The organism is Kitasatospora sp. NPDC059160 (assembly GCF_042755465.1).
Lineage (GTDB): Bacteria > Actinomycetota > Actinomycetes > Streptomycetales > Streptomycetaceae > Kitasatospora.
The window spans coordinates 1-87,099 of the sequence record NZ_JBHZCN010000008.1 but is presented as its reverse complement, the minus strand read 5'-3'; the positions used below and the strand labels follow the sequence as shown (position 1 = coordinate 87,099).

Here is an 87,099-nt window from a genome sequence, read left to right as displayed (position 1 = left end):
CGGGGGGGCGCACCTTCTGGGGTGGTGCGTGCGGGTCTTGGGGGGGATGGGGGCCACATGCCGCGTGGGGGCTGTGGTTTCCACGCACCGGCCCGCCCCTCGACAATCGCCGGTCAGGCCAGCAGGGCCTCGATGACGCCGGTGTGGGCGTCCTTCAACTCGGCCAGCGTGACGCTGAACTGCCCCTGGACGTCGAGGCTGTCGCCGTCCACGACACCGATCCGGGTGGCCGGCAGGCCACGCGCGGTGCACATGTCGTTGAAGCGGAGCTCCTCGCTGCGCGGCACCGCCACGACGGCGCGGCCGGCCGACTCCGAGAACAGCAGGACGAACGGGTCGGTGCCCTCGGGCACGACGATCCGGGCGCCGTGACCGCCCTTGAGGCAGCTCTCCACGAGCGCCTGGCCGAGGCCGCCGTCGGAGAGGTCGTGCGCGGCGTCGATCATGCCGTCGCGCGAGGCGGCGATCAGGATGTCGCCGAGCAGCCGCTCGCGCTCCAGGTCCACCGCGGGCGGCAGGCCGCCGAGGTGGTCGTGGACGACCTGCGACCAGGCCGAGCCGCCGAGTTCGTCCGCCGTGTCGCCGAGCAGGTAGAGCAGCTGCCCCTCCTCGGCGAAGGCGACCGGGGTGCGCCGGGTGACGTCGTCGATGACGCCGAGCACCGCGACCACGGGGGTCGGGTGGATGGCGACCTCGCCGGTCTGGTTGTACAGCGAGACGTTGCCGCCGGTGACCGGGGTGCCGAGCACCAGGCAGGCGTCGGCCAGGCCGCGGGTGGCCTCGGCGAACTGCCACATCACGTCCGGGTCCTCGGGGGAGCCGAAGTTGAGGCAGTCGGAGACCGCGAGCGGCTTGGCACCGCCGGCCGCGACGTTGCGGTAGGCCTCGACCAGGGCCAGCTGGGCTCCGGTGTACGGGTCCAGCTTGGCGTAGCGGCCGTTGCCGTCGGTGGCGACCGAGACGCCGAGGTTGGTCTCGTCGTCGATCCGGATCATGCCCGAGTCCTCGCCGTGCGAGAGCACGGTGTTGCCGAGCACGTAGCGGTCGTACTGGTCGGTGATCCAGGACTTGGAGGCCTGGTTCGGGTGGCTCGCGACCTTGAGCAGGTCGGCCTTGAGGCCCTCGCCGGTGGTCGGGCGGGCCAGCCGCTCGGCGGTGGGGGCGTCGGCCTGGAGCGCGTCCTGCCAGCTCGGGCGGGCGTAGGGGCGCTGGTAGACCGGGCCGTCGTGGGCGACGGTGCGCGGGGGCACGTCGACCACGAGCTCACCGTGCCAGAAGATCTCCAGGCGCTCGCCGTCGGTCACCTCGCCGATGACGTTGGCGATGACGTCCCACTTCTCGCAGATCTCCAGGAAGCGGGCGACCTTGTCGGGCTCGACGATCGCGCACATGCGCTCCTGCGACTCGCTCATGAGGATCTCCTCCGGCGAGAGCGTGTGGTCGCGCAGGTGCACGGTGTCGAGGTCGATCCGCATGCCGCCGGAGCCGGCCGAGGCCAGCTCGCTGGTGGCGCAGGACAGGCCGGCGCCGCCGAGGTCCTGGATGCCCTTGACGAGCTTCTCCCGGAAGATCTCCAGGGTGCACTCGATCAGGAGCTTCTCCTGGAACGGGTCACCGACCTGGACGGCGGGGCGCTTGGTCGGCTTGGTGTCGTCGAAGGTCTCGGAGGCCAGCACCGAGACGCCGCCGATGCCGTCGCCGCCGGTGCGGGCGCCGTACAGGATGACCTTGTTGCCGGCGCCGGAGGCCTGCGCGAGGTGGATGTCCTCGTGCTTCATGACGCCCACGCACAGCGCGTTGACCAGCGGGTTGCCCTGGTAGCAGGAGTCGAAGACGACCTCGCCGCCGATGTTCGGCAGGCCCAGGCAGTTGCCGTAGCCGCCGATGCCCGCGACGATGCCGGGCAGCACGCGCCGGGTGTCCGGGTGGTCGGCCGCACCGAAGCGCAGCGGGTCCATCACGGCGACCGGGCGGGCGCCCATCGCCAGGATGTCGCGCACGATGCCGCCGATGCCGGTGGCCGCGCCCTGGTAGGGCTCGATGTACGACGGGTGGTTGTGCGACTCGACCTTGAAGGTCACCGCGTAGCCCTGGCCGACGTCGACCACACCGGCGTTCTCGCCGATGCCGACGAGCATCGCGTCCGAATCCGGCTTCTTCTCGCCGAACTGCTTGAGGTGGACCTTGCTGCTCTTGTACGAACAGTGCTCGGACCACATGACCGAGTACATCGCGAGTTCGGCGCCGGTCGGGCGGCGGCCGAGAATCTCCCGGATGCGCGCGTACTCGTCCTGCTTGAGGCCGAGTTCGGCCCACGGCTGGGCGGCGTCCGGGGTCTGCTCGGCGTTCTTGACGGTGTCGAGGCTCATCAGGCGTTCACCAGCTGCTTGAGGACGGAAGTGAAGAAGCCCAGTCCCTCGGTGGTCGGACCGGTGAGCGGCTCCACGGCGTGCTCCGGGTGCGGCATCAGGCCGACGACATTGCCGGCGGCGTTGGTGATGCCGGCGATGTCGCGGTACGAACCGTTCGGGTTGACGTCGAGGTATCGGGCCACGACCCGGCCCTCGGCCTCCAGCTCGTCCAGGACGTGGGCCTCGGCGACGAAGCGGCCCTCGCCGTTCTTGAGCGGGACGACGATTTCCTGGCCCACCGAGTAATCCCCGGTCCAGGCGGTGCCCGCGTTCTCGATCCGGAGCTTCTGGTCGCGGCAGATGAAGTGCAGCGAGTCGTTCCGGGTGAGCGCGCCGGGCAGCAGGTGCGATTCGCACAGCACCTGGAAGCCGTTGCAGATACCGAGCACCGGCATTCCGAGCCGGGCCTGCTCGATGACGGTCTCCATCACCGGCGAGAAGCGGGAGATCGCGCCGCAGCGCAGATAGTCGCCGTAACTGAATCCGCCCGGCAGGACGACGGCGTCGACCTGGTGGAGATCCTTGTCACGGTGCCAGAGGGCGACCGGCTCCGCGCCGGCCAGGCGGACCGCGCGCTGGGCGTCGCGGTCGTCGAGGGAACCGGGGAAAGTGACGACGCCTACGCGGGTGGTCACTTCGCCGCCTCCTCGACCCGGACGGTGAAGTCCTCGATCACGGTGTTGGCGAGAAAGGTCTCGGCGGCTTCGCGGATACGGGCGAGCGCGGCGTCGTCGACCGGACCCTCCAGCTCCAGCTCGAAACGCTTGCCCTGGCGGACGTCGGCGATCCCGGTGAATCCGAGACGGGGCAGTGCACGCTGCACCGCCTGGCCCTGGGGGTCGAGGATCTCCGGCTTGAGCATGACGTCGACTACGACGCGTGCCACTGGCACTCCCGGTGGTGTCTTCGGTGAGGCGGGGGAACTCCAGACTACCGGCCGTTCGGGGCAGGATTGCTGGCCGGGGCGGGTGACGCGCGTAGACCCAGGCCCCTTACGCCACAAGGGATCCGACGCCTCCACCCCCCGCCCGGGCGGCCCCGTTTCCCGGGATTCGGGGCCCCGAACCGCGCTGCCCGAAGAACACCCGAATACGGCACTTGGGGACAGATCCTCCCGTCCCGCACTCCGGTATCCGGCAGTGCCGCGAAGACTCGTGAATATCCGGAAAAGAATGCCGAACTCTTCGATTTCGACCCCCTTCGGGTGCAGAATAGGGCCACCTGTCGCGGCAAGTGCTGCGTATCCGGCGGGCCACCAGGCCTGCCCGTATGCGCTTGCGCGAGTGGGTGCACATCAGGCCGGCGGGCGCACTCCGCGAACCGGCGGCCGAATTGCCCGAGAGGATTGACACCCATGGCTCAGCGTGTAGTTGTCACGCTCTCCGACGACCTGGACGGCGGTGCCGCAGCGGAAACCGTCCACTTCGGTGTCGACGGGAAGTCGTACGAGATCGACCTGTCCGTGGACAACGCGGAAAAGCTGCGGGAGGCCCTCGCTCCGTTCGTCGCGGCCGGCCGTCGGCAGAGCCGCACCGGAAAGTCCTTCCGCCGCACCGCGCTCACCCCGGACCCGGCCGCCGTGCGCGCCTGGGCCCTGTCGCGCGGCATGGAACTCCCGGCCCGCGGTCGCATCCCCAAGCACGTCTACGAGGCGTTCGCCGAAGCGAACTGACCCCGTCGGGGCACGCCCCAGGTCGCCCCGCCCGCCTGGACCGAAAGGGTGGGGCGACCACCTCGAACGATGCTGTAGAGTATTCCTCGTCGCCGCAACGGAGAGATCCAAAGAGGCGGCAGGTGCCCACCAGGCACCATGCGGACGTAGCTCAGTTGGTAGAGCATCACCTTGCCAAGGTGAGGGTCGCGAGTTCGAATCTCGTCGTCCGCTCGCAGTGTGCGAGCACAGCACAACTCAATAGTCTGACCATGCGGACGTAGCTCAGTTGGTAGAGCATCACCTTGCCAAGGTGAGGGTCGCGAGTTCGAATCTCGTCGTCCGCTCCAGAGCGAAGGCCCCCTCGGATCGAGGGGGCCTTCGGCGTATTCCCGCACGTTCTCCCGTGCTCCTCCCCCGCTCCTCCCCATGACATTTGTCATCGCCGACCCGTGGATCCGCAGCACGGACCGATGACGGCCCGCACTGCCCGGAAGGCCCCGGCGGCGGAAGGCTTGGGGCATGGAAAAGAGCCAGCCCGCCCGCCCCGGCGACAGCGTGATCGAGGTCACCGACCTGCACCGCCACTACGGCACCGGCGCCGCCGCGTACCACGCCGTCCGTGGCGTCGACCTGACCGTCGGCCGCGGTGAGCTGTTCGCCCTGCTCGGCACCAACGGCGCCGGCAAGACCTCCACCATGGAGGTCATCGAGGGCCTGGCCGCTCCCGGCGCCGGCAGCGTCCGGGTGCTCGGCCACGACCCCTTCGCGGAGCGCGCCGCCGTCCGGCCGCGGATCGGCATCATGCTCCAGGAGGGCGGCTTCCCCGGCGAGCTCACCGCCGCCGAGACCGGCCGCACCTGGGCCGGGATGACCAGCGGCGCCCGCCCGGTGGCGGAGGCGCTGGAGCTGGTCGGCCTCGGCCACCGCGCCGACGTCCGGGTCAAGCAGCTGTCCGGCGGCGAACGGCGCCGGCTCGACCTCGCGATGGCCCTGCTCGGCCGCCCCGAGGTGCTGTTCCTGGACGAGCCCAGCACCGGCCTCGACCCGGAGGCGCGCGCCGCCGTGTGGCGGCTGGTCCGCGAACTGCGCGCCCAGGGCACCACGGTGCTGCTCACCACCCACTACCTGGAGGAGGCCGAGGAGCTCGCCGACCGACTGGCCATCATGCACGGCGGCCGGGTCGTCACCACCGGCACCGTCGCCGAGGTGATCGCCGGCCGGCCCTCCCGGATCACCTTCGAGCTCCCCGAGCTGCTCGACCACGGGCGGGCCGGGGCCGCGCTGCCCGTCCTGGCCGGCGCCGAGGTCACCGTCGACGGCCGCAAGGTCACCGTGCAGAGCACCTGCCTCCAGGACACCCTCACCGACCTGCTCGGCTGGGCCCGCCACCACGGGATCGCGCTCGGCGCCCTGGACGCCCGCAGCGCCTCGCTGGAGGAGGCCTTCCTCGCCATCGCCTCCGAGGCCGCCCACCAGGCCCCGCCCGGCGCCACACCGCCCGCGGGGCCCGCCGCCCCCACCCGTCCCGCCCGCCGCCGCCTGATCGGATCCGCCCGATGACCACCGCAGCCACCACCGCCACGGGTGCCCCGAGCACCACCGCCGGCCGCCTGCTCGCCCTCGGCCGCGCCGAGGCCACCCTGCTGCTGCGCAACCGCACCGCCCTGTTCACCGCCGTGGTGCTGCCGGTGGTGCTGATCGGCTCGCTGCGCAGCATCCTCAAGCAGCAGGCCGAGAACACCCCCGGCCTGGACATCGACTCGATGCTGGTCTACGGCTCGGTCGGGATGGTCCTGGCCTTCGTCGTGTACTACAACCTGACCGCCGCGTACGTCGGGCGGCGCGGCGAGCTGGTGCTCAAGCGGCTGCGCACCGGCGAGGCCCGGGACCTGGAGATCCTGCTCGGCACCGCCGTCCCCTCGCTCACCCTCGGCCTGCTGATGGCCGCCCTGATCGGGGTCGGCGGGAGCCTCGGCCTGCACCTGGCGGTGCCGGTCAACCCGCTGCTGATGCTGGTCGGCCTGGTGCTCACGCTGGCCACCATGATCGCCCTGGCCGCGCTGTCCAGCGCCTTCACCAAGACCGTGGAGAGCGCGGGCATCACCACCCTGCCGGTCATGCTGGTCATGCAGTTCGGCTCCGGCCTGTTCGTCCCGCTGGAGGTGATGCCCTCCCAGCTGGCCGACGTCTGCCGGCTGCTGCCGACCACCCCGGCCTTCCAGCTGATCCGGGTCGGCTGGTTCGGCACCGACGGCTCGGCCGCCCCGACCGGCTTCCTGGGCAGCTGGGACGCCGCCGCCCCGCACCTGGTCACCGGCACGGTCTGGCTGGGCCTCGCGATCTGGGGCGCGGTCCGCTACTTCCGCTGGGAACCGCGCCGCTGACCAGGGCGAACGACCAGGACGAACGGGAAACCGAAGGACCCGCCCCCGGCCCGCCTCTGATATGAAGACAGCGACACGATCGTGACTCGGACGGGGGCACTGCGATGGTCCGGGGGCCGATCCGCCGCTGGAAGGGCTACGGCAAGCCGCAGCGCGCCGAGCTGTACTTCCGCTGGTCGCTCTACCTGGTCGCGTGGATCGGGCTGCCGGTGAACCTGCTGGCCAGTGCCTCCTCGGTACGGATCACGGGCTCGGCCTCCCTCGCCCGGGTCGCCCTGGTGCTCTCCCTCGCCTCGGTCCTGGTCACCATCCGGGCCTACCGCACCTCCCTCGACCACTACCTGGGACGGCCCAGCCCCCACCGCCGCTGGCTGGCCGTCAACGCCGCGCTCGCGGTCGGGGGCTCCTGGGCCCTGCTGCTGCTCGGGCCGTCCTCCGACAGCCTGTCACCGAATCCCGGCGCGCCGTTCACCACCGTGATCGCCGCCGCCCTGGTGGGCGGGGCCACCGGACCGGCCGGGGTGGGCCTGCCGGTGCGCTGGGCCTTCGTCGGCGCGGTCGCCGCGCCGCTCGCGGTCGCTCCCGCGATGCTGCTGGCCGGCATCAACCTCCTCACCACCGCGGGGTGGGTGGTCGGCGCGGTCATCGGCACCTTCGTGCTGATCGGCAGCTGCCGCAGCGCCGCGTGGGTGACCGCCGTCGTCTGGGAACTGGACACCGCCCGCGAGGCGCAGTCCCGGCTGGCCGTCGCCGAGGAGCGGCTGCGCTTCTCCCGCGACCTGCACGACGTGATGGGCCGCAACCTCACCACCATCGCCTTGAAGAGCGAGCTCGCCGTCCAACTCGCCAAGCGCGGGCGCCCGGAGGCCGCCGAGCAGATGTCCGAGGTGCAGCGGATCGCCCAGGAGTCGCAGCGCGAGGTCCGGGACGTCGTCCGCGGCTACCGCACCGCCGACCTGCGCGCCGAGGCGATCGGCGCCCGGGCCGTACTGCGCTCCGCCGACATCGCCTGCGAGATCGACCTCGGCGAGAACGCCGACGGGCTGCCGCTGCCGGTGCAGTCGGTGCTCGGCTGGGTGATCCGCGAGGCCACCACCAACGTGCTGCGGCACAGCGAGGCCGCCCACTGCCGGATCCGGCTGCGGCGGGAGGACGGCCGGGCGGTGCTGGAACTGGAGAACGACGGCGTGCCGGAGGTCCCGCTGCCCTCCCAGGGCGCCGGAACCGGGCTGCGCGGCCTGCGCGAGCGGCTGGCCGCCCACGACGGCGAACTGACCGTCCCGACGGCCGTGCCGGGCACCTTCCGGATGCTCGCCGCCGTACCGCTCTGACCCCTGCCACCGCGGGTCCCGCTCCCACTGCGGGTCCCGCTGCCCCCGCGGATCCCCCGCCACCGCGGGCCCCGCTGCCGAGGAAGGCCGTCCGATGACCGACACCCCGCCCGTGCGCGTCCTGCTCGCCGACGACGAGCACCTGATCCGCGGCGCCATGGCCGCGCTGCTCTCGCTGGAGGAGGACATCGAGGTGGTCGCCCAGGCCGGCTCCGGCCCGGAGGCGCTGGCGATGGCCCGGGCGCACCGGCCGGACGTCGCGGTGCTGGACCTCCAGATGCCCGGCAAGGACGGCATCGAGGTGGCCACCGAGCTGCGCCAGGTGCTGCCGGACTGCCGCTGCATGATCGTCACCGGCCACGGCCGCCCCGGCTACCTCAAGCGGGCGCTGGAGGTCGGGGTGCGCGGCTTCCTGCCGAAGACCGTCTCGGCGGCCGACCTGGCCGGCATCATCCGCACCGTGCTCTCCGGCGGCCGGTACGTGGACCCGGAGCTGGCGGCGGACGCGATCAGCGCCGGGGAGACCCCGCTGACCCCGCGCGAGACCGACGTCCTGGAACTGGCCGCGGACGGCACCCCGATCGCGGAGATCGCCGGGCGGGCCGGACTGTCCCAGGGCACCGTGCGCAACTACCTGTCCTCGGCGGCCACCAAGCTGGGCGCCGAGAACCGGCACGCGGCGGTGCGGATCGCCCGCGAGCACGGCTGGATCTGACGGATCCGGTGCTCGCGGGCGGCGGAGGGGCTCAGACCCAGCTGGTGCCGGTCAGCCGCTCGTACACCTCGATGTACTTGGCCCGGGTCCGCTCGACCAGCTCGGCGGGCAGCTCCGGCGGCGGCTGCTCGCTGTAGCGGTCCCAGCCGGAGGCCGGGGAGACCAGCCAGTCGCGGATCAGCTGCTTGTCGAAGGACGCCTGCGAGCGGCCCGGCCGGTACTCGTCGGCCGGCCAGTAGCGGGAGGAGTCCGGGGTGAGCACCTCGTCGCCGATGATCAGCTCGCCGTCCAGCAGGCCGAACTCGAACTTGGTGTCGGCCAGGATGATGCCGCGGGCGCGGGCGATGTCGCGGGCGCGGGCGTAGACGTCCAGGGTGGTGCGGCGGACCTGGTTGGCCAGCTCGGCGCCGATCCGGCGGGCGGTCTCCTCGTACGGGACGTTCTCGTCGTGCTCGCCGACCTCGGCCTTGAGGGCCGGGGTGTAGATCGGGGCGGGCAGCTCGGAGCTGTTCTCCAGGCCCTCCGGCAGGGCGATGCCGCAGACCGTGCGGCTCTCCTCGTACTCGGTCAGGCCGGAGCCGGCCAGGTAGCCGCGGGCGACCGCCTCCACCGGGATCATGTCCAGGCTCTTGCAGATCAGCGTGCGGCCCTTCCAGTCGGCGGGGGCGCCGGCCGGGACCTCGGTGGAGATCACGTGGTTGGGGACGATGTCGGCGATCCGCTCGAACCACCAGAGCGAGAGCTGGGTGAGCACCCGGCCCTTGTCCGGGATCTCGTTCGGCAGCACCCAGTCGTGGGCGGACATCCGGTCGCTGGCCACCATCACCAGCTCGCCCGACCCGGTGCGGTACAGGTCGCGCACCTTGCCGGTGTGCAGGTGGACCAGGCCGGGTACCTGGACCGGCTCGGGCTTGGTGACAAATCCGCTCAAGGTGTTCAGTCCTCAGGGGTCGTTCACGGGCGTGGGGCACCGCGAAAGGGGAGGTCACTGCCCCCGCAGTCTTTCACGCCCGCCCGACCGGGCTCCCGGGGAGCCCGGGGCTCGGTTCCCGCGCGGCCCGGACTCAGTTCTTGCAGAGGCGGTCCAGCAGGTTGGCGGTGGCCCGCTGGACCCGTTCGTCGGTGAGCCCGGGGCGGCCGAGGGCGGGCGACCAGGCGAAGGTCCCGGCCGCGAAGACGTAGGCGCCGCTGGGCGCCCGGTACAGCGAGGTCTCCTGGTAGCGGGTGCGGCCGGCCAGGTCCCGGTACGGCGAGTGGGCCAGCAGCACCCGCTCGGTGTGCTCGGGCAGCGCGACCTTCGGGTAGTACCGGTCGGCCTCCCCCGCGACCAGCCCGGGCAGCTCGTCGCCCTCCTGCAGCCCGGTGCCGTCCCAGAGCCAGTGCGCGGTGTGCCGGGCGACCAGCGGCACGGGCGCGGCGACCCGGCCCGAGTACTGCACGCCCAGCAGGTGCTGCTCGGGCTCCCCGGCGTCCCGCCAGAGCGCGCTGGCCGCGCCGGGCACCCCGGCGGCCGGGCTGCCCGGCCCGACCTTCTGCCGCTTGCGGCAGTTGAGCAGCCGGTTCGGTTCGCCGGAGGCGGCGGCGGTCAGCTCCACCCGCCAGTACATGGTGTTGGCGGACAGGAAGACCAGCGAGGTGCCGCCGTCCCGGGCCCGCTCGGCGGCCCGGCGCATCGGCTCGGACCAGTACTCGTCGTGGCCGGGGAAGACCAGCGCGCGGTGCTCGCCCGGGTCGACCAGCCCGGCGTGCAGGTCGGTCGCGGTGGCGTAGGAGAGGTCGTAGCCGTAGCGCTCGGCCCAGCGGATGAAGTCGTACGCGTGGCCGACGTGCAGCGGCAGCCCGGCGGTGGCGTGCGGGCGGTCGAAGGAGACGGTGACGGCCGCCTCGGGCTCGCCGACCAGGCCGCCCCGGCCGTCCCAGGCGTGGTACAGGCTGGCACCGGTCCGGCCGTCCTCGGGGAACAGGTTGTACGCCTGCCAGGTCACGTCCGGGACCACCAGCAGCAGTTCGGCCCTCCGCCCCTGCTCGGCGACGTCCCGCACGGTGAACGGGATGTGACTGCGGTGCAGCATGTCCGCGGTGGTCAGCACGGCCACGTACGCGCCGGGCTGCCAGTGCGGCGGGACCTGCAACCGCCAGGAGTGCCACCAGTGGTGGCAGGAGACCGTCCGCTCGACCACCAGCGGCGCGGGCTGGGCCAGACCGGAGATCAGCGGACTGGACGTCATGTGGCGGGCGCCGTCGCCGCCGTAGTGGCCGATCCGGTAGACGTCCACGGTGAACTCGCGCGGCGGGTTGACGGTGACCCGGAAGTCCACCGAGCCGCCGGGGCGGATCACCCCCGCCGAGGCGAAGCCCTTGATCTGCTGGTCCACGTCGTTGGAGCTCTGCGGGGTGCCGACCGGCGGCTTGGGCCGCACCCCCGCCGACAGCGGCTGCTGGCCGGGCGCGTCCACCGAGACGTACCAGGGCACCGCGCCCTCGGCCCCGGCGAGGTACTGGTCGGGGCTGCGCAGCCAGGGCAGCGGGCCCTGGCCGAAGGGGTCGGAGACGCTGTAAGCGTGCGTGCCCGACTCCCAGCGGCCGTTGAGTTCGGTCCCCACGCGCCCCTCCCAGGTGCACTTCCGCGAATCCCTCGCTCGCCTCCGGCCGCTCCCGATCCGGTGTCGACGTTCCTCGCTCCGGCGCTCGCTGCCCTCGCTCGTCGCTCGTCGCTCGTCGCTTTCGACACCGGCGCGCCTTCGGCTCCCGAGGCCCGGTTGGCACGTGCCCCCCGGATGTGCGTGCGGTCTAATACACCACACAGTGCTGGCGCTCCGTCACCCCACGGTAGCAATTGGTGTCGGGAATCTTCCGCTCCGCCGGGACAGGGCCTCCGGCCTGCGGAGACGGCCGGCGGCCGGGGGCCCCGGGGGCGCGTGCCGGGGGCCGAGCGCCGCCCCGGGGCGGTCGGGGCCTCCCGGGGCCTCAGAGGCGGACGGGCTTCTCCAGGCGCACCTCGGCGGCGTCCAGCCAGGCGCGCAGCGGCCCGTCCTGGCCCTGCTCCACCGCCTGGGCGACCGGGCCGGCCAGGTCCGTGCGGCGGACCCCGCCGAGCAGCAGCACCGGGCCGTCCAGCCAGTCCAGGCCGGGGGCGCCGCCCGCGGTGTCCACGGCGGCGCAGCAGACCATCGCGGTGACGTGGTCGACCAGCAGGTCGCGGCCGGTGCGGTCGGGCTCCAGCAGCGGGGCCGGGGTGGTGGTGCGGGCGAGCTGGGCGGCCAGGGCGGCGGCCAGCCGCTCGCCGTCGCCCTCGGCCAGCCGGGCCAGCAGCCGGGTGAGGGTCGGGGCGCCCGGGCGGGACTGCGGGGCGAGCCGGTCCAGGGCGGACTGCAGGGCGGCGGCCCTGGCCCGCCAGCCGGCGTCCACCACCTCGGCCGGGTAGTCGACCCACTCCAGCTCGTGCCAGGTCCCGGCCGCCGGGCGGCCGAAGAACAGCTCGGCGGCCAGCCGGGAGACCGCGCGGTCCACCGCGCCGGGCTCCTCCAGCAGGTCGCAGGCCGGGCGGTCGCCGAGCCGGGTGCCGTAACCGTCGGCCAGCCGGTCGCGGCGGGACAGCTCGGTGAGCGCGGCGACCACGCCGGCGTTCAGGTGCGCGGGGTGGCGGCCGAGCCGCCAGGCGGGCAGCGCGACCCGGGTGAGCAGCCGGTCCCAGCCGGCGTAGGCCAGGCCGACCTGCTCCTGGGCGGCGATCCGCAGGCCGTAGTCGACCGTCCTGGCCTGCTCGGAGGCCCAGCCCGCGACGGACCGCTCCAGCTCGGCGGAGTGGCCGCGGCAGGCGCCCAGCAGCCGGCGGGCGATCCGCCGGGTGATCCGGTCGGCGAGCCGGGCCGGGCCCCGGCGGGGCGGGGCCGGCGGGACGGTCAGGGTGCCGCCGCCGAGACCGGGCGCCGCGGCCGGACCGGAGTCCAGACAGGCGTCCAGGGCGCGCAAAAAGCGGCGGGCGGCGGCGATCTCGGGGTCGGCGGAGGCGGCGGTGCCGGCCACCACGGGGGCGAGCAGGGCGCGCAGCTCGCCGGACCGCATCCACCACAGGAACGGCGAGCCGATCACCAGGACCGGCGCGGCGGGCGAGGGGTGCGGCCGCAGCGGGTGGGGGCGGCGCGGCGGGGCGACGTCCTCCAGCCAGCTGTCGCAGTCCGGGGTGAGCGCCACCGCCGACGGGGCCGGGACGTCCAGCCGCTCGGCCAGTTCGTCGATCAGCCGGTACAGCTCGGGGGCGCCGGCCCGCTCGACCGGCACCGCCGGGATCTGCGGCGGGACGGCCCGGCGCAGTGCCCGGGCGGTCAGCCCGGCCACCAGCAGGGTCAGCGCGGCGACCGCGCAGACCACCCACCGGACGGCGTCCCAGCCGGCGGCGTCGGAGGAGCCGGCGGCCCCGATCCGGCCGGTGAACCGGCCCGCGAGCAGGACCACCGCCACGGCGGCGGGCAGGACGGCCACGGCCAGGGCGAGGCCCCGGATCCGCAGGACCGCTTGGGCGTGAGCGCGCGCGGTGTCGACGGCCATACGGTGCGGCACCCCCTTCGGAGCCCTCGGGCACCCGCCACGGGCCCTGAGGCGACTCGAAACGATCAGTTCCGACCGGGAAGCGGAGGCGTCCGATCCCGGCAGTGCATGCTGTGTGGCGCTACTGACATTTTCGACGCCCCGGTCCGGGCGGGCGTTCCGGATCGCCCCGGTTTCCACTCGTCCCGGTGACACCGCCCGGTCGTCGCGGTGACGCCGCGGTCGGTCCGGCGACGCCGCCCGGGGGCCGCTACCGGTCCGGTGCGAAGCACCGGGCGACCACCCGGCCGATCGCCGTCCAGCATCCCCCCGCGGGCGCGCCGCTACCCGGCGGCGACCCCGGCGCACGGCACCGTCGCACGGCGATCCAGCGCACCATAAGGCCGGGCGCCGGGTTACGTCAGCCGGATGCGGGTGCTGTCACCCGATGGGCTGGAATCCGCCCGCCGATCGGTGCGTCGGACCCCGGAACCGCTCCGACCCCGGAAACGCCCCGGGCGCTGCGCCCTGCGGGTTGTTCGGCCCCGCTTCGGCCACGCTTCGGCGCCCGCCCGGGGGCCCGGCACGGCCGCGGCCCCCGTGCGAAGGGTTCGCACGGGGGCCGCCGGGGTCGCGGTGGCGTCAGCCGTTGGCCGCCTTGAGCGCGATGTCGGTGCGGTGCTGGCCGCCCTTGAGGGAGATCCGCTCCACCGCCGCGTACGCGCGCTCGCGCGCCTCGGCCAGGTCGGTGCCGGTCGCGGTGACCGACAGGACACGGCCGCCGGCGCTGAGCACCCGGCCGTCCCCGTCCGCCCTCGTCCCGGCGTGCAGCACGTACGCGGTGCCGTCCGCCTCGGCCTCGGCGAGGCCCTCGATCGGGTCGCCGGTGCGCGGCGCGGCCGGGTAGCCCTCGGAGGCGACGACCACGGTGACGGCCGCGCCCTCGTCCCAGCGCAGCGGCTCCAGCTGGTCCAGGGTGCCGGTGGCGGAGGCGAACAGGACGCCGGCCAGCGGGGTGCGCAGCCGGGCCAGCACGACCTGGGTCTCCGGGTCGCCGAAGCGGGCGTTGAACTCGATCACCCGGGTGCCGCGCGAGGTGAGCGCCAGGCCCGCGTACAGCAGGCCGGAGAACTCGGTGCCGCGGCGGCGCAGCTCGTCCACGGTCGGCTGCAGGACGGTGTCCAGGACCTCCTGGACCAGCCCGGCGGGCGCCCAGGGCAGCGGCGAGTAGGCACCCATGCCGCCGGTGTTGGGGCCCTCGTCGCCGTCCAGCGCGCGCTTGAAGTCCTGCGCGGGCTGCAGCGGCAGCACGGTGGTGCCGTCGGTGACGGCGAAGAGCGAGACCTCGGGGCCGTCGAGGTACTCCTCGATGACCACGCGCTCGCAGGAGGCGGCGTGCGCCAGCGCGGCCGCGCGGTCGGAGGTGACCACGACGCCCTTGCCGGCCGCCAGGCCGTCGTCCTTGACCACGTAGGGGGCGCCGAAGGCGTCCAGCGCCTCGGCGGCCTCCTCGGCGGTGGTGCAGACGTACGAGCGGGCGGTGGGCACGCCGGCGCCGGCCATCACGTCCTTGGCGAAGGCCTTGGAGCCCTCCAGCTGCGCGGCCGCGCCGGAGGGGCCGAAGACCGGGATGCCGGCCGCGCGGACGGCGTCGGCGACGCCGGCCACCAGCGGGGCCTCGGGGCCGACCACCACGAGGTCGGCGCCGAGTTCCGCGGCGAGTCGGGCGACCGAGGCGCCGTCCGACTGGTCGATGGGGTGGACCGTCGCCACCTGGGCGATCCCGGCGTTGCCCGGGGCACAGTGCAGCTCGGTCACGGAGGGATCTTGGGACAGGGAGCGGCACAGGGCGTGTTCGCGGGCGCCGCCGCCGATGACGAGGACCTTCACGCCTGGCAGCGTAGTCGGTGGCCTGTTCCGGCCGCTCTCCGGTCCCGTCGGATCCTCCAGGAGAAGCGGTCCGTACACCGATGAGCTAGGAGGATCCTCCAAGCCGGGCCGGGTCGGATGCGCGCCGGGTGTCCGGGTCAGGACGGCGGGTCACCGGCGCCTCGCTCGGACGGGTGAAATCTCGCCGGGCCCCGCAACCGCCCCACCTCGTGTTCCGGTGGCCGAAACCGGTAACGATCACCGGGGAAGCTCCCCGCGGTCAGCCATTTGGCGGTAAGAAGTGCTGTTGGACAACCACCGGCGGACGTCGCGTCAGCCGATGCGCCGACAGACCATGCCGCCCGCCCGCCACAGGGAGCCCCACAGGTGAGCCAGCCGGAAATGCAGCCCGAGGAGAGTGCCTGGGGCAAGGAGATCGGCGAGGAGGACCAGCCCGCCGCAGCCGTGGCCCGGCGGGCCTCCACCCGGTACCGGACCGATCTGAGCGCCCGCCAGTTCCCGCTCGGGGACTGGGGCGAGCCCGCGGAGCGGCTGGAGGAGCTCTACCGCTGGTCCGAGGAGCGGGCGGTCGAGGCGATCGAGTGGTACCGCCGGGACCGGATCTGGAAGCGCCGCTGGGCGCGCCTGCTGCGCTTCGGGTCGGCCGGCTTCGCGGCGAGCGGGGTGACCGCCCCGCTGGTCGGCCTCACCGGCACGCTCGCCCACGGCACCGCCTGGGGCTACGTGGGCTTCGCGCTCTCCGCCGCCTGCTACGGCACCGACCGGGTCTTCGGCCTCACCTCCGGCTGGATGCGGGACGTCTCCACCGCGCAGGCGCTCCAACGCCGCCTGGAGGCCTTCCAGTTCGACTGGGCGTCGGAGTGCGTGCGCGAGGTGCTCGGCCCGACCGAGGGCACCGCGGGCGAGGCCGCCGAGCGCTGCCTGGGCGTGCTGCGCCGGTTCTGCGAGGACGTCTCGGACATGGTCCGCACCGAGACCTCGGAGTGGATGCTGGAGTTCCGCGCCTCGATGACCCAGCTGCCCACCCAGTCCGCGGGGACCTGGGGCGGCCGCACCGAACCCGGGGTGGGCGCCCAGGTGCGGGTGCTGCCGCCGCCGGGGACGAGGCCCACCATGCCGCGTCAGCGGCCGCCGGAGGGCCCGCTGCGCTAGCCGGACGGGCCTGGCACCCGGGATCGGGGGCCTGGGTCGGATCGGGGCGGAGCGGAGCCGGAGGCGATGCCGGGGCGTCAGGCGAAGACGATCATCGAGCCCTGGCCGAGGCTCCGGGTCGCCGCCGCGTACAGGCCCGACCACGCGTGCCGCTCCCGGGCGAAGGGGTGCAGGTCGTCGATCGGCGGTCCGAACGGCTGCTCCAGGCCGGTCGGGCCGAGCGGTCGGGTCGGGCTCGGCGGGTTGAGCGGGTCGATGCCCAGGGCCGGTGCCACGGCCTGCAGTTCGCGCAGCAGCCCGTGGCTGGAGCCGAGCGGGCCGCCGGCGGCGAGCAGCGTCTCGTCCACCAGCGGGGCCGGGAACTCGATCGGCACGTAGGCGCCGGCGTGGTCGAAGTGCCAGACCAGGTGCGACTGTTCGGCACTGCTCTCGAACATCTCCAGCAGCTGCTCGTAGTCGCTGCCGAGCGCGTCGACCGGGGTGATGTCCAGGCCGGTGAGGCCCAACAGGTAGGCGCGGCGCAGGAAGTGCAGCGAGTCGTAGTCGAAGGCGGCTATCGGCTCGACCGCCCCGCTCAGACCCGGGACGAACTGGTACACCGGCACCTCGGGCAGGCCGCGCGAGGTGAGCACCGCGTTGTAGAGCGCGAGGTCGTCCCGGAAGGGGTTGTCGGGGCTGTGGCTCAGCACGTCCACCAACGGGACGAGCCAGAGGTCGCAGGCCATGGCCGGCAGTTCCTCTCCGGACGGCGGGATCGCCCGCGGGGCGGGGCGACGACGGGGGGCGGGGTCGGTACCCGGACGGCCCGTGCGGGCGGCCGGTCCGACGCCCGCCCACCCTACCGGCCCGGGGCCGGACGCGGATCGGGCCGTCCCTGCGGAGCCTCGGGGGGCGGCTCGGGCAGCCGTCGGCCGAACCTGGTGTGCGGCACCCAGCGCGGCTGCGGCACCAGACCGAGGCCGAGTCCCAGCTCGCGGCCCAGTTCGCGGCCGACCTCGTCACCCCGCCGGGACCGCCCGCCCCGGGCCGTCCCGGGCTCCGGCGCGGCCCCGTACTCCTCCACGGCGTCCGGCGCCGGCCGGTCCGCCGGGAGCTGACGGGGCCGGTGCCACCCCGGCTGCGGCGCGGGCGGCTCCACCGGGACGGGCAGCGGTTCGCCGTCCGCGACCTCGGTGAGCAGCCCGAGCACCGTCACGGACTCCAGCGGCCGCCCGGCCAGCCCGGCCAGCAGCCGGACGGTGAAGAGGTTGTACTCGCAGATGATCCGGTGCGCGCCGTGCAGGTCGCGGGCCCCGATCGCCTCGACCAGGTCCGGGTGGCGGTCCCAGCAGACCCCGCCCAGGGTGGGCATCGCCCGCAGGTACCGCGCGGCGAACATCCAGGACTGCACCCGCAGCCAGTCCAGGTACTCCGCGATCCGGCGGTTGCCGAGCAGGGCGGAGACCTCCTGCCAGAACCGGCGGTCGCAGCCCACCATCACGTCCAGGTTCCCGGCCCGGGCGGCCCGCACCGCCGCGTCGGCCCGGCGGCTCAGCGAGGGCAGCCGGGTGAGGTCGGGCAGGGCCCGGCGGGTGGCGAACTGGCGGTGGAAGCTGTCGGTGAGCAGCACCCTGGCCTCGAAGATCTCCAGGAAGTCCTCCCAGCCCAGCTCCGGCACCGTGAAGCCGCGGTGGTGCTCGGCCCGCAGCAGCCCCTGGGCACCGAGGTCGACCAGCGCCTCGCGGGCCGGGGTCGCGGAGACGCCGTACAGCTCGGCGATCTCCTTGACGGTGAAGTTGCGGCCGGCCTCCAGCCGGCCGGCCATCATCTCCTCGCGGAGCGCGCCGGCGATCTGCTCGCGCAGGCTGTTGCGCTGGATGACGACGGGGCGGGGGGTGTCGCCGGCGCCGGTGCCGGACATGCGCGCGACCTCCTGGGGCGGGCCACCGTACCGACCCGCGACGGACCGGCCGACCGGCGGCGGGGAACACGACGAGTGCTCATCTTCTCAAACGGACCCGGAGCAGGTACGAACCAACCCTCCCGGACCCCGTGCCCCCGCCCGTGCCTACCGCTGGACCGGCGCCGGAATGCCGAGCAGACGGTCCCGCAGCACCGGGAACTCCTCGCGCGCCCGACCCACCTCGGCCGGGTCGAACTCGACGGTCAGCACCTCCTCGGCCGGCCCGGCCTCGGCCAGCACCCGGCCCCACGGATCCACCACGATGCTGTGCCCGGCCTGCTCGACCCCGGCGTGCGTCCCGGCGGTGTTGCAGGCCAGCACGAAGGCCTGCTCCTCCAGCGCCCGGGCCCGGGCCAGCAGCGTCCAGTGCTCGCGCCGCTTGGCCGGCCAGGCCGCCGGGACCACCAGCAACTGGGCCCCGGCGTCCAGCAGCGCCCGGAACAGCTCCGGGAAGCGCAGGTCGTAGCAGGTGGCCAGGCCCAGGGTGCCGAACTCGGTGGGCGCGGTGACGATCTCCTGCCCGGCGCCCATCACCACCGCCTCACCGCTGTCGAAGCCGAAGCGGTGGATCTTGCGGTAGGTGTGCACCAGCTCGCCGTCCGGGGCGAACACCATCGAGGTGTTGTAGATCGGACCGTCCGGATCGCGTTCGACGATCGAACCGGCGTGCAGCCACACCCCGGCGGCCCGCGCGGCGGCCGCCATCGCGTCCGAGGTGGGCCCGTCGAGCGTCTCCGCACCGTCCGACCAGAGGTCGTGGGCGAAGCCGCCGAGCGGCCACAGCTCCGGCAGGACCACCAGGTCGGCACCCTGCTGGGCCCGTACCAGCGACGCGGCCCGGGCCCGCCGTTCGGCGGCCGGCTCGGCGTCGGAGACCGCGAGTTGGATCAATGAAGCGCGCACAGTACCACCGTCCACGGCAAGAGACCTACGATCGTCACCCGAAAGCGCTGCCCAGCTGTCTCCCGGCAGCGTAACGTGCGGTTAGCGTGTGCGCCCGGAAGCCGGACCATCCCGGCCGACCGCGACGGCCGGGCGCCGAGCGTAGGAAAGCTGACGGAGGGCCGGAGATTCCCGTGACGGACAACCAGACCGTGCAGGCTTACACGGAGGCGTGGACCCAGAGCATCGAGTCCATATCGGAGCTGGTCGCCCCCCTCCCCGAAGGCTCCTGGAACCGGGCCACCGAGTGCCCCGGCTGGTCGGTCCGCGACGTCGTCTCGCACGTGATCGCGGTCGAGTCCGAGCTGCTCGGCGACCCCCGCCCGATCCACTCGCTGCCGCGTGACCTTCGCCACGTGACCACCGATTTCGCCCGCTACGTCGAGCTGCCGGTCGACAAGCGCCGCTGCCACACCGCGCTGGAGATGACCAGCGAGCTGGAGTACACGATCATCCGCCGCTCCCGCGCGCTGCGGAACGCCAAGCAGACACCCGGGGAGCCGGCCCGATGGCCCGCCGGTCCGCTGGCCACGGACGTGCCGTACCACCAGCTGCTGCGGATGCGGGCCTTCGACGTCTGGGTGCACGAGCAGGACCTGCGCCGGGCCCTCGACGCCCCCGGCAATCTGGACTCCCCCGGCGCCCTGATCGCCCGGGACGTCCTGCTGGAGCTGCTGCCCAAGGCCGTCGCCCACACCGCCGGCGCCCCGGCCGGGACGGCCCTCGTCCTGGACGTGACCGGCCCGGTGGAGTTCCTGCGCACCGTCCGGGTGGACGCCACCGGGCGCGGCAGCGTCGACGAGTCGATCAGCCTGGCCCCCGACGTCCAGCTCACCATGGACTGGGAGACCTACGTCCGCCTCGCCTGCGGCCGCGGCCGACCCGGCCCGGTCAGCGTCGAGGGCGACAAGGAACTGGCCGAACGGGTCCTGGCCACCTTCTCCGTCACCATCTGAGCCGCTACGGCGAGCCCCGCGCGCACCACCCGGCGTACACGCACGACCGCGCGCCGGGTCGGCACCACTCGTGCACCCATACGTCAATCCAGCACCGGCAACCTCACCTGTTTGGCCTCGTTTCACCGGGCAGCACTGCCATCACCCGGAAGAAGGAGGGGCGTCCGCATGGACGACGAACAGGAACCGCAGGAACAGATGGTGCTGGTGCGGTCGAGCTTCCCGGTCACGGGGCAGCCGATCCGCGTCGTGATGATCGACGGGGAGCCGTGGTTCGTCACGGCGGACGTGTGCCGGGTCCTGGGGCGAGGCAATGCGGCCCAGGCCGTCAAGGGGCTGGAGAACCGTCAGCACCGCACCGTCGACATGCGATCGGTAACTATCACCAAAAGTGATAGTTGCGACGTTTCCGCAGGTCAGAAACTGTATAGCCACGCGAATCCATTCCTGCGCGTGGTGAGTGAAGCGGGCCTCTACTCGCTGCTGATGAGGTCCAACAAGACGACTTCCAAACCGTTCAGGGACTGGGTCACTGAAGAGCTGCTCCCCTCCGTCCGCCGAGGCGACACCGACATCCCCACCCAGCAGCGGCGGATGGCGGAGACCCTCGCCGAGGCGATCGGGCAGCAGGTTCGGATCGTCGCGGAGATCGAACATGACGACTGGCCCGGCCTGACCGTCCACTCCGACGGGACGGTCCACTGCCGGCACGGGGAAATGGTGCTCCACCTGCCGGACCGGGAGGAGGACAGCGGGCCGCCGTTCGGTGCGTACTTCGCCTGCCCGGGTGGGGAGCGGGTCGGCATCCGAGGCAGCCGAATCGTCCCGGGATGCCCGAAGTTGAAGCTGGTGGACCTGATCCGGCTCCGGAAGGCGGCGAAAACCGAACCCACCCGAGTGCCGCGGCAAGGAACCCTGACCGTGGAGATGCACGGCGCCCGGATCTACGGAACCGCGCCGCAGATCGCCGAGCTGATGCGCGAGTACGGCGGCTGACCCAGCTCCGCATACGGAAACGCGATTACCCTAACTTCGCCTTAGGGTAATCACGTTTCCGCAGGTCAGAAACCCTACGCGTCCGCCGCCGCGACCCTCCGCCGGAGCCGCAGGATCATCGCCGTCCCCACCGCGAGCGGCACGTACTGCCAGCAGAACGCCCAGCGGAAGGCGTCGGCGGAGTAGGACCCGGCGCCGGACGGGGAGAGGGCGTCGAGCAGGACGCCGATGCCGAACAGGGTGATCATCGTGCCGATGAAGCCGCCCATGTTGACGATCCCGGAGGCGGTGCCGAGCCGTTCGGCCGGGTTGCGGGTGCGGGCGTAGTCCAGGCCGACCAGTGAGGCGGGGCCGTTGCTGCCCATCACCAGGATGATTCCGACCAGCAGCCACATCGGCGGGTGCCCGCCGGGCCAGGCGAGCACGAGTGCCCAGCCGAGCGCGGTGGTGGCGATGACGGTGAGCACGATGGGCATCCGGGTCCGGGCGGTGCGGGAGAGCAGTCGGCCGAAGAGGAACCCGCAGGCCATGTTGGCGAGCACCAGCAGGGTCAGCAGCCCTCCGGCCTCGCCCCGGGTCATCCCCTGGGCCTCGATCAGGTAGGGCATGCCCCAGAGCAGGCCGAAGGCGTTGCCGGGGAACTGGGTGGTGAAGTGGATCCACAGGCCCAGCCGGGTGCCCGGCTCCCGCCAGCAGTCCTGGATCTGCCGTCGGACCTTCGGGCGGGCGACCGGCGTGCCGACCGGCGTGCCGAGCGGCGGGTCGACCGGTCGTACGGCCGCCGGGGCCTCCTTGAGGAAGAGCGCGACCAGGGCGAACACCGCCACGCCGAGCAGCGCGATCGCGGTGAAGGTGGGCGTCCAGCCCTCGCTGTGCAGCGCCTGGGCGAGCACCACGGTGGTGACCAGGTTGCCGCCCATCCCGGCGAGGCCGGTCAGCTGGGCGACGAAGGGGTTCTTCGCCGCCGGGAACCACCGGGCGGCGATCCGCAGCACGCTGATGAAGGTCATCGCGTCGCCGCAGCCGAGCACGGCCCGGGAGGCCAGCGCCGGGGCGAAGGAGGAGCTGAACGCGAAGGCCAGCTGGCCGGTGCTCAGCAGCAGTACGCCGAGCAGCAGCACCCGGCGCGGCCCGAACCGGTCGACCAGCAGGCCGACCGGGACCTGCATGGCCGCGTAGACCAGCACCTGGAGGATCGAGAAGGTGGAGAGCGCCGAGGCACCGATGCCGAAGCGCTCGGCGGCGTCCAGTCCGGCCACGCCGAGGCTGGTGCGGTGGATGACGGCCAGGACGTAGACGCTGACGCCGACGGACCAGGCCAGCCAGGCTGCCCGGCCGCCGGGCGGTACGGGGGCCCCGGCCGTCGGCGGCCCGACGGCGGACCGAGGAGCGGGGACGGACAGGGACGCGGCTGGACGAGCGGGCTCCACGGTCATAGTCCGTCCAGACTAGTCATCCCATGATTGGACGCCCAGGTCCCCGCGGTGTGAGCTCGCGAACCCCGACCGGCGACGACCGTCCGGCTCTCAGCCGGTGACCGTCCAGGACACCGACCGGGTCATGTAGCGGTCCCGGAAGGCCTCGTCCCGCACCCAGTCCGTGGTGTCCCGGACGGTCGCCGTCACGGTCGCCGTCCGGCCCGGGGCGAGGTCCAGCTGCGCGGTGTCCAGGCGGCCCCCGTCGACGGCCTGCGGGGCGGCCGGGGCGCCGTCCACCTTCCAGTCCACCGTCAGCTGCCGGGCGCCGGTCAGCGGCAGCGGCCGGACGTCCAGCCGGGGGAGCCCGGCGACCTCGCCGGGCGGCGGCGACGGGGCGTCGGTCGGCCGGACCTTGCGGTACAGCTCCTGGACGATCGCCTCGCGGGAGGGCAGGTTGTAGGCACTGCCCAGGGTCCGCATCACGGAGTCGGGGGTGGGCCGGTAGAGGCCGTTGGCGCTGCGGTACGCCCCGACGGTGCCGGCGCCGTCCGGCGAGACGGCGCCCAGCCAGCGCCACCACTTGGTCTGCTTCTTGAGCATGTCCTCGGCGTTGAGGGTGGAGAGGTTCGGGTAGTCGGCGTCGTCCGGGGCGCTGTCGTACTCGTCGCCGAGGTCCCCCACGGTGTGGCCGATCTCGTGCTGGATGATCCGTCCGGCGTCCGGGCTGCCCCCGGCCAGGGTGGTCACCCCGGTGCCCCCGGCGCCGCCGTACTCGACCGAGTTGGCCAGCGCGATCAGGTACTGCGGGCCGGTGCTGTCCCCGGCGTAGCGGGCGGTGGCACCCTCGTCGGCGCAGAGCAGCCGGGCGGTGCCCTCGCACCAGAAGTGCATGCCCAGCGGGGTGGCGGGGTGGCGGCCGCGGCTCTCGGTCTCGGCTATCCCGGAGATCGGGGAGACCACCTCGACCCGCCGTATGTTGAAGAACCCCTGGTAGGTGCGGAACGGCTCGATGTCCATCAGCGCGTGCCAGGCCTTGTCGGCCTGCTGCCGGAACGCCTCCTGCTCGTCCGCGGTGTAGCCGTCGCCGAGCAGGACCAGGGTGATCCGGTTGGTCGGGTCCCCGGTGCGGCGTATGTCGAAGGTCGGGGCGGCCGTGAGCATCCGCCGGTCGGCGCGGAGGGCGGTGTGCGGGGGCACCGCCCGGTCCACGGGGGCGCCCGCCCCGATCACGCCGAACGGCGAGGGGCCGACGAGTTCCAGGGCGGCCGGGAGTACGGCGGTGGACACCAGTACGAGGGCGGCCAGACTCCGGACGAGACGGCCAGGGTTGCCAGCAGGCATACGGGTGCGTCCTCGGGGCTCCGGTCACCCGGTGTCGCCCGGGTGGGGGAGCGGAGACGTACCCGTACCGGCGTGTCGCCCCCACCGGCCGCAGAAAATGTCACCGACCTGGCCGAACGATTCCCGTTGCACCTGTCATACCAATCAATCTCGGGGACGCCCCCGTCCATCCCGGGAGGGCTCCCCCGCGGCTCACCGGGAGCGCTTGCCCACGTCCAGCAGCAGGTGCGTCCCGAGCCCGAAGAGCAGTCCCCAGAAGGCCGAGCCGATGCCGAACAGGCTCATCCCCGAGGCGCTCGCCAGGAAGGTCACCACCGCCGCGTCCCGCCCGCGCTCCGCCGCGACCGCCGCCGCCAGGCTGCCCTGCAGCGAGGCCAGCAGCGCGACCCCGGCGATCACCGCGATCAGCTCCTTCGGCAGCCCGGTGAACAGGCTCACCAGCACCCCGCCGAAGCTGCCCACCAGCACGTACAGCACGCCCGAGGACATCCCCGCGACGTAGCGGCGGCGCGGGTCCGGGTGGGCCTCCGGGCCGGAGCAGATCGCCGCCGTGATCGCCGCCAGGTTCACCCCGGGCGAGCCGAACGGCGCCACCAGCACCGACACCGCCCCGGTCGCACCGATCAGCAGCCGGTCGTCGGCCCGGTAGCCGAAGGCCCGCATCACCCCGAGCCCGGGCGCGTTCTGCGAGGCCAGGGCGACGATGGTGAGCGGCAGCGCCAGCCCCACCAGGGCCGACCAGGAGAAGGCCGGCACGGTCAGCACCGGTACGGTCGGCCCGCCCGAGCCCAGGTGCAGCGGCAGCCCGACGGTGAGGGCCGCCAGCACCCCGCCGACCACCAGCGCGATCAGCACGGCGTACCGCGGCGAGAACCGCTTGGCCAGCAGGAAGGCCGCGAAGCTGCCCACCACCAGCACCGGCGCGCCGTGCACGGCACCGAAGATCCCGGCGCCGAAGGAGAACAGGATGCCCGCGAGCATCGCGTTCACGATCCCCACCGGCACGGCCGCGATCAGCCGGCCGAACCACCCGGTCACCCCGAACAGCGCCACCACGGCCGCACTCACCAGGAACGCCCCGATCGCCTCCCGGTACGGGTAGTGGCCCAGGCTGGTCACCAGCAGCGCCGCCCCCGGCGTGGACCAGGCGGTGATCACCGGCGTCCTGGTCCACCAGCTGAGCGCGAAGCCGCTCACCCCGCTGCCGATCGCCACCGCCCAGATCCAGGAGGAGGTGTGCGCCGGGTCCAGCCGCCCGGCGGCGGCCGCCGCGAGCACGACCACCAGCGGCCCGGAGAACGACACCGCGACGCAGACCAGCCCCGCCAGCAAGGCCGGCACCGACACGTCCCGCCGCAGCGACCGACGTTCCCCGGCCCCACTCGTCACCGTTTCCGGGCTGATCGTCAGTTCATCCGTCATTCCGGCAGTATCCCGAAGCCCGGCCGGAGACTCCTGGAAAACCTGCCAACTCCCCTGCAACCCCCGCGGGGGATGCGCGTCTGTACGAAGGAAGGCGCGGCGAGCGGGACCGGCGGAGCCGGGGGGGGGCGGTCGTCCTCGCCCGCCGCACCACCAGTCACCCGGCCCTGGGGAGTCACGTCATGCGCATGTCCGTTATCACCCGTTGTACGAAGAATGCCGGTACCGCCGCCCTCGCCGCCGACACCGGCACCGACACCGGCTGGGCCTAGTCGTGTCCGTCGGTCGACCGACGGATGCCGGAAGGGGCCCTGATCCGCACGGCGGTGCGGATCAGGGCCCCTTCGTCACGTCTCCCCGGGGGCGTCAGCCCCAGGTGATCAGGCGCTTCGGGAACTCCAGCAGCCCGGCCACGTCGGCCAGCACCCGGGAGCCCAACTCCCCGTCCACCAGGCGGTGGTCGAAGGAGAGCGCGAGCGTGGTGACCTGGCGCGGGACCACCTTGCCCTTGTGCACCCACGGCAGTTCCCGGACCGCGCCGAAGGCGAGGATGGCCGCCTCGCCCGGGTTGAGGATCGGGGTGCCGGTGTCGACGCCGAAGACGCCGACGTTGGTGATGGTGACCGTGCCGCCCTGCATGTCGGCCGGCGAGGTCTTGCCCTGGCGGGCGGTCTCGACCAGCTCGCCGAGCGAAGTGGCCAGGCCCGAAAGGGTCTTGGACCCGGCGTCCTTGATGTTCGGGACGATCAGGCCGCGCGGGGTGGCCGCGGCGATGCCGAGGTTCACCTGGCCCTTGACCACGATCTCCTGGGCCGCCTCGTCCCACTGGGCGTTGATCTCCGGGTGCCGCTTGATCGCCACCAGCAGCGCCTTGGCGACCAGCAGCAGCGGGCTGACCCGGACGTCCCGGCCCAGTTCGCCGCTCTCCTTGAGCTTGCGGACGAACTTCATCGTGCGGGTCACGTCGACCTGGACGAACTCGGTGACGTGCGGGGCGGTGAAGGCCGAGGCCACCATCGCCTGCGCGGTCGCCTTGCGGACGCCCTTGATCGGCACCCGGACGTCGCCCGAACCGGACACCGGCGCCGGGGCCGCCACGGTCCCGACGGCCTCGCCGGCCTCGGCCACGACCGGCTCGGCGACCGGAGCGGCCGGAGCGGCCTGGGCCGCCGCGTGGGCGTGCAGGTCCTCACGGGTGATCACCCCGCCCGCACCGGTCGGGGTGACGGACCGCAGGTCGATGCCCAGGTCCTTGGCCAGCTTGCGCACCGGCGGCTTCGCCAACGGCCGCTCACCGACGGGCAGTTCGACCGGCGAGACGGGCGCGGCCGGAGCCGGGGCGGCGACCGGAGCGACCGGAGCCGCGGCCTTCGCCGTAGCGGTGGCCGTGGCCGTGGTGGTCCGCCGGGCCCGGCGCTGGGCGGTGCCGGTGCGCGGGCCGTACCCGACCAGCACCTCCCGCCGCTCCGGCTCGGCCTCGACGGCCGGAGCCGCGGCCGCGGCGACAGCGGGCGCCGGGGCGGGTGCGGCGACCGGAGCGGCCCCCGCCTCCCCGGCGACCGCCACCGAGATGATCGCGGTGCCGACGTCGACCGTCGCGCCCTCGGGGAAGAAGAGCTGCTCGACGACCCCGTTGAACGGGATCGGCAGCTCCACCGCCGCCTTGGCGGTCTCCACCTCGCACACGACCTGCCCGTCGGTGACGGTGTCACCCGGCTTGACGTACCAGCTGAGGATCTCGGCCTCGGTGAGGCCCTCGCCCACATCCGGCATCTTGAACTCGCGGAGCGAGCGAACTTCGGTGGTCATCTTCGCTCCCCGGTATCAGTACGCGAGCGCGCGGTCGACGGCGTCGAGCACGCGGTCCAGGTCGGGGAGGAAGGCCTCCTCGACGCGGGACGGCGGGTACGGCGCGAAGTAGCCGCCGACCCGCAGGACCGGTGCCTCCAGGTGGTAGAAGCACCGCTCGGTGAGCCGGGCGGCCAACTCGGCGCCCATGCCCAGGAATACCGGGGCCTCGTGCACCACGACGGCCCGCCCGGTGCGCTTGACCGACTCCTCCAGCGCGGCGAAGTCCACCGGGGAGAGCGAGCGCAGGTCGACGACCTCCAGCCGGCGGCCGTCCTCCTCGGCGGCCGCGGCGGCCTCCTGGCAGACCTTGACCATCGGGCCGTACGCGATCAGCGTCAGGTCGGTGCCGGGGCGGACGATCCGGGCCTCGTGCAGCCCCAGGTCGGCGGCGGCGCCGACCTCGCCCTTGTCCCAGTAACGCCGCTTGGGCTCCAGGAAGATGACCGGGTCGTCGGACTCGATGGCCTGCCGCAGCATCCAGTGCGCGTCGTGCGCGTTGGACGGCGTGACCACCCGCAGACCGGCGGTGTGCGCGAAGTACGCCTCGTGCGACTCGCTGTGGTGCTCGACCGCGCCGATTCCACCCGCGTAGGGGATGCGGACGGTGACCGGCATCTTGACGTGCCCGAGCGCGCGGGCGTGCATCTTCGCCAGCTGGGAGACGATCTGGTCGAAGGCCGGGTAGACGAAACCGTCGAACTGGATCTCCACGACCGGGCGGTAGCCGCGCAGCGCGAGGCCGATCGCGGTGCCCATGATGCCGGACTCGGCCAGCGGGGTGTCGATCACCCGGTCCTCGCCGAAGTCCTTCTGCAGGCCGTCGGTGATCCGGAAGACGCCGCCGAGCTTGCCGATGTCCTCGCCCATCAGGACGGTCTTCGGGTCGTTCTCCAGCGACTTGCGCAGCGCGTCGTTGAGCGCCTTGGCGATGCTCTGACCGGCCATCAGTGGTTCTCCCCCGCCTCGAAGGAGGCCGCGTACTCGACGAATTCGGCCCGTTCCTGGTCGACCAGCGCGTGCGGCTCGCTGTACACGTGGTCGAAGATCAGCGTCGGGTCCGGGTCCGGCATGCTGCGCACGCCCTCACGCACCCGCAGCCCCAGCTGCTCGCTCTCGGCGTCGACGGAGGCGAAGAACTCCTCGTCCGCCAGGCCCTCCTTCTCCAGGAGGGTGCGCAGCCGCAGGATCGGGTCCTTGGCCTTCCAGGCCTCGGTCTCCTCGGTGGCCCGGTAGCGGGTGGGGTCGTCGGAGGTGGTGTGCGCGCCCATCCGGTAGGTGAAGGCCTCGATCAGCACCGGGCCGTTGCCGCTGCGGGCGTGGTCGAGCGCCCAGCGGGTGACCGCGAGGCAGGCCAGCACGTCGTTGCCGTCGACCCGGACGCCGGGGAAGCCGAAGCCGGAGGCGCGGCGGTACAGCGGGATCCTGGTCTGGGTGGTGGTGGGCTCGGAGATCGCCCACTGGTTGTTCTGGCAGAAGAACACCACCGGCGAGTTGTAGACCGAGGCGAAGGTGAAGGCCTCGTTGACGTCGCCCTGGCTGGACGCGCCGTCGCCGAAGTACGCGATCACCGCGTCGTCGGTGCCGTCCTTGGTGATGCCCATCGCGTAGCCGGTGGCGTGCAGGGCCTGCGCGCCGATCACGATGGTGTAGAGGTGGAAGTTCTTCTCGTTCGGGTCCCAGCCGCCGTGGTTCACGCCGCGGAACATGCCGAGCAGGTTCAGCGGGTCCACGTCGCGGCACCAGGCGACGCCGTGCTCGCGGTAGGTCGGGAAGGCGTAGTCGCCGGTGCGCATGGCCCGGCCGGAACCGACCTGGGCCGCCTCCTGGCCGAGCAGCGAGGCCCACAGGCCCAGCTCGCCCTGGCGCTGGAGCGAGGTCGCCTCGCCGTCGAACCGGCGCACCAGCACCAGGTCGCGGTAGAGGGAGCGCAGCTCCTCGGGAGTGGTGGTGAGGGGGTAGTCCGGGTGCTCGACCCGCTCGCCTTCCGGCGTGAGCAGTTGGACGAGCTCCGGCTGGACGTCCGTTCCCGTGGCGCGGAGGGTGTCAGGAACAGCGGGGGCCGCCTTCTTGCGGGTCCTCGCCGTGCTTTTGACGGTCACGTTCACTCCTCGGTCTGTCCGGCCGCCCGGGGTCGCCGGTGACCGGTCCGGTCACCGCCTCGCGGGGCGCGCGTGGGTGTGCGCACCTACTGCGTGGCAGGTGGTGATCCTGTTCCGACGGCGTCCCTCACGAGAACGTTACCCAGCGTCCGCCCTTGGCGCGCTTGCGCTAGGACGTCCTACTTGTTCAGGGCCTACGACCCCGAGGGTGCCGCGCCCGGCTCGCCGTCGGAAGGGTGGGGGTGACGGTCGGCGTGACGCAGCTCTCAATTCGAGCGCCTTCAGGACACCAGCGCACGTTATCCGGGCGGAAGCCCGTACGTAAGGGGGTTCTCGGTATCGGTTTCGGTCGGGTGTGGCTGGATCCCGCCTTTACGGCACTGGGGACGATAGGCCTTTTGTACGGTGGTATGGGAGGCTTTGGGCGTGACTGATAACGGACAAATCAGGGTGTTCCTGCTCGACGACCACGAGGTCGTCCGACGGGGCGTGCACGACCTGCTGTCGGTCGAGGACGACATCGAGATCGTCGGCGAGGCCGGCACCGCCGCCGAGGCGCTCACCCGGATCCCCGCGGTCCACCCCGACGTCGCGGTGCTCGACGTCCGGCTGCCGGACGGCAACGGGGTCGAGGTCTGCCGCGAGATCCGCTCCCGGCTGCCCGAGATCAAGTGCCTGATGCTGACCTCGTTCTCCGACGACGAGGCGCTGTTCGACTCGATCATGGCCGGCGCCTCCGGCTACGTCCTGAAGGCGATCCGCGGCACCGACCTGATCACCGCCGTCCGGGACGTCGCGGCCGGCCGCTCCCTGCTCGACCCGGTCGCCACCAGCCGGGTGCTCGCCCGACTGCGCGACGGCGGCGAGAAGGAGGACGAGCGGCTGGCCCAACTCACCAAGCAGGAGCGGCGGATCCTCGATCTGATCGGCGAGGGGATGACCAATCGTCAGATCGGCAACGAGTTGCACCTCGCCGAGAAGACGGTGAAGAACTACGTCTCCAGTCTGCTCGCCAAGATGGGCATGGAGCGACGCACCCAGGCGGCGGCGTACGTGGCGCGGCACCAGGCCGATCATCAGTACTGATACGGTCCTTCACACATGTGACGGTTTGTCAAGGGCCCCCACCAGGGGGCCATAACCTCTGCACGTGACTTTCAGCCAGACCCTCGCCTGCGCCCCGGCCCGCCCCGACCTCTCCGCACCGCCGATAGGGACCCTCAGCCCACCGGTACCGCGCAGCGCACTCGCCGAGGTCCTGGCCCGGTTCCGGGTGGGGCGGCTGCTCACCGCCGAACCGGTCGCGGAAGGCCTGCTCAACCGCGGTTACCGGGTCACCACCGAGGCCGGCGCGTACTTCCTGAAGTGCTACGTCGACGCCGCCACCGCCAACCGCCCGAAGATCCTCGCCCACCACCGCGCCATGACCGACCTGCACGCCCTCGGCCTGCCGGTGGCACCCCCGCTGAACTGCTCCGACCGCGGCGCGACGGTGGCCGGCCTGAACGGCCGCCTGTTCGCCCTGTTCCCCTGGACCGATGGCCGACACCGGCACGGTACTGAGCTCGAACCACTGCAGTGCGACGCCCTCGGCGCGCTGCTCGGCCGACTGCACGGCGCACTCGACGACGTCTGCGCCCCCCTCGACCAGCCCGACGGCTACCGCAGCGCCGACCCCCTCGACAGCGCCGAACTCGCCCGCGACCTGCGGCGCCGCGCCCGCGCGCACCGCCCGAACGGCGACCTGGACGCCCTCGTCGTCCGACGGCTCGACGAACGGCTGGAACTGCTCGCCGAGCACGCCCAGCGACGGCCCGACCCGCTCGCCGCCCCGCCCACCGGCTGGACCCACGGCGACTTCCACGGCCTCAACCTGATCCACACCGCAGGCCCGGACGGCGGCGAGCGGGTCACCGCGGTGCTCGACTGGGACAAGCTCGGCCCGCAGCCGCGCGCCGAGGAGGCCGTCCGGGCCGCCACCCTGCTCTTCAACGACCGCACCAGCGGCGCCCTCGACCTGGTCCGGGTCCGCCGCTACTCCCAGGCCTACCGGGCCTCCGGTGCCGCCACCGCCGAGCACCTGGCCGCCGCCGTCCACCGGGTCTGGTGGGAGCGGCTGAACGACTTCTGGATGCTGCAGTGGCGCTACCAGCGGGCCGACCACCGGGCCGACCCGCTCTACCCCGCCTCGGCGGGCCAGTTGGCGTGGTGGTGCCAGGAGTACGAGCAGGTCCTGGACGCCTTCGCCAACTGATCCGTCAGTTGCCGCCGCCGACCGGCGGTGTCACCGGCGGCTTGACCGGGGTCTGCGACGGCAGCGGCTTCGAGCTGCCAGTGCTGCCCCCGTCGCCGCCGGGCGGCACCGACGCCGAGGCGCTCGCCCCGCCCGTCGCCGTCGCGGAGGCGCTCGGCGTGTGGGTGGCCGTCGGCGTCGGGGTCGGGGTGTGCTTCCCCGTCGGCGACGGCGACATGTTGGTGCCGCCCCCGCCACCGCTGCCGCCGTACGTCCCGGGGTCGCTCGGCTGCTGCGGCCGCCGGCTGCCGGAGGTCGACGGCGGCGGGGTCAGCTGGCCGCTCTGGGTCGGCGTGGTCGACTCGACGGTGCTGACCGCCGGCTCGGGCGTGCTGGGCACGACGGGCGTCTTCACGTCGGTGCCGCTGAGCGCGAAGGCGATCCCGGCCCCGGCCGCGACCAGCACGGCGATCCCGCCGGCCAGCCAGCCCCAGGGCCCGCGCCGCCGGCCGCCGTGGTCGCCGTGGTCGTCCTCGCCGCCACCGCCGCCGTACGAGCCGCCGCCCTGGTACGGGGAGGGGGTGTGCGGGCCGCCCGTGGAGTACGGCATCACCGAGGTCTGGTCGCCGGCGCCGACCGCGCCGAAGGCCTGGGTGGCGGCCGCCTGGTCCGGCCGGAGCACCTGGGTGGCCCCGGTGTCCCCGGGCAGCCCGGTGCCCGCGCCGACCCAGCCGGCCCCGCCCGCGCCGTGCATCTCGCGCAGCGCGTGCTGCAGGTGGGCGCGGAACTCGTCGGCGTCCTGGAAGCGGTCGTCCGGGTTCTTGGCGAGCGAGCGCAGCACCAGCGGGTCCAGGCCGACCGGCACCCGGCCGTTGGCCTGCGAGGGCGGCATCGGCGGGTCCTGGACGTGCTGGTAGACCACCGAGAGCGGGGTGTCGCCGGTGAACGGCGGGCGCAGCGTGAGCAGTTCGAAGAGCATGCAGCCGGCCGCGTACAGGTCGGAGCGGTGGTCGACCGGCTTGCCGAGCGCCTGCTCGGGCGACAGGTACTGCGGGGTGCCCATGACCATGCCGGTCTGGGTCATCGTGGTGGCCCCGCCGGTCAGCGCCCGGGCGATGCCGAAGTCCATCACCTTGACCGCGCCGGCGTTGGTGATGATCACGTTGGCGGGCTTGATGTCGCGGTGCACGATGCCGTTGCGGTGGCTGTAGGCCAGCGCCTCCAGCACCCCGGCGATGATGATCAGCGCCTGGTCGACCGGCGGCGCCTCCTCGTCCGCCAGCAGCTCGCGGACGGTCCGGCCCTCGACCAGCTCCATCACGATGTACGGCGTGGACTCGTCCCCGACGTACTCCTCGCCGGTGTCGTAGACCGCGACGATCGAGTGGTGGTTGAGCGCCGCGACGGCGTGCGCCTCGCGGGTGAAGCGCACCCGGGCGATGTCGTCCTGCGCCAGCTCGCCGCGCAGCAGCTTGACCGCGACGGTGCGGCCCAGCCGCACGTCCTCGGCGGCGAAGACCTCGGCCATGCCGCCGCGGCCGAGCCGGTGGGTCAGCCGGTAGCGGCCGTCGCCGACCGTGCCCATCGGCACCCCGCGGCCCGGTGTCTGCGAACCGCCGAACGGCGGCAGCGCGGAGGTCGCGGATTCGCTGCCCGGCCCGGGGATCCCCGGCGTGCCGCCGGTCCGGCCGTTCGCTCGGGCACCCGTCTCGTCGTCCGGCTGCTGCGTCTGTGCCATCGCTCCTCGCCCCGGGCGTTCGCTCGGATTCGCGGTGCCCTGTCGCTTACGTATCCCCGAACGCTACCGCTTCCGGCGCGCACCCGTGACACGCGCGGAGGGGCGGAAATCCGTCAGAGCAGACCGCCCCGGTCGGCCTGCGGGTCCACCACCACGACCGCGGCCGGGCGCTCGGAGTGGAACTTGCCGTTGGTGGTGTTCTGCGCCTTGTTGACCACGATCGCGATGATGATGCCGGCCAGCACCAGCACGCCGACGATGATCGCGATCACCACGAAGGCCGTGGAGCAGCCGCCGCCGCTGGGCTTCGGCTGCTGGTACGGCGGCATCGGCTGCGGGCCCGGGGTGTGCATCGGCCGCTGGAAGGGCTGCGGCGTGTGCGGGGCCTGCGGGCCCGGGGTCTGGTACGCGGGCGGCGGGGTCCGGTACTGCGGCTGGGCCTGCGGCCCGCCCTGCTGGAGGTACTGCGGGTGCGGCGTCTGGTAGGCCGGCGGCGGCGTCCGGTACTGCGGCGGCTGCTGCGGCTGGGCCTGCGGCCCGCCCTGCTGGAGGTACTGCGGGTGCGGGGTCTGCGGCGCCTGCGGAGTGGCGTGCACCGAGCGCGGCCCCTCCTTGATCACCAGCGGGGAGCTGGCCTGCAGCGCGTGCCCGGCGCCGCCGCCCTTCAACTCGGCGATCAGCCGCTCCGCCTCGTCCCGCATCGCGGCCGCGCTCTGGAACCGGTGGGCCGGGTCCTTGCGCAGCGCCTGCGCCACGAAGGCGTCCACCACCGGGACGACCGACCGGTTGAGGCTGGAGGCCGCCGGCGGCTCCTCCTGGACGTGCTTGTAGGCGATCGAGAAGGCCGAGTCGCCGTCGAAGACCAGCTGGCCGGTGAGCATCTCGAAGAGCATCACGCCGACCGAGTACAGGTCGGAGCGGGCGTCCACCGGCTTGCCGAGGGCCTGCTCGGGCGACAGGTACTGCGGGGTGCCGACCACCATGCCGGTCTGGGTCATCGACGTGACGCCGGACTCCAGCGCCCGGGCGATGCCGAAGTCCATGACCTTGACGTTGCCCTTGCGGTCGAACATGACGTTGCCGGGCTTGATGTCGCGGTGCACCAGGCCCATGTCGTGCGAGGCCTCCAGCGCGTTCAGCACGCCGACGATGACCTTCAGGGCCTCGTCGGCCGGCATCGCGCCGTACTGGGCGACCGCCTCGTTGATCGCCTCGCGCAGGCCCTTGCCGTCGATCAGCTGCATGACGATGTACGGCGTGCTGGAGCCGTCCGGGGCCACGTCCTCGCCGCTGTCGTAGACCGTGACGATGTTCGGGTGCTCCAGCCGGGCCACCGCCTGGGCCTCACGGCGGAACCGCTCCTTGAACGAGTCGTCCCGGCCCAGCTCGCTGTGCATGCTCTTCAACGCGACCTGCCGGTCCAGCACGCTGTCGTACGCGAGGTGCACGGAGGCCATGCCGCCCTCGCCCAGCAGCCGCTGCAGCACATAGCGGCCGTTGCCCAGGGAGAAGCCCCCGGCCGCCGCGTTGCCGTGCTCGCTCATGGTCCCCTGCTCCCCCTCGGCGCGGTGGTCCTGCCGCAACCGTGACGTTCGGTCTCGTCCGTGCGTGGTGGCCCGGCCCACTGGCCCGGCGAACCCCTGTCGCGGCGGCTCCACCGGCCTGCGACAGGGGTCAGGGTATCGGCTCCCGCCGACGGTGATCGGCCCAGGGCCGGTCCCGCCCCCGGACCGTCGGCGCCCGCTCCCCGCACGCCGGTCCGGGGCGGATCGTCGCGGTACGTCCGGCCCCGGGGCGGGTCCGGCGGGCGGGTCCGGGCCCGGCGGGCCCACGGCTACGAGCCCGGCGGGCCCACGGCTACGGGCCTGGAGGTACGGGCCTACAGGTACGGGCCGGAGCGGATCCCGCGGCCCTGACCCGGGTCCTCCTCGTCCGGCTCGCCGCCGTGCAGACCGGGCGGCAGCGCGCGCCGCATCTGCTCCAGCTGCGCCCGCGCGGCCATCTGCTGCGCGAACAGGGCGGTCTGGATGCCGTGGAACAGGCCCTCCAGCCAGCCCACCAGCTGGGCCTGGGCGATCCGCAGCTCGGCCTCGGTCGGGATGGTGTCGTCGGTGAACGGCAGCGAGAGCCGCTCCAGCTCGGCGACCAGCTCCGGGGCCAGCCCGAGCTCCAGCTCCTTGATCGAGCTGGCGTGGATGTCCTTCAACCGGACCCGGCTGGCCTCGTCGAGGGGCGCCGCCCGGACCTCCTCCAGCAGCTGCTTGATCATGCTGCCGATGCGCATGACCTTGGCGGGCTGCTCGACCATCTCGGTCACCGGGAGCTCGCGCGGCATGTCCGCGTCCTCGTCCCCCCCGATCGGTACCGCGGCGAACCCCTGGCCCACGGGCAGCCCGTCCGGTCCGACGATCAGCACCTTCTGGCCGTCCTGCGACTGCCCGCCGGCGGCCCGGAAGGGCTCCTGCGACGAGCGCTCGTTCATCGGATTCGTCATGAACAACATTCTCTCTCACTGGGGTTGGTCGGGCGGAAGCCCCCGTGCGTCCCGCCGTCCTGCGCCAACCGTGACGACGGTACGCCCCCGCGGCCCGCCCGGGAATCCGTACGGATACTCAGTTCCCGCCCCGACCCGACCGTCCGCGCCCGCGCGTGCGCCGTCCCCCGCGCCACTCCGGTCGCACACAGCACCTCCCCGACCACCCCGCGAAACCCACCCCTCGCCGCGGCCGTGTCCCCCGGGAACCCGCACCGAACCTCCACGCCGCCGGCCCGCCCGCTCAGCCCTTCCGCAGCCGCAGGCCCACCAGCCCCAGGCCGCAGCCGATCAGCCCCAGGCCCACGCCCAGCGGCAGCTGGAGGGTGGAGGGGTCCTGCCAGCGGGCGGGGAGGACCCCGGTGACCGCCGTGGCCGCCACCGGCTGGGCGGCCGTCGTGACGGTGTCCTGGTCGGCGGCGGGGTCCTGGGCGTCCGGGGTGTCCGCGGCCGGGTCCGGCCGGTCGGCCTGGGCGCCCTGGTCCGGGGCCTGCTCGGGCGGCTGCTCGGGCAGCTGCTCGACGGCCTGGTCGGGGGCCTGCTCGGGGGCCTGGTCCGGCGCCTGCTCGACGGCCTGGTCGGGCCGTTCCAGGGCGGCGGCCGGGTGGTGGCGGTGCGCCCTGAGCTCGGCGAGGTCCGGGCGCGACCGGTCGGGCACCCCGTACTGCGGCGGTGCGGCCTTCGGCGCGAACCAGGCCTGGTCCGCGCCGTCCGTCCCGTCCGCCGTATCCGTCCCGTCCGCCGTGTCCGTCCCGTCCGCCGTGTCCACCCTGTCGGGCTGCGCTGCCGGATCGGACCGGTCCGCCCGCTGCTCCCCGCCGGCCGGCACCGGAGCGTCCGCCCGCGCGTGCCCCGGCGCCGAGGCACCCGGCGCGGGGAGCGCCACCGCGGCGGTCGCGGCGGCCAGCGGGAGCGTCAGCCCCAGCACGGCCGCCGCGACCAGCCGCCGGGCACGGCGGTCGGGGCGGTGGTGGAGCGCGGCGGGCAACGGCCCGAGGGCGGTGTGCGGGGGTGCGGCCACGGTCGGAGTCCTTCCGACGGCCGACCGCGCCCGGAGGCGGGTTCGGCGGCGGGACAGCTCCGCACCAGCCTCACACAGTCCGACAATCGCGGCATTTCGGACACGCGGCGGTACCCCCGCCCCGGACCGGGCCCAGCGCTCAGACCGTCAGCACGACCTTCCCGACCTGCTCCCCCGCCTCCAGCACCCGGTGCGCCTCGCCGACCTCCGTCAGCGGCAGCACCCGGTCCACCACCGGCTTCACCACCCCGGACTCCACCAGCGGCCACACGTGCTCCCGCACCGCCGCCACGATCGCCGCCTTCTCGGCCAGCGGCCGCCCGCGCAGGTTGGTGGCGATCACCGCCGCCCGCTTGCGCAGCAGCGCGTTGAGGTCGAGTTCGCCCTTCACCCCGCCCTGCAGCCCGATGATCACCAGCCGCCCGTTGACGGCCAGCGCCTCCACGTTCCGCTGCAGGTACTTGGCCCCCATGATGTCCAGGACCACGTCCGCCCCGGCCCCGTCGGTGGCCTCCCGGAGCACCTCGACGAAGTCCTGCTCCCGGTAGTCGATCGCGATGTCCGCGCCCAGCTCGGTGCACCGGGCCAGCTTCGCCGCGCTGCCGGCCGTCACCGCGACCCGGGCGCCGACCGCCTTGGCCAGCTGGATCGCCATCGTCCCGATCCCGCTCGCGCCGCCGTGCAGCAGCACCGTCTCGCCCGGCCGCAGGTGCGCGGTGAGGAAGACGTTGGACCACACGGTGCAGGCCACCTCCGGCAGGGCGGCGGCCTGCTCCGGGCTCAGCCCCTTCGGCAGCGGCAGCAGCTGCCCGCTCGGCACCGCGACCCGCTGGGCGTAGCCGCCGCCGGCCAGCAGCGCGCACACCTCGTCGCCGACGGCCCAGCCGGCCACGCCCGGGCCGAGCGCGACGATCCGCCCGGCGCACTCCAGTCCGGGGTAGGGGGAGGCGCCGGGCGGCGGGTTGTAGAAGCCCTGCCGCTGGAGCAGGTCGGCGCGGTTGACGGCGGTGGCCGCCACCTCGACCAGGACCTCGCCCTCGCCGGGCACCGGGTCGGGGACCTCGGCCCACACCAGTGCCTCGGGGCCGCCGGGTACGGGAATCGTCATCGCATGCATGCCCCGAACCTACTGCGGCGCACGGCGCTCCGGGGCTCAGGCCCCGCCCTGCGCGGCCGACTTGATGACGATCACCCGGTCGGTGAGCTGCAGCACGGCGGCCTCCGGCTCGGTGTAGTTGAGCACCCGTCGGCCCCGGACCACCGCGACCACCAGTTCCTCGCACGCGCGCGGACTGTGGCCCGCCTCGGCCCGGGTGACCGGACGCTCGACCACGTCCAGCCCGTTCCCGTACGTCAGCAGGTCCTCCATCACCGCCCCGGCGTGCGGGCTGAGCATCGACAGCCCGAGCAGCCGCCCGGCCGAACTGGAGCTGGTGACCACGACGTCGGCGCCGCTCTGCCGCAGCAGGGGTGCGTTCTCGTCCTCCCGGACGGCCGCGACCACGGTGGCGCCCTTGTTCAGCTGCCGTGCCGTCAGGGTGATCAGCACCGCGGTGTCGTCCCGTTCCGGGGCGACCACGATCCGGGCCGCGGCGGGGACGGCGGCCCGCACCAGGGTGTCGGTCCGGGTCGCGTCGCCGACCACCCCGACCAGGCCGTGCTGCGAGGCGTGCTCGATCACCTTGCGCTGCGGGTCGACGACGACGATCTCCTCCGCCTTCACCCCCTGCCCGAGCAGGGTGTCGACGGCGCTGCGCCCCTTCGTCCCGAAGCCGATGACGACGGTGTGCTCGCGCACGGTGGACCTCCAGCGGTTCAACCGCCATTGCAGGCGGGTCCGTTCGGTGAGCACCTCCAGCGTGGTGCCGACCAGGATGATCAGGAACACCACGCGCAGCGGGGTGATCACGAAGATGTTGGTGAGCCGCGCGCCGTCGCTGTACGGGGTGATGTCGCCGTAGCCGGTGGTGGAGAGCGTCACGGTGGCGTAGTACGCCGCGTCCAGGAAGCTGAGTTCGCCGCCCGCGTTGTCGTGGTAGCCGGCCCGGTCGAGGTAGACGATCACCGAGGTGGCGACCAGCACGGCCAGCGCGACCAGCAGCCGTGAGCCGACCTGCCGGACGGCGGGCGCGGTGCGGCGCGCGGGCAGCACGATCCCGGCGTCCGCCCACGGCTCCGTCCCCGGCGCCGAGATGCGTCGCAACCTGCTCATGGTGCCTCCACCAGTTCGACGGTCTCCCCCGCGGCCGCCCCGCCGGGCGGGACGACGGCCAGGGCCTCGGCCCGGGCGAGGCCGCGCAGCATCGCGGGCCCGTCGAAGGCGAGCGGCACCACGCCCTCGGCGGTGCGCCGCACCGGTTGCAGCCGGGTGTCCACCGGGTGCCCGGGCAGCAGGACGGCCGCCGGGGCGAGCGCGGGCGCGCCGGGTGCCCGGCCACCGCGGGCGTGCAGCAGCGGCAGGGCCAGGGTGACCATGCCGGCGACGGCGGCGAGCGGGTTGCCCGGCAGGCCCACCAGGTGGCGCCCGCCGCTGAGTTCGGCCAGCAGCATGGGGTGTCCGGGGCGGACGGCCACGCCGTCCACCAGCAGTCGGGCGCCGGCCTCGGCGAGCGCCCGGTGCAGGAAGTCCACCGGACCGGCGGCCGTCCCGCCGGTGGTGACCACGACGTCGGCGGTGGAGTGCCGCAGGGCGTCCCGCAGCAGCCCGAAGTCGTCCTGGACGCAGCGGACTTCGGTCACGTCGGCGCCGGCCGCCCGCAGCCAGGGCGGCAGCAGCGGGCCGAGCGCGTCCCGGACCAGCCCGGGTCCGGGGATCCCGGTGTCGAGCAACTCGTCGCCGAGCACCAGCAGTTGGACCGCCGGCCGACGGCGCACGGCGAGCCGGTCGTGGCCGCAGGCGGCGGCCAGGCCGAGCACGGCCGGCCCGACCACCGTCCCCGCGGGCAGCAACTCCTCGCCCCGGCGGCACTCCTGGCCGCGCGGGCGGACGTCCTGGCCGGTGGTCAGCTGCTGGGGGCCGGTGTCGCGCAGCAGCGCGCCGTCCGCCCGGCCGTGTTCGCGGCGCAGTACGGCGGTGGCGCCGGGCGGCAGTTGGGCACCGGTGGCGATCTCGACGGCGCCGCCGTCGGCCAGCGGCGCCACCTCGGAGCGGCCGGCCAGCACCCGACCGGTGACCTTCCAGGGCCCCGGCCCGGCGACCGCCCAGCCGTCCATCGCGGAGGTGTCGAAGGCGGGCAGGTCGGTGAGCGCGCCGAGCGGTTCGGCGAGGACGTGCCCGAGCGCCTCGGCCAGCGGCAGCCCGATCACCGGCAGCGGCCGCAGCCCGGCCCGGCGCGCGGCCTCCCGGGCGCGCGACCAGCTCAGCACGCCGGGGCCGGTGGCGGGAACGGTCACGGTGGTCCGTCCGACCTCGCTCACGGCTCCCCCGGGCCGTCGGCCGGACTCCACCGCTCGGCGAGCGCCGCGGTCCGCCGGGACGCCTCGGCCACGGCCTCCGCCCCGCCGCCCTGCTGCGCGGCCGCGTAGCCGATCAGGAAGGCGGTCAGCGGCGCGGCGGGCCGGGCCACCCCGTGCGCGACCACCCGGGCCAGGTCGAGCAGTCCCCGGACGTCCACGTCCAGGTCGATGCCCAGGTCGGCCTTGACCTCGGCGATCCAGTCTTCCAGCGTGCGCTCCATGCGCCCATGCTGCCCGATCGGCGGTTTCCCCGAGGTGTTCACCCCGTGTGCGGGGCGCGTCGTTCCCCTCACGACCGACGGTCCGGCCCGGTGAGGCCCGCTCAGCGCCCGGCCCCCGGTCAGGACTTCTCCCGCTCCCGGGCCCGTTCCAGGTCCTCCCAGGTGTCGCAGTCGTACGCGACGTTGTCGGTGTCGGCGACCCGCAGCCCGGGCAGCCCGCCGACCAGGCGGCGCAGCGGCTGCCCGGCCGGGTCGCCGAGCCCGGCGAGCGCGGCGCGCAGCGGGGCGGTGCGGTAGGCGGCGGCGAGCGGCTGGTCGCGGCCGCCCGCGTCGACCAGTACGGCGGCGTCGGCGTGCGGTCCGGCCCGGTCGAGGGCGGCGACCAGCCGGTCCACCGTACGGCGGTCCAGGAAGGGCAGGTCGGCGGCGAGCAGCAGCACGGTGTCCGCGGTGACCAGGTCGAGCCCGGCCGCGACGGCGGCGACCGGCCCGCCGCCGGGCGGCTGCTCCCTGGTCCAGCGGACGCCCGGGCGCGCGGTGGGCCGGGCGGGGCCGACCACCACGGTGGTCCGGGCACCGGTGCAGGCGGCGAGCACCCGGTCCAGCAGGGTGGACTCGCCGACGGTCAGGCCGGGTTTGTCGACGCCGCCCAGCCTCCGGGCCGCGCCGCCCGCCGGAACGATCACGTCGTACGGCGTCGTCATGCCGCCAGTATCCCGCCCTACCGGTCGGCCCCGTCCGAGCCGTCCCCGGCCGTCCCCTCTTCGTCCTCACCCTCGGCCCCGTCCTCGGCCCCGCCCGCCGGAGCGGCGGCGGACCGGGCGGTGTTGGCGGCCGCCCCCAGGTCCAGGAAGGACGGCAGGGTCAGCTCCCCGTACCGCTCGTTCATCGCCGTGACCAGCGCCTCCGGGTCGTCCGGGTGCTCGGCGAGCAGCCGGTCGAAGTCCCGCAGGTACTCCCCGGTGAAGGCGAGCACCCGGGCCGCGTCGTCGCCCTGGTCGGGGGCGCGGTGCCCGGCGATCACCCGGTCCACGCCGAGGTCGGAGATCCGGCCGAGGTTGTGGCCCCAGGTGGTGCGCTGGGCCGGGGTGGTGTCGGCGGTCCACACGTGGGTGCCGTTGCAGACGAAGTCCCCGGCGATCACGGTCCGGATGCTCGGCACGTGGACGACCGTGGACTCCCCGCAGTCGGCCTGGCCGAGCAGCAGCACCGGGATGACCTGGCGGTCGAGCATCAGCGGCTGCGGCAGCAGCGGGGCGGGCACCAGCGGGTGGTCCGGGATGTCGTCGCCGTAGACCGGCTTCCACTGGGCGACCTTGGCCGCGACGGTGCGCCGGATGCCCTCGACCACCGCCGGGGCGGCCAGCAGCTGGGCGTCCGGGAAGAGCCTCAGCACCTCCTCGGCCCCGAAGTAGTGGTCCGGGTGCTGGTGGGTGACCACGACGGCGAGCAGCCGGCGGCCCTTGCCCGCGACCCATTCGGCCAGTTCGCGCCCGGCGCTGCGGGTGAGCTGGGCGTCGACGAGGATCGCGGTCTGCTCGCCGAGGATCAGCGTGGAGGTGGCGAAGAAGGACGACTCGGGCCCGGTGAAGACGGAGACCTCCAGCGGTCGGGCGGTCCGCCCGGCGTCGTCGGGGAGTCCGGCCGCGACGGGCTCGGCGTCCACCCGTTCCGCGCCGGCGCTCTCCTCGGGCGGGGACGACGTCACGGGCTGCTCCCTCTGGTCGGCGGTCGGACTTCCTGCGCCCTACAGCATGGGAGTACCGGCCGCCGATTGCGCGGAAGGCGCGCCCGGTGGGACGCGCCTTCGGGCGCACGTCACACCGCGGCCCGGGCGGCGAGCTCCTTGCCCCGGGCGGCGGCCAGTTCCAGGGCCTTGGCCTTGGACTCGGCGGCGACCGGGACGAACTCGGCCAGCGCCGGGACGCTCGCCGCCATGGTGAACTCCGGGACGATGAAGTCGACCTCCAGCCCGAGCCCGCCGGCCAGCACCTTCTCCAGGTAGGTGATGACGAACTCGAACGGCTCGCGCGGGGCGCCGGGGCCGTACGAGCCGCCGCGGGAGGCGACCACGGTGACCGGGGTGCCCTTGGCGGAGGGCTGCTCGCCGGCGGTGCGGCCCATCAGGACCACCTGGTCCAGCCAGGCCTTGAGGGTCGACGGGATCGTGAAGTTGTACATCGGAGCGCCGATCAGCACGGCGTCGGCGGTCTCCAGCTCGACGATCAGCCGCTCGCGCAGCGCGAAGGCGGCGGCCTGCTCGGCGGTGCGCGCCTCGGCCGGGAGGTATCCGGCGGTGATGCCGGCGGCGTCCAGGTGCGGCATCGGGTCGGCGGCGAGGTCGTGGTGGACCACCGTGCCGCCGGGGTGCTCGGCCTCCCAGGCGGCCCGGAAGGCGGCCGTGACCTCGCGGGAGACGGAGCCGTCGGTGAGCGCCGAGGAGTCGATGTGCAGGAGCGTGGGCATGGCGGTCCTCCAGAGAATTAGTAGCTGCCTTTTCCCTTGCAGCTGCAACTAAGGTAGCAGCTTACTTTTCCGCAGTCACTAGTGCCCGGTCGAGTACGCTGGATCCATGGCCGAGCCCGAGGTAGTGACCGACGCAGTACCGACCGCGGTCGACGCGTGCGCCGCCCCTGCCGTCCGCGGCGGCTGCGCCAACGTCGACCTGGCCCTCAACCGGGTGTTCACCCTGCTCGGCAAGCGCTGGACCGGCATGCTGCTGGGCGTGCTCAACAACGGCGGACCGGCCTACTTCTCCGAGCTGCGCCGCGCCGTACCGGGCATCAGCGAGCGGATGCTCTCCGACCGGCTGACCGAACTGACCGAGGCCGGGCTGGTCGTCCGCGAGGTCGACCCCGGCCCGCCGCTGCGGGTCAGCTACCGGCTCACCGAGGGCGGCGTCGCCCTGAAACCGGCCCTCAACGAGCTGGCCGTCTGGGCCGACCGCTACCTGCCGGAGAGCGCCCTCCGGGGCGGCTGCTGACCGGCCGGCCTAGACAGCCGGTCGCCCCCGGGTACGACGAAGGGCCCGTCCGCCGTATCCCGGCAGACGGGCCCTTCGCACGATCGGGGGCGGCTCAGCCCTTCGCGGCACCGCCGCGCGCCCGGGACACCCGGTCGGCGACACCCCAGGAGGTCACCCGCCAGAGCGCCTCGACCACGATGCCGCGGCTCATCTTGGAGGCCCCGAGCTCGCGCTCGACGAAGGTGATCGGCACCTCGGCGACCTTGAAGCCGGCCTTCACCGTGCGCCAGGCCAGGTCGACCTGGAAGCAGTAGCCAGCCGAGGCCACCTCGTCCATGCCCAGGCCCAGCAGGGTCTCCTTGCGGAAGGCCCGGTAGCCGCCGGTGACGTCCCGGATCGGCACGCCCAGCATCAGCCGCGAGTAGGTCGAGCCGCCGCGGGAGAGCAGCAGGCGCGACTTCGGCCAGTTCACCACCCGGCCGCCCGGCACCCAGCGCGAGCCGAGCACCAGGTCGGCGCCGCGCAGCGCGCCCAGCAGCCGGTCCAGCTCCTCGGGCTGGTGCGAGCCGTCCGCGTCCATCTCGACCAGGACGTCGTAGCCGTTGTCGATGCCCCAGCGGAAGCCCGCGAGGTAGGCGGCGCCCAGGCCCTCCTTGCCCTTGCGGTGCAGGACGTGGACGTTGCCGTCCTCGGCGGCCAGCTTGTCCGCCAGCTCGCCGGTGCCGTCGGGGCTGTTGTCGTCGGCGACCAGCACGTGCGCCTCGGGCACCGCGGCACGGACCCGGCCGACGATCCGCTCGACGTTCTCCGCCTCGTTGTAGGTCGGGATGATCACCAGGACCCTGCCGAGATCAGCAAAACTCTGCTGGTTCACGGTCACGTACAAACCTCTCGGCCGATGGCGGGGAGTGTCAGAACACCGTCGCCCGCACTCTGGAACGCGGCCCCGCCGACAGCCCGCCGACGGGATGACCACGGTGGAGAATGCTGCGGGGGGCGGATACTACTGCGTCCTGGCATTCTACTACCGCGCCCGGGAACCGCTGGTCGGACCACGGCACTCCCCCCTGATGCCCACCGTTTCCCCGCGGGCGACCCAGGTCAGCTAGGGTCGATGCCCTTGCCCGGGCCCGGACCGCCCGCACCGCCGGGCCCGCACCGCCGGCCCGGACCCGGGACGTCCGGGGCAGCCCCGTCAGCGAAGGAGTAGGACCGCGCGCATGGACAGGCTCGTCAACACCGTCCGCCCGTACGCCTGGGGGTCGCTCACGGCCCTGCCCGAGTTGCTCGGCCAGGAGCCGACCGGCGAACCGCAGGCCGAGCTGTGGATGGGCGCCCACCCCGGCGACCCGTCCCGGGCCGACCGCGGCGAAGGCCCGCGCCGACTGGACGAGCTGATCGCGGCCGACCCCGAGGGCGAGCTCGGCGCGGCGAGCGTGGCCCGGTTCGGGCCGAGCCTGCCGTTCCTGTTCAAGGTGCTCGCCGCCGGCATCCCGCTGTCCATCCAGGCCCACCCCACACCGGACCAGGCCCGGGCCGGCTTCGCCGCCGAGAACGCCCTCGGCATCGCGCCGGACGCCCCGGAGCGGAGCTACCGCGACGACAACCACAAGCCCGAAATGGTGTGCGCGCTCGGCGACTTCGAGGGCCTGTGCGGCTTCCGCCGGCCCGCCGGGGCGGCGCAGCTGATGGCCGCCCTCGGGGTGCCCGGGCTGGACCCGCTGATCGCACTGCTGGCGGTCGGCGAAGACGGCGGCCCCGAGGCCGAGGCCGAGGCGCTGCGCCGCACCCTGGCCACCCTGCTCACCCTGGACGACGAGACCGCCGCACGGACCGTCCGGGAGACCGTCGCCGCGCTGGCCGGCACCGACCCGGACGGCCCGCACGCCCCGTACGCCCGGATCGCGAAGGACTTCCCGGACGACCGCGGCGTGATCGCCGGCCTGCTGCTCAACCACGTCCGGCTGCGGGCCGGCGAGGCGCTCTACCTGGGCGCCGGGGTACCGCACGCCTACCTGTCCGGCGTCTGCGTGGAGCTCCAGGCCAACTCGGACAACGTGCTGCGGGCCGGCCTCACCCCCAAGCACATCGACGTCCCGGAACTGTTGAAGGTCGTGCTCTTCGAGCCCGGCGCCCCCGAGGTGGTGCACCCCGTCCCGGTCGAGGGCACCCCCGGCGAGCGGCTCTACCCCGTCCCGATCGACGAGTTCCGGCTGTCCCGCTTCCAACTGGACGGCGTGCAGCGGGAGATCGACGGCCGCACCCCGCAGATCCTGCTCTGCACCGAGGGCGCCGTCCGGCTCACCGCCGCCGACGGCGCCGTACTGGACCTCGCCCGCGGCCAGTCCGCCTTCCTCCCCGCCACCGGCACCCCGACCCGCCTCTCCGGCACCCCCGGCACCCTCTTCCGGGCCACCGTCACCGTCTGATCCGCCCCCGGACCCGCCCCGCCCCCGGACCCGCTCAGGCCACGGCCGGGCGAAATTCGTTTGCTCCGCCCACCGGTCACGGCTGGACTGTCGGCGGCCCGCGCACCGTGGGCCGTACCCAGGGGAGGGCGCAGCAGCGATGGAGATCCGCTCCACGACCGAGAAGGACCTCGACGTCTTCGTCGACACCGTCCACGCCGCGTTCGGCCGCTTCCCGGAGGCCCGGGCCGAGGACGGCAGCGGGGTCTGGTGGTCGGCGATCGAACCGGAGCGCGGCCTGCTCGCGGTGACGGACGACGGGCGTCCGGTCGGCACCGCCGCCGCGTACTCCTTCGAGCTCACCCTGCCCGGCGGGGCGCTCACCCCGGTCTCCGGAGTGAGCTTCGTCGGCGTCCTGCCCACCCACCGCCGCCGGGGCGTACTGACCGCGATGATGCGGCGCCAGCTCGCCGACCTGCGGGCCCGCGGGGAGTTCCTGTCCGTGCTGCTGGCCTCCGAGCCCGCGATCTACGGCCGGTTCGGCTACGGCCCGGCGACGTACACCGGGCGGTTGACGGTGCCGCGCCACCGGGCCGCCTTCACCGCCCCGCGGGCCGGCGGGGGCACGGACACCGGCTCGGTCGAGCTGCTGCGGCGCGCCGACTGCCGGGACCTCCTGGAGGAGGTCTACGACCGCTACCGCCGCGCCCGGCCCGGTGCGCTGTCCCGCCCGCACCGCTGGTGGGCCCTGGGCGCCGGGCAGCCCCCGGTCGCCGCGGCGCCGCGCTACATCGCCGTCCACCGCGACGCCGCCGGCACCCCGGACGGCTACGCCAGCTACTCCCTGGACGGGGACACCCTGACGGTGGACGAGACCGTCGCCGTCGACGACGCCGTCACCTCGGCCCTGGCCCGGTTCCTGCTCGGGCACGACCTGGTCGACCAGGTCGTCTTCAAGCACTTCCCGGCCGAGCACCCGCTGCGCTGGCAGCTCGCGGACTTCGGCGCCGCCCAGGTGGGCAACAGCAGCGAGTGGCTCTGGGTCCGGCTGCTGGACGTCCCCCGGGCGCTGACCGCGCGCGGCTGGTCCGCCGACGGCGAGCTCGTCCTCGACGTGGACGACCCGTTCCTCGGCGAGCGCGCCCGCCACCTGCTGACCGTCCGGGGCGGCGAGGCCGTGTGCGTCCCGACCGACCGGGAGCCCGACCTCACGCTGGACGTGCGGGACCTGGGCGCGGTCTACCTCGGCGGCACCCCCGTGGGCACGCTGGTGCGGGCCGGGCACGTCCGGGCCCACCGCCCGGAGGCGGTCGCCCTCGCCGACGCCCTGTTCCGCACCGAGCGCCCGCCGCACTGCCTGTCCTGGTTCTGACCGGCCACCCCGACCGCACCGGCCGCACCTGTAGGGTCTCGCGGCTCGTGTCACAGGTCACCGCTGTGACCTGCGGCTCCCGGATCTGTCTCACCACCTGTCGGGGTTGATCAGTCTCACCACGGTGGCGGATCCCCAGAGCTGGGCGCGTCACTCGTCCTCGTTGTCGAGGATGGTCCATCGCAACACCATCCCGCCCGCCTTGTCGGCTTCGAGCGTGACCGGATAGACCTGGCCAGCGCCCCGCTCACTGCGGTGCCTCATCGAGGGTGGTACCACCCGGCCCGCCGGAAGCGGTGGAAGTCGGCGTGCTTGTCGATCGCGACCATGAGGCCCTTGCCGTGGAGGCGGTCTCGCCAGGCGGTGAGTTCGGCCGCACATGCGGCTGCCTCGGCCAGCGGGAGGTCGAGCCAGCCGTGCGATCCGTCGACGCCTTACTGCGCGATCCGCTCGCCCCCAAACTGCGCATGCCCGTCGTCCTCGTACCGGCCCCAGTAGGTGAGGTCGAAGACGTGGAAGGTGGTCATACCATCAGATCCGTGGCGTTGCTCAGCAGTTCTCTTAAACGGATGACGGAAGCAGCGTCCGACCTCAACAAGCGAAGGCCGGTGCTGGTGAAACTGCCTTCACCAATACCGGCACCTGCAGTCCATGCCTACGTCTGTCTACTCCCGTCGCGGCAGGAGGTCCCCGAGAGCTTCCACCAATTGGTTGACCTCCTTGGGATACTCTTCAGCCCATGTAGCCAGGAAGGCGCCAGCCACGATGCTGCCCGCCTGAAAGTCGAGATCCGCGCCGATCTGCTCCCAGATGACATGCCGGTCCCAATTAGTCACGGCACGAGTTCGCACTACTTCTTTGACGCGCTCCTGCTGATGAACGGTCAACTGCAAGCGAAGGGCAAGCTTGGCGGCAACCGCGTCGAGCCGCTCCATGATCCGGCCAAGAACATGCGCCTCTGGCGAACTGTCTCCGGGGAGAAGGAAGATGAGATCGCTTGCACTCTCACGCCCAGCCTGATCGCCATCGAGAATGCACACCGACTTAAACTGACTGGTCGGGTCAATATTGTGCTGATGGTTAACCTTGATCGCAGGGTCAGCCCCGCCCATGCCGTGCACCTTCACGGCGTCTAGCTCAACTCCGCCGTGAACACGCAGGGCCGTCGTAACCATCATCTCGGCAAAGGTGTCCTCAACAAAGATCGCAAGCTTGGCATGAATCTGCCCCGTAATCGTGCGCAGGGCGCGAACGTCAAGCTTCCCCTGAAGAACTTCCCCGCCGTAGGCCGCCCAGATGGCCTTGGACGGCAAGGGCGCAAGCGCATCATTGGAATGGGTTGTAAATATCACCTGACAACCCTTGCGCTTCGCGACACCAATGAGGTACTCGACCATTCGTCGCGTAGCCACCGGGTGAAGGCCGTTCTCGATCTCTTCGATAAGGATCATGGATCCGTCTTGAGCAGCCTCGACCTCGGCGACGATCCGAATCACGCTGGCCTCGCCTGCCCCGAAATGAAACTCGGAGTACTCCACATCCTTGTGCGTGCGCCCGGAGAATAGAGTGACGGCGCCAGCCGCGTCGACGTAGAGCTGCTGGAAGCCTTCGATCGGCTTGCCGAGGATCCTGGCCACGTGAGCTGTGACCTCTGGAGGCAGCTCCACCTCCTTGAGCGCCGCGAACGCTGCGGTCGCGGCCTTCTTAAGCTTGGCCCGCTCAGTAGCAGGGAGGGTGCGATCGACACCAAAGACCTTGACTTCGCGGTCAAGCACGGAGTCTCGGCTCCACCTGTACGTCTTAAAGCGTGCGGTACGCAGGATGTGCCCCCGAGCGCTGAGAGCCTTGTCGATGATCTCGTACTCGATCGACCAATTCTGCATGCTCTCGTCATGCTTGCCGCTCTTGGCGAAAAATCGCCCGGGCAGGACGCTCTTGTAAGCGAGCGCTGCGGCCCCGAGGACTGTACTCTTGCCGCCCCCGTTTGGCCCGACCAGTGCAGTGACAGGGAAGTCAAGGGTCACAGTGCGGTCGGTGAAGCCCCGAACCTTCCGCAGCGTGATCTTCTTCAGGTACTTCCCGTAACTTTCCTTCGAGACCTTCTCTTCCAGGCCGATGATCGCGCTCGGGCTGACCTCGCTCTGGTACACGTCCACGTGCTCTCCCTCTAGGTGGCCGCAAATATCATTTCAGCTTCAGAGCTCAGACAGGAGCACTTTGGCGTTCTTCTGCCGCCGAAGCTTCCTCACCTCACTCACGGCCCTCAAGCCAAACGCTGTCGGCTTCATGGGCCGGCCGCGGACGGCCCGCTCAAGCAGGGGGTGCCCGAGGTCCCGTTCGAGACGGTTGATCTGGGTCACAAGGGCCGACTGGCTGAGCCCAAGGGCTACGGCAGCGTCACTCATGGTCGGGTAGGAGATAGCCGCCAGGAAACGGTCCAGGCGTTGCCTCGCATAGGGGCTGGTGAGAGCCATCCGCACGATGGGCGGCATCTGGGCGGTCTCGTCGGGAACCCGGAGAGCCGCTCCATGGCTTCCTCCTCCGCGGGGTCGAAGAGGGATTCCGTGGGTGTGGGCCCAGCGCGCCATGTTCGCAGTGCTCATGCCCTTCTCGCGTGCGAGGTCTGCAAGGGTCCGGCGGCAGTGGACGTACTGCTCGATCAGCCAGTCCCGTTCGATGGTGCCTCGGGGCTTGTAGTCCTGTGGGCCGTCGCGGAGCGGGATGTCGTACTCGTGCGCGAACGAGGCGAGCACCTTGCGAGAGAAGCCGGTGAGGGCGGCGATCTGGTTCAGGGATTGGTGCTCGTGCAGGTAGAGGCGCACGAAGGTCTCCTTCGGCACATCCTGGCGGGCTCGGTGGCGGGTGGCCCCTATCGCTCTGGCAACGGACTTGGTCGGCGGCGGTGCGGGAGCGGGATGCTCGTCCAGGACATAGCGGATCGTCTCGACGCTGGTGTCGAGTGCCCTGGCCGCGTACTGCACTGGGTTCTTGCGCTGGCGGATGAGCTGGTGCAGATGCGGGATGTCGATGCGAGCGGGGTCGGGGCCGGGCAGGTCCAGCCCGTCGAGCAGGAAGATGGGCGGCTGCCAGGTCACCGGCTCGTCGTGGATGCCGTGGGCTGCCAGGAAGTCCCTGGCAGCGCGGTCCAGTTCCTCGGCCAGCTCGGGTGTTTGGAGGGCCGCAGCACGGGCGATCTCGGCTCTGAAGGGTGCTTCATCGACCTTGGGGTAGCTGGGTGCGGCTTCGGCCGGCAGGCCGCTGACGCGTTGGAACAGCCGACAGCGGATGATCTGCTCTCGTCGGCCTTGGCCGGGTAACGTGCCGGTGCGGCGGCAGATGTCCAGCCAACGCTCGTGCGGCAACAGGCTGGTGTAGTCGAGGCGGCGGCGACGCTGGTAGTCGATGGGGATTTCGTTGGAGTCGAGGTAGTCGGCCAGGCGAACCAGGGCGGTCATCATGTCCGGCCATTGCTGCTGATCGTTCAGCAGTTGCAGGATCCGGGAGATGTCGATGCCGTCAGCGACTGCGCCGAGGGCGAGGGCCGCGTCATCAAGGCTGGTCCGGCTGCCGATGATCAGGAGAGCGCCGGCCAGGACTGGCGCGAGAACACGGGGGTAGACCCCTTTCGACGGGGTGAGTCGTACTGCCCAGGACTGCCAGAACGTGCTGGGTATGTGCCGCGCTCGCCGGGTCAGCACAGCGTCCGTGAGATTCGGTCTGCTGGGCATGCTGGTCACGGTGCGGAAGCGGAGTTGGTCGCTGGGCCGGAACGACGGGGCGAGCGCGGCTAGGTGCACCGCGTTGAGGACGGGGCTCAGGCCGCGTCCCCAGCTGTCGATGCTGGTGGCACTGATCTGCCAGAGCTCCTCGCGCATCGCCTCCAGCAGTCCACGCATCACCTCCCCGGCCTCGTGGAGATCCCGGAGTTCAAGGACTCGCAGCGCGATGGTCACCGCGACTGCGGCGCTCACGGCCCGTGGCGGGGCCATGAAGCCGGGCCGCTCCGCGGCTCGGGATGCGAGTCGGGAGTCCGGGTCGAGCATGAGGTGCTCGTCGGCGAGATCGGCGGGCAGCAGGTGCCTAATGACGCCGGCGGGGAGGTCTGCCAGCACTCGTCCGCCAACGGCTCGGATGTCCGTAAGGGCGTCGTATGCCAGCTGCGGGCTGGCGGTGTAGGCGCCGAAGGCGGCTGTCCCGGACTCGATGGCCTCCATCAGCCAGTCCTGGGCGGTCAACACCGGATGGCCTGCGGGCAGCCGAAGCGTTCTGGTCTCGGTGAGGTCGAAGCCGCAGCCACCGGATGATGCTCTGCTCGGTTGTGAGGGGGGATTGCCGCAGATGCCCGGCTGAGGAACGACCCGTCCAGAACGGGGTCGCTCCCGCTGGACACGCCCGCAGTTCGGGCAACAGTCCGCGAGCAGGCGACGGTGGCGAGGGCAGGCAAAGGTCCATCCCAGGCGCCAGACCAACTGCCAGCGGCCAGCGGAATCGGCCAGGCACTCCGGGCAGAACCGCGATCCCCGGCCGCGCCCCCAAAGCACCCGGCGGTCGACGTGCCGACGGTCCAAGTCGATACGAAGGGCGCGTTGGTCGTAGTGGGCCAGCGTCATGGCCGTGATCGCGGCCAGAGAGAGTCCGCTCGCGTGCGCGACTGCCGATGTCTCGTGCTCACGCAGCGCAATCGTCCAGTCCGGCGGGATGTCCCTGAGGTGGTTCCCGGATCGGTCCCTCACCGGGAAGCCGAGATGCGACCGTACGTCGCCCAGTGGAGTGTCCAGCCGCTGGGCCAGGGCTTCGAGCCACGAGTCGAGGGCTTCGCCGGGCAAGGGGTCGAGCCGGATCGGCAGCGTCCTTGGGGCGCCAGTCATGCCGACTTCCTGTGTGCGGGCCGCGGTCGGCTGGTCAGTCGGCGCTTCTCCAGGGCAGCTTCGAGTTCCTGGCGGGCCTTCTCGGACGCTTCGTCGTTCTTCACGGCGTCCAGCAGGTCTTGGCTGAGTGTTTCCTCACCGCTTCGGACCGCCCGTTGGCAGCCGCGGTTGATCAGCGTCATCAGGGAACCGATGTGTCCGGTGCTGCGGGCGAAGAGGTAGTCGGACAGGTCGTCCACGAGCATGCCCGGGTGCTTGCCGGTCAGGACCACACGTTGTTCGAGGGCCAGCAGCATCTGCCGCCACTCCTGGCGGTTCTTCTCGGTCTCGATCGTGAAGGGCCGCATGCCGAGCCGCGTGGTGCGCCGGCCGGTCTGGGCCATGACCGCGTCGCCTTTGGTGCCGCCCTCGCTGAACAGCCCCTTGTCGGCGAGTCCGACGCCGACCATCAGCAGGGTCACCGGGAACTCGTTGGCGATCCACTTGAGGTGGTTGCTGACCTCGATCCCGTTCGTCTTGCGCCACTTCAGGAAGTGCAGGTCGTCCAGAGCGAGCAGACGGACCTCGCAGGAAAGCATGCAATCCAGGGCTCGCTGGCCGAGTTGGGCGGTGGTCCCGCGGTGGCGTCCCGGGTGGCCGAAGAACTCCAGCATGGCCCGGTTGAGATCCTTCATGCCGGTATTGCCGGTCAGGCCAACCCGGCAGACCGGCACCCGTTCATTCCCCTGGGCGGTGAACTCTCCTTGCTCGGCTATCTCCCGGCGGTGGAACTCGCGGGCGAATGCCAGCACCGAGGTGGTCTTGCCCAGGCCGGGAAAGGCATCAACTGCGACGGCACCCTTGGCCTTGTCACCGTCCTGCAGGTTGCTGTCGATGATGTCCCACAAGTCCTCGTGGAGCTCCGCCAGTTGAGGTGTCCTGAGTGGCCCGAGATTGGCGTGCCACTCACGCCTGCTGCGGTTGTAATCGGCTCGTGCCTGCGGGCTCAGGGCCTTGAGTTGGGCGTGTGTCAGTACATCGGGTTGGGTCCGGCGCGGGCCGTCGGCGAACGCCTTGAAATCCTCCTTCCGGGACAGCGCCAGGTTCGCCGGGCTGGGCAGGCCGGCCGTTCCGGTCACACGTCCTCCAGGGCGTCGGCGTAGAAGTCGTCCTCGTCGGCGAGGTCTTCCAGGTCGGCTTCGTCGTCATCGCCGAGCTCCGTCGGCTCCGGTTGCTCGGGCTTCGCCGTGTCCGGGTCCGCCCCGAGGGCCTTGCGTACGGACGGAAGCGAGATGACCGTCTCGGCCTCGGTCTCCGGCAGTTCGATCGCAGCCTGCTCACGGGAGAGCCGCAGAGCCATGCGTCGCTCGGCCAACGTCGTTCCCAGCCCGAGGTTCCACCGTTCCAGCAGGTCGGCAACGGCGAGCCGGTCGTCCGGGTAGCGGTATTTCGACGCGGCCAGCTTCCGAGCGAAGCTCAGAGCGTCCTCGCTCAGCGGCATGTGCGCCGCTGGAGCATGCTCCCAGAGCAGGGTGTGCCAACGGCGGTTATCGGGATCTCGGAAGTAGATCCTGGTGATGTCGTCGGGGTCCACCTGGAACGGCCAGCCGTTTTTGACCGGTCCGTCGTAGGGGCTCTTGAGGTTGCGGTAGGCGTTGAGCGCAGGCCCGTTGTAGCGGCGGCGACCGATCTCGACGCCGTAGTGCTGGATCGTGCGCCACTTGGTCTGCAGGAACTCGAAGGCGAGGTTCGGATCCCGCGGGACCTCGATGTAGCCGGCCCTCGCCATGCCATGCTCGAACATCTTCGCCGGGGACATCCTCATCCCGGGCAGGCTCGGGTCGAGGAGACCGGAGTGGGGTCGGGAGTGATAGACCACCGCGGTCCACTCTCGGATGATCGCCTCCAGCTCGTCCAGGAAGAAGAACGCATCGTCCTCCGGCTTCTCGCCCCGGGAGTGGATGTCGGGCCCCTTGTAGCCGGGCAGGGCCTGCAGGAGGTCCTCACGAATGGTCCGGAAGAACCGCTCGACCGGGCCCTTGTCTCTGCCGGTCCGCAGCCGGGCGGGCTGGATCGAGATCCCCATTCGACGGCAGACGCTGGTCAGATGTTCCGAGACGTAGACCTTGCCGTGGTCGACCACCAGCGTCTCCGGAACCAGAGCCGGCGAGGCGAGCCCCGGGCCTTCGGCCGCGTCGACGTCCACCAGCACCGTTCTGGGGATGCCGTGCTCGGGCCAGACCGCGTGCCTGGGCCAGTCCCGCCCGGCCGGGCGGGGCCGGAAGGACTGGTAGAGCACCGCGCTGACGTCCACCGCCTTCGTCGAGACCGGCGTGATCCGGATCCCGGTGATGCAGCGGGTGTACCAGTCCATCCCGACCGAGAGCTCGGCCTGCACCCACCGCAGCGTGATCGGGTCGAACGCGAAGACATCCAGCCGGGTGGAGTCCATGACGAGGTACTCGCCCGGTCTGGTCGGCCGAAGCTTGCCGTAGGCACCCTCGGGCCGGTCGGCGATGTCCCGGTTCCGCTTCGTGCTCAGCCGGAACAGAGGATGCTGCCGTTCCAATTCAGCCAGCAGCCGAAACGCCGTCGCCCGGCTCGGCTGCGGCACCACGTCCGGACCAAACCGTGCGATCACCCGTGCCCGCGTCCGATCGATGACCATCGTCCGCGACGGCTTGGACTGCCCCGTGTGCTCGACCATCACCTCCAGCGCGGTCTCCACCCACCGGTCGTCGGCTGTGACCTGCGATTTCCTCTCCAGCCCCTTCCTGGGAGCCAGTCCGGCCTCGCCGTGCTCGCGGAACGCAGTGACCCAACGCCTTACCGAGCGTGCGGCAACCCCGAGCTCCGCACCCTTCGCCGCGTACTTGGCCTCCAATGGCTTCTCCGGCGCGTACTCGGGACGAGGCTCGCCTTCACGCGCCAGTTCCGGGCTCCCGAACCGATATCCCGTCAGGACCTCACGAACGTGCTCGGCTTGGTCCAGAATCTTCCGCCTCTCGGCCTCGTGGAGCTGGCCCAGCACTACCGAGGCGATCTCGTCGACATCGTCGGCCTCCGGTCCGGGCTGGTCCGCAATGACGGTGGCGTGGTCGGAGAACAGCAGTTGCCTCAATGACAGCCGAAGCAGCCGGCCCCGGCCGTCCTTGAGAACCACTTCGTTGCCTGCCGTGGTCACGGCCATCTCCACTACCTCGACAGTCTCCCCGTCGTAGCGGAAGCGAGTGCCAACTCCCACCCGGGTGCCGGCCCGGGTCACGCGCCCCTCCTCAACGTCTGGGAAGGAACGAGGGGTTGGTCGAGGTCGGTGACAAGATCGTGCGTCCAGAGCAGGTGATGGATCGCGGACCGCACTTGAGGCGCCGGACGGCAGGGCAGGAGACTTTCGGCTTGGCCCAGAGAGACTCCGTCAAGCTCGACCTCGCGGAGTTCGTCCAGGAGATCGGAGCTGAACAGCCAGTCCCGACGGTAGCCCGCCAGGAAACGGATGTTCTCCAACTCCACGGTCGGCGGCTCACTCCAGACCTCGTACTGCCATCCCTGTGACTCCACCACCCACCGAGTCCAGTCGAAGGTCAACGCCACCTCGGGCCTGGACAGCCGGCTGAGCGGCTTGACGTCCACGACCACTGGTCCTTGCCCAGTCACCAGTAGGTAGTCCGGGATGTGCTTACGGAGTTGCCCTTCCACCTGGGCCTTCAACAGGAAGGGCTGAGCCGTAATGCGCTGCACGGAGGGATCAAAGTCGGCGAACAGCAGTCGGGCCAACTCAAGGCGCGACTCGTAGATCACGTGATCTCGCATCGTCGCCGACCAGTAGACACCGGAGTAGTGCCTCTGCCCCCTGTACCAGCGGAACGTCCGCCACGGCACCGCCGTCTTCAGCAGCCCGACCGACACTTCAGCCCACGCTCGGTCTTCGACGACCTCGCCACTTTGACGACGAATGCTGACAGTCGCAGCGGTACCGTCCATCGTGCACCCCCAGCCTCGGGCAACTGCCCGTACGGCCACGGTGCCAGCACGCTGTTCTCGGACGGTCCGCGCTGCGATCCGAATCACTCAAACGAGTGAACGGCTCTACCTGCCAGTCTCAGATCCGCGTCCTATCTGCCGTCACTTGGCCATCGAGCCTGAGATTAGGACACGGAATCTGAGACCCTACAACCCGGGCGTCAGTCCCGGGTCATGTCGACGAAGCGCGAGTAGTGGCCCTGGAAGGCGACGGTGATGGTCGCGGTCGGACCGTTACGGTGCTTGGCGACGATCAGGTCGGCCTCGCCCGCGCGCGGGGACTCCTTCTCGTAGGCGTCCTCGCGGTGCAGCAGGATGACCATGTCGGCGTCCTGCTCGATCGAGCCGGACTCGCGCAGGTCGGAGACCATCGGCCGCTTGTCGGTGCGCTGCTCGGGACCACGGTTCAGCTGGGACAGCGCAATGACCGGCACTTCCAGCTCCTTGGCCAGCAGCTTGAGGTTACGGGACATGTCCGAGACCTCCTGCTGGCGGTTCTCGGCCCGGCGGGAGCCGCCGGACTGCATCAGCTGGAGGTAGTCGATGACGATCAGCTTGATGTCGTTGCGCTGCTTGAGCCGGCGGCACTTGGCGCGGATCTCCATCATCGACAGGTTCGGCGAGTCGTCGATGAACAGCGGCGCCTCGCTGACGTCCGGCATCCGGCGGGCGACCCGCGTCCAGTCGTCGTCCGTCATGTTGCCGGAGCGCATGTGGTGCAGCGCGACCCTGGCCTCGGCGGAGAGCAGGCGCATGGCGATCTCGTTGCGGCCCATTTCGAGCGAGAAGATCACGCTCGGCAGCTTGTGGTGGATCGAGCAGGCCCGGGCGAAGTCCAGCGCCAGGGTGGACTTGCCCATCGCGGGGCGGGCCGCGATGACGATCATCTGGCCGGGGTGCAGCCCGTTGGTGAGCGCGTCGAAGTCGGCGAAGCCGGTCGGCACGCCGGACATCTGGCCGTTGCGGGAGCCGATCGCCTCGATCTCGTCGAGGGCGCCCTCCATGATGTCGGCGAGCGGCGCGTAGTCCTCGTTGGTGCGCTGCTCGGTGACGGCGTAGATCTCCGCCTGGGCGGCGTTGACGATCTCGTCCACGTCGCCCTCGGCGGCGTAGCCCATGCCGGCGATCCGGGTGCCGGCCTCGACCAGGCGGCGCAGCACCCCGCGCTCGGCGACGATCTGGGCGTAGTACTCGGCGTTGGCCGCGGTCGGGACGGAGTTGACCAGGGTGTGCAGGTAGGCGGCACCGCCGACGCGCTGGAGCTCGCCGCGCTTGGTGAGCTCGCCGGCCACGGTGATCGGGTCGGCCGGCTCGCCGCGGGCGTACAGGTCGAGAATCGCGCCGTGCACCATCTCGTGCGCGGGCCGGTAGTAGTCGGCCGGCTTGAGCACCTCGACCACGTCGGCGATGGCGTCCTTGGAGAGCAGCATGCCGCCCAGCACGGACTGCTCTGCCGCGAGGTCCTGCGGGGGGACGCGTTCGAAGCCGTCGACGCCGCCGTGGCCCTCGTCGTCCCTGCGGTCGTCCCGGCCGCCGCCCTTGCCGTTCTTGCCGCCCCTGCCGTTGAAGTCGCCGCCGCCCTTGCGGAAGCCCTCGCCCCGGTTGCCGCCCTGACCGCCGCCGCCACCCTGGCCGCCGCGGTTGCGGGAGACCGGCAGCCGGTCGCCGGGACCGTCCGGGAAGGGGGCGTCGTCGAAGGCGCCGGCCGGGAAGGGGTCCTCGGCGGTCTGCCAGTCCTCCTCCGGCGGCGGGGCGTCGTGGTCGTCGTACTGGGGGCCGGTCACGCGTGTTCCCCGATCAGCGAGTGGTGCGAAGTTGGAGCGGGCCTTGCCGGTGGCTGGGTGGAGCGGAGCCGCTCCTCTTTGTACGCCACGGCCCCGACAAATCGGACGCCGGGGCCGGTGGGAGTGTCGGGTGGAGGGCCCACGCTAAGGCGCCGGACGCCCTCGCGCCAAGGCGGTTATCCACAGGGGGTGTGGACGAGCGGCCCCGGGCTGTGGAGAACTGCCGCAAAGCTGTGGACACCCCTGTGGAAGCTCCTGTGGATAACCGGACGATCGATCCATCGTCAACCTGTTGACCTGCGATTACCTCTTCCGGGGCCTGTGCATGAGAAATTCTTCACACACCGCCGAACAGCCATGGGCGCGGACCGGACGGAGCACACCGCTCGCAGTTTCGAGTAACGACCGAACCGGCCATTGGCCTCTTACCTGTGGATGAGTACCCTGGAGCGCATGAGCACCGCCCCCGCCGAGCCCTCCAGACGCAGCCCCACCGGCCGCGGCCACGACCGACGCGGCCACGACCGCGAGATCCTCGCCCTGGCGGTGCCCGCCTTCGGCGCCCTGGTCGCCGAACCGCTGTTCCTGATGGCCGACTCCGCGATCGTCGGCCACCTCGGCACCCCCCAGCTCGCCGGGGTCGGCGTCGCCTCCGCCGCCCTCACCACCGCCACCGGGGTGTTCGTCTTCCTCGCCTACGCCACCACCGCCGCGGTGGCCCGCCGGATCGGCGCCGGGGACCGCCGGGGCGCCGTCCAGCAGGGCGTCGACGGCCTCTGGCTCGCCGTCGGCCTGGCCGTCCCGGTGGTCCTGCTCACCCTGCTGCTGGCCCCCTGGGCGGCCGAGCTGCTGGGCGCCTCGCCGACCGCGGCGCCGTACACCGTGACGTACCTGCGGATCAGCTCCCTGGGGATCCCGGCAATGCTGCTGGTGCTGGCCGCCACCGGCGTGCTGCGCGGCCTCCAGGACACCCGTACGCCGCTGCTGGTGGCCGTCGGCGGCTTCACCGCCAACATCGGGCTGAACGCCGGCCTGGTGTACGGCGCCGGGCTCGGGGTGGCCGGCTCGGCCTGGGGCACCGTGCTGGCCCAGACCGGGATGGCCGCGGTCTACCTGGTCGTGGTGGTCCGCGGCGCCCGCCGGGAGCGGGCCTCGCTGCGGCCGGACGCGGCGGGCATCCGGGCCGGGGCCAGGGCGGGCGGGCCGCTGCTGGTCCGCACGGTCAGCCTGCGCGCGGTGCTGATGATCGCCACCGCGGTGGCCGCCCGGCTCGGCGACGACCAGGTCGCCGCGCACCAGATCGCCATGACGCTGTTCAGCTTCCTGGCCTTCGCGCTGGACGCCATCGCGATCGCCGGCCAGGCCGTCATCGGCCGCTACCTGGGCGCCTCGGACGTCCCGGGCGCCCGCGCGGCCACCCGGCGGATGGTCGAGTGGGGCCTGTGCTCCGGGGTGGTGCTGGGCCTGCTGGTGGTGCTGGCCCGCCCCCTGTACGTCCCGCTGTTCACCCCCGACCCGGTGGTCCAGGGGCAGCTGCACACGGCCCTGCTGCTGCTCGCGCTGAGCCAGCCGGTGGCGGGCCTGGTCTTCGTGCTGGACGGCGTGCTGATGGGCGCCGGGGACGGCCCCTACCTGGCCCGGGCGGCGCTCGCCACCCTGGCGGTGTTCGCCCCGGCCGCGTTCCTGGTCCCGGCCACCGGCACCGGGCTGGCCGGGCTGTGGTGGGCGATGAACCTGTTCATGCTGGTCCGCGCGGTCTTCCTGGTGGCCCGCGCCCGCGGCGGCCGCTGGCTGGTCACCGGGGCCGTGCGCGACTGAGCGGGCCCGGGAACGCCCGAGGGCCGGACTCCCCTGGGGGAGTCCGGCCCTCGGCCGGTGCTACGGAACTCAGGCAGCCACGACGGCGACGTCGAGGTTGGCCACGACGTCCGAGTGCAGCTTGACCGAGACCTTGTGGGTGCCCACGGTCTTGATCGGCGAGGCGATCGCGACGGCGCGCTTGTCCACGGCCGGGCCGCCGGCGGCCTTGATGGCCTCGACGACGTCGGCCTGGGTCACCGAGCCGAACAGACGGCCGGCGTCACCCGAGCGAACGGCCAGCTTGACCTGGACGCCCTCGAGCTTGCCCTTGACCTCGTTGGCCGCGTCCAGGGTCTGGATCGCGTGGATCTTGCGGGCGCGACGGATCGCGTCGACGTCCTTCTGGCCGCCCTTGGTCCAGCGGATGGCGAAGCCACGCGGGACCAGGAAGTTGCGGGCGTAGCCGTCCTTGACCTCGACGACCTCGCCGGCGGAGCCGAGACCCGGAACCTCGTGCGTGAGGATGATCTTCATTACTCGGTCACCCTCTCTTAGCGCGCGGTGCTGGTGTAGGGCAGCAGCGCCATCTCACGGCTGTTCTTCACGGCCGTGGCGACGTCACGCTGGTGCTGGGTGCAGTTGCCGGTGACACGGCGGGCACGGATCTTTCCGCGGTCGGAGATGTACTTCCGCAGCAGGTTCGTGTCCTTGTAGTCAACGTAGTTGACCTTGTCCTTGCAGAAGACGCAAACCTTCTTCTTCGGCTTGCGAGCAGGCGGCTTCGCCATGGTGTGCTCCATTTGGGGTTCACGGCCCGACCGGCGTCCGGGGACGCCTGCGGCCGGGCCGCACGAAATCTGTCAGCTCTTAGAACGGGGGCTCTTCCGAGAAGCCGCCACCGGACGGGGCGCCTCCCCAGCCGCCGCCGCCCTGGTTTCCACCGGACGGGGCGCTGGACGCCCACGGGTCGTCGGAGGGGCCGGACTGGCCGCCGCCGGAGTTTCCACCCCAGCTGCCGCCGCCCTGCTGGCCGCCACCGTTGCCACCGCCCCAGTTACCGCCCTGGCCGCCGCCCTGCTGGCCGCCGAAGCCGCCGCCGGGAGCGCCGGACCGGTTGGCCCGGGTGACCTTCGCGGTCGCCGAACGCAGGCTCGGACCGACCTCGTCGACCTCGACCTCGAAGACCGTCCGCTTCTCGCCTTCCTTGGTCTCGTAAGACCGCTGGCGCAGTCGGCCCTGCACGATGACGCGCATGCCGCGCTGCAGCGACTCGGCCACGTTCTCCGCCGGCTGCCGCCAGACGTTGCACGTGAGGAAGAGGCTCTCGCCGTCCTTCCACTCGTTCGTCTGACGGTCGAAGGTGCGGGGGGTGGACGCGATGCGGAACTTCGCGACCGCCGCACCCGACGGGGTGAAGCGCAGCTCGGGGTCGTCGACGAGATTGCCGACGAGGGTGATGACGGTCTCGCCTGCCATGGTGGTGATGACCTCTCGGGAAGATGTCCGTTCACCGCTGTTTCACGTGAAACAGCGGACGCGAGCTACCCGAGACCCGAAGGCCTCAGAAGTGGCTCAGTGGGTGTCCGGGCGCAGGACCTTGGTCCGCAGAACCGACTCGCTCAGGCCCATCTGGCGGTCGAGCTCCTTGACGACCTCAGGCGTGGCCTTGAGGTCGATGACCGAGTAGATGCCCTCGGACTGCTTGTTGATCTCGTAAGCCAGACGGCGACGACCCCAGGTGTCGACCTTCTCGACCTTGCCGCCGGCGTTGCGGACGACGGCCAGGAAGGACTCGATCAGGGGGGAGACAGCGCGCTCCTCGACCGACGGGTCGAGGATGACCATCAGCTCGTAGTGACGCATGAGTAACCCACCTCCTTTGGACTCAGCGGCCACGGTCTCTCCGTGGCAGGAGGGTTGTGCGTAGCGTCGGCACCGATGCGGTGACGACTCCGGCCCACGGTAGCGGCCGGGTCGGACAGTCGGGCCCCGTACACCCACCAGGGGTGTCACCCGGAAGAGGGCGCAAGGGGGCACAACTACACCAGTGCAGACGGCACAGCCTACCTGCACCCGGACGGCCGAACAAAACGCATAGGGGTTGTGAGACGGACCCAACCGCCGCAATCTGGACGGAACGGGATTCCTGCCCGTTCGTCTCCACGCCAGGAGGTGGGACTCATGGCCCAGTCCGTCCACCGCATGCCCGCCCTCACGCTGAACACCGACGGCCACCCGCACCCCCGCGAGAACACCCTGGTGGCCCTGACGGCCGTGCTGGGTGTGATCGCCTTCACCACCTCGTTCTTCTACAACCTGCACCTGCTGACCTCGTGGACCGGCCTGGCCGGGATCGTCACCGGCCTGTGGGGCATGTTCGTCTCGGTCACCACCGCCGAGCGCTTCGTCCTGATGATCGCGCTCGGCGCCTCCGCCATCGGCTTCTACCTCGGCATCGCCCGCGGCGGCCTCTGGGGCTGAACACCCGGCTCCAGGAACCCTCGGCGCCCCCGTCGCGTATCTGCATCAGACAGGTACCCGCCGGGGGCGCCGTCGTGCCCGCAGCGCCGGGCCGCCGGGCCCCGGACGATAGGGTCGAGCCCGAGAACCTGGGCCCACCGCAGCCCGACCGACGAGGAGCACCGAGCAATGAGCCTGCGCCTGAGGACGATCACCCGCGAGGAACACCTCGCCTTCATCAGGAGCCGCGCCTCGGCGAGTCACATGCAGGTGCCGTCCTGGGGCGACGTGAAGGCCGAGTGGCGCTCGGAGTCGATCGGCTGGTTCGACGAGGCCGACCAGCTGGTCGGCGCGGGCCTGGTGCTCTACCGCCAGCTGCCGAAGGTCAAGCGCTACCTCGCCTACCTGCCCGAGGGCCCGGTCATCGACTGGTTCGACCGCGACCTCGACCGCTGGCTCTCCCCGATGCTCGCCCACCTGAAGTCGCAGGGCGCGTTCTCGGTGAAGATGGGCCCGCCGATCGTCATCCGCCGCTGGAACGCCCCCACCATCAAGGAGGCCATCGCCGCCAAGCAGGCCAAGCGCCTGCGCGACGTCGAGGCCGACTGGTACGAGGCCCGCGCCTTCGAGGTGGCCGACCGGCTGCGCAAGGCCGGCTGGCTGCAGGGCGACGACGGCGGGGCCGGCTTCGGCGACGTCCAGCCGCGCTACGTCTTCCAGGTGCCGCTGGCCAACCGCTCGCTGGACGACATCCACAAGAACTTCAACCAGCTCTGGCGCCGCAACATCAAGAAGGCCGAGAAGAGCGGCGTCGAGGTGTACCAGGGCGGCTACGACGAGCTGCCGATCTTCCACCAGCTCTACCTGGTCACCGCCGAGCGCGACAAGTTCACCCCGCGCCCGCTGTCCTACTTCCAGCGGATGTGGCAGGCCCTCACCGCCGAGGACCAGAACCGGATGCGGCTCTACATCGCCTACCACGAGGGCGAGCCGCTGGCCGCGACCACAATGCTGGTGGTCGGCGAGCACGTCTGGTACTCCTACGGCGCCTCGGCCAACCACAAGCGCGAGGTCAAGCCGTCCAACGCGATCCAGTGGCGGATGATGCGCGACGCCTACGCCCTCGGCGGCGGCGTGTACGACCTGCGCGGCATCAGCGACACCCTGGACGAGAACGACCACCTGTTCGGTCTGATCCAGTTCAAGGTCGGCACCGGCGGCCAGGCGGCCGAGTACCTCGGCGAGTGGGACTTCCCGCTGAACAAGCTGCTGCACAAGGCCCTCGACCTCTACATGTCCCGCCGCTGAGGAGGCTGCCCCGATGACGCTGTCGCTCTACCTCGAGACCGAACGCTGGCGCGCCCACCAGCGCTCCGTCCTCGCCGAGTTCCCCGGCCTGGTGCCCGTCGCCAAGGGGAACGGCTACGGCCTGGGCAACCACCGGCTGGCCGAGGAGGCGACCCTGCTCGGCACCGGTGTGCTGGCCGTCGGCACCGCGTACGAGGCGGCCGACGCCGCCGAGTGGTACGGCGGCGAGCTGCTGGTGCTCACGCCCTACCGGGTCGGCGAGGAGGTGCTCCCGCTGCCGCACTCCCGGGTGATCCGCACGGTGGCCAGCGTGGACGCGCTGCGCTCGCTGCACGGCGCCCGGGTGGTGCTGGAGTGCATGACCACCATGCGCCGGCACGGCGTGAGCGCCGCCGACCTGCGCACCGTCGCCGCCGAGCTGGACGGCGTCTCGTTCGAGGGCCTCGCCCTGCACCTGCCGATGGACCGGCCGGACGGCTCCAGCCCGGTCGAGGAGGTCGTGTACTGGGTGGACACCGCGCTGGCGGCCGGCATCCCGGTGCACACCGTCTTCGTCAGCCACCTGGGCGCGGCCGGCATGGAACAGCTGGCCCAGCGCTACCCGGGCACCGTGTTCCGGGCCCGGATCGGCACCCGGCTCTGGCTGGGCGACCACGGCGCGCTGGAGGTCCGGGCCACGGTCCTGGACGTCACCCCCTTGAAGAAGGGCGAGCGCTACGGCTACCGCCAGCACCCGGCGCCCACCGACGGCCACATCCTGGTGGTCGCCGGCGGCACCGCGCACGGCATCGGCCTGGAGGCGCCCAAGTACGTGGCCAGCATGGGCGCCCGCGCCAAGGGCATCGCCCGGGCCGGCCTGGCGACGGTCAACAAGACCAAGTCGCCGTTCCACTGGGCGGGCAAGCAGCTCTGGTTCGCCGAGCCGCCGCACATGCAGGTCTCGCTGCTGTTCCTGGACGGCGAGACCGCGCCCCCCGCGATCGGCGAGGAGCTGGGCCTCCAGGTCCGGCACACCACCACCCACTTCGACCGGGTGGTGGACCGCTAGGAGCCGCCGGCGGCCGCTACGGGCCGCTGGGGGCCGCTACGCCTTCCCGTCGGCCGGTTCCTTCGCCGGTGGCTCCTCCAGCCACTGCTCGAAGGAGCCGGCCGGCGCGTATCCGGCGTAGCTCCGCTCCTCCTCCAGCCGCCGGGCGGCGCCCAGGGTCACCACGTCCGGCGCGCCGTCCAGCACCCCGCCGGAGGGGTCGTCGGTGCCGTCCCAGCGGACCGGGTCGCGGTCCGGGTACAGGGCGTCCCGGACCACCAGCACGACCAGGTAGAGCGTGCCGAGCAGGTGCAGCGCGATCGCGAAGTGGTACCACGGCTCGCCGATGCCGTGCTGCTTGGGCCCGGTGACGAAGCCCAGGTGGGACCAGATGCCCAGGGTGTACAGCACCTCGCAGGCCTGCCAGACCAGCAGGTCGCGCCAGCGCGGCCGGGCCAGCGCCGCGAGCGGCAGCAGCCAGAGCGCGTACTGCGGCGAGTACACCTTGTTGACCAGCACGAACAGCGCGACCACCAGGAAGGCCAGCTGCGCGAACCGCGGCCGGCGCGGCGCCGAGAGGGCGAGCCACGCTATGGCCGCGCAGCCCAGCACCATCAGCACGCCGATGTAGAGGTCGAGGTCGGCCAGCCCCACGCCGCGCTGCTGCATCAGGATCAGCCAGAACGAGCCGTAGTCCTCGCCGCGGTGCTTGCTGAACACGTAGAAGGTCGACCAGCCCTGCCAGTTGGCCAGCATGATCGGCAGGTTGACCACCAGCCAGGCCCCGACCGCGCCGCCGAGCAGCAGCCGGAACTCGCGCCACTTGCCCGCCCGCCAGCAGAGCACCAGCAGCGGGCCGATCAGCAGCAGCGGGTAGAGCTTGGCCGCGGTGGCCAGGCCGATGAAGACCCCGGCCCAGCCCGGCCGGGAGCCGGACCACCAGGCCATCGCCACGGCGGCCAGGGCGACCGCGAGCAGGTCCCAGTTGATCGTGCCGTTGAGCAGCAGGACCGGCGAGAGCGCGAACAGCATCGCGTCCCAGGGGCGGCGGCGGTGGGTGCGCGAGAGCGCGACCGCGGCGACCACCGCACAGGCCATCAGCAGCCCGGCGTTGATCGCCCAGAACCACTGCTCCTGGGCCTGCTCGGTGCCGCCGCCGGGCGTCAGCCAGGCCGCGACCTGCATGAACAGGCCGGTCAGCACCGGGTACTCCAGGTACTGGAGGTCCCCCGTGGTGCCGGGGATGCGGTCCACGTACGGGTGCAGCCCGGCCGCGAAGCCGCGGCCGGAGAACAGGTGGGGGACGTCGCTGTAGCAGGCGTGGATGTACTGCGGCGAGCCCGGCTGGAACCAGGCCTGGTCGTAGCAGGGCAGGTTGTGCACCATGCCGAGCGCGGAGACCACGATCACCACCAGGGCCAGCACCCGCACCGGGATCCACCAGGAGACGCCGAGCAGCGCCCGCCGGCCGGGCGGGCCGCCGAACACCTCGCTGCCGGCCGCCGCCACCCGGTCCTCGTCCGCCGGGACGACCACGGTGTCGGCCGCCGGCACGGCCGTGGCGACGGCCGCCGGGGTGGGCCCTGCGGCGGCGCCGGGCCCGTCCGGGCCGCCGGTTTCGTCACGATCGCTCGACGTCATGCCGGACATCCTGCCGCACCGGATGCGCCGGGACGAGGAGGACCCTGCGGTGGTCCGGCGGTACGGACGGGGCGCGTGCGGCGAATCGTGACGAAACGGCGGTGGCGGCCCTCCGAGGAGGACCGCCACCGCCGTTGTCGGCTTCTCACCGGTCGGACCGGTCGGACCGGACTACTACCCGGCCGCTGCGCCACCGCCTTGCAGGCCGCCGCCACCGCCGGCACCGCCGCCACCGGCGCCGCCGGTGCTGCTCGGGGTCGGCTTGCCGCCGGTGCCGCCGTTGCCGGCACCACCGTTGCCGGCACCACCGTTACCGCCGGGCGGCGGCGTCGACGGGCAGAAGATGCCGCCCAGGCCGCAGCCGGTGTCCGTCGGCTTCGGCTTGTGGGTCTGGGTCGGCGGCGCGGTCGGCGGGCAGTCGACGGTCGGCACGCAGCCGCTGCCCTGGGTGGGCTGCGGGGGCTGCGGCTGGTTGGGCTGCTGGGTCGGCTGCTGGGTCTCCACCGTGGTCGGCGGGGTGGTGGTCGGGGTCTGGGAGGGCGTCATGGTGGCCGTGGACGGCGCGCCGGAGGAGTCCACCTCGGTGCCGACCGGCTGCGGGGTCGGGAAGTCCACCTTCTTCTCGTTGGCCAGGGCGGCCTTCATGTACCGGGTGAAGATGTCGGTGGGGATGTCACCACCGTGGATGGACTCCTTGCCGCCGGTGCCGTTGAGGGACTCCCGGTCGTGCTTGTTCGGGTCCTCTCGCCACATCGCGACGCTGGTCACCAGCTGCGGGGTGTAGCCGACCCACCAGGCCGACTTGTTCTGGTCGGTGGTACCGGTCTTGCCGGCCACCGGGCGGCCCAGGGTGTTGGTCTTGGTACCGGTACCGTTCTTGGCCACGTTCACCAGCACGTCGGTGACGTTGTCCGCGACGGCCGGCTCCAGCGCGACCTTGGCGTCCTTCTTGCCGAAGCCCGGGCGCTCCTTGCCGTCCACCTCGACCTTGGTGACCGAGTAGGGCTCGGCCTCCTTGCCGCTGGCGGCCAGGGTGCCGTAGCCGGTGGCCATCCGGATCGGGCTGATGGTCGAGGTGCCGAGCGGGAAGGTCGCGGTCTTCGGGTCGGCCAGGCTCTCCCGCTTGATGCCCATCTGCACGGCCATGTCGGCCACGGCGGGGCCGCCGACGTCCTGGTTGAGCTGGACGAAGGGCACGTTGTACGAGAACTGCATGGCCTGCCGCAGCGAGACGTAGCCGCGCTTGCCGGCGTCCTCGTTCTTCTGCCGGTAGGGCTTGCCGTCGTCGCCGATCACCAGCGAGCCGTCGGGCTTGCGGATCTCGGACATGTCGTCGGCCAGGTAGCGGCTGTCCGCGTTGATCCGCTTCGGCTTGCCGTCGGTGTCCTTCGCGGTCTGCACACCGGTCTGCATCGCGGTGGCCAGGACGAAGGGCTTGAAGGTCGAGCCGACCTGGACACCGCCGGCGTTGGCGTTGTTGTCGAAGTGGCCGTTCTCCACGCCGTCGCCGCCGTAGATGGCGACCATCGCGCCGTCCCCGGGCTTGATGCTGGCGGCGCCGAACTGGACGAAGGTGTCGTTGTTGGGCCGCTTCTGCGGGTCGAGGTTCTCGCCCTTGACGTCGTCGACGGCCTTCTTGAGGGCGTCGACCTTGTCCTTCTCGAAGGTGGTGTAGATCTTCAGGCCACCCTTGTCGAGCATCTGCTGGGTGATCGACTTGTCGGTGGTCGTCACGTACTGGTTGGCGGTGTCGACCAGGTAGCTGATCTCACCGTTCATGTTGGAGCTGGCCTTCAACGCGATCGGCTCGGGGAAGGTGGTGCATTTCGCCCGCTCCTCCGGAGTGGCGTTGTGGGTGGTCACCATCCGGTCCAGGATCCACTTCCAGCGCTCCACCGCGCGGTCGTGGTTGGCCGGCTTGGAGGGGTCGTAGTAGTTGGCACCCTTCAACAGCCCGGCCAGCATGGCACTCTGGCAGAGGTTCAGGTCCTTGGCGTTGACCCCGTAGTACGCCTGCGCCGCGGCCTGGGCGCCGTTGGCGTTGCGGCCGAACCAGCTGGTGTTGAGGTACCCCTTGAGGATGTCCTCCTTGCTGGTCTGCTGGTTGAGCTTGAGCGTGATGAAGAATTCCCTCAGCTTGCGGCTGATGGTCTGTTCCTGGCTCAGGTAGGCGTTCTTGACGTACTGCTGGGTGATCGTCGAGGCGCCCTGGGTCTCGCCGCCCTTCGCCATGTTGTAGACGGCGCGCAGCATGCCCTTGGGGTCGATGCCGCTGTCGGTGCGGAAGGTCTCGTTCTCCGCCGAAATGACGGCGTTCTGCAGGGTGGGGTTGATGTCGTTGAGCTCGACGATCTGACGGTTGGTCTCGCCCTTGCGGGTCATCTCCGAACCGTCGGCCCAGTAGTAGATGGTGTTCTGGTCCTTCACCAGGTCCTTGAGCTGGGGCACCGTCGTGGTCTGGTACAGGTAGAACACGACGCCCACGCAGGCGGCGAAGCACACCAGGAAGACGCTGGAGACCAGCTTCCAGGACGGCAGCCAGCGCCGGAAGCCGGTCTTGCCGAACCGCGGGTAGTCGATGAAGCGCTTCTTGCCGGGGCCGGCCGCAGCGGCGGCGGAGGCGGCGGCGGCACCGCGCCAGCCACCGCCCTTCCCCTTCTTCTGGGAGGCCTTGCGCATCTCGGCGCGGCCCATCCGGGGTTGCTGAGCAGTCTCCCGGACACCGGGCGGACGCCGACGGCCGACGCCTTCCGAGCCCAGTTCGTCGGGGCCGGGGCCGCCCCGACGGCCGCCGCCTCCCGGCGGCTGCTGCCCGTCACCGCCCGAATTGGGCGTCCTTCGCCGTCGCTCGCTCATGTTTCCAGCCGCTCCTCGCCAGGCCCGGTCGGCCTGAAGGCAGGGTTCCTGTCCGATGCCCGGACCGCCCTAACCCCGGAGGTTGGTCCTCGTGCACACGCGACAGCGTACGCAGCGGGAAAACCTTCCTAATCGGGCATCAGGTGCCAATGCCCGCAAAACGGCAGCAGATCATTACACGGCCGTTGCCAACCCCACCCGCGCGTCGGCTTGTGATCACATTCACGCGTGCCCCCCTTGCTCGTTCCGGGGGTCGGGTTTACTGTTCTCGATATATCGAGCCGATACATCGAAGCGGTATACCGCCGAGGGAACGGCCGGAGCGAGGGTCGAGAGGGAGGAGGACGACGGCAGTGGGCAGGCGCTCAGGAGTGCTGGAGTTCGCCGTTCTCGGGCTGCTCCACGACGCCCCGATGCACGGCTACGAACTGCGCAAACGGCTCAACATCCTGCTCGGGGCACTGCGGGCGCTCTCCTACGGAACGCTCTACCCGTGCTTGAAGAGCCTGGTCGCCCAGGGCTTCCTGGTCGAGGACAACCCGGACGTCGAGTACGTCCCGGCCACCGCGCTCAACGGCAAGCGGTCGAAGATCGTCTACCGGCTCTCCCCCGAGGGCAAGCAGCGCTTCGAGGAGCTGCTCGCCGACTCCGGCCCGGAGGCCTGGGAGGACGAGCGCTTCGGCGTCCACTTCGCCTTCTTCGGTCAGACCGACCGGGCCGTCCGGATGCGCGTCCTGGAGGGCCGCCGCAGCCGGCTGGAGGAGCGCCTGGAGCGGATGCGCAACTCGCTGGCCCGCGCCCGCGAACGGTTCGACGACTACACCGTCGAACTCCAGCGGCACGGCCTGGAGTCGGTGGAACGCGAGGTCCGGTGGCTCAACGAGCTGATCGAGACCGAGCGGGCCAACCGCACCGGCCGGACCGGGCCCGCCACCGGGACCGCCGGAACCACCGCCGTACCCCACACGACTTCGGACGGCCGTGGCCAGGAGACCGGGTCCTCCGACCCGTCCGGGCCACCGTACGACCGCCCGGGGCGCTCCGCCCAGGAGCGCTGACGCCGCGTCAGCCCTGTGCCGCGCGGCAGGAGTGGGCGCCTCGCGCCCGTACAAGCAGTCATTCGAAGAAGCAGGACGAGTGCCGTCTGTTCCGACGGCCCTCATGAGATCAGAGGGAGCAACCGGAATGGGTTCGGTTCGCGTAGCCATCGTGGGCGTGGGCAACTGCGCCGCGTCGCTGGTGCAGGGTGTCGAGTACTACAAGGACGCCGACCCGGCCGGCAGGGTCCCCGGGCTGATGCACGTCCAGTTCGGTGACTACCACGTCCGTGACGTGGAGTTCGTCGCCGCCTTCGACGTCGACGCCAAGAAGGTCGGCTTCGACCTGGCCGACGCCATCGGCAGCAGCGAGAACAACACCATCAAGATCTGCGACGTCCCGCCGACCGGCGTGACCGTCCAGCGCGGCCACACCCTCGACGGTCTGGGCAAGTACTACCTGGAGACCATCGAGGAGTCGGACGAGGCCCCGGTCGACGTCGTCCAGATCCTCAAGGACCAGCAGGTCGACGTCCTGGTCTGCTACCTGCCCGTCGGCTCCGAGAAGGCCGCCAAGTTCTACGCCCAGTGCGCCATCGACGCCAAGGTCGCCTTCGTGAACGCCCTGCCGGTGTTCATCGCGGGCACCAAGGAGTGGGCGGACAAGTTCACCGAGGCCGGCGTGCCGATCGTCGGTGACGACATCAAGTCCCAGGTCGGCGCGACCATCACGCACCGCGTGATGGCCAAGCTGTTCGAGGACCGCGGTGTCATCCTCGAGCGCACCATGCAGCTGAACGTCGGCGGCAACATGGACTTCAAGAACATGCTCGAGCGCGAGCGCCTGGAGTCCAAGAAGATCTCCAAGACCCAGGCCGTCACCTCGCAGATCCGCGACCGCGAGCTGGGCGCCAAGAACGTCCACATCGGTCCCTCGGACTACGTGGCCTGGCTGGACGACCGCAAGTGGGCCTACGTCCGCCTGGAGGGTCGCGCGTTCGGCGACGTCCCGCTGAACCTGGAGTACAAGCTCGAGGTCTGGGACTCCCCGAACTCGGCCGGTGTCATCATCGACGCCGTCCGCGCCGCGAAGATCGCCAAGGACCGCGGCATCGGCGGCCCGATCCTGTCGGCGTCCTCGTACTTCATGAAGTCCCCGCCGGTCCAGTACTTCGACGACGAGGCCAAGGAGAACGTCGAGAAGTTCATCCGCGGCGAGGTCGAGCGCTGAGCTCGGCCCGGTTCGCGACCGTAGGACACCGGGCGCCGAGCTGACCGCTCGTAACGCGCCAGAAGGGCTCACGATCATCCGGTCGTGAGCCCTTCACGTGCGCGCAGCGAATGTTTCACGTGAAACGGTGCCCGGTTCCGTGGCACCCTGGGCGGGTGGCGATCACCGAGAACGGCAGCACCCACCAGTCCGCGCACCGCGCCACGCTCCTCGGTCTGCTCCGCGGCCGGGACTTCCGCCGGCTGCTCACCGCCCGGGTGCTCTCCCAGCTCTCGGACGGCGTCTTCCAGGTCTCGCTCGCCGCCTACGTGGTCTTCTCCCCCGAGAAGCAGTCCTCCCCCGCCGACATCGCCTCGGTGCTGGCCGTGATGCTGCTGCCGTTCTCGGTGATCGGCCCGTTCGCCGGGGTGCTGCTGGACCGCTGGCGCCGGCGCCAGGTGCTCTACTTCGGCAACCTGGCCCGCTTCGGGCTGGGCCTGGGCACCGGCGCGCTGCTCCTGGCCGAGGCACCGACCTGGCTGTTCTTCGCCTCGGCCCTGCTGGTCACCGCGCTCAACCGGTTCATCCTGGCCGGACTCTCGGCCGCGCTGCCCCGGGTGGTCGAGCAGGACCGGCTGGTCACCGCCAACGCCCTCTCCCCCACCCTCGGGACCGTCGCCGCCGCCCTGGGCGGGGGCGTCGGCTTCCTGCTGCACCAGCTGATGGCCCCCGGGCCGAAGGCGGACGCCGCACTGGTCACCGTCGCCTCGCTGCTCTACCTCTCGGCCGCGCTGGCCGCCCGCCGGATGGACCGCGACCTGCTCGGCCCGGACCAGCACGGCGAGCGCCCCGCGCTCGGCCAGGCACTCGTGGGGGCCGCCGTCGGGCTCGGCTCCGCCGTCCGCCACCTGGTGCGGGACTGCCGCCCGGCCGTGCACGCGCTGGCCGCCGTCACGGCGGCCCGGTTCTGCTACGGCGTGCTGATCGTGGTCGTGGTGATGCTCGCCCGCTACACCTTCAACGCCCCGACCGACAGCGCGGCCGGGCTGGCCACCCTCGGCCAGGCGGTCGGGCTGTCGGCCGCAGGGTTCTTCGTCGCCGCGGTGGTCAGCCCCTGGTGCACCCGTCGGCTCGGCCTGGCCGGCTGGATGACGGTCTGCCTGCTCGCCCCGGTGGTCTTCGTCCCCGCGCTGGGCCTGTTCTTCGCCCCGGTGCCCACCCTGGCCGCCGCGCTGCTGCTCGGGGTGGTCACCCAGGGCACCAAGATCTGCGCCGACACCGTGGTGCAGGAGTCGGTCGAGGACGAGTTCCGCGGCCGGGTGTTCGCCGTCTACGACGTGCTGTTCAACGTCGCCTTCGTGGCCGCCGCCCTGGTGACGGCCCTGGTGCTGCCGCTGTCCGGCCGCTCGGTCACGGTGGTGGCCGGGGTGGCCGTGGTGTACGGGCTGACCGCGGTGTTCTACCTGCGGGCCGCCCGGCGGTCCGGCCCCCTGCCCGGCGAGGCCCACTGACACCGCGCGGTACCGGAATCGCAACCGGTTCGTCCCGGACTCCGGTTGCGGCCACCGGACCGATTGCGTCCGACCCGGTCGCTAAGGTACGTAAACCTGTCGGAAGGACAGCACTCTGTCTCGGGGGACGAACTGATGAGCACACCGACCGGACCGTACGGGCCGCCGCCACCCGCGGCACCGGGCTTCGGTCCGCCCCCACCCGGCTACGCCCAGGCGCCGTACGGCGGGCCACCCGCCCAGCAGCCGTACGCCCCGGGCCCGTACGGCGGCCCGCCGCCGAGCCCCCAACCCCCGTACGGCCAACCCCCGTACGGCCAGCCGCCGTACCCCCAGCCGCCCCACGGGCAGGCGCCGTACGGGCCGCAGCCGCCCGCCGGGCCGTACGGCTATCCGCAGCCCGGTGCGGCCGCCGCGGCGCCGCCCGCCAAGCGCGGTGCCCGCGCCAAGCTGCGGATCGCCGGGGCGGTCGGCGGCTGCGTGGTGCTCGCGGGCGCGTACTTCTTCAGCAGCCCGAACGTCAGCAGCGCCAAGCCCGGGGACTGCGTCCGGGTGAGCGGCTCCCGTGACGTCGGGATCGTCAAGTGCACTGATTCCCAGGCGAATTACAAGGTGCTGTCGAAGTTCACCGGCACCACCGACGTGACCCGCTGCCGGCAGACCCCGCAGACCACCAGCGCCGTCTCGGGCAAGAGCGGCCGCCGCTGGAACAAGACGCGGTACGTGCTCTGCCTCGGCCCCCTGACCCCCACCACCGGCTACCCGCCGGTGAAGAAGTCCTGACCCTTCCACCACGTCCTTGTTCCGGGGGGATCCCTTGTCCGCTCCGCCTCCGCCCCAGATGCCCTACGGCCCGCCACCCGGTGACGGCAACCCGTACGCCGGCGGCCCGTACGGCGCCCCGCCACCGCCGCCCCCGCCGGGGTACGGCTACCCGAGCGCCCCGCCCCCGCCGGAGCAGCCGTACGGCGCCCAGCCGCCCGGCTACGGCTACGGCTACCCGCCGCCGGCCCCGATGGACGGGGAGCACTGCCGCTTCTGCGGCGGCTTCCCGGCCGTGCGCGCCACCGTCCGCGGCCACCAGGGCCTGCTGATCGCGTTCCGGATGCTGCGGATGCACGGCCCGTTCTGCCGGACCTGCGGCACGGCCACCGTGCGCGACATGTCCGCCAGGACGCTGGTCCAGGGCTGGTGGAGCTGGATCTCGCCGATCCTGACCGTGATCACGCTGCTGATGAACCTCGGCGCCCACAACCGGATCAAGCGGCTGCCGCCGCCCATGCCGGGCACCCACGGCCCGCAGCTGGACCCGGGCGCCCCGCTGGGCAGCCGTCCGCACGTCGCCATGCTGCTGGTGCCGGTCTCCCTGCTGGTCACCGGGGTCCTGCTGGCCACCGGCGTGATCGGGCCGAAGCAGGACTCCGGCCCCGTCGCGGGGCCGACGACGACCAGCACGGTCACCTTCTCGCCGTCGCCGCGGCCCACCTTCAGCTACACCCCGCCGCCGCCGCTCCCGGTGCCCAGCTTCTCCCTGCCGAGCATCACCCTGCCGCCGCCCGCGACCCCGGCGGCCAAGGACGACGTCGACAGCGCGGGCATCGGCGACTGCCTGCGCAACGAGAACTCCAGCAACGCGACCGCGGACGACCACCCGAAGATCACCGTGCTGCCCTGCACCGACCCCAAGGCCCAGTACAAGGTGGTCTACAAGTACTTCGCCACCTCGGACGAGAAGGCCTGCGAGAAGCAGCCGAAGTCGGACAGCACCTACACCCGCACCTACACCAAGCTCCCCGCGCTGAACTACGTGCTCTGCCTCAAGCACATCAACGGCTGACCGGACGCGAACGCGGCGGTCACCGTCCCGGAGGGGACGGTGACCGCCGCGCGGTGCGTCCGGGGCGTCGCCCGGGTCAGCCCTGCTGCTGCTCGGCCCACCAGGCCCGCAGCGCCGCGACCGCCTCGTCGGGCTCCATCGGGCCGTGCTCCAGCCGCAGTTCGAGCATGTGCTTGTACGCCTTGCCGACCAGCGGGCCGGGCCGCAGCCCGAGCAGCTCCATGATCTGGTTGCCGTCCAGAGCGGGGCGGACGGCGTCCAGCTCCTCCCGGGCCTGCAGTTCGGAGATCCGCTCCTCCAGGCCGTCGTAGGTGCGCGAGAGCGCGGCCGCCTTCTTCTTGTTGCGGGTGGTGCAGTCGGAGCGGGTCAGCTTGTGCAGGCGCTCCAGCAGCGGCCCGGCGTCGGTGACGTAGCGGCGCACCGCGGAGTCGGTCCACTCGCCGCCGCCGTAGCCGTGGAAGCGCAGGTGCAGCTCGACCAGGCGCGAGACGTCCTCGGTGAGCTCCTTGGAGTACTTGAGCTCCCGCATCCGCTTGCGGGTCATCTTGGCGCCGACCACCTCGTGGTGGTGGAAGGAGACCCGGCCGTCCGACTCGAAGCGGCGGGTGCGCGGCTTGCCGATGTCGTGCAGCAGCGCGGCCAGCCGCAGGCTGAGGTCCGGGCCGTCCTGCTCAAGGTCGATGGCCTGCTCCAGGACGGTCAGCGAGTGCTCGTAGACGTCCTTGTGCCGGTGGTGCTCGTCGCTCTCCAGCTGCAGCGCGGGCAGCTCCGGCAGCACGTGCCCGGCCAGGCCGGTGTCGACCAGCAGCCGCAGGCCCTTCACCGGGTGCGCGGCGAGCAGCAGCTTGTTCAGCTCGGCCTGCACCCGCTCCGCCGAGACGATGGTGATCCGCTCGGCCATCGCGGTCATCGCGGCGACCACCTCGGGCGCCGGGTCGAAGTCCAGCTGGGCCGCGAAGCGGGCGGCCCGCATCATCCGCAGCGGGTCGTCGGAGAAGGACTCCTCGGGGGTGGCGGGGGTGCGCAGCACCCGGGCCTCCAGGTCCTCCAGGCCGTGGTGCGGGTCGACGAAGCCGCGGCCGGGCAGGTCGACGGCCATCGCGTTGACCGTGAAGTCGCGGCGGACCAGGTCCTGCTCGATGGTGTCGCCGTAGGTCACCTCGGGCTTGCGCGAGGTGCGGTCGTAGGCCTCGGAACGGTAGGTGGTGATCTCGATCAGGAAGGACCCCTCGGGGGTGTCCTTGCGGGCGCCGACGGTGCCGAAGGCGATCCCGACGTCCCAGACCGCGTCCGCCCAGCCCTTGACCAGCTTGAGCACCTGCTGCGGCCGGGCGTCGGTGGTGAAGTCCAGGTCGTTGCCGAGCCGGCCGAGCAGCGCGTCCCGCACCGAGCCGCCGACCAGGGCCAGCCGGTGCCCGGCCGCGTGGAAGCGGCGGGCGATCTCGTCGGCGACCGGCGACACCCGCAGCAGCTCTTGCAGCCCCATCGTCTGGGCCTCGCTCAGGCCTGGGACGACCTGGACGGCGGTGCTGGAACGGTCGGTGCGCGCGGTGGGCTCATTGGCAGTGGACACGGCTCACAAGGGTACGTGCCCCGGAAGGTCAACCGCCCGCGCGTTTTGGGCGTCTCACCCCAGAGCCCGCAACACTGCACGCCAGGCTGGATCGTTACCATGCCGGTGGACGGAGCGCGGACACCGGAACCGGGGATGCGGTGTCGCGTGCCGCCGTGCCGACGGATCCCTCCGCGGCAGCAGGGTGGCGTACGTCGTCGAGCGAAGAACGTCGAGCGAGGAACGTCGAGCGGGGAACGTCGGGCGACCGCGCCGGACGGACAGCATCAGCAGCGAGCGAGCGAACAGAACGGCGAGGGCGAAACGAGTGAGTGAGCCGGCACGGCACTCGGGCCTGGGGGCACACCGACGACCTGGGCGGGCCGCGGGCCCGACCGAACCCCCCACCGGGGAACGGCGCACCGGCGGCCGCGCGCGCCGCTTCGCCGCCGCCTGCGGTGCGCTCCTGGCACTGGTCGCGGCCGCCCCCGCCGCGGCCCTGCCGACCGGCGGCAACGTCCGCCCGACCGTCGACTCGACGGCCACCGCGGAGTACCCGGTGGTGCTGACCATCGAGACGGTCACCCCGCAGCTGGCCGTCCAGAACGGCACCGTGTCCATCACCGGTCACGTCACCAACTCCGGCAAGTCCGCCCTCAAGGGCGCCCACGCCGCGGTCCGGAAGCCGGTCTCCAGCAAGCCCCTGCAGCGGCGCAGCGAGCTCCAGGGCGTGGCCGCGCGGACCGGCCCGCGGGGCGACGACGGGACGGAGCTGGACAGCCCGCAGTACGCCCTGCCGGAGCTCAACCCGGGCCAGAGCCTGCCGTACACCCTGAGCGTCGCGGTGAGCGACCTCGGCTTCTCCGAGAGCGGCGTCTACGAGCTCGCGGTGGACGCCTGGGGCTCGACCGCCGACAACCCGCGCGACCGGGCCCTGGGCATCGCCCGGACCTTCCTGCCCTACTCCCAGGGCAGCAGCGAGGCCCAGCCGACCAAGGTCGCCACGCTCTGGCCGCTGGTGCACGCACCGGTGCTGGCCGCGCAGACCTACGCCGAGGGCGACCAGAACCTCTCCGTGCTGCGCGACGACAGCCTGGCCGCCGACTTCGCGCCGGGCGGCCGGCTGTACGAGCTGGTCGACACCGGCGCCAAGCTGAACGGGCTGACCTGGGTGGTCGACCCGGACCTGCTGGACGCCGCGTTCGCGATGACCAAGCCGTACCGGGTGCAGAAGCCGGGCACCGAGGGCTCGGGCAAGTCCGCCAAGGACGAGAACACCGTCGGCCGCCCCGCCTCGGCCGCCGCCGACGCCTGGCTGAACAAGCTGCGGACGGCCGTCGCCAAGTCGGGCAGCCAGGTCGTCTCGCTGCCGTACGCCGACCCGGACCTCGCCTCGATCGCGCACAACGGCGCCGACCTCAGCGGCATGGGCACCGCCCTGAGCAAGGCCGCCACCGCCGGCCGGCTGACCGTCGAGGGCCGGCTCGCGGTGGACACCCGCTCCGACGTGGCCTGGCCGTACCAGGGCTACCTCGACCAGCAGATCGCCGGCATCGCCCGGCAGGCGGGCAGCAACCTGGTCCTGGTCAACGGCGCGAGCATGCCCGACCCGGACTCGGTCAACTACACCCCGACCGCGGTGCGCCCGATCGGCAACGGGCAGAACGCGGTGGTCGCCGACGACACGGTCTCCGGGCCCTTCCAGAAGGACCTGAGCACCCCGAAGGACCAGACCGACGCGACCCAGCGCTTCCTCGCCGAGACCTACGCGATCACCCACGAGCAGCCGCAGAACCAGCGCGGCCTGCTGGTGATGCCGCCGCGCGAGCTGACCGTCAACACCGCCAAGGCACTGGCGACCGCCCTGCAGACGGCCGGGGACAAGTGGCTGGCCCCGGTGAAGCTGGACGTGCTGGCCCAGGCCGCGCCGGACCCGAAGGCCAACACCGGCGTCCCCTCGCCGGCCGACTACCCGACCCAGGCCCGCGCCTCCGAGCTGCCGGCCTCCGCCCTGAGCGGCACCGACGAGATCCAGCAGAAGCTGGACACCCTGATGCGCGTGCTCACCCTGCCGCAGCGGGTGCGCGGCCCGTTCAGCGCCGCGATGGTCCGCTCGCTGTCCACCGAGTGGCGCGCCCAGGCGCCGGCCGGCGACGCCTACCGCACCGGCGTCACCAACTACCTGAACGAGCTCACCACCGCCGTCCAGGTCCCGAAGAAGAACGTCGTCACCCTGGCCGGGAACACCGGCCAGCTCCAGGTCAGCGTGCGCAACGACCTCACCCAGACGGTCACCAACCTGCAGCTGCGGCTCACCTCGATCCAGCCGAACAGGCTGCGGGTCGGCCTGCCGGAGCAGCTCGTCCTCCCCGCCTCGCAGAGCGTCACCCTGCGCTTCAACGCCGAGGCCCGCAGCAACGGCCCGGTCACCATGGTCGCCCAGCTGTGGACCACCGGTCCCGACTCCCGGCCCTACGGCCAGGCCCAGACCTTCACCGTCGAGGTCACCTCGGTGACCAACGGGGTGCTGTACGTCTTCGCCGGCGCCGCCGTGCTGCTGGTGCTCGCCGCGCTGCGCTTCATGCGCCAGCGCAAGCGGCGCGGCGGGCAGCCGCACGAGGACGGCGACCAGCCGGTCGGGGACGACCCGGCGGACGGCGACCCGGCGGGCACCGCCGAAGCTGAGCCCGCCGAGCCGACCGGCCCGGACGCCGCCGGGGACGGGGGGCCCGCACAGACACCGCGCGCCAGCAGCCCGGATGGCCGGGATCGGACCGCCAGTGATGAGAAGGTTGGTCCTTGACACCGCCGACCCCCCGCAACCCCGGGCCGGTCTCCCCCCACAACAGCGAAGAGGTGACATGACCGGGCGCAGCGAGGAGCGGCCGCCGGGCCGCGGTGAGAGCCGGCCGGGCGCCGAGTCGCCGTCCGGCGACTGGTACGTGGCCGACACCTACGCCCAGGACCCGTACGCCGCGCAGGCGTACGGGACGGCGCAGGACGGTCAGGACCCGTACGGCCTCCAGGCCGGACGGCCCGCCGCGGCGCCGCCGCCGGTCACCGCGTACGACGTGCCGCCGCAACTGCCGCCGCAGGGCGGCGGCTACCCGACGCCGGTGCCGACGACACCGTTCTCGCCCCCCGTCCCCCCCGTGCAGCCCGGCTGGGACACCCCGATGCAGGCCGACTGGCCGCAGCAGGCCGCCCCGGCGGCACCGGTCTCCACCCCGGCCCCCGGAGCGTGGAGCCAGCCGCAGCCGCAGTGGGAGCCGGGACCGGCGCACTCCGCCTGGGACACCGAGACCACCGAGTACGTCGGGGTGGACGCGCTCTTCGGCAGCGGACGGGCCGATGCCGCGGCCCAGCCGCCGGTCCCCCAGCCCGCCCCGGCCCCGCAGGCCGCCCCCGTGCCCCCGGCCTCGGCGGTGCCGCCGGGCGCGCCCGCGCCGTACCCGCCGATGGGCGGCTACCCGGGGCAGCCGGGGCAGCCGCAGCACGGCGGCCACGACGGGCAGCGGCCGTTCGTGCCGCCGATCGAGTTCGACCCGCCGCTCTCCGAGGAGGAGGCCACCATGCAGGTGGCCGCCGTGGCGGTGCCCCCGGCGGTCGAGCCGCTGGCGGACCTCGCCGAGGAGCAGGCCGCCCGGCCCGCGGCCGAGCCCGCCCCGGCCTCCGACGGCGGTGGCGGCAAGGTCGCCGGCCTGCTGAGCTCCAGCGCGATCATGGCGGCCGGCACCCTGGTCTCCCGCGGCACCGGCTTCCTGCGGACGATGGTGATCGCCGGCGCGATCGGCATCGCGGTCATGGGTGACTCGTACAACGCGGCGAACACCCTGCCGACCCTGCTGTACATCCTGATCGGCGGCGGCGCGCTGAACGCGGTCTTCGTGCCGCAGCTGGTGCGCAGCATGAAGAACGACGAGGACGGCGGGACGGCCTACGCCAACCGGCTGCTCACCCTGGTGATGGTCGGACTCGGCGGCGTGGTCTTCCTGGCCGTGCTCGGGGCGCCCCTGCTGGTCCAGCTGATCGCCCATCCGATGATGACCAACCCGGCCCGTGCCGAGACCACGGTCGCCCTGGCCCGCTACTGCCTGCCGACCATCTTCTTCATGGGCGTCCACGTGGTGATGGGCCAGATCCTCAACGCCCGGGGCCGGTTCGGCGCGATGATGTGGACCCCGGTCCTCAACAACATCGTGGTGATCTTCACCTTCGGCGCCTACATCTGGGTCTACGGCGGCTTCAACGGCACCCAGATCACCCCGGAGAACATCACCCCGGAGGGCGTCCGACTGCTCGGCCTGGGCACCCTGCTCGGCCTGGTGGTCCAGTCGCTGGCGATGATCCCGTACCTGCGGGCGGCCGACTTCCGCTTCCGGCCGCGGTTCGACTGGCGCGGCCACGGCCTGGGCAAGGCCGCCCGGCTGGCCAAGTGGACCTTCTTCTTCGTGCTCGCCAACCAGGCCGGCTACCTGGTCATCACCCAGCTGGCGACCGCCGCCGGCAGCGCCGCCGAACAGGGCGGGCACGGCGGTGTCGGCCTCTCGGCCTTCTCCAACGCCCTGCTGATCTGGCAGCTCCCGCAGGCCGTCATCACCGTCTCGATCATGAGCGCGGTGCTCCCCCGGCTCTCCCGCGCGGCCGCCGACGAGGACGCCGGCGCCGTCCGGGACGACCTGTCGTACGGGCTGCGCACCACGGCGGTGGCGGTCGTCCCGGCGGCCTTCCTGTTCCTGGCGCTCGGCCCGGCGATCGGCCGCTCGATCTACGCGGTCGGCGGCGGCGGGACGGCCCTGGACAACGCGACCAACGTCGGTCTGATGCTCTCGGCCTTCGCCCTCGGGCTGATCCCGTACTCCGCCCAGTACGTGATGCTGCGCGGCTTCTACGCCTACGAGGACACCCGGACGCCGTTCTCCAACACCGTCTGGGTGGCGGTCTGCCAGGCCGGCTTCTCGCTGGTCTGCTGGGTCGCGCTGCCCGCGCAGTGGACGGTGACCGGCATGGCCCTCGGCTACGGCCTCGCCTACGCCGTCGGAGTGATGGTCGCGGTGCCCAAGCTCAAGAAGAAGATCGGCGGGCTGGACACCAAGCGGATCGGCAAGACCTACAGCCGGCTGGCCACCGCCTGCGTCCCGGCCGCGGTGGTCGGCCTCGGCGTCAGCCTGGCGGTCCAGCAGGTGCTCGGCGGCTGGCCGGGCAGCGTGCTGTCGGTCCTGCTGGGCGGCGGCCTCCAGCTGCTGGTGTTCGTGTTCATCGCGAAGCGCCTGCGGATCGAGGAGATGAACGCCATGCTGGGCATGGTCCGCGGCCGACTGGGCCGCTGAGTCCGAGCACAACCGGCCGGACGAGCGGGCGCCCTGACCGGGCGTCGACCAGGGCTGACACCGCCCCCGCCCGTCCGGCCGCAGCACGGGCCGCCCTCCATGACCGGACACGCCCGGGCCGCCACGTGGCGGCCCGGTGTCGGATCTGCACCACATCTCTCCACCGGTATGCAACCGAGCGGACCCTTCAGCGGTCGTACCCGGTGGTGAAGAGTGGGCACAATTGTCCTGGAGCACAGGGCGGCCAATCCGCGGGCTCCAGCGACTCTCTCAGGCCGGGGCGACACAAGGGGAGGCAGGACCACGGTGGCTGATGGCACCAAGGCGGTCGTCGACACGTCAACAGCTGACGCGGCGGCGGACGAGGCCGCGCTGGCTGCGGCGATCGACGAGCTCGGGAGCGGGAACTCCGCCCCGGCGGGCTCCGCCGACGCCTCCTCCACGGACGCCCCCGGGAACTCCTCCGCGGACTCCGTGGAGACCCCTGACACGGCCGGCGCCGAGAGCAAGGACGACGGCGAGGACGACAGCAAGGACGGCGACGAGGACGGTCCGGCCCCTGAGGCGCCGGCGGCCGCGGTGAGCGAGGAGACCTCGGAGATCACCGCCCCGCTCTCCGTCCACGAGATCGCCGCCGAACTGGCGGCCGGCCCCCCGCGGAAGAAGCCCGCTCCCGCACCGCAGCCCGCCTCCGACAAGCGCCGTCCGACCGACCCCCAGCCCACCCTCGACCCGCGCGACACCGCCACCCTCCCGCGGACCCTGCCCGCGCCGATGCGGCACAGCGGCGACAAGATCGGCCACCGGTACCTGCTGGAAGAGTGCATCTCCCAGACCGAGACCTTCAGCAGCTGGCGCGCCGTCGACGAGAAGCTGCGCCGGGCCGTCGGCGTCCACCTGATGGCCTCCGGCCACCAGCGCGCCCGCAAGGTGCTGGCCGCCGCCAAGTCCGCGGCCCTGCTCGGCGACCCGCGCTTCGTCCAGGTGCTGGACGCCGTGCAGGAGAACGAGCTGGTCTACATCGTGCGGGAGTGGCTGCCGCACGCCTCCGACCTCGCCAAGCTGCTCGCCGACGGCCCGATGGAGCCGCACGAGGCGTACCAGATGGTCCGCCAGGTCGCCGACGCCGTCGCCGCCGCGCACCGCCGCGGCAAGGCGCACCTGCGACTCACCCCGCGCTGCGTGCTGCGCACCGACAGCGGCCAGTACCGGATCAACGGCATCGCGGTGGACGCCGCCCTGCGCGGGCTGCCCGCCGAGGACTCCACCGGGGACGCCGCCGAGGACGCCCAGCGCACCGACACCCGGGCGATCGGCGCCCTGCTCTTCGCCGCGCTCACCCACCGCTGGCCGTACCCCGAGGACCGCTACGACCTCAAGGGACTGCCCAAGGACCTGCAGAACGCCGCGCCGGACCAGGTCCGCGCGGGCGTCCACAAGGGTCTGTCCGAGCTCGCGGCGCGCGCCCTGTTCGACCACCCGCCGCACCACGCCGAGCCGATCACCACCCCGGAGGAGCTGGTCCGGGCGATCGCCAAGCTGCCCCGGATCCGGCAGCCCGAGCCCGAGCTGCCGGCCTTCCCGACCCCGCCCCGGCACCACGGCCACGCCCTCCCGACCGCGCCCATCCCCACCCGGGTGGCCGACACGACGGTCGCCCCGCTGCCGGCCTCCTCCCGGCCCACCGCCGCCCGGCGCACCAGGCGCCGGCTGCGCCGGGTGGTCAAGGCCACCGCCTGGACGGTCGCCCTGGGCGCGATCGGCGTCGCCTCCTGGCAGTTCGTCGGCAGCCTGCGCAACAGCAACCAGGCCGTCGCCACCCCGCAGACCTCGATCAGCAGCACCGCCGCGAGCGCCCGCCCGACGGCCCACACGCCGGTGCCGATCCAGATCAAGGGCGCGGAGTCGTACAACCCGCTGGGCGACGGTCCCGAAGGCACCGACAGCGTCAAGAACGCCATCGACGGCGACCCGAACACCGCCTGGACCACCGGCTGGTACGTCGACCAGCTCGGCCCCAAGCCGCCCGCCCTCAAGGTGGGCACCGGACTGCTGATCGACCTCGGCTCACCGCAGTCGGTCTCCTCGGTGACCGTCCAGTTCAAGGACGGCGAGCAGGCCGCGGAGGTGCGCGTGCCCAACGCGTCCGCCGCCGCCAACCCGACCGCGGCCAGGCCGGAGAGCTTCTCGGTCGTCGCGGCCAGGAAGGCCGGCCTCAACGTCGACTACGCCCTCGAATCGCCGGTCACCACGCGTTACCTCTTGATCTGGCTGACCTCTCTGAACAAGGATTCCGACGGCAGGTACCGCGGCCACGTCGCCGAGGTAAAGGTCTCCGGCTGACCGCACGGTCCAGACCCGGAACGACCCGCGGCGACAAGGGGTGACAGTGGCGGACGACGACGCGACGCTGCTCGCCCGGCACGTCGCCGGCGACCAGGAGGCCTTCGGCCTGCTGGTGAACCGCCACCGGGACCGCCTCTGGGCGGTCGCCCTGCGCACCCTGGGCGACCGCGAGGAGGCCGCGGACGCCCTCCAGGACGCCCTGGTCTCCGCCTTCCGGGCCGCCGCCGGCTTCCAGGGCCGCTCGGCGGTCACCACCTGGCTGCACCGGATCGTGGTCAACGCCTGTCTGGACCGCGCCCGGCGCAGCGCCACCCGGCGCACCACCCCGCTGGACGAGGACCCGCAGCGGCTGGACCGCCTGGTCGGCTCCGCCGAGCCGGCCGACTCCCCGGTGGTCCGGGCCGAGGTGCAGCGCGAGCTGACCGCCGCGCTCGCCGAGCTGCCCCCCGAGCAGCGGGCCGCGCTGGTCCTGGTCGACATGCAGGGCTACCCGGTCGCCGAGGCCGCCGAGCTGCTGGGCGTCCCGGTCGGCACCGTGAAGAGCCGTTGCGCCCGCGGCCGGGCCCGGCTGCTCCCACTGGTCCGGCACCTGCGCGAGAGCGACGGCGGGGACGGCGGGAACGGCGACACCAACGGCGACAGCAACGGCGGCGGACGGAACGTTTCACGTGAAACACCGGCCGGCCGGCCCCCGGGACGCACCGCCCCCGACCCGTCCGGCACCGCCCCGCCCCCGCCGGACCGGACCAGGGGGAACCCGACGGGCCCCCGCACCGTCACAGGGACAGGCACGAGCACCGGCCGCACGATGCTGGAAGGAGACGCGAGCACCCGATGAACGCCCCCCTCTCCTCCCCCGGACCCGCCGACGCCCACCCCTCGGTCGACGAGCTGGCCGACCTCGCCGAGGGCCTGGTCGAGCCCGCCGGGGCCGCCGAGGCCCTGCAGCGGCACCTGGACGGCTGCGCCGAGTGCCGCGGGACCGTCGAGGCGCTGGCCGAGGTGCAGGCGCTGCTCGGCACCGTCGAGCCCGAACCGATGCCCGCCGACGTCGCCGCCCGGCTGGACGCCGCCCTCGCCGAGGCGGCCCGCGCCGACCGCCCCTCCCCGGCCCGGCCCACCGCAGGCCCCGAGCGGGCCCCCGCCACCGCCCGCCGGACGGAGTTCCCCACCGTGCCCGTACGGGCCGCCGCGGCGCCCTCCGCGCCCCCCTCGCGCCCGGCCTCGGCCCCCGGCCCCGGCCGCCCCCGCCCGCGCCGCCGCCGGTTCGCCGTGCTGCTCGGGGCGGCCGCCGCGCTGGCCGCCGTCGGGCTGGGCGGGGCCCTGCTGCTGCACCAGGACGACTCCGCCACCCGCACCTCCGCCGTCTCCGCGGCCTCGGCGGGCACCGCGGGTTCCCCCGGCGAGCAGAGCGCCCGCACCCCGCACCTGGCGGGCCCCGGCACCGTCTACCGGGAGGACCAGCTCGCCGCCCAGGTGCAGCAGCTGCTGGACCGTTCCGGCTCCCAGCCCGGGCTGCGCGCCACCGGGCCCGCCAAGTCCGGCGCCGCGCCCGCCGACGGCTCGGGGCCGGAGCTCTCCGGCCCCGCCTCACCCGCCGCACCGGTCTCCCCCGCGGCCTGCCGCGCCCCCGCCCCGGGCACCCCGCTGGCCACCGACCGGGGCAGCTACCAGGGCTCCCCGGTGGACGTCCTGGTCTACCCCGCCGCCGGTCGGCCCGGTTTCGTGGACGTCTTCCTGCGCTCCCCCGACTGCGGCCCGGTCGTCCTGCAACGGACCGTCCCCGGCCACTGAACGGCCCTTCCCAGCCACCGGACGGCCGTTCCCATGCGATCGACGACCAGGGCGGCACGCCGCTTCCGGAGTTCGGGCGCCTGGTACTGATCCGCCTGGGAATGCGAGAGACTGGTCAGTCGTTGTCCCGGGCGGCGGAGCAGGACCGCCCTCCCCGCAGCAAACGCGGGTCGCGATGCGAACCAGGAGAAGCAGTGAGCGACGTCCGTAACGTGATCATCATCGGTTCCGGCCCGGCAGGCTACACGGCCGCGCTCTACACGGCCCGCGCCTCCCTCAAGCCGCTGGTCTTCGAGGGAGCCGTCACCGCCGGTGGTGCGCTCATGAACACCACCGAGGTCGAGAACTTCCCGGGCTTCCGGGACGGCATCATGGGCCCCGAGCTGATGGACAACATGCGGGCTCAGGCGGAGCGCTTCGGCGCCGAGCTGATCCCGGACGACATCGTCGCGGTGGACCTCACCGGTGAGATCAAGACCGTCACCGACTCCGAGGGCAACGTCCACCGGGCCCGCGCCGTGATCGTCACCACCGGCTCCCAGCACCGCAAGCTCGGCCTGCCCAACGAGGACAAGCTCTCCGGCCGCGGCGTCTCCTGGTGCGCGACCTGCGACGGCTTCTTCTTCCGCGACCAGGACATCGCGGTGGTCGGCGGCGGCGACACGGCCCTGGAGGAGGCGACCTTCCTCTCCCGCTTCGCCAAGAGCGTCACGATCATCCACCGCCGTGACAGCCTGCGCGCCTCCAAGGCGATGCAGGAGCGCGCCTTCGCCGACCCGAAGATCCGCTTCGAGTGGAACAGCGCGGTCGAGGCCATCCACGGCGACCCGAAGCTGACCGGCGTCACCCTGCGCGACACCGCCACCGGCGAGCTGCGCGAGCTGCCCGTCACCGGCCTGTTCATCGCGATCGGCCACGACCCGCGCACCGACCTCTTCAAGGGCCAGCTGGACCTCGACGGCGAGGGCTACCTCAAGGTCGACGCCCCCTCGACCCGGACCAACGTCGAGGGCGTGTTCGGCGCCGGCGACGTCGTGGACCACACCTACCGCCAGGCCATCACCGCCTCCGGCACCGGCTGCTCCGCCGCGCTGGACGCCGAGCGCTACCTGGCCGCGCTGGACGACGCGGAGAACAAGACCGCCGTCGCGGTCTGACCTCCCCGCCACCGACCGAACCCCGCGGGGGTGTTCCACGTGAAACACCCCCGCCCCGGCCAGGCAGAAACAGAACGGGCCCGCCCGTTGTTCACCTGGCAGCAGCCCCCTCCGTCCTAACCCGAGGAGTCCCCGTGGCCGGCGCCACCACCACCGTCACCGACGCGACCTTCAAGTCCGACGTCCTGGAGAGCGACAAGCCCGTACTAGTCGACTTCTGGGCCACCTGGTGCGGCCCGTGCCGCCAGGTCGCCCCGGTCCTGGAGGACATCGCGGCCGAGAACGGCGACAAGCTGACCATCGCCAAGCTCGACGTGGACGCCAACCAGGTGACCGCCGCCGAGTACAACGTGATCTCGATCCCGACCCTGATCCTCTTCAAGGACGGCCAGCCGGTGAAGCAGATCACCGGTGCCCGTCCGAAGGCCGCGCTGCTGCGCGAGCTGGACGGCCTGTTCTAGGCCTCCCGGTCACTCTCCCGGTCCACCGACCGGACGGGGGGGGGGGGGGGGCCCCCGGCGGTGGGCCCCCCCCCCCGGGCCCCCCACCGAGCACACGCCCTGGCCGCCCGTCAGCCACCACCCCGACAAGCACCCCGCCCACC

The 87,099-nt window shown here is 72.5% G+C and carries 68 protein-coding genes, 2 tRNA genes and 2 pseudogenes; 31 read left to right on the top strand and 41 right to left on the bottom strand.

The window, feature by feature from the left end; all coding sequences use genetic code 11:
* Window positions 1–113: 113 nt before the first annotated feature.
* From purL to purS, 3 genes are read right to left on the bottom strand one after another with little or no spacing between them, the layout of a single operon-like run.
* On the bottom strand, window positions 114–2,369 hold the full coding sequence (gene purL, locus ACFXOZ_RS05175) for a phosphoribosylformylglycinamidine synthase subunit PurL (RefSeq protein ID WP_380523815.1): 2,256 nt from the start codon (window positions 2,367–2,369) through the stop codon (window positions 114–116).
* Window positions 2,369–3,046 (bottom strand): phosphoribosylformylglycinamidine synthase subunit PurQ, encoded by a 678-nt coding sequence (gene purQ, locus ACFXOZ_RS05170; protein WP_375882778.1) that lies wholly within the window; start codon window positions 3,044–3,046, stop codon window positions 2,369–2,371. The genes purL and purQ overlap by 1 nt, the downstream gene beginning before the upstream one ends.
* Window positions 3,043–3,297 (bottom strand): phosphoribosylformylglycinamidine synthase subunit PurS, encoded by a 255-nt coding sequence (purS, locus tag ACFXOZ_RS05165; RefSeq protein ID WP_030278336.1) that lies wholly within the window; start codon window positions 3,295–3,297, stop codon window positions 3,043–3,045. Before purS ends, purQ begins: the two co-directional genes overlap by 4 nt.
* 468 nt (window positions 3,298–3,765) lie before the next feature.
* On the opposite strand from purS, the gene ACFXOZ_RS05160 reads away from it, so the two are divergent.
* The 7 genes from ACFXOZ_RS05160 (at window position 3,766) to ACFXOZ_RS05130 (ending at window position 8,495) form a co-directional block, all read left to right on the top strand.
* Window positions 3,766–4,083, top strand: a complete 318-nt coding sequence (locus ACFXOZ_RS05160; protein ID WP_030056585.1) for an Lsr2 family protein — start codon at window positions 3,766–3,768, stop codon at window positions 4,081–4,083.
* Window positions 4,084–4,223: 140 nt separating this feature from the next.
* Window positions 4,224–4,296 (top strand) — tRNA-Gly (locus tag ACFXOZ_RS05155).
* A 40-nt stretch (window positions 4,297–4,336) separates the two neighbouring features.
* Window positions 4,337–4,412, top strand: a tRNA-Gly gene (locus ACFXOZ_RS05150).
* Between the two features lie 172 nt (window positions 4,413–4,584).
* Window positions 4,585–5,625 (top strand): ABC transporter ATP-binding protein, encoded by a 1,041-nt coding sequence (locus ACFXOZ_RS05145; RefSeq protein ID WP_375882781.1) that lies wholly within the window; start codon window positions 4,585–4,587, stop codon window positions 5,623–5,625.
* The gene (locus ACFXOZ_RS05140; protein WP_380523810.1) at window positions 5,622–6,449 is read left to right on the top strand and encodes an ABC transporter permease; all 828 of its coding nucleotides are present in this window, start codon (window positions 5,622–5,624) and stop codon (window positions 6,447–6,449) included. Before ACFXOZ_RS05145 ends, ACFXOZ_RS05140 begins: the two co-directional genes overlap by 4 nt.
* Before the next feature lie 104 nt (window positions 6,450–6,553).
* Window positions 6,554–7,780 carry a sensor histidine kinase gene (locus tag ACFXOZ_RS05135; protein WP_375882787.1) on the top strand — a complete coding sequence of 409 codons (1,227 nt, stop codon included), beginning with the start codon at window positions 6,554–6,556 and terminating at the stop codon, window positions 7,778–7,780.
* A gap of 94 nt (window positions 7,781–7,874) precedes the next feature.
* Entirely contained in the window at window positions 7,875–8,495 is a 621-nt protein-coding gene (locus ACFXOZ_RS05130; protein WP_375882790.1) for a response regulator, read from the top strand.
* Between the two features lie 31 nt (window positions 8,496–8,526).
* Here ACFXOZ_RS05130 and ACFXOZ_RS05125 read toward each other — a convergent pair whose 3' ends face one another.
* From ACFXOZ_RS05125 to purD, 4 genes are all read right to left on the bottom strand, one after another.
* Window positions 8,527–9,426: a phosphoribosylaminoimidazolesuccinocarboxamide synthase gene (locus ACFXOZ_RS05125; RefSeq protein WP_375882793.1), complete on the bottom strand. Its 900-nt coding sequence runs from the start codon at window positions 9,424–9,426 to the stop codon at window positions 8,527–8,529.
* A 133-nt stretch (window positions 9,427–9,559) separates the two neighbouring features.
* Complete coding sequence (locus ACFXOZ_RS05120; RefSeq protein WP_380523806.1) at window positions 9,560–11,098, bottom strand: N,N-dimethylformamidase beta subunit family domain-containing protein; 1,539 nt, start codon at window positions 11,096–11,098, stop codon at window positions 9,560–9,562.
* Window positions 11,099–11,462: 364 nt separating this feature from the next.
* Window positions 11,463–13,043 (bottom strand): hypothetical protein, encoded by a 1,581-nt coding sequence (locus ACFXOZ_RS05115; protein WP_380523803.1) that lies wholly within the window; start codon window positions 13,041–13,043, stop codon window positions 11,463–11,465.
* A gap of 621 nt (window positions 13,044–13,664) precedes the next feature.
* Complete coding sequence (gene purD / locus ACFXOZ_RS05110; protein WP_375882802.1) at window positions 13,665–14,912, bottom strand: phosphoribosylamine--glycine ligase; 1,248 nt, start codon at window positions 14,910–14,912, stop codon at window positions 13,665–13,667.
* 366 nt (window positions 14,913–15,278) lie between these two features.
* Between purD and ACFXOZ_RS05105 the strand changes: the two genes are divergently transcribed.
* Entirely contained in the window at window positions 15,279–16,064 is a 786-nt protein-coding gene (locus tag ACFXOZ_RS05105; protein WP_375882804.1) for an SLATT domain-containing protein, read from the top strand.
* 77 nt (window positions 16,065–16,141) lie between these two features.
* On the opposite strand, the gene ACFXOZ_RS05100 is transcribed toward ACFXOZ_RS05105, so the two are convergent.
* The 3 genes from ACFXOZ_RS05100 to ACFXOZ_RS05090 form a co-directional block, all read right to left on the bottom strand.
* Entirely contained in the window at window positions 16,142–16,789 is a 648-nt protein-coding gene (locus ACFXOZ_RS05100) for a hypothetical protein (protein WP_375882807.1), read from the bottom strand.
* Between the two features lie 113 nt (window positions 16,790–16,902).
* Window positions 16,903–17,964 (bottom strand): GntR family transcriptional regulator, encoded by a 1,062-nt coding sequence (locus ACFXOZ_RS05095; RefSeq protein WP_380587565.1) that lies wholly within the window; start codon window positions 17,962–17,964, stop codon window positions 16,903–16,905.
* 147 nt (window positions 17,965–18,111) lie between these two features.
* Complete coding sequence (locus ACFXOZ_RS05090) at window positions 18,112–18,909, bottom strand: carbon-nitrogen family hydrolase (RefSeq protein WP_375882812.1); 798 nt, start codon at window positions 18,907–18,909, stop codon at window positions 18,112–18,114.
* A gap of 173 nt (window positions 18,910–19,082) precedes the next feature.
* Between ACFXOZ_RS05090 and ACFXOZ_RS05085 the strand changes: the two genes are divergently transcribed.
* The gene (locus tag ACFXOZ_RS05085; protein WP_375882815.1) at window positions 19,083–19,904 is read left to right on the top strand and encodes a maleylpyruvate isomerase family mycothiol-dependent enzyme; all 822 of its coding nucleotides are present in this window, start codon (window positions 19,083–19,085) and stop codon (window positions 19,902–19,904) included.
* Window positions 19,905–20,072: 168 nt separating this feature from the next.
* Complete coding sequence (locus tag ACFXOZ_RS05080) at window positions 20,073–20,900, top strand: Bro-N domain-containing protein (protein WP_380587562.1); 828 nt, start codon at window positions 20,073–20,075, stop codon at window positions 20,898–20,900.
* Between the two features lie 74 nt (window positions 20,901–20,974).
* Here the strand turns inward: ACFXOZ_RS05080 and ACFXOZ_RS05075 are convergent, their stop codons facing one another.
* From ACFXOZ_RS05075 to pdhA, 6 genes are all read right to left on the bottom strand, one after another.
* Window positions 20,975–22,336, bottom strand: coding sequence for a nitrate/nitrite transporter (locus ACFXOZ_RS05075; RefSeq protein WP_380587559.1), 1,362 nt, complete (start codon window positions 22,334–22,336; stop codon window positions 20,975–20,977).
* A gap of 90 nt (window positions 22,337–22,426) precedes the next feature.
* Entirely contained in the window at window positions 22,427–23,659 is a 1,233-nt protein-coding gene (locus tag ACFXOZ_RS05070) for a M64 family metallopeptidase (RefSeq protein WP_380396373.1), read from the bottom strand.
* Between the two features lie 192 nt (window positions 23,660–23,851).
* Complete coding sequence (locus ACFXOZ_RS05065; RefSeq protein ID WP_380523796.1) at window positions 23,852–25,081, bottom strand: benzoate/H(+) symporter BenE family transporter; 1,230 nt, start codon at window positions 25,079–25,081, stop codon at window positions 23,852–23,854.
* Window positions 25,082–25,447: 366 nt separating this feature from the next.
* Window positions 25,448–26,890, bottom strand: coding sequence for a dihydrolipoamide acetyltransferase family protein (locus ACFXOZ_RS05060; RefSeq protein WP_380587556.1), 1,443 nt, complete (start codon window positions 26,888–26,890; stop codon window positions 25,448–25,450).
* A gap of 15 nt (window positions 26,891–26,905) precedes the next feature.
* On the bottom strand, window positions 26,906–27,877 hold the full coding sequence (locus tag ACFXOZ_RS05055; RefSeq protein WP_375882831.1) for an alpha-ketoacid dehydrogenase subunit beta: 972 nt from the start codon (window positions 27,875–27,877) through the stop codon (window positions 26,906–26,908).
* A complete protein-coding gene (gene pdhA, locus ACFXOZ_RS05050; RefSeq protein ID WP_375882834.1) occupies window positions 27,877–29,031 on the bottom strand; it encodes a pyruvate dehydrogenase (acetyl-transferring) E1 component subunit alpha in 1,155 nt (384 codons plus the stop codon). Before pdhA ends, ACFXOZ_RS05055 begins: the two co-directional genes overlap by 1 nt.
* Before the next feature lie 426 nt (window positions 29,032–29,457).
* Between pdhA and ACFXOZ_RS05045 the strand changes: the two genes are divergently transcribed.
* Window positions 29,458–30,117, top strand: coding sequence for a response regulator transcription factor (locus ACFXOZ_RS05045; RefSeq protein ID WP_350506572.1), 660 nt, complete (start codon window positions 29,458–29,460; stop codon window positions 30,115–30,117).
* Between the two features lie 64 nt (window positions 30,118–30,181).
* Entirely contained in the window at window positions 30,182–31,285 is a 1,104-nt protein-coding gene (locus ACFXOZ_RS05040; RefSeq protein WP_380587553.1) for a phosphotransferase enzyme family protein, read from the top strand.
* A gap of 4 nt (window positions 31,286–31,289) precedes the next feature.
* Here the strand turns inward: ACFXOZ_RS05040 and ACFXOZ_RS05035 are convergent, their stop codons facing one another.
* The 11 genes and pseudogenes from ACFXOZ_RS05035 to ACFXOZ_RS04985 form a co-directional block, all read right to left on the bottom strand.
* Entirely contained in the window at window positions 31,290–32,849 is a 1,560-nt protein-coding gene (locus ACFXOZ_RS05035) for a protein kinase (RefSeq protein ID WP_375882930.1), read from the bottom strand.
* Window positions 32,850–33,115: 266 nt separating this feature from the next.
* The gene (locus ACFXOZ_RS05030) at window positions 33,116–34,546 is read right to left on the bottom strand and encodes a protein kinase (protein ID WP_380587550.1); all 1,431 of its coding nucleotides are present in this window, start codon (window positions 34,544–34,546) and stop codon (window positions 33,116–33,118) included.
* Between the two features lie 335 nt (window positions 34,547–34,881).
* Window positions 34,882–35,496, bottom strand: a complete 615-nt coding sequence (locus ACFXOZ_RS05025; protein ID WP_375882844.1) for a bacterial proteasome activator family protein — start codon at window positions 35,494–35,496, stop codon at window positions 34,882–34,884.
* Between the two features lie 283 nt (window positions 35,497–35,779).
* Window positions 35,780–36,556: a hypothetical protein gene (locus tag ACFXOZ_RS05020; protein ID WP_380587548.1), complete on the bottom strand. Its 777-nt coding sequence runs from the start codon at window positions 36,554–36,556 to the stop codon at window positions 35,780–35,782.
* Window positions 36,557–36,695: 139 nt separating this feature from the next.
* A complete protein-coding gene (locus ACFXOZ_RS05015) occupies window positions 36,696–37,673 on the bottom strand; it encodes an NAD(P)H-quinone oxidoreductase (protein ID WP_380523784.1) in 978 nt (325 codons plus the stop codon).
* Between the two features lie 36 nt (window positions 37,674–37,709).
* Window positions 37,710–38,768, bottom strand: a complete 1,059-nt coding sequence (locus tag ACFXOZ_RS05010) for a potassium channel family protein (RefSeq protein ID WP_380523782.1) — start codon at window positions 38,766–38,768, stop codon at window positions 37,710–37,712.
* Window positions 38,765–39,973, bottom strand: coding sequence for a molybdopterin molybdotransferase MoeA (locus ACFXOZ_RS05005; protein ID WP_380587545.1), 1,209 nt, complete (start codon window positions 39,971–39,973; stop codon window positions 38,765–38,767). The genes ACFXOZ_RS05010 and ACFXOZ_RS05005 overlap by 4 nt, the downstream gene beginning before the upstream one ends.
* A pseudogene (locus ACFXOZ_RS05000) lies at window positions 39,970–40,251 on the bottom strand (DUF6457 domain-containing protein); the annotation flags it as partial. The gene ACFXOZ_RS05005 and the pseudogene ACFXOZ_RS05000, both read right to left, overlap by 4 nt.
* A gap of 113 nt (window positions 40,252–40,364) precedes the next feature.
* A pseudogene (locus tag ACFXOZ_RS04995) lies at window positions 40,365–40,937 on the bottom strand (molybdenum cofactor guanylyltransferase); the annotation flags it as partial.
* Between the two features lie 17 nt (window positions 40,938–40,954).
* Window positions 40,955–41,941, bottom strand: a complete 987-nt coding sequence (locus ACFXOZ_RS04990) for an MBL fold metallo-hydrolase (protein ID WP_380587542.1) — start codon at window positions 41,939–41,941, stop codon at window positions 40,955–40,957.
* Window positions 41,942–42,051: 110 nt separating this feature from the next.
* Window positions 42,052–42,699, bottom strand: a complete 648-nt coding sequence (locus ACFXOZ_RS04985) for an FMN-dependent NADH-azoreductase (protein ID WP_375882860.1) — start codon at window positions 42,697–42,699, stop codon at window positions 42,052–42,054.
* 106 nt (window positions 42,700–42,805) lie between these two features.
* Here ACFXOZ_RS04985 and ACFXOZ_RS04980 point away from each other — a divergent pair, with 106 nt between their 5' ends.
* Window positions 42,806–43,216, top strand: a complete 411-nt coding sequence (locus ACFXOZ_RS04980) for a winged helix-turn-helix transcriptional regulator (protein WP_375882862.1) — start codon at window positions 42,806–42,808, stop codon at window positions 43,214–43,216.
* A gap of 94 nt (window positions 43,217–43,310) precedes the next feature.
* Here the strand turns inward: ACFXOZ_RS04980 and ACFXOZ_RS04975 are convergent, their stop codons facing one another.
* Complete coding sequence (locus ACFXOZ_RS04975; protein ID WP_380523775.1) at window positions 43,311–44,078, bottom strand: polyprenol monophosphomannose synthase; 768 nt, start codon at window positions 44,076–44,078, stop codon at window positions 43,311–43,313.
* Window positions 44,079–44,418: 340 nt separating this feature from the next.
* Here ACFXOZ_RS04975 and manA point away from each other — a divergent pair, with 340 nt between their 5' ends.
* Complete coding sequence (gene manA / locus ACFXOZ_RS04970; RefSeq protein ID WP_380523773.1) at window positions 44,419–45,627, top strand: mannose-6-phosphate isomerase, class I; 1,209 nt, start codon at window positions 44,419–44,421, stop codon at window positions 45,625–45,627.
* A gap of 139 nt (window positions 45,628–45,766) precedes the next feature.
* Window positions 45,767–46,978 (top strand): GNAT family N-acetyltransferase, encoded by a 1,212-nt coding sequence (locus ACFXOZ_RS04965; protein ID WP_380587539.1) that lies wholly within the window; start codon window positions 45,767–45,769, stop codon window positions 46,976–46,978.
* 665 nt (window positions 46,979–47,643) lie between these two features.
* On the opposite strand, the gene ACFXOZ_RS04960 is transcribed toward ACFXOZ_RS04965, so the two are convergent.
* From ACFXOZ_RS04960 to dnaB, 6 genes are all read right to left on the bottom strand, one after another.
* Window positions 47,644–49,134: an ATP-dependent endonuclease gene (locus ACFXOZ_RS04960; RefSeq protein WP_380587536.1), complete on the bottom strand. Its 1,491-nt coding sequence runs from the start codon at window positions 49,132–49,134 to the stop codon at window positions 47,644–47,646.
* Window positions 49,135–49,173: 39 nt separating this feature from the next.
* Window positions 49,174–51,846 carry a TniQ family protein gene (locus ACFXOZ_RS04955; RefSeq protein WP_380587533.1) on the bottom strand — a complete coding sequence of 891 codons (2,673 nt, stop codon included), beginning with the start codon at window positions 51,844–51,846 and terminating at the stop codon, window positions 49,174–49,176.
* Complete coding sequence (locus ACFXOZ_RS04950; protein WP_380587530.1) at window positions 51,843–52,964, bottom strand: AAA family ATPase; 1,122 nt, start codon at window positions 52,962–52,964, stop codon at window positions 51,843–51,845. Before ACFXOZ_RS04950 ends, ACFXOZ_RS04955 begins: the two co-directional genes overlap by 4 nt.
* Entirely contained in the window at window positions 52,961–55,090 is a 2,130-nt protein-coding gene (locus ACFXOZ_RS04945; RefSeq protein ID WP_380587527.1) for a Mu transposase C-terminal domain-containing protein, read from the bottom strand. Before ACFXOZ_RS04945 ends, ACFXOZ_RS04950 begins: the two co-directional genes overlap by 4 nt.
* On the bottom strand, window positions 55,087–55,806 hold the full coding sequence (locus ACFXOZ_RS04940) for a TnsA-like heteromeric transposase endonuclease subunit (RefSeq protein ID WP_380587525.1): 720 nt from the start codon (window positions 55,804–55,806) through the stop codon (window positions 55,087–55,089). The genes ACFXOZ_RS04945 and ACFXOZ_RS04940 overlap by 4 nt, the downstream gene beginning before the upstream one ends.
* 200 nt (window positions 55,807–56,006) lie before the next feature.
* Window positions 56,007–57,503 (bottom strand): replicative DNA helicase, encoded by a 1,497-nt coding sequence (gene dnaB / locus ACFXOZ_RS04935; protein WP_375882933.1) that lies wholly within the window; start codon window positions 57,501–57,503, stop codon window positions 56,007–56,009.
* A 579-nt stretch (window positions 57,504–58,082) separates the two neighbouring features.
* On the opposite strand from dnaB, the gene ACFXOZ_RS04930 reads away from it, so the two are divergent.
* Window positions 58,083–59,447, top strand: a complete 1,365-nt coding sequence (locus ACFXOZ_RS04930) for an MATE family efflux transporter (RefSeq protein ID WP_380587523.1) — start codon at window positions 58,083–58,085, stop codon at window positions 59,445–59,447.
* Window positions 59,448–59,516: 69 nt separating this feature from the next.
* On the opposite strand, the gene rplI is transcribed toward ACFXOZ_RS04930, so the two are convergent.
* The 4 genes from rplI to rpsF form a co-directional block, all read right to left on the bottom strand.
* Complete coding sequence (rplI, locus tag ACFXOZ_RS04925) at window positions 59,517–59,963, bottom strand: 50S ribosomal protein L9 (protein ID WP_360227569.1); 447 nt, start codon at window positions 59,961–59,963, stop codon at window positions 59,517–59,519.
* A gap of 17 nt (window positions 59,964–59,980) precedes the next feature.
* The gene (gene rpsR / locus ACFXOZ_RS04920; RefSeq protein WP_030059640.1) at window positions 59,981–60,217 is read right to left on the bottom strand and encodes a 30S ribosomal protein S18; all 237 of its coding nucleotides are present in this window, start codon (window positions 60,215–60,217) and stop codon (window positions 59,981–59,983) included.
* Between the two features lie 79 nt (window positions 60,218–60,296).
* Window positions 60,297–60,905, bottom strand: coding sequence for a single-stranded DNA-binding protein (locus tag ACFXOZ_RS04915; RefSeq protein ID WP_375882874.1), 609 nt, complete (start codon window positions 60,903–60,905; stop codon window positions 60,297–60,299).
* A 96-nt stretch (window positions 60,906–61,001) separates the two neighbouring features.
* Complete coding sequence (gene rpsF / locus ACFXOZ_RS04910) at window positions 61,002–61,292, bottom strand: 30S ribosomal protein S6 (protein WP_375882877.1); 291 nt, start codon at window positions 61,290–61,292, stop codon at window positions 61,002–61,004.
* Between the two features lie 318 nt (window positions 61,293–61,610).
* Between rpsF and ACFXOZ_RS04905 the strand changes: the two genes are divergently transcribed.
* From ACFXOZ_RS04905 to ACFXOZ_RS04895, 3 genes are all read left to right on the top strand, one after another.
* Window positions 61,611–61,910, top strand: a complete 300-nt coding sequence (locus ACFXOZ_RS04905; protein WP_375882880.1) for a hypothetical protein — start codon at window positions 61,611–61,613, stop codon at window positions 61,908–61,910.
* Window positions 61,911–62,078: 168 nt separating this feature from the next.
* Window positions 62,079–63,197 carry a lipid II:glycine glycyltransferase FemX gene (locus ACFXOZ_RS04900; RefSeq protein WP_375882883.1) on the top strand — a complete coding sequence of 373 codons (1,119 nt, stop codon included), beginning with the start codon at window positions 62,079–62,081 and terminating at the stop codon, window positions 63,195–63,197.
* A 13-nt stretch (window positions 63,198–63,210) separates the two neighbouring features.
* Window positions 63,211–64,245 (top strand): alanine racemase, encoded by a 1,035-nt coding sequence (locus ACFXOZ_RS04895; RefSeq protein ID WP_375882884.1) that lies wholly within the window; start codon window positions 63,211–63,213, stop codon window positions 64,243–64,245.
* Between the two features lie 36 nt (window positions 64,246–64,281).
* Here the strand turns inward: ACFXOZ_RS04895 and ACFXOZ_RS04890 are convergent, their stop codons facing one another.
* Together ACFXOZ_RS04890 and ACFXOZ_RS04885 are read right to left on the bottom strand one after the other, a co-directional pair.
* Window positions 64,282–65,865, bottom strand: a complete 1,584-nt coding sequence (locus ACFXOZ_RS04890; RefSeq protein ID WP_375882885.1) for a glycosyltransferase family 87 protein — start codon at window positions 65,863–65,865, stop codon at window positions 64,282–64,284.
* 174 nt (window positions 65,866–66,039) lie between these two features.
* Window positions 66,040–68,559: a transglycosylase domain-containing protein gene (locus tag ACFXOZ_RS04885; protein WP_380587521.1), complete on the bottom strand. Its 2,520-nt coding sequence runs from the start codon at window positions 68,557–68,559 to the stop codon at window positions 66,040–66,042.
* Between the two features lie 515 nt (window positions 68,560–69,074).
* On the opposite strand from ACFXOZ_RS04885, the gene ACFXOZ_RS04880 reads away from it, so the two are divergent.
* The 5 genes from ACFXOZ_RS04880 to ACFXOZ_RS04860 all read left to right on the top strand — a co-directional run bounded on the left by ACFXOZ_RS04880 (window position 69,075) and on the right by ACFXOZ_RS04860 (window position 74,316).
* Entirely contained in the window at window positions 69,075–69,779 is a 705-nt protein-coding gene (locus ACFXOZ_RS04880) for a PadR family transcriptional regulator (protein WP_380587518.1), read from the top strand.
* 127 nt (window positions 69,780–69,906) lie between these two features.
* Window positions 69,907–70,989 carry an inositol-3-phosphate synthase gene (locus ACFXOZ_RS04875; RefSeq protein ID WP_375882892.1) on the top strand — a complete coding sequence of 361 codons (1,083 nt, stop codon included), beginning with the start codon at window positions 69,907–69,909 and terminating at the stop codon, window positions 70,987–70,989.
* Between the two features lie 155 nt (window positions 70,990–71,144).
* Window positions 71,145–72,479, top strand: a complete 1,335-nt coding sequence (locus ACFXOZ_RS04870; RefSeq protein WP_380525498.1) for an MFS transporter — start codon at window positions 71,145–71,147, stop codon at window positions 72,477–72,479.
* A 135-nt stretch (window positions 72,480–72,614) separates the two neighbouring features.
* Window positions 72,615–73,262, top strand: coding sequence for a hypothetical protein (locus ACFXOZ_RS04865; protein ID WP_380525499.1), 648 nt, complete (start codon window positions 72,615–72,617; stop codon window positions 73,260–73,262).
* 34 nt (window positions 73,263–73,296) lie between these two features.
* Window positions 73,297–74,316, top strand: coding sequence for a hypothetical protein (locus tag ACFXOZ_RS04860; RefSeq protein ID WP_380525500.1), 1,020 nt, complete (start codon window positions 73,297–73,299; stop codon window positions 74,314–74,316).
* Window positions 74,317–74,392: 76 nt separating this feature from the next.
* On the opposite strand, the gene ACFXOZ_RS04855 is transcribed toward ACFXOZ_RS04860, so the two are convergent.
* Complete coding sequence (locus tag ACFXOZ_RS04855) at window positions 74,393–75,802, bottom strand: CCA tRNA nucleotidyltransferase (RefSeq protein WP_375882935.1); 1,410 nt, start codon at window positions 75,800–75,802, stop codon at window positions 74,393–74,395.
* Window positions 75,803–76,196: 394 nt separating this feature from the next.
* Here ACFXOZ_RS04855 and ACFXOZ_RS04850 point away from each other — a divergent pair, with 394 nt between their 5' ends.
* The 7 genes from ACFXOZ_RS04850 to trxA all read left to right on the top strand — a co-directional run bounded on the left by ACFXOZ_RS04850 (window position 76,197) and on the right by trxA (window position 86,956).
* Window positions 76,197–78,671, top strand: coding sequence for a DUF6049 family protein (locus ACFXOZ_RS04850; protein WP_380587515.1), 2,475 nt, complete (start codon window positions 76,197–76,199; stop codon window positions 78,669–78,671).
* 58 nt (window positions 78,672–78,729) lie between these two features.
* Complete coding sequence (murJ, locus tag ACFXOZ_RS04845) at window positions 78,730–81,198, top strand: murein biosynthesis integral membrane protein MurJ (protein ID WP_380587512.1); 2,469 nt, start codon at window positions 78,730–78,732, stop codon at window positions 81,196–81,198.
* Window positions 81,199–81,504: 306 nt separating this feature from the next.
* Window positions 81,505–83,541, top strand: a complete 2,037-nt coding sequence (locus ACFXOZ_RS04840) for a protein kinase family protein (protein WP_380587509.1) — start codon at window positions 81,505–81,507, stop codon at window positions 83,539–83,541.
* Between the two features lie 46 nt (window positions 83,542–83,587).
* Window positions 83,588–84,382: an RNA polymerase sigma factor SigM gene (gene sigM, locus ACFXOZ_RS04835; RefSeq protein WP_380525504.1), complete on the top strand. Its 795-nt coding sequence runs from the start codon at window positions 83,588–83,590 to the stop codon at window positions 84,380–84,382.
* On the top strand, window positions 84,379–85,338 hold the full coding sequence (locus tag ACFXOZ_RS04830; protein WP_380525505.1) for a hypothetical protein: 960 nt from the start codon (window positions 84,379–84,381) through the stop codon (window positions 85,336–85,338). The genes sigM and ACFXOZ_RS04830 overlap by 4 nt, the downstream gene beginning before the upstream one ends.
* Window positions 85,339–85,532: 194 nt before the next feature.
* On the top strand, window positions 85,533–86,495 hold the full coding sequence (trxB, locus tag ACFXOZ_RS04825; RefSeq protein WP_375882911.1) for a thioredoxin-disulfide reductase: 963 nt from the start codon (window positions 85,533–85,535) through the stop codon (window positions 86,493–86,495).
* 134 nt (window positions 86,496–86,629) lie between these two features.
* A complete protein-coding gene (trxA, locus tag ACFXOZ_RS04820) occupies window positions 86,630–86,956 on the top strand; it encodes a thioredoxin (protein ID WP_375882914.1) in 327 nt (108 codons plus the stop codon).
* The last annotated feature ends 143 nt before the right edge of the window (window positions 86,957–87,099 follow it).

Excerpts from the sequence above, each read along its gene's own strand:
- ACFXOZ_RS04855 (WP_375882935.1), bottom strand. The coding sequence starts at position 75,802 with ATGGGGCTGCAAGAGCTGCTGCGGGTGTCGCCGGTCGCCGACGAGATC.
- ACFXOZ_RS04930 (WP_380587523.1), top strand. The coding sequence starts at position 58,083 with ATGAGCACCGCCCCCGCCGAGCCCTCCAGACGCAGCCCCACCGGCCGC.
- ACFXOZ_RS05160 (WP_030056585.1), top strand. The coding sequence starts at position 3,766 with ATGGCTCAGCGTGTAGTTGTCACGCTCTCCGACGACCTGGACGGCGGT.
- ACFXOZ_RS04830 (WP_380525505.1), top strand. The coding sequence starts at position 84,379 with ATGAACGCCCCCCTCTCCTCCCCCGGACCCGCCGACGCCCACCCCTCG.
- rpsF (WP_375882877.1), bottom strand. The coding sequence starts at position 61,292 with ATGCGTCACTACGAGCTGATGGTCATCCTCGACCCGTCGGTCGAGGAG.
- ACFXOZ_RS05145 (WP_375882781.1), top strand. The coding sequence starts at position 4,585 with ATGGAAAAGAGCCAGCCCGCCCGCCCCGGCGACAGCGTGATCGAGGTC.
- ACFXOZ_RS04875 (WP_375882892.1), top strand. The coding sequence starts at position 69,907 with ATGGGTTCGGTTCGCGTAGCCATCGTGGGCGTGGGCAACTGCGCCGCG.
- ACFXOZ_RS04865 (WP_380525499.1), top strand. The coding sequence starts at position 72,615 with ATGAGCACACCGACCGGACCGTACGGGCCGCCGCCACCCGCGGCACCG.
- ACFXOZ_RS05030 (WP_380587550.1), bottom strand. The coding sequence starts at position 34,546 with ATGAGCGAGCACGGCAACGCGGCGGCCGGGGGCTTCTCCCTGGGCAAC.
- ACFXOZ_RS05075 (WP_380587559.1), bottom strand. The coding sequence starts at position 22,336 with ATGACCGTGGAGCCCGCTCGTCCAGCCGCGTCCCTGTCCGTCCCCGCT.
- ACFXOZ_RS04890 (WP_375882885.1), bottom strand. The coding sequence starts at position 65,865 with ATGACGTCGAGCGATCGTGACGAAACCGGCGGCCCGGACGGGCCCGGC.
- ACFXOZ_RS04915 (WP_375882874.1), bottom strand. The coding sequence starts at position 60,905 with ATGGCAGGCGAGACCGTCATCACCCTCGTCGGCAATCTCGTCGACGAC.
- ACFXOZ_RS05010 (WP_380523782.1), bottom strand. The coding sequence starts at position 38,768 with ATGAGCAGGTTGCGACGCATCTCGGCGCCGGGGACGGAGCCGTGGGCG.
- purL (WP_380523815.1), bottom strand. The coding sequence starts at position 2,369 with ATGAGCCTCGACACCGTCAAGAACGCCGAGCAGACCCCGGACGCCGCC.
- ACFXOZ_RS05060 (WP_380587556.1), bottom strand. The coding sequence starts at position 26,890 with ATGACCACCGAAGTTCGCTCGCTCCGCGAGTTCAAGATGCCGGATGTG.
- ACFXOZ_RS04955 (WP_380587533.1), bottom strand. The coding sequence starts at position 51,846 with ATGACTGGCGCCCCAAGGACGCTGCCGATCCGGCTCGACCCCTTGCCC.
- ACFXOZ_RS04895 (WP_375882884.1), top strand. The coding sequence starts at position 63,211 with ATGACGCTGTCGCTCTACCTCGAGACCGAACGCTGGCGCGCCCACCAG.
- ACFXOZ_RS04965 (WP_380587539.1), top strand. The coding sequence starts at position 45,767 with ATGGAGATCCGCTCCACGACCGAGAAGGACCTCGACGTCTTCGTCGAC.
- ACFXOZ_RS04900 (WP_375882883.1), top strand. The coding sequence starts at position 62,079 with ATGAGCCTGCGCCTGAGGACGATCACCCGCGAGGAACACCTCGCCTTC.
- ACFXOZ_RS05035 (WP_375882930.1), bottom strand. The coding sequence starts at position 32,849 with ATGGGCACGGTCGGCGACGGCCGCTACCGGCTGACCCACCGGCTCGGC.
- ACFXOZ_RS04940 (WP_380587525.1), bottom strand. The coding sequence starts at position 55,806 with ATGGACGGTACCGCTGCGACTGTCAGCATTCGTCGTCAAAGTGGCGAG.
- rplI (WP_360227569.1), bottom strand. The coding sequence starts at position 59,963 with ATGAAGATCATCCTCACGCACGAGGTTCCGGGTCTCGGCTCCGCCGGC.
- ACFXOZ_RS05025 (WP_375882844.1), bottom strand. The coding sequence starts at position 35,496 with ATGACGAATCCGATGAACGAGCGCTCGTCGCAGGAGCCCTTCCGGGCC.
- manA (WP_380523773.1), top strand. The coding sequence starts at position 44,419 with ATGGACAGGCTCGTCAACACCGTCCGCCCGTACGCCTGGGGGTCGCTC.
- ACFXOZ_RS04985 (WP_375882860.1), bottom strand. The coding sequence starts at position 42,699 with ATGCCCACGCTCCTGCACATCGACTCCTCGGCGCTCACCGACGGCTCC.
- ACFXOZ_RS04885 (WP_380587521.1), bottom strand. The coding sequence starts at position 68,559 with ATGGGCCGCGCCGAGATGCGCAAGGCCTCCCAGAAGAAGGGGAAGGGC.
- murJ (WP_380587512.1), top strand. The coding sequence starts at position 78,730 with ATGACCGGGCGCAGCGAGGAGCGGCCGCCGGGCCGCGGTGAGAGCCGG.
- ACFXOZ_RS05070 (WP_380396373.1), bottom strand. The coding sequence starts at position 23,659 with ATGCCTGCTGGCAACCCTGGCCGTCTCGTCCGGAGTCTGGCCGCCCTC.
- ACFXOZ_RS05100 (WP_375882807.1), bottom strand. The coding sequence starts at position 16,789 with ATGGCCTGCGACCTCTGGCTCGTCCCGTTGGTGGACGTGCTGAGCCAC.
- ACFXOZ_RS04980 (WP_375882862.1), top strand. The coding sequence starts at position 42,806 with ATGGCCGAGCCCGAGGTAGTGACCGACGCAGTACCGACCGCGGTCGAC.
- ACFXOZ_RS05065 (WP_380523796.1), bottom strand. The coding sequence starts at position 25,081 with ATGACGGATGAACTGACGATCAGCCCGGAAACGGTGACGAGTGGGGCC.
- ACFXOZ_RS05080 (WP_380587562.1), top strand. The coding sequence starts at position 20,073 with ATGGACGACGAACAGGAACCGCAGGAACAGATGGTGCTGGTGCGGTCG.
- ACFXOZ_RS05140 (WP_380523810.1), top strand. The coding sequence starts at position 5,622 with ATGACCACCGCAGCCACCACCGCCACGGGTGCCCCGAGCACCACCGCC.
- ACFXOZ_RS05095 (WP_380587565.1), bottom strand. The coding sequence starts at position 17,964 with ATGTCCGGCACCGGCGCCGGCGACACCCCCCGCCCCGTCGTCATCCAG.
- ACFXOZ_RS05115 (WP_380523803.1), bottom strand. The coding sequence starts at position 13,043 with ATGGCCGTCGACACCGCGCGCGCTCACGCCCAAGCGGTCCTGCGGATC.
- ACFXOZ_RS05015 (WP_380523784.1), bottom strand. The coding sequence starts at position 37,673 with ATGCATGCGATGACGATTCCCGTACCCGGCGGCCCCGAGGCACTGGTG.
- ACFXOZ_RS05055 (WP_375882831.1), bottom strand. The coding sequence starts at position 27,877 with ATGGCCGGTCAGAGCATCGCCAAGGCGCTCAACGACGCGCTGCGCAAG.
- ACFXOZ_RS04905 (WP_375882880.1), top strand. The coding sequence starts at position 61,611 with ATGGCCCAGTCCGTCCACCGCATGCCCGCCCTCACGCTGAACACCGAC.
- rpsR (WP_030059640.1), bottom strand. The coding sequence starts at position 60,217 with ATGGCGAAGCCGCCTGCTCGCAAGCCGAAGAAGAAGGTTTGCGTCTTC.
- ACFXOZ_RS05135 (WP_375882787.1), top strand. The coding sequence starts at position 6,554 with ATGGTCCGGGGGCCGATCCGCCGCTGGAAGGGCTACGGCAAGCCGCAG.
- ACFXOZ_RS05130 (WP_375882790.1), top strand. The coding sequence starts at position 7,875 with ATGACCGACACCCCGCCCGTGCGCGTCCTGCTCGCCGACGACGAGCAC.